We start from the raw sequence: 112181 nt of genomic DNA, 5'->3' as shown, positions 1-112181 counted from the left end.
CAGCCCAGCGTGGCGACTCACGGGGCGCGTCTGCGCAGATCGCCGCGGACGGGGGAGAGAGCCGGCGCCCGAGCAGCTGGGGAGGAGACCCGCCTGGTACACTGGAACGACACCTCGCTCGCGGGGTGAATACGCGTGCCCAGAGCGCGAACACGAACGCAGGTTCGTGGCAGCGCGGCATCCACTCCCACCGGTCTCATGGGGCGATTTCTCGAAAGCGACATCGCACCGGAGTGGGCGTGTGCCGGGCACCAGGCGCGCCGACCACTCGGTCCGGCGAAACACAACCGCAAACGGCGCATTCCTGCGTCGAGAACAGGAGAACGGCTATGGCCGTCGTCACCATTCGCCAGCTGCTCGACAGCGGCGTCCATTTCGGACACCAGACCCGCCGGTGGAACCCGAAAGTCAAGCGCTTCATTCTCACCGAGCGCAGCGGCATCCACATCATCGACCTGCAGCAGTCGCTGACGTACATCGACAAGGCGTACGAGTTCGTCAAGGAGACCGTCGCCCACGGCGGCACCGTCCTCTTCGTCGGAACCAAGAAGCAGGCGCAGGAGATCATCGCCGAGCAGGCGACCCGCGTCGGCCAGCCGTACGTGAACCAGCGCTGGCTGGGCGGCCTCCTCACCAACTTCCAGACGGTCTCCAAGCGTCTCGCGCGCATGAAGGAGCTCGAGGAGCTCGACTACGAGAACCCGGCTGACAGCGGCTTCACCAAGAAGGAGCTGCTGCTGAAGAAGCGCGAGCTCACCAAGCTGCACAAGTCGCTCGGCGGCATCCGGAACATGTCCAAGACGCCGTCTGCCATCTGGGTCGTCGACGCCAAGCGCGAGCACCTCGCGGTAAACGAGGCCACGAAGCTCGGCATCCCGATCATCGGCATCCTGGACACGAACGCCGACCCGGACGAGCTCCAGTACCCGATCCCCGGTAACGACGACGCGATCCGCTCGGTGGGCCTGCTCACCCGCATCATCGCCGACGCCGCCGCCGAGGGCCTCATCCAGCGCCACCAGCCCTCCGACGCTGCAGAGGCCGCAGAGCCCCTCACCGACTGGGAGCGCGAGCTGCTCGAGCAGAGCACGCCCGAGCAGTCCTCCGCCGAGACCGAGAAGGTCGCCGACGTCGCGCTGGCCGAAGCCGAGGCTTCCGAGCTGGTCGTCGACGAGCAGGCAGCCGAGGTCGAAGCGGCAACCGAGTCGGCCGATGACGTCGCCGGTGCCGAGGCTCACGACGAGGCCATCGCGGACGCCGCCGGCGAGCCCGTGGCCGACGTCGAAGCCGCAGAAGCCGAAGACGCCAAGTAGGCACTGAACCGCCAGCACTGCGCTGCAGGCCGGTGGTGAGCTCAGGCTCGCCCCGGTCTGCAACACTCTCGGTGGAAGCCGTTTCACACGGTCCGCCCTTGCACTCACACGAACTCATCACAATCAAGGAGCCACTACCGATGGCAAACTTCACGATCGCCGACATCAAGGCGCTGCGCGAGCAGCTCGGAACCGGCATGGTCGACACCAAGAAGGCGCTCGAAGAGGCCGACGGCGACGTCGAGAAGGCCGTCGAGATCCTGCGTCTGAAGGGCGCGAAGGGCAATGCCAAGCGCGCGGACCGCTCCACCAGCGAAGGCCTCGTGGTCGCCCGCGAGCAGGGTGGCAAGGTCACCCTGGTCGAACTCGCGTGCGAGACCGACTTCGTCGCCAAGAACGAGCGCTTCATCACGCTGGCGGACAAGGTGGCGGATGCCGCAGCCGCTGTCGGCGCCGATTCCGTCGAGGCTGCTCTCGCAGCCCCCGCCGGAAACCAGACCGTCGAGCAGCTCATCGCCGACGAGGCCGCGATCATCGGCGAGAAGGTCGAGCTTCGCCGCGTTCGCACCCTCTCGGGTGACAAGTTCGAGGTGTACCTGCACAAGACCAGCAAGGACCTGCCCCCGCAGGTCGGCGTCGTCCTGGCCTACTCGGGCGATGACGCTGAGACCGCTCGCAGCCTCGCGCAGCACATCTCGTTCGCGAACCCGTCCTACCTCTCGCGCGACGAGGTCCCCGCGGCCGACGTCGAGAAGGAGCGTGAGATCGTCACCGAGATCTCCCGCAACGAGGGCAAGCCCGAGGCCGCCCTTCCGAAGATCGTCGAAGGCCGCGTGAACGCGTTCTTCAAGCAGGTCTCGCTCCTGGACCAGGACTACGCCAAGGACAACAAGCAGTCCGTGGCGCAGGTGGCCAAGGACGCCGGTCTGACCCTGACGGGCTTCGCCCGCTTCAAGGTCGGCGCTTAGCACCGTGAAAAGGCCCGCATCACTTCGATGCGGGCCTTTTTCACGCCATCGACGGGCAATTCCCCGCGATGCCCTTTAGATGGTTTTCTGTACGCGACGAGAGGATGACACGTGATCGATGAAGCGACCGGAACCCGGCGCGTCCTGCTGAAGCTCTCCGGTGAGGCCTTCGGCGGCGGCCAGCTGGGTGTGAACCCCGATGTCGTCAGCCAGATGGCCCGCGAGATCGCCGCGGCGGTGGACCGGGTGGAGATCGCCGTCGTCGTGGGCGGCGGCAACTTCTTCCGCGGTGCCGAACTCAGCCAGCGCGGAATGGACCGGGGACGCGCCGACTACATGGGGATGCTCGGGACCGTGATGAACGCGCTCGCGCTGCAGGACTTCCTCGAGCAGGCCGGCGCGGCCACGCGAGTGCAGTCTGCGATATCGATGACGCAGGTCGCCGAGCCCTACATCCCCCGTCGGGCCGAGCGGCACATGGAGAAGGGCCGGGTCGTCATCTTCGGCGCCGGCGCGGGGCTTCCGTACTTCTCGACCGACACCGTCGCCGCGCAGCGCGCCCTCGAGATCGGGGCGTCCGAGGTCCTGGTCGCAAAGAACGGCGTGGACGGCGTCTACACGGCAGACCCGAACAAGGACCCGGACGCGACCCTGATCGACCGGATCACGTACCTCGATGCCCTGCAGCGCGGACTCAAGGTCGTCGACTCGACGGCCTTCAGCCTGTGCATGGACAACCGCATGGACATGCGCGTGTTCGGAATGGAGCCGGCGGGCAATGTCACCAGGGCGCTGTTGGGTGACCCTATCGGCACCCTCGTCACGGCGTGACCTAGCGCCCACGACTAGACTTAGCCCTCAGATCAACCGATAGGAGTCACTGTGATCGCCGACGTCTTGGCCGAGGCCGGCACGCGCATGGATCGCGCCGTAGAAGGTGCGAAGGACGACTTCGCGACGGTGCGCACCGGCCGTGCCAACCCGCAGCTGTTCCAAAAGATCCTCGTCGACTACTACGGAACTCCGACGCCGCTGGCGCAGCTCGCCTCGCTGAACAATCCCGAGGCACGCACCATCCTGGTCACGCCGTACGACAAGACGGCACTGAAGGCGATCGAACAGGCCATTCGGGAGATGCCGAACCTCGGCGCGAACCCGACCAATGACGGCACCATCGTCCGGGTCACCTTGCCCGAGCTGACCGAGGAGCGCCGCCGCGAATTCGTCAAGGTCGTGCGCGCGAAGGCCGAGGACGCCAAGGTGCACGTCCGCGGCATCCGGCGCAAGTCCAAGGACGACCTGGACGCCCTCAAGAGCGATATCGGTGAAGACGAGCTGGCCCGCGCTGAGAAAGAACTCGACGCGCTGACGCGCGCCCACGTCGACGCGATCGACGACGCGCTCAAGCGCAAAGAGACCGAGCTCCTCGAGATCTGAGTCCACGATGACCGACGCATCCCGCGAGCAGCCGGGCAACGAGCCGCCCACGGACGCGCCGCTGACGAGGCGGGATGCCGCTCGCCAGCACCGAAGATCCTCCGCCAACGCCGCCAATCCGGCGTTCCAGTCGCACGTCCGCGCGGCTCGCAACGAGTTCGAGAACCAAGTCGCTCAAGCCCGTGCGGAGTTCGAAGAAGCGAACGAGCGGATCAAACAGCGCACCGGTCGCGACCTGATCGTCGCGATCCTGATCGGTCTGGCGATCGGTGCCGTCCTGATCGCGTCGCTGATCTTCCTCAAGTGGGTCTTCGTGCTGTTCGCACTCGCGGCCGGCATGCTGGGCATGTTCGAGTTCGGGCGCGCCCTCATCGGCGCGGGGCGCCGGGTCGATCTGATCCCTCAGCTTCTCATCGGCGCCGTGCTCGTGCTGTCCGGCTACTTCGTGGATCTGTGGCTGCACTGGATCGCGGCCTTCGTCGCGGTGGCTCTCGTGATCGTCTGGCGGCTGCTGGCCCAGATGTTCGCCAGAGACGGACGGACGTACGGCGCCGTGCTCAGCGATGTCCTCATCGCTGGATTCCTGCAGCTGTACGTCGCGTTCCTGACCAGCCTGTGCCTGATCCTCCTCCGGCAGGAAGGCGGCGAGTGGTGGGTGCTGGCGTTCATCATCATCGCCGTCGCATCCGATACCGGCGCGTACGCTGCGGGCGTTGCGTTCGGCAAGCATCCGATGGCTCCGCGGATCAGTCCGAAGAAGACCTGGGAGGGTTTCGCCGGCGCAGCGCTGGCGGCACTGGTGGCAGGCGTCCTGCTCGCTCTGTTCATGCTCGGGCTGCCCTGGTGGACGGGTCTGGTGATCGGCGCGGTGATCCTGGGAACCGCTACGGCGGGCGACCTCGGCGAGTCGATGATCAAGCGCGACCTCGGCATCAAGGACATGAGTTCCTGGCTGCCCGGCCACGGGGGAGTCCTCGACCGGCTGGATTCGATCCTCCCGTCGGTGGTGGGGGCGCTCGCCCTCTTCTACCTGTTCTCTCCTTTGGCGGCATGATGACGACATCGGAAACTCCCACGATCACCTTCGCCGAGACCCACGGGTCGGTGAAGGGCTACGAAAAGCGCGCCGTGGACGCATTCCTCCTACGTGCTCGGCACGCATTCGAGGAGCTCGGCGCGGGGCCCGACGGGATGACCTCGGCCGACGTGCGCCAGGTCGCGTTCCCGATCGTGCGGCACGGCTACGTGATCTCAGCGGTCGACGCGGCGCTCGGCCGCATCGAGGATGCCTTTGCGGCCCGGGAGCGCGAGGCAGCGGTGGCTGACGGGGGCGTGCACGCCTGGGTGGGACTGACCCGGGAGACGGCGCAAGTGGTGCTGGATCGTCTGTCGCGCCCGAAAGGACGACGCTTCGACCGCGTCGGCGGACTTCGCTATGGATACCGCATCGACGAAGTGGATCTCGTCGCCGACAAGCTCGCCCGCTACCTCGAGACCGGCGAATCCCTGTCGGTCGAGCAGGTGCGTGGGGTCGCGTTCCGCATGCAGCGCGGGGGATACCGCGAAGTGCAGGTGGACGCCGTTCTGGATGCTGTGATCGAAGTCATCCTCGCCGTCGCGTGACCTCGCAAGAGCCCTCCGGATGACACGCTCAGGGTCTGCTGGGTAGACTCGGGACACTGTGACTTCCGGCAACGAGATGATTCCCGCGCGACGGATGCCCCGTCAGGACGTGGCGACCCTGGACACGGCAGCGGTGGCAGTTGCCTCGAACCGGCGCGGCGCGACCACTCCGCGCTGGTCCCGCCGACGCGGTGTCGCCGGCGTCTTCGCGGCGTTCGCCGTGATCGGGTTCGCCGCCGCGTACATCGGGCCCACGGGTGTCGCGCTCACGCAGGCGCGCGCCGAAGAGCGCGTGCCCGTCACGCTCTACTCGAGCACGCTCGATGACGCGCAGAGCCTTCTGCTCGCGCGGGAGGCAGGCGAACAGGCCGCCGCCGATCTCGACCGTGCGGGCTACTCGGTGTACGTCACACCCAAGCCCACCCCGACGCCAGAGCCGATCGTCGCCTCGAACGACGAAGATCGGGAGGAGTCCTCCTCGGGCTGGCGCCCTCCGTTCGTCACACCGGATCCGGGTACCGCTCAGGGCATCGCCTACGAGATGGTGCTGGCCCGCGGCTGGGGCGACGATCAGTTCGCGTGCCTCGTGGCGCTGTGGAACCGTGAGTCCGGCTGGCGCGTCAACGCCTACAACGCGGGCAGCGGCGCATATGGGATTCCGCAGGCTCTGCCGGGCAACAAGATGGCCAGCGCCGGCGCCGACTGGGAGACCAACCCCGCGACGCAGATCTCGTGGGGCCTGGGCTACATCGGCGGCCGCTACGGCACGCCCTGTGGTGCCTGGGACCACTCAGAGCGCGTCGGCTGGTACTGACGGCCATGCCGCGGTCGAATCGTCGACGCTCCGAGGAGAACGGCGACGAGGCCATGGAGCGATTGCTGACCGGCTGGAAGCGCACCGAGGTGCGCCGGGGCCTCGAATGGACCGTTCAGCCCGTCACGGCCGCGCAGGCGGGAAAGAGCTACGTGTGCCCCGGCTGCGGCCGCGGAGTCGCCACCGGGGTTGCACACCTGGTTGTGTGGCGCGCCGACGGCGTGCTCGGCGACCAGGCGGACCTCGCCGGGCGCAGACACTGGCACACGCATTGCTGGAGGATCGCCTGACATGGACATCCGCGGACCGATACTCCTGCCTTCCCGGCGGGAGGACATCTCCCTGAACACACTCGATGACCTCACCCTCGTCGGCGAACTCGCCCTCCCCGACGAACGGGACGCCGTGGCGACCCTCGTGACCCTGCATCCGCTGCCCACAGCCGGCGGGTTCATGGACTCGCACATCCTCCGCAAGGCGGCGGCGCGGCTTCCCGCTCTCGCGGACCTCGCGGTGCTGCGCTTCAATACGCGCGGCACCACGTCCCCGCGTGGCACCAGCGACGGCGCCTTCGACGGCGGGCGGGCGGAGGCGTTCGACCTGGCGGCCGCCATGGACTTCGTCCGCAGCCGCGGGCTGCCGCGCCCGTGGCTGGTCGGCTGGTCGTTCGGCACAGAAGTGGCACTGAAGTACGGGCTCGACCATGACGTCGAGGGGGTGATCCTGCTATCGCCGCCGCTGCACCGGACGACACCCGAAGAGGTCGCCGCCTGGGCGGGAGGCTCGCGCCGGGTCGTCGTCGTCGTCCCCGAGTTCGATGACTATCTGCGTCCCGACGCCGCGGCGGAGCGGTTCGCGTCCATTCCCGATGCCGTGCTGATCCCCGTCGAGGGCGGCAAGCACCTGTGGGTGGGGGAGAGTCAGACCCGACGCGTGCTCACTGAGATCGTGGCCGCCGTGAACCCGGATGCACTGCCCCTGGCCACCGAATGGGACGGCCCGCTCGGAGAGTGACCCCCGGCGGCGTCATCGTTCGTTCTGGCGCGGGATCACAACCTGGCGGTAGATGATCAGGATGCTTGCCGCGACCGGAATCGCGATCAGGGCGCCCAGCAGGCCGAGCAGCGATCCGCCCGCCAAAGCGGCGATCACCACGACCGCGCCGGGGACCGACACAGCGCGGTTCATGACCCGAGGAGAGATCACATAGGCCTCGATCTGCATGTAGATCAGGTAGTAGATCGCCGCGATCAGCGCCGTCGTGGGCGAACCGAGACCGAGGCAGGTCAGCACGATGATCGCCGAGCCGGTCAGCGTGCCCACGAGTGGGATCAGCGAGAAGAAGAACGCGACGACGGCGAGCACCGCCGGGAACGGGGCGCCGATGATCGACAGGAAGATCGCGCTGAGCACACCGTTGATGACACCCATCGTCACCTGGCCCATGACGAAGTAGCCGACGGACTTCGTGATCTGCTCGGCGATATCGATGAAGCGGGCGCGCTTGGATGCCGGGACCAGCTGGTAGACGGCGGCTTTGAGGTTCGGGGTCGATGCCGTGAAGTAAATGGTCAGGATCAGGACGATGAAGGCGCCCGCCAGCCCGGCGAGCACCGAGGCGCCGACAGCGAGGACACCCTCGCCGATCGACGCATAGTCGAGGTTCTCGATCCAGTCCTGGACGAAGGCGAACACCTCGTCGACGTTCAGGTTGGGGAAGACCCCGCCCAGCCACGCCTTCATGTCGTCGAGGGTCGTCCCGCGCTGCACGAGGCGCGTGATGGCGGCGATCAGCTGGCTCACCTGGCTCGAGATGATCGGAACGAGCATGAGCACAATGCCCGCGAAGGCCGCCAGGACCGCCACGATCGTGATCAACACGGCCGCCCAGCGCCGAAGCTTGCGCCGCTCGAGGAATGAGATCGCCGGCTCCAGACCGAGGCTCAGGAACAGCGCCGTGCCGACGTACAGAAGGATCGTCGACAACGTCTGGATGCTCCCGATCAGCACCAGCCCGAGTCCGACGCCGAGTGTCGCGACGAACGCGACGCGGAACGGGTTGTGCACCTTCATGTGGTGATCCAGCCTCTCTCGACGTGGCCGTCGACCCTGTCAGGTCAGGATAAGCACACGATGGCGTCGAGGCCGGGATTGGCGCCTCCCGGAGGACTTTCAGGTCGTTATCGCTAGTCTGGAATGTCGAGTAGGCGGCCCGCAGCACTCTCTTGTGGGCCCGGAGAGGTGTTCTGTGCGTTTCGTGTGGGCCGTAGCGGCGTTCGTTCTCGCCGCCGTGATGATCGGGGCAGGCATCGCCCAACGCACCGTCTTCCAAGGTCCGAAGACGGAAACGGCGGCGATCTCGGTCTCCGAAGAGGCGCCTTATCTCATGATCGACGGCGACGTGCTGAACATGGTTCCGGGTGCCCAGACACTGCGCGCGCAGGGCGACGGTGAGATCTTCGCAGCGTATGGCCGCAGCGCCGACATGAAGGCCTGGCTGGCTGATACGACGTACAACGAGGTGTCACTGAACAAGAGCGGCGCGATCGTCTCGACGACGATCGAGCCCGCGGTGGCAGAGGACGACGCGGCAGAGGCCGACGCGGTCGAAGGCGACGCTTCGGCATCCGAACCCGAGGCGAGCGCGGCCGCGCACAGTCCGGTGGGGTCGGACCTGTGGCTGGACGAGTTCCAGCAGGAGGACCTCCTGATCGCACCGCTTCAGCTTCCGGAAGACATGAGCGTGCTGGTGGCGTCGGACGGGATCGAGGCGGCGCCGTCGAAGGTCACCCTGTCGTGGCCGATCGCCAGCGCCACCCCCTTGGCCGGTCCGCTCATCGTCGCCGGCGGCATCCTGATGGCGATCGGTGTCTTCCTCTACATCCTCGGCATCCGTCACGCGCGCCGGTCGCGTGGCCCTCGCCGCAAGGGGCTGCCACTCGCGGTCACCGAGCCGATCGACCTGGCCGTGGAGGGCTCGAAGAAGGGCGTCATCAGCGCGACTCCCACCCGTCGTTCCGTGACGTCCGGGCGTCGCGCCTTCGCCGTCATCCCTGCCGTCGCGGTCTCGGCGCTGCTGTTCGCGGGATGCTCGGCCGATTCGTGGCCGCAGATGGCGGGGAGTGCGACGCCGACTCCGACGGCGACCGTGATCGTTCCGGAGGGCCAGCAGGCCCCGGCCGTCACCGAGGCCCAGGCGGAGCGGATCATCGCCCGAATCGCCTCGACGGCAGCCGACGCCGATGCGACTTTGGATCCTGCGCTGGCCGCAACCCGGCTGACGGGCGCGGTGCTCGCCGAGCGGACGACCAACTACACGCTGCGCGGCGCGATCGCCGACTACAAGGCACCGGCCGCGATCCCGATGAAGCCGCTCGAGATCGTCCTTCCGCAGGCGTATGACGACTGGCCGCGTTCGGTGATGGCCGTCGTGAACAACGAGGCGGACAAGACGGCGAGCATCATGCTGATGACCCAGGCGGATGCGTGGGAGCCGTACAAGCTCACCTACCTGTCCAGCCTCGAAGCGGCCACGCAGATGCCGGACCTCGCTCCCGCCTACGTGGGCGCGACCCAGGTCCCCCCGGACTCGTCGTTCCTGGTCATGCCGCCGGATCAGCTCGCCGCCGCGTATGCGGACATCATCAACAACGGTGAGGCCAGCAAGTTCTACGGCCAGTTCGAGGCCGAGGGCGACCAGTTCCGCGCGAGCGTCGCCGCTGACCGCGATCAGCGGCTCGCCGAGTTCAACACCACGGCCGCATCCACGGGAAGCCTCTCCTTCGAGTCCATGCCCGGCTCGCACCCGCCGCTCGCGTTGGCCACGCTGGAGAGCGGCGCTATCGTGGCGATCAACATGAACGAGGTCGATACCGTCCAGCCGACGAACGCCGACGCGGTCATCAAGCTGGACAGCAATCCGACGGTCAAGACGCTGGCCGGTGCGGAGCAGTCCGCGACCGGCTTCACGACGACGTTCAGCGACCAGCTGTTCTTCTACGTTCCCGGTCAGGGGTCTTCGGAGAAGATCCGCCTGCTCGGCTACGGCTCCGAAATCCTCGATGCAAAGGTGATCAGTTGACCGACGCGAACCCGGGTGCCGCGTTGCGCGGCGCCGTCGACCTTTCTGCACTCCGCAATCGGCCCGCACCCGTCGCGGCCGGAACGGAGGCCGCATCGCCGGTGTCCGGGTCGCTCGTGATGGACGTCACCGACGAGACGTTCCCGCAGGTGCTCGAGCTCTCGCGCACGGTTCCGGTGGTCATCGACCTCTGGGCCGAGTGGTGCGGACCCTGCAAGCAGCTGAGCCCCATCCTGGAGCGCGTCGTCACCGAACTGGGCGGCCGCCTCGTCCTGGCCAAAGTGGACGTGGATGCCAACCCGCAGCTCTCCCAGGCGTTCCGTGCCCAGTCGATCCCGCTCGTGGTCGCCCTGGTCGCCGGTCAGCCGGTCCCGCTGTTCACCGGTGCCGTACCGGAGGAGCAGGTTCGCGAGGTCTTCGCCCAGCTGCTGCAGCTGGCCGCCCAGAACGGCGTCACCGGAACGCTCGAGGTCGACGCGGCAGACGATGATGCCGAGGAGGACGCTGCGCCCGTCGAGCCTCCGCTGCCTCCGCTGCACGCCGAGGCATTCGACGCGATCGAGGCGGGCGACTACGCCCGTGCCATCGCCGCGTACGAGAAGGCTCTGGCCGAGAACCCCCGGGACGAGGACGCACGCGCGGGCCTCGGACAGGTGAAGCTTCTGAACCGGGTGCAGGGCGTGGACCCGAAAGAGGCGCGCGCCGCTGCGGCCGCGGCTCCGACCGACCTGAACGCGCAGTTCGCCGTCGCCGACCTCGATGTGACCGGCGGGCACGTGGAGGATGCGTTCGAGCGCCTGCTGGATCTGTTCGCCGCCCTGCCTTCGGACGAGCGCACGCCCGTGCGCGAGCGACTCCTCGAGCTGTTCGCCCTGACCGGCGACGCTGATCCGCGCGTGATTCGCGCGCGCAGTCGCCTTGCCTCCCTGCTGTTCTAGGGTTCAGCCCCGCGTCGGCGAGGGGATGTGCGCGTCCGGGTCGTGGCGCAGCCACAGCACGCCCAGAGGCGGCAGCACCATCGTCGCGCGACCGGATTCGTCCGCGCGCACCACGCCCATGTTGCCGACGCCGGAACCGCCGTACTCCTGTGCGTCCGTGTTGAGGATCTCGTGCCATACACCCGCCGCGGGCAGGTCGAGAGCGTAGGAGTACACCGGGACGCCGGAGAAGTTGCAGATGACGGCCACCGTGTTGCCGTGCCAGTCGCGACGAGTGAACGCGACGACGTTGGGGTTCCACGTCGGGCCGCCCAGCCTCGAGAAGGCGCTCCCGTCGTTGTCGCGCGCCCACAGTGCGGAGTTGTCGCGGTACACCCGGTTGAGCGTGGCGACGAAGCTCTGCAGGCCGGCGTGGGAAGGCTGATCGAGGATCCACCAGTCCAGGCCGCGCCCCTCGGCCCACTCGGAGAGCTGACCGAACTCCTGGCCCATGAACAGCAGCTGCTTGCCGGGGTGGCCCCACATGTACGCCAGGAACGCGCGCATGTTCGCGAGTTTCTGCCAGTGGTCGCCGGGCATCCGCGAGAACAGGCTGCCCTTGCCGTGCACCACCTCGTCATGGCTGACAGGCAGCACGAAGTTCTCGGTGAACGCGTAGACGAACGAGAACGAGAGCTCGCCCTCGTGGTGCGAGCGGTACATCGGATCGCGTGAGATGTACTGCAACGAGTCGTTCATCCAGCCCATGTTCCACTTGAAGCCGAAACCGAGGCCCGCCTGGTTGGTCGGCGCGGTGACACCGGGAAAACTGGTTGACTCCTCAGCGATCATGGCGATACCGGGATAGCGCTTGTACGAGGTGGCCGTCACCTCCTGCAGGAAGTGGATCGCCTCGAGGTTCTCGCGTCCGCCGTGCACGTTCGGTGCCCACTCGCCGGCCTCACGGGAGTAGTCCAGGTAGAGCATCGATGCGACCGCGTCCACCCGCAGCCCATCGACATGGAACTCCTCGTACCAGTACAGCGCATTCGCGACGAGGAAGTTGCGCACTTCGCTGCGGCCGTAGTCGAAGATGTACGTGCCCCACTCGCGGTGCTCTCCGCGGCGCGGATCAGAGTGCTCGTAGAGCGGCTCGCCGTCGAACCGGGCCAGGGCGAACGCGTCCTTGGGGAAGTGCCCGGGGACCCAGTCCATGATGACCCCGATACCGGCCTGGTGCAGACGGTCGATCAGATACCGCAGGTCGTCGGGCGTGCCGAAGCGGCTGGTCGGTGCGTAGTAGCCGGTGACCTGGTATCCCCAGGACCCGCCGAACGGGTGCTCGGCGAGCGGCAGGAACTCGATGTGGGTGAATCCCTGCGCGGTCACGTACTCGATGAGCTGATCGGCGCCGTCCCGGTATGACAGCCCAGGGCGCCACGAGCCGAAGTGAACCTCGTAGATCGACATCGGCTGCGACACGGGCTGCGTCTTGGCCCGCTGCGTCATCCATGCGGAATCCGACCAGGTGTAGGACGACTCGGTGACGACGGATGCTGTCGCCGGGGGTACCTCTGCGTATCGAGCCATCGGATCCGCCTTGAGAACCCAGTCGCCGTTTCGCGAGAGCAGCTGAAACTTGTACGTCGCGCCGACGCCGATGCCCGGGATGAACAGCTCCCAGACCCCGCTGCCGCCCATGGACCGCATGGCGTGAGAGGGACCGTCCCAGCCATTGAAATCGCCGACGACACGGACCGCTCGAGCGTTCGGGGCCCACACCGTGAAAGATGTGCCGAGCGAGCCGTCGAGCTCGCGCACATGGGCGCCGAGCACGCGCCAGAGCTGTTCATGCCGGCCTTCGCGGATCAGGTGCAGGTCGAGTTCGCCGATCGCGGGCGCGAAGCGATACGGGTCTTCGGCGGTGTGGTCGGGGCCCTCGTCATACGTGGCGAGCAGTGTGTAGCGCCCGGCTTCGCCGGCCCGCTGGCCCTCCCAGATCCCGGCGCGCACGTGTTCGAGGGGAACTCGCGTCCCGTCCGGAAAGACGGCGGTCACACTGCGGGCGAGTGGACGACGCGCACGAATCGTCCACTCCGCAGCACCTTCGGCGTCGGTGCCGCGGTGAATACCGAGAACGGAGTGCGGATCGTGATGCGAACCCTCGGCCACGGCATCCAGCAGGTCATCGGTGGTCTTCATCGCGACTCCTTCACGTGCAGAATGTGGACCGGTTCGTGGAAGGCGTCGAGCTTGACGAAGTTGTGGTCCGCCCATGTCCAGCGCTGGCCGGTCAGAAGCTCCTCGACCTCGAACGGTTCGCCGGGCGCGACACCCCACGCGCGGGTGTCCAGGTGCACCATCGTCTGGCGCACCGAGTGCGGGTCGACGTTGGCCACGACGATGATGGTGTCGGCGCGCCCCGTCGGGGACAGCTCGGCGCTGATGGTCTTGGAGTAGACCAGGATGGCGTCGTCGTCGCTCCAGTGCACCGTCAGGTTGCGCAGCTGCCCGAGTGCGGGATGATCGCGGCGGATCTCGTTCAGCCGCCTGAGGTAGGGGGCGAGCGAGTCGCCGCGTGCCTCGGCGGCGTCCCAGTCGCGGAACTTGTACTCGTACTTCTCGTTGTCGATGTTCTCTTCGGAACCGGGCCGCGCGACGTTCTCATACAGCTCGTAGCCCGCGTACACCCCGTACGTCGGCGCTCCCGTCGCCGCGATCGCCGCGCGGATCTTGTAGGCCGGCCGGCCGCCGTACTGGAGATACTCGGTGAGGATGTCGGGGGTGTTCACGAACAGGTTCGGGCGCAGGAAATCCGCCGTGTCGTGGGCGAGGCCGGCGAGGAATTCCTCCAACTCGATCTTCGTGTTGCGCCAGGTGAAGTACGTGTAGCTCTGCTGGAACCCGGCCAGGGCAAGGCCCTGCAGCGGAGCGGGCCGTGTGAACGCCTCGGCGAGGAACACCACGTCGGGGTCCTGCGCGGAGACCGTCGCGATCAGCCACTCCCAGAACTGCAGGGGTTTGGTGTGCGGGTTGTCGACCCGGAAGATCTTCACGCCCTGGGCGATCCAGTGCCGCACGATGCGCAGCGCCTCTGCGCGGATCCCCTCCGGGTCATTGTCGAAGTTGATCGGATAGATGTCCTGGTACTTCTTCGGAGGATTCTCGGCGTAGGCGATCGAGCCGTCCGGCAGGGTGGTGAACCATTCGGGATGAGCGGTGACCCAGGGATGGTCGGGGGCCGCCTGCAGGGCGAAGTCGAGGGCGACCTCCAGCCCCTCTGCCCGCGCCGCGCGGACGAACGCGCGGAAGTCCGCGAGTGTGCCCAGGTCGGGGTGAACCGCATCGTGACCGCCCTCGTCGGAGCCGATCGCCCACGGTGAACCCGGATCCCCCGGCCGCGTGTCGAGGCTGTTGTTCGGGCCCTTGCGGTTGAGACGGCCGATCGGGTGGATCGGCGGCAGATAGAGGACGTCGAAGCCCATCCCAGCGACGGCGGGGAGTCGGCGCGCCGCCGAGCGGAAGGTTCCGCTCTTGACCGTGCCGTCCTTCAGACGCCGAGCGCCTTCGGAGCGGGGGAAGAACTCGTACCAGGCGCCGACCCCTGCCCGCTCGCGCTCCACGAGCAGCTCATGAGAGGCCCCGAGCGTCATCAGCGAAGTGAGCGGGCGGGCCGCGAAGTAGGCTGCGATCGACGGGTCGCGGACCAGTTGCAGCGCCGCGGCGTCGGTCGTGGCGGGATCACGCAGGGTGTGGGCGGCGATCTCGAGGCGCCGCCGCTCGGCAATCGGCCGGCTCTTCTCGGCGACGGCCCGGTCGAACAGCAGAGCGCCGAGCTCGCGCATCACGGCCGGGTCGACGCCCGCTGCGATCTTCAGATCCGCCGCGTGCTCCCACGTGGCGAAGTCATCGGAGAACGCTTCGAACCGAAAGCTCCAGACGCCCTGTTCGAGGGGTGCGATCGTGGTCTCCCACCGGTCGAATCCGTCGTTCAACGGATGCAGACGGTGCAGCGACTCATCCCCGGAGGGGGAGTAGAGCCGAACGTGCACCCCGATGCGATCGTGGCCCTCGCGGAAGGCGGTCGTGCGGAAGGGGACCAGTTCGCCGGCGAATGCGCTGGGACGGAAATGCCCGCCCGGGACGGAGGGGGAGGGCAGGACGATCGGGATGCGCGGGGTCACCGTCATGCGTTCCGGCGGCGCATCGTCTGCCGCCCGGATGGGGATCGGAGAGGCGCTTCGCCAGGGGCGTGTGCGCACGGAGCGCGTCGTCGTGACCACGTCTCGAACCTACCGCGCACCCCGGCGGGAGGACAGGCTATGGCGCGCCGTATCGCCCTCGCCTACCCTGTGCGAAACAGCCGCATCGACGTTCCGGTCAGGGATACGACCTGGCCCGGGTGGTACTCGACGTGCGTGTCGCTGGGGGTCTCGTCCGCACTCGACCACAGCGAGAGGAACGTCGAGACGCCCTCGATCTCGGGCAGCGTGACATCGACGGGATGCTCGTTTCCGTGCACCATCAGCAGAATGCGGTTGAACGCCTCCTGCTCCGGGGTCGAGGCGGCGACGTACTGGAGCGTGCGGTTCGACGGATCGGTCCATTGATCGATGGCCATCGTCTTGCCGTTCTGGTCGTACCACTGCATGACCGAGGCCGAGGGGGTGTGCTCGTTGAGCTTCGCGAACCGGATCGGCCGGAGGGCGGGGTTCTGTCGGCGCAGCTCCAACAGTCGCCGCACGTGCGCGAACAGGTCGTCCTGCCAGGGCGCGTGCTCCCACGACATCCAGGTCAGCGGCGAGTCGTGGCAGTACGCGTTGTTGTTGCCGCGCTGCGTGCGCGCGAACTCGTCTCCGGCGGTGAGCATCGGCACCCCCGCCGACAGCAGCAGCGTTCCGAGCATGTTGCGCATCGCCTTGCGGCGGGTGGCGAGGATGCCCTCGTCCGAGGTGGGGCCTTCCGCGCCATGGTTGAAGGAGCGGTTGGTGTCGGCCCCGTCGCGGTTCTGCTCCCCGTTGCCGACGTTGTGCTTGACGTCGTAGGACACGAGGTCTCGGAGGGTGAAGCCGTCATGGGCGGTGACGAAGTTGACGCTCGCCAGCGGGCCGCGCTCCGCGCTGAACGTGTTGGAGGAGCCGGAGAGCCGCGTCGCGAATCCGCCGATGCCCACCGGGGCGGTCGACGCGCGCCGCGCGTAGTCGACGTCGCTGAGCCAGAAGTTGCGGACGCGGTCCCGGTACCGATCGTTCCACTCGTGCCACCCGTCCCCGAAGTTGCCGGTCTGCCAGCCGCCCATGCCGACATCCCACGGCTCGGCGATCTTCTTCACCCCGGCCAGGGCCGGGTCGTCGATGATCGCGCGCAGCAGCGGATGATCGGGAGTGAACGTGTGCGCGGCATCCCGTCCGAGGGTCACGGCCAGGTCGAATCGGAACCCGTCGACCTGCACCTCGTTGGCCCAGTAGCGCAGCGAATCCAGCACCAGGCGGGATGCGGCATCCGTCGCCGTGTCGAGCGAGTTGCCGCAGCCGGTCACGTCGATGTAGACGCCGTCCTCGTGCTGTCGGTAGAACGAGCGGTTGTCGATGCCGCGGAGACTGGTGCGCGGGCCGCCGATGCCCTCCTCGCAGGTGTGGTTGTAGACGACATCGAGGATGACCTCCAGGCCCGCCTCGTGAAGCAGCTTCACCATGCCCTTGAACTCGCGCAGGATCGCCTCGGGCCCCTCGCGGCGGTTCGCCTTGGTGGCGTACGCACCGTGCGGGGTGAAGAAGTTCAGGGAGTTGTAGCCCCAGTAGTTGGTCAACCCGTGCTGCAGCAGGCGCGGCTCGGTCGCGAACGCCTGGATCGGCAGCAGTTCGATGCTCGTGACGCCGAGGGTGAGGAAGTGATCGATCATGGCCGGGTGCGCCAAGCCCGCATAGGTCCCGTGCAGGGCCGGGGGAACCAGCGGATGCCGCTTCGACATGCCCTTGAGATGGCCCTCGTAGATCACGGTGCGGTCCATCGGGACCGCCGGTTTCGAGACGCCGCCCCAGTCGAAGCCGCCGTCGATGACCACGGATCGCCAGTCCTCGAACCCGCCGCTGACCAGCCCCTTGGAATACGGCTCGACCAGCAGGGTGCCCGGATTGAACATGTTGCCCGCCCCGGACGGACCGTCCACCCGGATGGCGTACCGACGCCCGGCGTGCAGATGTGCGGTCGTGATGCTCCAGACGCCGCCGTCGACGGCCGACAGCGGGATGGTGTCGGTGATCCAGTCCAGGTCGGTGTCGTCGAACAGGACGAGCTCCACCTCGGTCGCGTTCTCCGCCCACACGCGCAAGGTGCCGCCGTCAGGCCCGAGCGTGACGCCGAGGTCGTCGAGCTCGGATCGGAGCAGTCCCGACCGCGGGGCGAGCGCGGTGGGGGAATCGGGCGAAACCATGCGTTCTACAGTAGTAACGCACGCAGTCGCAGGTTACTTCGAGCGGGGGGTCCATGGTCGTCTACGTCGACCACGCTGCCACGACGCCGTTGCGCGCCGAAGCGCGCGACGCCTGGTTGGCGGCGACCGAGACGGTCGGGAACGCGTCCTCCATCCACACCGCCGGTCAGTCTGCGCGGCGGCTGCTGGAGGAATCGCGCGAGCGTCTGGCCGCGGCGCTGGACTGCGATCCCGTCGAGGTCGTGTTCACCTCCGGCGGGACGGAGTCGGTCAACCTCGGAATCACCGGCCTGTACCGGGCCCGCCGCGAGACCACGGGCCGCACGGCGATCGTCGCGCCGCTCGCGGAGCACCACGCCACGCTGGACACGCTCGGCTGGCTGGACGCGCACGAGGTGGCCGAGATCGAATGGGTTCCGGTCGATCGCGACGCGCGCGTGGATCTGGACGCGTGGCGCGGCGCGGTGGGCGGCGGCGATGCCGCGGTGGCGACGCTGCTGGCCGCCAACAACGAGATCGGCACGCTGCAGCCCCTGGTTCAGGCGGCCGCTGCCTCCGTCGAGGCGGATGTGCCGCTGCACGTGGACGCGGTCGGAGCCTTCGGCCATGTTCCGCTGTCGTTCCGCGGTCTGCGCGCCGCGTCCGGCTCACGCAGCGCCGGACTGGTGGCCATGAGCGTCGCCGCTCACAAACTCGGCGGCCCCGTCGGCGTGGGTGCGCTGGTCGTGGCGCGCGAGGCGCGCGTCGAGCCTCTTCTGCACGGGGGCGGCCAGCAGCGCGGGCTTCGCGCGGGAACCCAGGATGCCGCGGGCGCCGCCGCATTCACCGTCGCCGCCGAGCTCGCCGTCGGCGAGCTGGCGTCCGAATCGGTGCGGATCGGGTCGCTGCGAGACCGGCTCGAATCAGCGCTCCGCGGACGGATCCCCGAGCTGCGGGTCTCGGGGGCGGACGCCGAGCGGCTTCCGGGACATCTGCACCTGGTGTTCCCCGGCGCACAGGGCGACTCGCTGCTGCTGCTGCTGGATGCCGCCGGCATCGCCGTATCGACCGGTTCGGCGTGTCAGGCGGGCGTACCGGAGCCCTCGCACGTGGTGCGCGCGATGGGGCTCGGAGAGGGTGCGGCGCGCAGCGCGCTGCGGCTGACGCTGGGGCGCACCACGACCGATGCGGACGTCGACGCGGTGATCGGTGCGCTTCCCGCCGCGTTCGAGCGCGCGCGCGCCGCCGGGCTGTCCTCGCGTCGCGTGCCGGGCTCCGCTCCCAGCTTCGGCTGAGGCATCGGCTCGTAGACTCTTCTCATGCGTGTTCTGGCGGCGATGAGCGGTGGGGTGGATTCCGCCGTGGCTGCAGCGCGCGCCGTGGACGCCGGGCATGACGTGGTCGGGGTCCACCTCGCACTCTCCCGCGCGGGCGGCACGCTGCGGGCCGGGAGCCGAGGCTGCTGCACGATCGAGGACGCCATGGACGCCCGACGCGCGGCCGATCGTCTCGGCATCCCGTTCTACGTGTGGGACTTCTCGGAGCGGTTCCGCGATGACGTGATCGAAGACTTCGTCGCCGAGTACAGCGCGGGACGCACGCCGAATCCCTGCATGCGCTGCAACGAGCGGATCAAGTTCGCCGCCGTCCTCGAGAAGGCGCTCGACCTCGGCTTCGATGCCGTCTGCACGGGGCACTACGCGATCCTGCGGGAGACGGCATCCGGCGAACGCGAACTGCACCGGGCCAGCGACGCCGCCAAGGACCAGTCCTACGTCCTCGGCGTGCTCACCGCGGAGCAGCTCGCCCACACGCTCTTTCCGCTCGGTGAGACGCCGTCGAAGGCGCTGGTGCGCGCGGAGGCCGAGGCCCGCGGGCTGACCGTCGCGACCAAGCCGGACAGCCACGACATCTGCTTCATCCCGGACGGCGACACCCGCGGCTGGCTGGCCGAGCGGGTCGGCACGGCCACGGGGGAGATCCTCGACCAGAGCGGGGCCGTCGTCGGAGCCCACGAGGGCGCCCACGCCTTCACCGTCGGCCAGCGCCGCGGACTCTCGCTCGGGATTCCCGCCGCCGACGGCAAGCCCCGGTTCGTGCTCGAAGTGCGTCCGGTCTCGAACACCGTCGTGGTCGGCCCGAAGGAGGCCCTCGCGATCGCCGAGATCTCGGGATCCCGCGTCACGTGGGCCGGAGCGGTGCCCGAGGCATCCGCCTTCGCGTGCCATGTGCAGATCCGCGCGCACGCCGACCCGGTGCCCGCCTTCGCGCGGCGCGACGACAACGACGGATGCCTCGTGGTCACCCCCGACGAGCCGCTGCACGGTGTCGCCCCGGGGCAGACGGCCGTGCTCTATGACGGCACCCGCGTGCTCGGCCAGTTCACGATCGACCGCACAGTCTCGGCGGTCCCGGTCGGCGCCTGACCGCCGTGTCGCCCGTCACTTCTAGACTGACGGAGTGACAAACGGCGACCCGATCGACCTCACTCTCGAGCAGGCTCGCGACGAGGCCCAGGCTTTGACCGACCGCATTCTGGGAGCCCGCGACGCCTATTACGGCCGTGACGCGGAGCTGGTCGACGACGCCACCTACGACGGGTGGATGCATCGACTCGAGGCGATCGAACGGCTCTTCCCCGAGCTGCAAGGGCAGGATTCGCCGACCCTGACCGTCGGCGCCGCCGAGAACACGCAGTTCGCGCCCGTCGAGCACGCCGAGCGGATGCTGAGCCTCGACAACGTCTTCTCCGCCGACGAGCTGCGGGACTGGTGCGTCAAGGCCCAGGCGAGCGCCGGTCGCCCCGTGCGCTGGCTCACCGAGCTGAAGATCGACGGCCTGGCGATCAGCCTGCGCTACGAGGACGGCGTGCTGACCTCGGCCGCCACGCGCGGCGACGGGCGAGTGGGCGAAGACGTCACGGTCAACGCCGTACGCGTTCACGGCATCCCGCAGCGGCTCGCGGGCAGCGGGCACCCGCCCCTGGTCGAGGTGCGCGGCGAGGTCTTCATCCCGGTCGCACAGTTCGCAGAGCTGAACGCCCTGCAGGCGGCCATGCGCGACCGCGTCGTCGAGGAGATGCGAGCCAGGGCGCGCGGCACGTTCGATGAGGTCAAAGCGCGGCTCACCGCCGATCGCCGCTTCCCGTCCTTCGCGAATCCGCGCAACGCCGCCAGCGGGGGGCTGCGCCAGCAGATCGACAAGAAGGACGGCCTCGAGCTCGAGGCCGCGCTGGCCAGGGTCGCCTCGCTGCGCCTCTTCGTGCACGGCATCGGCGCCTGGCAGAACCCGCCGGTCTCGTCGCAGAGCGAGATCTACGGTCTTCTCGCGGAGTGGGGGCTGCCGGCCAGCCCGTACTTCGCGACGACCGCAGACATCGACGGCGTGCTCGACTTCGTCACGCACTACGGAGAGCACCGGCACGACGTCGAGCACGAGATCGACGGCGTCGTCGTCAAGGTCGACGAGCTCGCACTGCACGACGAGCTCGGCGCCACGAGCCGCGCACCGCGATGGGCGATCGCGTACAAGTACCCGCCTGAGCAGGTCAATACGAAGCTGCTCGACATCGTCGTCTCGGTCGGTCGCACCGGACGCGCCACCCCGTTCGCGGTGATGGAGCCCGCCCGCGTCGCCGGCAGCGTGGTGCGCCAGGCGACCCTGCACAACCAGGACGTCGTCAAGGCCAAGGGCGTGCTGATCGGCGACACGGTCGTGCTCCGCAAGGCGGGCGACGTCATCCCCGAGGTGCTCGGTCCCGTGGTCGAACTCCGCGACGGCACCGAGCGCGAGTTCGTGATGCCCGAGTTCTGCCCGGAGTGCGGCTTCCGCCTCGCCCCCTCCAAGGAGGGCGACATCGATCTGCGGTGCCCGAACTCCCGGTCGTGCCCGGCACAGGTGCGCGGCCGCGTCGAGCACATCGGCTCGCGCGGCGGCCTCGACATCGAGGCGCTCGGCGAGGTCACGGCCGCCGCGCTGACGCAGCCGTCGGTGCCGGCCACCCCACCGCTCGAGACCGAGGCCGGCCTGTTCGAGCTCACGCTCGACCAACTCGTGCCGATCGAAGTGGTCGTGCGCGACGCAGAGACGGGCCTGCCGAAGGAAGACGACGGGGTCGTCAAGACGCGCGCCCCGTTCCGACGCAACCCCACGGCCGCCGAGAAGAAGGCCGACCTCGAGGGGCCGCAGCCGTCCTCGCAGGCGCTGACCCTCCTCGACGAGCTCGAGAAGGCGAAGACGAAAGAGCTGTGGCGCTTCCTCGTCGCCCTCAACATCCGGCACGTCGGGCCGGTGGCCGCGCGTGCGCTGGCGCAGTGGTTCGGGTCGCTCGATGCGATCCGCGCGGCGTCCCGGGACGACCTGGCGGCGGTCGAAGGAGTGGGCGGGATCATCGCGGACTCCCTGATCGACTGGTTCGCGGTGGACTGGCACCGCGACATCGTCGCGCGCTGGAGCGCGGCCGGAGCGCAGCTGCGCACCCCCGGTCATCCCGGACCCGGTGCCGCCGCGGCGGCGGGCGGGGTTCTGGAGGGTGTCACCGTGGTCGCCACCGGCTCGCTGGAGGGATACAGCCGCGAAGGAGCGCAGGAGGCGATCCTGCACGCGGGCGGCAAGGCCGCCTCCAGCGTGTCGAAGAAGACCGACTTCGTGGCGGCCGGACCCGGCGCCGGCTCGAAACTGGCCAAGGCCGAGGAGCTCGGCCTGCGCATCATCGACGCCGCGCAGTTCCATGTCCTCGTCACGCAGGGGCCGTCCGCCCTGGGCGACGGTTCGAGCGCGGACGATGCGTCCACGACGGAGGAGTGAGCAGTCATGGCGCAATGGATCTACCGCATCGTCCCGGCCCGTCCGGCCCGGCCCGACGCCGCCGATGAGCAGGAGGAGGCCGTCGCCGACCACCTCGACTACGTGCAGGCCCTGAAACGCGCCGGCATCCTCATCCTCGCCGGCCGGATGCCGGAGGACCCCGCCACCCCGGCGATCACGATCATCGAAGCGCCGGACGAGGCGACCGCCCGCGCGGTCATGCAGACCGACCCGGCGGTGGCGGCCGGCGCGATGATCGCCACGCTGTACCCGTACGTGGTCGGTGCGGCGGCGGGGCGGTAGCCTGCCGGTCTTCGACCGTCTCGGCATCCGCGTCGCCGGGTGAGGCCCGCCCGGGTGCGGGACGGGGTCCGTGAGCACGGCAGCGGCCTCGCGAGCGGTCGCCCGTCGTGTCGCGTCTACGATCGCAGGGTGCAGGCAATCAGATACGACGCGTACCAAGCCACTCCCTACCTGGTCCAGGTCGACGATCCGGCCTGCCCCGACGACGGGGTCCTGATCGAGGTGCGCGCCACGGGCGTGTGCCGCTCGGACTGGCACGCCTGGCAGGGCCACGACCCCGTCACCCTGCCGCAGATCCCCGGCCACGAGTTCGCGGGCATCGTCGCCGCGGTCGGGCCGAACGTGACCGGCTGCGCCGTCGGAGACCGGGTGACCGCCCCGTTCGTGTGCGGCTGCGGACGGTGCGCGTGGTGCGTATCCGGCGACGCGCAGGTGTGCCCCGATCAGTCCCAGCCCGGTTTCACCATGCCCGGATCGTTCGCGGAACTGGTTGCCATCCCGGCCGCGGACTTCAACGTGGTGCACCTGCCCGATGGCCTCGACTTCGTAGCGGCCGCCGCGCTGGGGTGTCGCTTCGCCACCGCGTACCGTGCGGTCACCGTCCACGGCCGCGTGCAGCCCGGGGACTGGGTCGCTGTCCACGGATGCGGCGGCGTCGGGCTCTCCGCGGTGATGATCGCGTCCGCGCTCGGCGCCCGCGTCATCGCGGTGGACCGCTCGCCGGCGGCGCTGGACCGGGCGGCGGACCTCGGCGCCGAGATCACGCTGAACGCCGGCGCGGACACCGCCGACCGCATCCGGGAGATCACCGGCGAGGGCGTGCGCGTCTCCCTGGACGCAGTCGGCGCGGCGCAGACGGCGGTCGCCTCGATCGCGTCGCTGCGTCCTCGCGGACGCCACGTCCAGGTCGGGCTGCTGCTGGGGGCGGATGCCGCTCCGGCGCTGCCGATGGGCCAGGTGATTGCGAAGGAGCTGGAGATCTACGGCTCGCACGGCATGGCCGCGCGCGACTATCCCGGGATGCTGGAGATGGTCGCGTCCGGCATCCTCCGGCCGGACCGTCTGATCGGCGAGGTCATCGGGCTGGGAGGCGCCGCAGCGGCCCTGGTTGCCATGAGCGGGCCGGCATCCGGCCACGGGGTCAGCGTGATCGAGATGTCCGCCGTCCGCAGCACGGTGGGGTGAGCCCGCAGCGCGGGCGGCGGTGCGGCGCGCGAAAGGACCGCGAGATCCTGCGCGACCTATCTTCCCGCTGCGATTGCCGATAGCGTGAAGCGCCGATCCGCGGGCCGGCAGGATCGGGGACGGACATGCGCGCAGCGCAAGCACGGGGAGATCACGTCCGCCGCTCCGTGCGTGCAGGGGTGATCGGCCTGGTCGCCGCCCTCGCGTGCATCGGCCTGGCCGCATGCACGGCGGCGTCGAGGGGTGCGCCGTCGCCGGCGAGCCCGCCAGCCACCCCGGCGCTGGATCCGCAACTGGTGGCGGCTCTGGAGACGACGCTGGACGAATCGTTCGCCGCGACGCAGCTGCCCGGCATCATCGTCGGGCTCTGGATCCCCGGAGAGGGCGAGTGGGTGGCGGCGCGCGGGACGGCGAACCTCGAGACGGGTGAGCCGATGAAGCCGGGCAACCAGCAGAAGATCGGCAGCGTCACCAAGAGCATCGTCACCAGCGTCGCCCTGCAGATCATCGGCGAGGGGACGTCCGGCCTCACGCTGGAGGACACGATCGATCGCTGGTATCCGGACTTTCCCGAGGCATCGCGCATCACCGTGCGCATGCTGATGAACATGTCCAGCGGCATCGGTCCTCCCGGGATGGAGCAGATCGCGCGCATCTGCGCGGACACGCGCGCGGCGCCCGACCCCGAAGCAGTCATCGCCATCGGAGCGACGACCCCGCGGAGCAGCTTCGCGCCGGGCGACGGCTTCACGTACTCCGGCTTCAACACGTTCCTCCTCGGGCGCATCCTCGAGCAGACGACCGGCGCACAGCTCGCCGACCTGATCCAGGACAGGATCACCGAACCGTTCGGCATGAGCCGCAGCCGGTTCGCGCCGGACGGGCAGGTGGACGCACCCGCGACGCACGGGTACACGATGTTCTGCCCGGACATGCCGCAGCCCACCGACACCATCGACTGGTCCAACGCCGAGAGCTGGGCGGCAGGCGCCATGGTCTCCACGCTGGAGGACATGCGTGCGTGGGGTGTGGCCATCGGGGCGGGGGCCGGCCTCTCGCCCGAGATGCTCGTCGCCCGCAACAGTGACACCGCGCCGGATTCCGGTCCGGACGGGCTTGCCTACGGGCTCGGGGTTCAGGTGCACCGCGACCTTGCCACGGGGTGCATCCTCGACCTCGGCCACTCCGGGGCGGAGCCCGGGTACGGCACGAATGTCACCTACTTCGCGACGACCGATGCCGTGTTCGTCGCGTTCGCCAACGGCGACGGCGGCACCGGCGAGGAGATCTTCCAGGTGGTCCAGGCGCTGCACCCCGTCTTCGCAACGGCGGTCACGACGGCGCCCACCCAGCCGTGCAGCGAGTGACGATGGGCTCGCCGGACGTGCAGCATGCCGGCGACGAGCTGTACTTCCGGATGCTGCCGCCGGCGTGGCGCGAGGCGGCCGACGCAGCCGCGTGAGCTCGGCGCGCCGCCTCTGCGCCTCAGGCCCCCGCGGGGCGCTCGTCCGCTCGTCGCCCGCTGCGTGCGCAGTCGGCCGGGTTGCGCAGTCCTCTTGCGCGCCATCGCTGAAGAGGCGACACTCCAGACAACGACACCCCGAAGCGAATGGAGCCCTCAGCGTGCACATCGAGGACAACGGGCCGAATCCCCACGCGTTCGACATCGAGACCGCCACCCGCGAGAACGCGACGTATCGCACGGTCGCGTGGACCGGGAAGTACCTGCAGGTCACGCTGATGTCGATCGCACCCGGTGAGTCGATCGGGCTGGAAGTGCATCCGGAGACCGACCAGTTCCTCCGTCTGGACGCCGGCCGCGGCACCTGCGTGATGGGGCCCGAGAAGGACCGGCTCACCTTCGAGCAGGAGGTCTCCGACGGCTGGTCCATCCAGGTTCCGGCGAGCACCTGGCACGACGTGCGCAACACCGGGGACGAACCGCTGCGGCTGTACGCGATCTACGCCCCGGCGCACCACGCACCCGGACTGGTGCAGTACACGGCGCAGGAGGCCGAGCAGGACGAGGAGTCCGGCAGGGACGAGCCGCCGTCCTGGACCGTGCAACCCGACTCCCGCGCGGACGACGAGCACGCCTGACGCCCCCGCCCGCGCGACGTTCCCGAGGGCCAGGTCGCTCCTGAGGGCCGGTTCGGCTCAGGCTCTCCTCAGGACTGACCACGCCCTCACGAACGAACCGCCGCGATGCGCCCCGCCCGCGGTGCGGACCTCAGGTGCCGGTGGTCAGCTGGAGCAGTGCGTCGCGCACCTGACGACGCAGCACCTTTCCGATGAGCGACGTGGGCAGTTCGTCGACGACGAAGATCCGGCGCGGCACTTTGTACGCCGTCAGGATGCTGCGGACGAACTCTCGCACCGCCTCGACGTCGATGTCCTCGCCGGGGGCGACGACGATCGCGGCGACGACTTCTTCACCGGAGTGATCGCTGGGCAGCCCGACCACCGCAGCGTCGTCGACCTGCGGGTGCTGGCGCAGCGCGATCTCCACCTCGGTCGGGGCGACGTTGAATCCCCCTGTGATGATCAGCTCTTTGATGCGGTCCACGATGCGCACGAAGCCGGCATCGTCCACCGTGACGATGTCTCCGGTGCGGAACCAGCCGTCGACGAAGACCTTCTCGGTCTCCTCGCGCTTTCCGTAGTACTCGGCGAACACCTGCGGTCCGCGCACGATCAGTTCACGGGAGCCCCCGGGGCGACATCCCGGGTCGGCTCGTCCGGGTCCACCACCCGGATCTCCGTGCCGGGAAGCGGCAGTCCCACGGTGCCGGGGACGCGATTGTCCGCGACCGGGTTCGCCATGAGCACCGGCGAGGTCTCGCTGAGACCATAGCCCTCGACCAGATATCCACCGGATGCCGCTTCGAACGGCACCACGAGTTCGTGGGGCAGCGCCATGGCGCCCGAGATGGCGATCCTGGTTCCGGCGAGCGACACGCCCTTCGCACGCGCCGCGGCGAGCAGCCGATCGGCGATCGGCGGCACGAGTGGCAGGAACGTCGCCGGGTGTTTCTTGGTCACCTCGAGCACCATATCGGGGTCGAACCGCGGGAAGAGCACGAGCCGCGCGCCCATCGACATCGCGAAGGTGAGGCAGAGCGTCAGCCCGTACGCGTGGAACATGGGCAGGACCGCGTAGACGACGCAGCCGTCGCCGCGCACGATCGAGGGCACCCACGCGCGCGCCTGTGCCGCATTCGAAAGCAGATTCCGGTGGGTGAGGGCGGCGCCCTTCGGCGTGCCCGTCGTTCCACTCGTGTACTGGATGAGGGCGAGATCGGAGGTTTCCGGCTTCGGGTGCGACACGGGAAGCGGAGCGGTGGCGACGATGGACTCCCACGTCACCGTGCCGCTCACACGCGCATGAAGGGCCGAGCGCGCTTCTCGGGCTTTCGCGACAGGCAGCCTGAGCGCCAGGCGCGTACCGAGGGGCATCGCTTTGGTGACATCGACGGAGACGAGTGAGGTCACCGCGAGGTCGGCGGGAAACTCCTGGATCGTCGCGACGACCTTGCTCCACACGATCGCGTGCCTGGCTCCATGGTCCTCGAACTGCTTGCGCAGCTCGCGCGGCGTGTACAGCGGGTTGTGCTCGACCACGACCGCCCCGAGCCGGAGGATCGCGTAGAACGCGATGATGTGCTGCGGGCAGTTCGGCAGAACGATCGCGACGGGATCACCCGGTGCGACGCCCTGATCCCGCAGGCCGGCTGCGGCGCGGTCGATCGCGAAGTTGAGTTCGCGATACGAGGTCGTGCGGCCGAAGAACTGCAGCGCAGGGGCGTCCGGGTAGTCGCGCGCGGAGGCCTGGACGAGGTCGATCAGCGAGCCCGTGACGGGCTCGAGATCCTCGGGCACGCCCTCGGCATAGCTTGCGATCCAGGGGCGAGGAGGCTCGTACGTCGTCACCCGATCAGCCTAGTGACGGTCCCAAGGCCGAGGCGGGCGCTCGTAGGATGGGGGAGTGTCTGAAATCACCCCTGATCTCGTGCGCCATCTCGGTGTGCTCGCCCGGATCCAGCTGAGCGACGAGGAGGTCGAGCGCCTCACCGGCCAGCTCGACGTCATCGTCGACAACATCGCCAAGGTCTCCGAGGTCGCCACCCCCGATGTGCCGGCGACGAGCCACCCGATCCCGATGCAGAACGTCTTCCGTGCCGATGTCGCCGGCGAGATGCTCACCACCCAGCAGGTGCTGCAGAATGCTCCGGATGCCGCGGACGGGCGTTTCCGCGTGACGGCGATCCTGGGGGAGGAGCAGTGACCGATCTCACCCGCCTGTCCGCCGCGGATCTGGCCGGCAGGCTCGCCACGCGCGAGGTCTCGAGTGTCGAGGCCACGCAGGCGCACCTGGACAGGATCGCTGCCGTCGACGGCGACATCCACGCTTTCCTGCACGTGAGCGATCATGCGCTCGAGGTCGCGGCCGACATCGACCGTCGCCGCGCGGCGGGCGAACAGCTCGGCCCCGTCGCCGGTGTTCCCCTCGCGATCAAGGACGTGCTCGTCACGACGGACATGCCGTCCACGAGCGGATCGCGGATCCTCGAGGGCTTCATGTCGCCCTACGACGCGACCGTGGTCGCGCGCTCGCGCGCGGCGGGGCTCGTTCCCCTCGGCAAGACCAACATGGACGAGTTCGCCATGGGCTCCTCGACAGAGCATTCGGCCTACGGACCCACCCACAATCCGTGGGACCTCGACCGGATTCCCGGCGGTTCCGGCGGCGGCTCGGCCGCGGCGGTCGCGGCGTTCGAGGCCCCGCTCGCACTGGGGTCCGACACCGGCGGCTCGATCCGACAGCCCGCGCACGTGACCGGCACCGTCGGCATGAAGCCCACGTACGGGGGCGTCAGCCGTTACGGGGCGATCGCGCTCGCGTCGTCGCTGGACCAGGTCGGCCCGGTCACCCGCACGGTGCTGGATGCCGGGCTCCTGCACGATGTCATCGGCGGTCACGACCCGCACGACGCCACGTCTCTCTCGGACGTCTGGCCTTCGTTCGCCGATGCCGCCCGCGAAGGCGCATCCGGAGAGGTGCTCAAGGGTTTGAAGGTCGGTGTGATCGCCGAGCTTCCCGACTCCGGCTTCCAGGCCGGAGTGTCGGCGTCGTTCCGTGCTGCGCTGAGCGCGATGGAGGCGCACGGCGCCGAGATCGTCGAGATCAGCGCTCCGCACTTCGAATACGGCGTCGCCGCGTACTACCTGATCCTTCCTGCCGAGGCATCCAGCAACCTGGCCAAGTTCGATTCCGTGCGCTTCGGAATGCGTCTGGACGTACCGGGCGGCACGGTCGAGGACGTCATGGCGAAGACGCGCGACGCGGGATTCGGTGACGAGGTCAAGCGCCGTATCATCCTCGGCACCTATGCGCTCTCGGCCGGGTACTACGACGCGTACTACGGCTCGGCACAGAAGGTGCGCACACTCATCCAGCGCGACTTCGACGCAGCGTTCGCGCAGGTCGATGTCATCGCGACGCCGTCCGCGCCGACGACGGCCTTCAAGATCGGCGAGAAGATCGACGATCCGTTGCAGATGTACCTCAACGACGTCACGACGATCCCGGCGAACCTCGCCGGTGTTCCGGGCATCTCGATCCCCTCGGGTCTCGCCAGCGAAGACGGACTGCCCGTGGGCATCCAGTTCCTCGCGCCGGCCCGCGCGGACGCGCGCCTGTACCGAGTCGGAGCGGCCCTGGAGGCCGTCCTCGTGGACTCGTGGGGCGCGCCGCTGCTGGATCGCGCGCCCGTCCTTCGACAGGCTCAGGGACTGACCGGAGGGGCACGCTGATGGCCAAGGACAAGCTGATGGACTTCGACAAGGCCCTCGAGCTGTACGAGCCGGTGCTCGGCTTCGAGGTGCACGTCGAGCTCAACACCGAAAGCAAGATGTTCTCGTCCGCGGCCAACCCCGCGAACTCCGCCAACCATGAAGCCGGGCCCAATACTCTCGTGGCGCCCGTTGACATGGGGCTTCCGGGCTCGCTGCCGACGGTGAACGCCGAGGCGATCAGGTACTCGATCAGTCTCGGGCTCGCGCTCGGCTGCTCCATCGCCCCGACGAGCCGGTTCGCGAGGAAGAACTACTTCTACCCCGATCTCGGAAAGAACTACCAGATCAGTCAGTACGACGAGCCGATCGCGTTCGAGGGCTCGGTCGATGTCGAGTTGACCGACGGCACCATCGTCACGGTGCCCATCGAGCGGGCGCACATGGAAGAGGATGCCGGAAAGCTCACCCACATGGGCGGCGCGACGGGTCGTATCCAGGGTGCGGAGTACTCGCTCGTGGACTACAACCGTGCCGGCGTGCCGCTCGTGGAGATCGTGACCAAGCCGATCATCGGCGCGGAGCACCGCGCGCCCGAGATCGCGAAGGCGTACGTCCAGACGATCCGCGACATCGTCCTGTCGCTGGGCATCTCGGAGGCTCGTATGGAGCGCGGCAACCTGCGCTGCGATGCCAACGTGTCGCTGCGCCCGCGAGGCCAGGAGAAGCTCGGCACGCGCACCGAGACGAAGAACGTCAACTCGATGCGCTCCGTCGAGCGTGCTGTCCGATACGAGATCCAGCGCCAGGCCGCGATCCTCGCCGCCGGCGGCACGATCACGCAGGAGACGCGCCACTGGCACGAGGACACCGGTACGACATCACCGGGGCGTCCCAAGTCCGACGCCGACGACTACCGCTACTTCCCCGAGCCGGATCTGCTTCCGGTGGCGCCCTCCATCGAGCTCATCGAGGAGCTGCGCGCAGCGTTGCCCGAGCCCCCGGCAGAACGCCGTCGGCGACTCAAGTCCGAATGGCAGTTCAGCGACCTCGAGTTCCAGGATGTCGCGAACGGTGGCCTGCTCGCCGAGGTGGCTGCCACGATCGCGGCGGGCGCAACACCGGCGGCAGCCCGCAAGTGGTGGACGGGTGAGATCAGCCGCCTCGCGAACGCCCAGGGACGGGAGGCGGCCGACCTGGTCTCGCCGGCCGATGTGGCATCGCTGCAGGGTCTGATCGACGCCGGAACGCTCACCGACAAGCTCGCACGCCAAGTGCTCGAAGGTGTGATCGCCGGCGAGGGCACCCCGCAAGAGGTCATCGACGAGCGGGGTCTCGCCGTCGTCTCGGACGACGGTGCGCTGATCGCCGCGATCGATGAAGCGCTCGCTTCACAGCCGGACGTGATGCAGAAGATCCGCGAGGGCAAGGTGCAGGCGGCCGGCGCGGTCATCGGCGCGGTGATGAAGGCCATGCGCGGGCAAGCGGATGCCGCGCGCGTGCGTGAACTGATCCTGGAACGCGCCGCGCAGTAGTCGGCACCCGGCGCAGGTCGGCAGCGCGGGGGAGAATCGACACATGGGACGCGGGGACGGCACGGGGCGGATCGTCTCGGCGGAGGGCGCTGACGACAGCGGAACCGGCATTCTGCACGTGGACATGGACGCGTTTTATGCGTCGGTGGAGGTGCTGGATGATCCTTCGCTGCGGGGCAAGCCGATCATCATCGGCGCCCCGGACGGGCGTTCCGTGGTCTCGAGTGCGTCGTACGAAGCGCGCAGGTTCGGCGTGCGTTCGGCGATGCCGGTAGGACAGGCCCTTCGGCTGTGCCCCACCGCGATCGTCGTCCTGCCGCATTTCGACCGCTATCTCGCACTGTCGGCGCAGGTCATGCGGATCTTCTCCGACGTGACGCCGCTGGTCGAGCCGCTCTCGATAGACGAGGCGTTTCTCGACGTGCGCGGAGCTCGGCGTCTGTGGGGCAGGCCGGGCGAGATCGCACGTCTGCTGCGACAGCGAGTCGTCGAAGAGACCGGACTGACCTGCAGTGTGGGCGTGGCCGCGACCAAGCACGTCGCGAAGATGGCCTCGACGATCAGCAAACCGGACGGCCTGCTGATCGTCCCCGAAGCCGACACGGCCGCCTTCCTCGCCCCTCGCTCGGTGCGTGCGCTCTGGGGCGTCGGACCCAAGTCCGCCGAGGCGCTGGAGGGACGCGGCATCCACACGATCAGTGATGTGCTGGACACGCCGCGGACCGTGCTGGATCGTGCGCTCGGCCCGGCGATGGGCGATCGCATCTGGCAGCTCGCCCGCGGGTTGGACGCGCGCCCGGTGGACACCGAGCGCATCGAGAAGAGCATCGGTCACGAAGAGACCTTTGCCGAGGACATCGATGACCCGGGCGTGCTGCGCACCGAATTCCGTCGTCTCGCCGACCGCGTCGGCGCACGGATGCGCACACACGGTTGGGAGGCGCGAACGATCGCCATCAAGGTGAGGTTCGCGGACTTCACCACGATCACCCGGTCCCAGACGCTGCCGGAGCCGACGGCCGTCGGACAGCGGATCGGCGAGGCCGCACTGGAACTGTTCGGCGGAGTCGATCGCCGCATGCCGGTGCGGCTCGTGGGCGTCCGCGCCGAGAAGCTGCGTGCCTCGGGTGGGGCGGCGATGACGTTGTGGGACGACGACGCCGAGTGGCGCCGAGTCGAGGGCGCGCTCGACGATGCCACGGCGCGGTTCGGCCGCGGCGCCGTGACCCGCGCCACACTGCTGGGCGGACCGCGCGGCGGCGGAACCCTCCCGTCCCATCCGAAACCGCAGAGCATCGATTGACGGCGAACCCGGACCTGACTCTGGGCATGCCGCCCGGAGCCCGGTAGCGTGGACACATGCCCAACATCGCACTCGAGCTCGGCAAGCAGTCCGCGACCTTCGGCGTGAAGAGCGCCTACGGAGAGCAGGCGGACGTCGACGGCGTCCGCATCGTCCCGGTCGCCCTGGCCTGGTCTGGATTCGGCGGTGGCTCCGACGAGGCGGGCAACGGCGGCGGGGGAGGCGGCGGGTACGCCGTCCCGCTGGGCGCCTACATCCGCCGGGGCGACGATCTGCGGTTCGAGCCGAACATCGTCTCCTTCCTCGCGGTGGCGATCCCCTTCGTGTGGGTCGCCGGTCGCGCACTCAGCCGTGTCATCCGCGCTCTCAAGCGCTAGCGCCGATCCCGTTTCCGCCGCGCTCGATGTCGCGGCCGCGCAGGTCCGCAACGCCATCGTCGGCGTCGCGGCGGTCAATCCCGTCGTGCTCATCGACGGCAGGAGCGGTTCGGGCAAGACGACGCTCGCTCGTCGCCTGGTGGCGCGCTGGCCGTTGCGGGGGCGCGTTCAGCTGGTCGCCCTCGATTCGCTGTACCCGGGCTGGGACGGCCTCGCCGATGGCGTAGAGACCGCACGCGAGCTGATCCTGCGCCCGCACGCCCGTGGTGTGATGGGCGTCTGGGAACGGTGGGACTGGCAGACCTCCGAAACCGCGGAGGCGCACGCCGTGGACCCATCGCTTCCACTCATCGTCGAAGGTTCGGGGCTGCTCACGGCGGCGACGGCGAAACTCGGCGATGTGCGCGTGTGGCTGGAGTCCCCGGCCCCATCGCGCATGCGTCGCGCGCTGGAACGCGACGGCGACGCGTATCGTCCGCACTGGTCAGGGTGGGCCGAGCAGGAGGAGGCCCACCTGCTCAGAGACGCCCCCGCGAGCCGTGCGACTCACGTGTTCGCGATCCCGTGAGGTGTCCTCAGTCGTCCTCGGATGCCGCCTGCACAAGCCCATCGAGCCGGTAACCGAGCCAGTCGTAGATCCCGAATCGCGGGTCGTCCACGTCGTGATCGTCCTCGGTGCGGATGCCAAGTCGCGTCGCCAGGACCAGTCTGATCGCGGCCAGCGACCGCAGCCAGGAGCGCAGCTCCTCGGGATCGAGACGCAATTCGATGAGTTCCAGCGCGGCGTCGCCCGCGGGTTCGGGCGCATCCGGCAGCAGGGTGGCGTCGTGCAGCGAGGCCAGCACCCTCCCGGCGTCTTCGCGACGGCGTTCGAGGAGGTCCTGCTCGGTCACGTCGCGGAAATCCTGGGCCGCCGCGGCGTCATCGGCGTACGCATCCGGCACGAGACGAGCGATCGCGGGGTCACCGCTCGTGCTCCGGGCACCATCCAGCAGCTCGGCGAACTGCGACACGAGGCCGGCGAGATGCGCCGCTTCCATTCGGGTGAGTTCCAGAACGACAGTGCGAGGGCCGCTCATCGGGGGACCTGCCGCAGCGTGGCCCACAGGCCGTAGTCGTGCATCGCCTGGACGTGCAGTTCCATCTGCTCCCTGGCCCCTTCTGCCACCACGGCGTGTCCGTCGTGGTGAACAGCCAGCATGAGACGCTCCGCGTGCGGCAGATCGAACCCGAAATACTCTCGGAAGACATGCGTGACGTAGCTCATCAGATTCACCGGGTCGTTCCAGACGACCGTCTGCCAAGGCCGTGGGACCTGTTCCTCGACACGGACGTCGCGGTCCTCGAGGACGTCGGGCGCGGCGGGGATCGCCATCAGGCCCATCCCAGCTCGTGCAGGCGTTCGTCATCGATCCCGTAGAAGTGTGCGATCTCATGGACGAGCGTCGTGTGCACCTCGTCGCGGAGCGCACTGACGGAGTCGCAGACGGCGAGGTGCGGTTCCCGGTACACGACGATGCGATCGGGCAGTTCGCCGGCACCGTATCGGTCGCGTTCGGTGAGCGCCCAGCCGTCATAGAGGCCGAGCAGGTCCAGGCTCCCGTCTTCGGGTCGGTCCTGCACCACGAAGACCACGTTGTCGAGGCCGTCGACCATGTCGTCGGGGAGCTGATCGAGCTCGTCCACGACCAGGGCCTCGAACGACGCGGCATCCATGTCAAGCATTGGGGTGAGTAACGGGGCTCGAACCCGCGACATCGGCCACCACAAGGCCGCGCTCTACCAACTGAGCTATACCCACCATGTCTCCTGCGTGTGCAGGGAACCAGGAAATTCTCTCATACTCCGGGCGCGAAAGACGAAACGGCCGCGGCCGCCGCAGCGCGCGCCCCGTCGCTGGTCGGCCCAGGCTCGGGCACGAAGACAGCCGAGCGGTAGTACGCGAGCTCGAGGATGGACTCGCGGATATCAGCGAGAGCGCGATGCCCGCCGCCCTTCGCCGGAGCGTGGATGTATGCACGGGGGTACCAGCGCCGGCTGAGCTCTTTGACGCTGGACACATCCACGTTGCGGTAGTGCAGCCAGCGGTCCACACGAGGCATGTACTTGGCCAGGAACATCCGGTCGGTCCCGATGGTGTTGCCGGCGAGCGGCGCCTTGCCCTCGAGGGGGACGAATCGCTGGATGTACTCGAGCGCCTCGAACTCCGCCTCGGCGACACTGACGCCGTCGGGGATCTCGGTGAGCAGACCGGACTTCTCGTGCATCGCGGTGACGAAGTCGTTCATGTGCGCGAGCGCCGTGGCGTCGGGCTTGATCACGATCGAGAACCCCGGGTCGAGCGGACGCAGCTCGAAGTCCGTCACGACCACCGCGATCTCGACGAGTTCGTCGATCGCGAGATCCAGACCCGTCATCTCGCAGTCGATCCATACGAGTCTGTCGTTTTCCGAAGCCCCCACCATGCCGTCCATCCTAGTCAGGGGCTGGGGACACGCCTTGCGCGCGGGAGCGCACCGGATCGGCCGAGGGAGGCGCGATACGCTGGTTTCGCGCCTCCGTAGCTCAGTGGATAGAGCAGCGGCCTTCTAATCCGCCGGTCACAGGTTCGAGTCCTGTCGGGGGCACTCCTGGCCTCCTACGCCCGCTCGCGGCGCCGTCGCGGGTCCGGTCCACGCAGCACTGGCGACTCCCGCACACCGGACGTAGGGTCGGGGGAGGGACGGAAGGGGTTCGACGATGAGCACGACCGAAACGCATCATGGCCTGTGGGTGGCGTACGGCACCTCCGGTGTCGTCGGAAGTATCCGCAAGGACGAGAACGGCTACACCGTGACGATGGCGGGAGCGGACGCGTCGGCGGGCACGTATCCCTCGATGGAGATCGCCAAGAACGCACTCCACTCGCGGATGACGCCCGGCAGCGACTGGCCGCAGTTCCGCGAGCACTGACGGCGCGTCAGCTGCGCGGGCTCCGCGCCGGGGTGGCCGTGTCGGCAGCGGATGCCGACACGCGTCCGGTGTCCAAGAGCGGCAGCGCGGCATGCACCAGCGGTCCGATGAGAACCGCGAACAGCACGGTTCCGATTCCGACGGTTCCCCCGAGCGCCCAACCGGCGGCGAGGACCGTCAGTTCGACGACCGCGCGACATACCCAGATCGGCCAGCCCAGCCGGGCGTTCAGCCCCGTCATGAGGCCGTCGCGGGGTCCGGCCCCGAACCGCGCGCCGATGTAGAGCCCGGACGCCAGGGCAACGAGCAGGATGCCGCCCAGGAGGACGCCGAGTTGGGCGAGGAGTCCGGTGACGGGCGGCATGACCCAGAGGACGACCTGCATGCTCGTTCCGACGAGCAGGATGTTGGCGATCGTGCCGACTCGGGGCTTCTGGCGCAAGGGGATCCACAGCAGCAGCACCAGGAAGCCGAGGAGATTTGCGACCCAGCCGATGCCGATGCCGATGTGGATCGACAGGCCCTGAGCGAAGACGGTCCACGGATCGTTGCCGAGTCCGGCTTGGACGGTCAGCGCACACCCCGCTCCGTAAAGGAACAGGCCGAGGAAGAGCTGCACGACGCGACGAGGCATACTGCTATCCAATCGCAAAAGTGGATCGTGCAATGCAGGCCAATCTCGGTATGGTGGGCTGCATGGACTCTCGGATCTCCGCCCGCGCTCTGTCGGCAGCGCTCGGCGGGTGGCGCACCCGGGAACCTGCCTACGAGGCTCTGGCCGACGGCATCCGACTGCTGTGCTTGGACAATCGGCTGGCCCCGCGCACGGCTCTACCGGCCGAGCGTGAACTCTCCGCCGCGCTGAGCGTGAGCCGCAGCACGGTGGCGGCCGCATACCGCAGTCTGCGCGAGTCCGGACACATCGCCAGCACGCGCGGATCCGGGAGCGTCACACTGCCGCTGCGCCGCCGCGACCCAGGACGTGCACCGTTCGCCGATGGCGCCGTCGACCTTCAGCAGGCGAGTCCACCGGCCTGGCCAGGACTGGCCGGCGTGGTGACCGAGGTGGCCCAGTCCGCGACCTCGATCGTCTCCCGCGTCGGCTACGACGTGCTCGGTCGGATCGAACTGCGTGAGGCGATCGCAGCCCGATACCGTGACCGCGGCATCCCCACGTCGGCCGGTGAGGTCATCGTCACCACCGGAGCACAGAGCGCGCTCCACCTGCTCGCGACCGTCCTGCTGGGGCGGGGCGACCGCGTCCTGATCGAGACGCCGACGTACCCGCACGCCGCCGACGCGTTCCGACGTGCCGGCTCCCGACTGGTCGGAGTGCCGGTGACAACGGATGACGGCTGGGACCTGGACCGCGCAGAGCAGGCGTTCGCGCGCACGCTGCCGATCCTGGGCTACCTGATGCCCGACTTTCAGAATCCCACCGGTCGCTCCATGACCGACGTGGAGCGTGCCGCGTTCGCCCGCGCCGCGGAGCGCGCCGGAACCGTTCTCGTGCTCGACGAGACCACCGCCGATCTGGACATCGATCGCGGCGCGCTTTCGCCCGGATTCCTGGACGGGGATCCCGCGCTGGTGGTGCGAGTCGGGTCGCTCGGCAAGACGGTGTGGGGTGGGCTGCGGATCGGGTGGGTGCGCGCCGAGGCCGACCTCATCCGGAGGCTCGTAGCGGCGCGGCCCGCGCAGGACCTGGGGACGCCGGAGTTCGAGCAGGCGATCGCGGCGGCGGTGCTACCCGACTACGCGGCGGTCATCGCTCAGCGATCCCACGTCCTCCGGGCCGGGCGGGACGCTGTCCTGACCGCCTTGACGGAGGCTCTGCCGGAGTGGCGCGTCCCCCGAACGCACGGGGGCGTATCGCTCTGGATCGAACTGGACGCGCCGCTGAGCTCCGCCCTCGTGATGGACGTTCGTTCGCGAGGTCTTCTGCTCTCGGCAGGGCCGAGGTTCTCGGTCGAGGGTGGCCATGACCGGCACCTGCGGATTCCGTTCACCGGTTCGCCGGAAGAGCTCGTCCGGGCGGTCGCCATCCTCGCCGAGGCTTGGCCTCGCGTCCGCGGGGGCGCGCCCGTCTTTCTCGTCGAACAGCTCGATTCGGTGGTCTGAGCGACCCGCTGCCGCTCACCGGGTGAACGTCACGCATTCGACCGCGTCGTCGGCCGACCAGAATTCACCGAGTTCGCGGAACGCGCGCGTCGGTGCATGGAAGCGCCGAGCGCTGTATCGCAGCTCCGCGCCCTGGCCGATCGCCCGCAGGTGACCCAGTACCAGTCCGTGACGATCGACGATGCGCCAGAGCGCGGGGGCCGCTCGAACGAGGCGAACGCTGCGCACGCGTGAGAGCGCGGGCGCGTCGGATGTGGGTCGTTCCAGGATGAGATTCATATCGTGCTCCTCTCAGTAATCGAAGGTACGTTCCCCCTCCGACATGCCGTCCCCTCGACGCGGGATGCCCTGCCCACTCCTCCCCAGGGCGATATCTCAGCGCCTTCTGCGCAGAACGCCCGCCGTCATGCCCGGCGCGTTCGAGGTCGCCGCAGTCTGGGATCGCGCCGGTGCCCGACGGGCACTCGGGCATCGGCGCGACCCGGGGACCGTCCTCGGGAAGAGAGGATGCGACATGAGCGACACCATCACGATCGTCGGAATCATCGGGACCGATCCCGAGCGGAAGAGCCCCAACGGGCTGCCGATCACCACGTTTCGCGTGGCCAGCCCGCAGCGCCGTTTCGACCGCGCGACCGGAGCATGGACGGACAGCGGGACGAACTGGTACACGGTTTCGGCGTACCGCAGACTCGCCGAACATGCGTTCGCGTCGCTGCGGAAGAAGGACCGGGTGATCCTGACCGGCCGACTGCGGATCAGGTCGTGGGACACCGGAGAGAGCAAGGGCACAGCGATGGAGATCGACCTGGAGGCGATCGGACACGATCTGTTCTGGGGCACGTCGGTGTTCACGCGCGACGCGCCGGCGGCCGTCGCATCGCCGTCCGAGCCCGGAGCGGATGCATGGGCTCCGGCCGAGGCCGCCGATCCGGCATGGGGCAGTCCGGCTCAGCAGAGCACCGGAGCGGATGCGCTCACCTCGCCCGCGCCGGCTCCCACCGACGTGCCGCCCGCCCAGCTGGCGCTGGCAGGAGCCGAGGTGCCGTTCTGACGCGCACAGAGAGTGCTCGGGGTGGCGAGCCTAGACTCTGTCCGTGTCCCGCCACCCCGAGCGTCGTCGTGCGCGCCCCGCATCCTTGGCCCTCGTCGCCGCCGGACTCGGGGCGGTGCTGCTTCTGAGCGGATGCTCCGAACCGCAGACGGCCACCAGCCCGCAGCCGAGCGCCAGTACCACGGCGTCCACCCCACAGTCATCGCCGCCGGCGACGGTGCCGGCAGCGCCAGTGCTGGTTCCCGAAGGGAGCGCGGGGGACAACCTGCCGTTCTTCACCAGCGTGACGGCAGCCGTCTGGGCCGGTCCCGAGAACGTGTCGGGGCGCGCGTACGTCGATGCGCTCGTAGAAGCGGGGTTCGACAAGGCCACGATGCAGGTCACCCCCGACCAGACCACGATCGGCAACCCGGCCGAGAGCATCCAGTTCTCCGTCCGGTGGGGCCAGGAGTGCCTCATAGGACAGGTGGGGCCGTCGTCGGGGGCACCGGTCACCGTGGTGGCGCCCGGCCTGGGCGACGGCACATGTCTGGTCGGCGCCACGCGCGCGATCGACTGGTGAGCGCCACGCGCGAAGCCGTCCGGGCGGCTCGCGGGGGCCGGACCGCCACGTAGACTAGAGCGGATATGGCTGAATACATCTACTCGATGGTCCGTGCCCGCAAAGCTGTCGGCGACAAGGTGATCCTTGACGACGTCACGATGGCGTTCCTGCCCGGGGCGAAGATCGGCGTCGTCGGCCCCAACGGTGCCGGAAAGTCCACGATCCTCAAGATCATGGCGGGGATCGACACCCCGAGCAACGGCGAAGCGAAGCTCAGCCCCGGCTACAGCGTCGGCATCCTCATGCAGGAGCCGGAGCTCGACGAAGACAAGACCGTGCTGGAGAACGTGCAGCAGGGGGTCGGCCCGATCAAGGAGAAGCTCGACCGCTTCAACGAGATCTCGGCCCTGATGGCGGATCCGGATGCGGACTTCGACACACTCCTGGCCGAGATGGGCACCCTCCAGGAGGCGATCGACGCCGCCGACGCCTGGGATCTCGACTCGCAGCTGGAACAGGCGATGGATGCGTTGCGCACCCCGCCCTCCGAAGCGATCGTCAGCAACCTGTCCGGCGGTGAGAAGCGCCGCGTCGCGCTGTGCAAGCTGCTGCTGCAGAAGCCGGACCTGCTGCTGCTCGACGAGCCGACGAACCACCTCGACGCGGAGAGCGTCCAGTGGCTCGAGCAGCACCTGGCGAAATACCCCGGCGCCGTGCTCGCCGTGACACACGACCGGTACTTCCTCGATCACGTTGCGGAGTGGATCTGCGAGGTCGACCGCGGCCGGCTCTATCCCTACGAGGGCAACTACTCGACGTACCTCGAGAAGAAGCAGGAGCGACTGCAGGTCCAGGGCAAGAAGGATGCCAAGCTCGCCAAGCGTCTCGCCAGCGAGCTCGAGTGGGTCCGCAGCAACGCCAAGGGCCGCCAGACGAAATCCAAGTCCCGTCTGGGTCGCTACGAGGAGATGGCCGCAGAGGCGGACCGCACACGCAAGCTCGATTTCGACGAGATCGTCATCCCGCCTGGACCGCGCTTGGGCCAGCTCGTCCTCGAGGCGAAGAACCTGCAGAAGGGCTTCGACGGACGCAGCCTCATCGGCGGCCTGAGTTTCACGCTGCCGCGAAACGGCATCGTCGGAATCATCGGCCCCAACGGCGTGGGAAAGACGACGCTCTTCAAGACGATCGTCGGGCTCGAGCCGCTCGATGCCGGTCAGCTCAAGGTGGGCGAGACCGTCGAGATCTCGTACGTCGACCAGTCCCGCGGCGGCATCGACCCGAACAAGTCGCTGTGGGAGGTCGTCAGCGACGGACTGGATTGGATCCAGGTCGGAAAGGTCGAGATCCCCTCGCGTGCGTATGTCTCGCAGTTCGGGTTCAAGGGACCGGATCAGCAGAAGAAGGCCGGAGTCCTCTCCGGCGGTGAGCGAAACCGGCTCAACCTCGCACTCACGCTGAAGCAGGGCGGCAACCTGCTGCTGCTCGACGAGCCCACGAACGACCTGGACGTGGAGACTCTCGGCAGCCTCGAGAACGCCCTGCTCGAATTCCCCGGCTGCGCCGTCGTCATCACACACGACCGGTGGTTCCTCGACCGCATCGCGACGCACATCCTGGCGTACGAGGGCACCGAAGAGGCTCCCGACAACTGGTACTGGTTCGAGGGCAACTTCGAGGCGTACGAGCAGAACAAGATCGAGCGTCTCGGTCCGGACGCGGCGAAGCCGCATCGCTCCACGTATCGCAAACTCACCCGTGACTGATGAGCCGGCGGCGGTGCCGGCATCCGCCCGTCGCCTCCACATCCCGATCCACCTGCGGTGGGGCGACCTGGACGCGTTCAATCACGTGAACAACGCGTCGATGCTCAAGCTTCTCGAAGAGGTGCGCATCCGCGCGTTCTGGCGCCCCGGGGCCGACGAGGAGGCGCCGGCGACGGCCGTGCTGGACTCAGGAATCGACACCGGCACACTCACGCTCGTCGCCCGCCAGGAGATCGAGTACCTGCGACCGGTGCCGTATCAGCGCAATCCGCTCGACGTCCAGCTCTGGTTCGGCAAGCTGGGCGGCTCCAGCATCGAGGTCTGCTACGAGGTGTACAGCCCCGCGTCGTCGGCGAAGCAAGAGCTGTACGCGCGTGCATCGGCCGTCGTGGTGATGGTGGATGCCGGGACGGGAAGGCCCGTCCGACTGACCGACGAGCAGCGGGAGGCTTGGGCGCCGTACCTGGGCGAGCCCATCGTGTACGCGCACCGACGGTGAGGCTCAGCGCTCTTCCGACACTGCGGCCGGCACCCGCACCATGATCTCCTGCGCCACGCTCGCGATCAGCGTCCCGTCGCGCGCGTAGATGCGCCCGGTCGCCAGCCCTCGCCCGCCGCGTGCGCTGGGGGACTCCTGGACGTACAGCATCCAGTCATCGACCAGGCCGGGACGATGCCACCACATGGCGTGATCGAGGCTCGCGACCTTCAGCCCCGGCGTCGCCCAGGCGATGCCGTGGGCGCGCAGAATGGACTCCTGAATCGTCAGGTCGCTGAGATACGCCAGCACCGCCCGATGGATGTGCTGATCCGCGGGAATCGTCCGCCGCGTTCGCACCCAGACGGCCTGGTGCGCGGAGGGTTCGCCGTCCGCGGTGAGATAGATCGGCGACGGGACATGACGCAGATCGAGAGGACGATCCGCGAACAGCCGTCGCGACATCGGATGCACGCCCGCCAGATGGGCTTCGAGGTCAGGCAGGTCCTCCGCGGCGGGCAGCCCACTCGGCATCGGCTCCGCGTGCTCGATCCCCGGACCCTCGTCCTGGAACGACGCGATCATCGAGAAGATCGGTACGCCCTCCTGGTAGGCCTGCGTACGCCGAGTGGAGAAGGACCGCCCGTCGTGGATGCGATCCACGGCGAAGGTGATGCCTTTCGAGGCGTCACCGGGGCGGAGGAAGTACCCGTGCATGGAGTGCACCGCGCGTCCCTCGGGGGTGGTGCGCTCGGCGGCGACGATCGACTGAGCGAGCACCTGCCCACCGAAGACGCGACCGAACGGCATGGACTGCGAGACGCCGGTGAAGATGTCCTCCGTCGTCCGCGCACCCGAGTGAGACAGGTCGAGCACGGCGAGCATTGAGCCCACCGGATCAGGGTCGGGGGTGAAGTCGTCGGGACCGCGATCATCCGCGTCGGTCGCTGGCTTCTCTCGAGTCACAGGGTCTCTCGTCTCTCCGGCGGGGCGGCGATCCCTGCCATCGTTGGTAGTTTAGGTCGGATGTCGCAACGCCTGATCTTCACCGAAGCCGCCGCCGCAGCGGACGCGCTCACATTCGCCGGCCGCACGGCTCGCGTCGGCGACGGCGCGGTGCGGTTGCAGGCGGCCGGAGGCACGCTCGTGATGACGTCGGCTCCGTTCGCGCCGCGCGGGCTGCTCGACACGACGCCCACGGTGCTCGCGATGCGGACCGTGCCGGTCGATCCGGAGCTGGCCTGCGATGTGGTGATCGAAGCCTCCGAGCTGATCCCCGCGGATGATGATGCCACCCATCTGGTGCTTCCCGAGGTGGGTCTCTCGCCCGCGTGGACGGGCGTGACACCCCCGCGGGCGGGCTGGGTCCAGACGGCGACGATCGCGGCCTCCGTCCTCGCCGCCCGTGCGCAGTGGGGGATCGCCGCCGTCGCCGAGGCTCTCCCCGACGATCCCGGAGAGGATGCCGTCCGCTCTGTGCGCGCGTCCGTCTGGGGCGTGCCCGACGACACGCTGGAGGGTCTTCCGCTCGGCGTCGCCTTCGCCGCGTTCACGCTGGGTTTCATCGTCGACGACGAGGACGGGATCGTGCGCACCGGAGGCGCATGGACACGTCTCACTCTGCGCAGGGGTCACGTCCTGCTGCGTGGGCCGGCCCGCATCGGCATGACCGACGTGCGCGCGACGGGCGCAGCCGCCTAAACCCCGCCGGCCGCAGCTCGGCCCGCGATGCGCCCCGAGAAGAGGCATCCGCCGGCGAACGTCCCCTCGAGCGCGCGGTATCCGTGGACGCCGCCGCCGCCGAAGCCGCTGGCCTCGCCGGCGGCGTACAGACCGGGGACGGGCGCTCCGCCCGGTGCGAGGGCGCGGCTGTCCAGGTCTGTCTCGATGCCTCCCAACGACTTGCGCGTCAGGATGTGCAGCTTCACGGCGATGAGCGGACCTGCTTTCGGATCAAGTATCCGGTGAGGCTTCGCGGTGCGGACGAGGCGATCGCCACGATAGGCGCGCGCGGAGCGGAGCATCGCGATCTGCGCATCCTTGGTGAAGTCGTTCTCGATCTCGCGGTCGCGGGCTTCGAGTTCGGTGCGGACGCGCTCGGCGTCCAGGACCTCGCCTCCGGGCAGCGCCTGCATCCCCGCGATGAGGTCGTTCAGGCTGTCGCGGACCACGAAGTCGGCTCCGCCGTCCATGAACGCCTGGACAGGACTGGCGGCGCCCCTGCCGAGGCGGGACTTGAGCAGCAGCGGCACATCGCGGCCCGTCAGATCGGGGTTCTGCTCACTGCCCGAGAGCGTGAACTCCTTCTCGATGATCTCGCGTGACAGCACGAACCAGCTGTGGTCATGGCCGGTGGCGCGCAGATGCGCGAGCGTGCCGAGCGTGTCGAACCCGGGGAACAGCGGAACCGGCAGCCGTTGACCGGTGGCATCGAGCCAGAGGGATGACGGACCCGGCAGGATCCGGATGCCGTGATTCGGCCAGACCGGATCCCAGTTCTGAATGCCCTCCACGTAGTGCCACATCCGGTCGCCGTTGATGAGCCGTGCACCGGCCCGCTCCGAGACGGCGAGCATCGAACCGTCGACGTAGGCGGGGACACCCGAGAGCATGGCGGTGGGGGGCTCGCCGAGGCGCGCCGGCCATTGGGCGCGCACGAGATCGTGGTTCCCGCCGATGCCGCCGGACGAGACGATCGTCGCGCCCGCGGTGATCTCGAACGCGCCGACCACCTCGCGCGAGCTCGCCATGCCGCGGGCGGTGCCGGAGGGAGCGAGGATGTCGCCGGCAGCCCCGGTCACGACCCCGTCCGCGGTCACCAGTGTCCGCACGCGGTGGCGGGGCAGAATCGTCACTCGACCGCGGGCTTCGCCGTCCTCGACCGCGGCTTGGAACGGCGCGACGACGCCGGGGCCCGTGCCCCACGTGATGTGGAAGCGGGGAACCGAGTTGCCCGGTCCGGTTGCGGTGTAGCCGCCGCGCTCGGCCCAGCCGACCACGGGGAAGAACCCCATGCCCTTCTGCCGGAGCCAGGCGCGCTTCTCTTCGTGCGCGAACTGCAGATACGCCTCCGCCCAGCGCCGCGGCCACGCGTCGTCGTCACGGTCGAAGCCGGCGGTGCCGAACCAGTCCTGGTGCGCGAGCTCGAACGAGTCCTTGATGCCCATGCGGCGCTGCTCGGGCGAGTCGATGAAGAACAACCCGCCGAAGGACCACCAGGCCTGCCCGCCCAGGTTCGTGCGGGGCTCCTGGTCGACGATGACAACGCGCTTGCCCGCCGCGACAGCCTCCGCGGCGGCGACGAGGCCCGCCAGACCCCAGCCGATCACCAGGACGTCGGCGGTTTGGGAGGTGGGGGATGCGGGCATGGCGACTCCTTCGTCGGTGCGGTGCTCTTCGTCAGTGCGGCGGTGTCTGCGGCGACAGGGGAAGGGAGGTGCCGCTGCGACCGTCGGCGGAGGGCCCGATCCCGGCCGGCTCGAAGGTGTTGACCATCGCGAAGGCGGCCCGCTCCAGGTAGTCCCAGAGCGTCTCCTCGTGCAGCGGCGACAGACCGAGTTCGTCGACGGCCACGCGCATGTGCGCGAGCCAGCGGTCGCGCGCGTCCGGGTCGACGTGGAACGCCGCGTGCCGCATCCGCAGTCGGGGGTGGCCGCGCTGCTCGCTGTAGGTGCCCGGGCCGCCCCAGTACTGCTCGAGGAACATCGTCAGGCGCTCTTTGGCGGGGGCGAGGTCCTCCTCGTACATCGGGCGCATCACCGGGTCGTCGGCGACGCCGCGGTAGAAGGTGTCGACGAGTCGGACGAACGTCTCGTGCCCGCCGATCTCGTCATAGAAGCTGATGCTCATGCGGATCCCTCGGGGTTCTGGGGTGACTGCTTCGGCGTGCGCTTCGGACGCCAGATCGGCCGCTCCGGCGCCGACGGGGCGGTGGTGATGTTCGTGGGCCGCGTCTTCGGTGGGTTCGCGCCGCGTACCCGCTGCGCTCCGTCCAGGCCGGTCAGTGTGATCGAGTTGAGCTGGGGGAGCGACAGCCCCATGTCCTCGACTGCCTTCAGCACGCGCATGCGCAGTTCTCGCGCCACGTCATCCTTTGCATTGGCGCGGGTCTTCATCACGAGCCGGATGACCAGCGCGTCACCGGAGACGGACTCCAGACCCCAGACCTCGGGCTTGTCGATCACACGGGTGCGCCATTTCGGATCCTTCGCGAGGTCCTTCATGGTCTCCAGCATCGTCGCCTCCACCTCGGAGATGTCGGCGCCGACCGGCAGGGCCAGGTCCACGATCACCCGCGACCAGCCCATCGACATGTTGCCGATCCTCGTGATCTCGCCGTTGCGCACGTACCAGAGCGTGCCGTTGACGTCGCGGACGGTGGTGACACGGACGCTGACGTACTCGACGATCCCCGTGGCGAGCCCGAGGTCGACGACGTCGCCGATGCCGACCTGGTCTTCCGCGACGATGAAGATGCCGTTGAGCACGTCCTTGACGATGTTCTGGGCGCCGAATCCGAGCCCGGCGCCGATGGCGGCCGTGAGCAGGGTCAGCGAGGCCAGGGCGTTCGGAGCGAGCACGTTCACGATCAGCAGCAGCGTGACGATGACGATCGACACGTTCACGATGTTCTGCAGAATCGACCCGAGGGTACGGGTCCGCTGCACGAGGCGGATCGACGCGAGCGGTGAGCGATCCAGGGCCTGGGTGTCATCGACGTTCGCTTTGCTCTTGGCGCCGTTGACGATGCGTCCGACCACGCGCCGGATCACGAACCTCAGGATCCAGCCGATGATGACGGCGCCGAGCACGATGCCGAGCACACGGGCGACGTTCCATCCTGCGTCGCCGAAGAAGCGACCTACCTGGCCCCAGAACTCGGGGTCGGTGATCGGTGGGTCGACAGCAGTCCACATCATCGTCACGATCCTAGTTCGAGGCCCCTCGGCGGGACCTGTGCGCCGTGCGGCGGAGCGCACGATGCCCCGGCCGTCGTCGACGACCGGGGCACCGAATCGGGGCTACTCCGCGTCGCGATCCTGCACTGCCAGCGCGCGTTCCACCCCGGCGAGGTTCTCGTCCACCAGGCGGCGCAGCGCGGGCGCGGCGTCCTGGTTCGCCGCGAGCCACGCGCGGGTCGCATCGCGAAGCGCGAGGTTGGCCAGCGGCGCAGGATACAGCCCGACGATGATGTACTGCGCGATCTGGTACGAGCGCGAGTTCCAGATCGGCAGCAGCATGTCGAAGTACGGCTGGACGAACTCGCCCAACTGGCCGACGGTGGCCGGATGCTGGAATCCCAGGGCGGTCGAGCGCACGATCGTGTTCGGCTGGTCGTCGTTCTCGATGATCGAATTCCACGCGGCGCGTTTGGTCGCCGGCTGCGGAATCGACGCCTTCGCCTGAGCTGCGAACTCTCCGCCCTTGGCGGTGTTGTCAGCGGCGAGGGCCTCATCGATCGTCTTCTCGTGCGCGACTTCGCCCGCAGCGAGGGAGATGAGCAGCTGCCAGGACAGGTCCGTGTCGATCTCCAGCCCCTCCAGCGCCCGCTCGCCGTCGCGCAGCGCCGCCACGATCGCCCAGTGCTCGGGGGTCGACGCCGCAGTCGCGAATGCCGTCACGAACTGGAGCTGACTGTCACTGCCCGGCTCGGCCGCCTGCGCGAGGGCCCACAGTCCGTCCGCGACCTTTGCGCGCGTCGCCGAGCGCTTCTCGGGCGCCACGTAGGTGTTCGCCGCGAGCTGCAGCTGCGCGAGGGTCGTGCGAACCGTCGTGGATTCCGTCTCGCTGCCGATGTTGCGCAGTACGAGATCGATGTATGCGCTGGGGGAGGACTCGGCATCCCTCGTCTGATCCCACGCCGCTCCCCACACGAGCGAGCGCGCGAGGGGGTCGGCGATCCGGCCGAGGTGCTCGATCGCGGTTTCGAGGGAGCGCTCGTCGAGCCGGATCTTCGCGTACGCGAGATCTTCGTCGTTCAGGAGCACGAGGTCCGGGCGCCGCTGGCCCTTCAGCTCGGGCACCTCGGTGAGGTCGCCGTCGACATCCAGCTCGACGTGGTGCACCCGCTCGAGCGCACTGTCGGTGACGTTGTAGAAGCCGACCCCGAGGCGGTGCGGGCGGATCGTCGGGTAGTCCGCCGGCGCGGTCTGCGTGATGGCGAAGCGGGTGATGGTGCCCGCCGCGTCCTCGTGGATCACCGGGGAGAGCGTGTTCACCCCAGCGGTCTCGAGCCACTTCTTGGACCACGTCCCGAGCTCTCGGCCGCTGGTCGCCTCGAGCTCGGACAACAGGTCGGACAGCTCGGTGTTGCCCCACTCGTTCTTCCGGAAGTACTGCGCGACCCCGGCGAAGAACGCCTCGATGCCCACCCAGGCGGCCAGCTGCTTGAGCACCGAACCGCCCTTGGCGTAGGTGATGCCGTCGAAGTTGACCTGGACGTCTTCGAGATCGGTGATCTCTGCGACGACGGGATGCGTCGAGGGGAGCTGGTCCTGGCGGTAGGCCCAGGTCTTCTCCATCGCGTTGAACGTCGTCCATGCCTCGGTCCACTCGGTGGCCTCGGCGGTGGCGATCGTCGACGCCCACTCGGCGAAGGACTCGTTGAGCCAGAGGTCGTTCCACCACTTCATGGTGACGAGGTCGCCGAACCACATGTGGGCCAGTTCGTGCAGGATGGTCACCACGCGCCGCTCTTTGGTCGCGTCGGTGACCTTGCTGCGGAAGACGTAGGACTCGGTGAATGTCACCGCGCCGGCATTCTCCATCGCACCCGCGTTGAACTCCGGGACGAAGAGCTGGTCGTACTTGGCGAACGGGTACGGGTAGTCGAACTTCTCCTCGTAGTACGCGAAGCCCTGCCGGGTCTTCTCGAAGATGTAGTCGGCATCCAGGAACTGCCACAGGCTCCTGCGTGCGTACACGCCGAGCGGGATGACGCGGCCTGAAGCGCTCGTGAGCTCGGAGAAGACCTCCTCGTACGGGCCGGCGATGATCGCGGTGATGTAGGAGGAGATCGGCGGCGTCGGATCGAACGTCCACGTCGCCTGTCCATCGCCGTGCTTCTTCGGCTCGGGCGTCGGCGAGTTGGAGACGACCTTCCACTGCTCGGGGGCGGTGACGGTGAATTGGAACGCGGCCTTCAGATCGGGCTGCTCGAAGACGGCGAAGACGCGCCGGGAATCGGGGACCTCGAACTGCGAGTACAGGTAGACCTCGTCGTCGACGGGGTCGACGAACCGGTGCATTCCCTCGCCGGTGTTCGTGTACAGGCAGTCGGCGTCCACGATCAGCTGGTTCTCACGCTCGAGCCCGGTCAGGGCGATGCGCGAGTCGGCGAACGCCGCGAGGGGAACGTCGCGGCCGTTGAGCGTGATCGAGTGGACCTCGCGCGCGATCAGGTCGATGAAGGTGTCGGCGCCCTCCGTGGCGGAGAAGGTGACGACCGTGCGGGAGCCGAAGACTTCGGGGCCCTTCGTCAGGTCGAGTGCGACGTCGTACGAGTGGGTGTCGACGATCGCGCGGCGCTCCTGCGCCTCGATGCGGGTGAGGTTCTCTCCAGGCACGGCAGCTCCCGATGTGTAGGGGTCGGATGTCACGAGAGCGGCGGATGGCCGACGCTGGCAACCTCCCCAGCCTACGTCAGCGCGTGCTTCCGTGACCGGCCGCGTCGCGGGCGACATGGCTGCGTGCGTGCGCGACCGCGGGGGCGAGTTCGTCGAAGAGATGTTTGCTGTGTCGCAGCGAGCTGAGGACGCCCACGGTGGTGAACAGCTCCGCATGGCCCTCGCGGACGCCCTTGATCAGTACGGTCACGCCGCGGCGCTCGAGCTGCTTCACGATCTCCGTCAGCACGTGCGCGCCGGTCGCGTCGACCAGCTCCAGCTGGGACATCCGCAGGATCACGACGGCCACACCGTCCAGTGCGGTGACCTCGGCGAGCACCCGGTCCGCCGCCGCGAAGAACAGCGGGCCGTCCAGACGGATGACGGCGATGCGGTCGTCGCCCGCCTCGGGAGCCCCCTCGATCGGCTCGCGGTGGACGCCGGTTGCGCGTGAGAGGCCGCGGATCGCGAAGAAGCCCGCCACGACCATCCCGAGGATCACCGCGACGATGAGGTCGACAGAGACGGTGATGACCGCGGTCACCACGTACGCCAGCGCGTCTGCGCGGGTGGAGCGCAGGATCGATCGCGCCGTCGCCAGGTGCACCATTCGGATGGCGGTGACCATGAGCACTCCGGACAGCGCCGCCAGCGGAATCGATCCGACGGGTCCTGCGGCGACCATGACCACGAGGAGAAGCACCCCGGCGTGCGTGACGGCGGCCAGCCGCGACTTCGCTCCGGCACGCACGTTCACCGCGGTCCGCGCGATGGCTCCGGTCGCCGGCATCCCACCGAACAGGCCGGCACCGATCGAGGCCAGCCCCTGGCCGACCAGCTCGCGATCGGGGTCGTACGCGCCGGTGTCGGCAAGGGATGCGGCAACCCGCGCGGAAAGCAGCGATTCGATCGCGGCGAGCGCCGCCACCGCCACGGCGGGAAGCAGCAGCGCGCTCAGGGTGTCCGGTGACAAGGCCGGCAGCGCGGGCATCGGGAGGCTGTGCGGCAGGCCCCCGATCACGGCCAGAGGTGACGGGAGGAACAACACGGCGACGGTGACCAGCACGATGCCGACGAGGGAGCCGGGGATCGACGGATGCAGCAGAGGCAGCAGGAACATGCAGGCGGCGACGATGACGACGGCGCCCAGCGCCCAGGCGAGGTACACCGGCTCCGCCGCGGCGAGGGAGGAGACCGCCGCCAGGACGACGTTCGTGTGGGCGACGGCATCCGACGCGCCTCCGGCGAGCACGGGAACCTGCTGCAGAAAGATGATGACCGCGATGCCGAGCGTGAACCCCTCGATCACCGGCCAGGGGATGAACGAGACCGCGCGGCCGAGATGGATTGCGCCGGCGACAACGACGATGATGCCGGCCATCACGCTCACCAGGGCCACCGCCGCCATCCCGTGGGAGGCCACGATCGGAGCCAGGACCACCACCATCGCGCCCGTGGGGCCGGACACCTGCACGTGGGAGCCGCCGAACACCGCCGCGATCACGCCCGCCACGATGGCGGTGATGAGCCCGGCCTCGGCGCCGGCGCCCGACGCGACGCCGAAACCGAGGGCGAGGGGCAGCGCGACGATTCCGACGGTGACCCCGGCGATCAGATCGCCGCGCCATGTTCGTCCCACCCCGGCGTAGTCGCGGGCAGAGGGCAGCAGGGCGCGCACGTAGTTCGCGACGGCGCTCATGTCGCGGACCCCACTGGAGGCAGCGCGGCGGCGTCGGCTGCACGTGCGCCATCGGCGGACACGATACGCAGCAGCAGACCTCGCGCAGTCGTCAGCAGTTCGGAGACCTCCGCGTAGGCGAGTCGGTAATACACATGGCTGCCCCGGCGATCGGACACGACGAGGTGGTGATGGCGCAGCACGGTCAGGTGCTGGGAGAGGTGCGAGGCCTCGAGGTCGGTATCAGCCTGCAGCTGTGCGACGGACAGTTCCACCTCGTTCGAGAGCAGTTCGAGGATGCGGATGCGGATCGGATGCGAGAGGCCTTTGAACAGCCCCGCTTTGACCTCGTACAGAGGACGTTGCTGCGGATCGAATGACATGATGATTTCATCATATCGCGTTTCCACCTCCGGACCGCCCGCCCGCGCCTCGCCCGGCTCCCTAGACTGAGGCTCATGCGCATCCACATCGCGACCGACCATGCCGGCCTCGAGTTCTCCACCCAGTTGCAGCACCACCTGGCGGGTCAGGGTCACGACGTCGTGGACCACGGTCCTCTCGATTACGAACCCCTCGACGACTATCCGGCGTTCTGCGTCCGCGCCGCTCAGGGAGTCATCGCCGACCAGGAAGCCGGAATCGACGCACTCGGCGTCGTCTTCGGCGGCTCGGGGAACGGCGAGCAGATCTCCGCGAACAAGGTGCGCGGCATCCGGGCTGCACTGGTGTGGAGCATCGCGACGGCCGAGCTCGCGCGCGAGCACAACGACGCGAACGTCATCGCGATCGGGGCGCGTCAGCACACGTTCGAGGAGGCGGCATCGTTCATCGACCGCTTCGTCGCCACGCCCTTCTCGGGTGAGGAGCGCCACGCGCGCCGCATCGCCCAGATCGCCGCCTTCGAGCAGGACGGGTCGCTCGAGCCGGACCCGCGTGCAGCGGTGGGCCAGCCGGACGTGCTCGCCGCCGACGACAGCTCGTTCGACCCCGAAGCCGGCTGATGCCGGAGGGGCATTCCGTTCACCGGATCGCGCGACAGTTCGACCGGAACTTCGTCGGGCGCACAGTCACGGCATCCAGTCCTCAGGGGAGGTTCGCCGAGGGTGCGCACGTCCTGACCGGGCGCGCGGTCACGGCGGTCCGCGCCGTCGGCAAGCAGATGTTCCTCGAGTTCGACGACGATCTGTGGCTCCGCGTCCACCTCGGCATGTACGGCGCGTGGGATTTCGCCGGTGAGATCGTGGTGGACCCGACGATCGCATCGGCGAACGGCAGGATGGGCCAGACCAACCAGCGCGGCACGGCTCTGGATGTGCCCATTCTGGATGCCGCCGGCGAGAACTCGCTGACCTCGATCGGGGCACCGCGCCGAGCTCGCGTGCACGTGCGCATGTCCGAGCAGACGACCGGCCTGGCCGATGACGGCGACTCCTGGCCCCCGGCGGTGGTGGGTCAGGTCCGGCTGCGACTTCTCACCGACGTCACCTGCGCCGATCTGCGCGGGCCGACCGCCTGCGAGCTGCAGACGCCGGATGAGGTCGCCGCGACGATCGCGAAACTCGGCCCCGACCCGCTGGTGGACGATGTCTCGGAGGGCGAGGAGCTGTTCGTCGCGGTGGTGCGGCGCAAGCCGACCCCGGTGGGCCAGCTGCTGATGGATCAGACCGTGGTCAGCGGGATCGGCAACGTGTACCGCGCGGAACTGCTCTTCCGCGCCCGGCAGAACCCGCACACGCCGGGGCGGAACGTTCCTGACGAGGTGCTGCGGCACCTCTGGCGGGATTGGTTCTACCTCCTCGCGATCGGGGTGGAGACCGGCCAGATGATGACGATGGACGACTTGGATCCCGACGCATACCGCGCGGCGATGGCCAGTCGTGACGATCGCCACTGGGTCTATCACCGCGCCGGGCTGCCGTGCCGGGTGTGCGGCACCACGATCGTCGTGGAGGAGATGGCAGCCCGCAAGCTGTACTGGTGCCCCTACTGCCAGAGATGACGCGCGCCGACGGACCGTAGCATGGGCAGCATGCGTCAGAACCCGAGCTTCGCCATGACGGATGTCGCGGAGCTGCGTCGCCTCATCGACCAGAATCCATGGGCGACCCTCGTGAGTCACACACCCGAAGGTCTCGTGGCGTCGCACTACGCCGTGCTGCTGGATGAGGACCGAGACGACCTCACGATCGTCGGCCACGTCGGCAAGCCCGACGACATGATCCACGGACTGGGCGAGCGAGAGCTGCTGATCGTCGTGCAGGGTCCGCACGGCTACATCTCGCCCGGTTGGTACGGCGACGTGCAGAGCGTCCCGACCTGGAACTTCGTGTCCGCCCACCTGTCCGGCGTTCCCGAAGTGCTCACGCCCGAGGAGAACCTCGCCGTGCTCGACCGCCTGGTCGCGCGTTTCGAAGCGCGCATGCCGGAGCCTCGCATGATGTGGGAGCGCCCCAACGACCCCGCCTTCGTGCAGCGACTCGAGCGAGGCACCGTCGGATTCCGACTGACCCCCGCGAAGATCCTCGCCAAGCGCAAGCTCAGCCAGAACAAGGACACGGAGGTCGTCGAGACGGTGATCACGCACCTGCAGGCAGACGGACCCTACGCCAACCCCGCGTTGGCGGCCGAGATGCGCCGCGCCCACGACGCGATGGCGCGCGCGTGATCGGTGCGACGGTCGGCACGATCGCCGGAGTCCGGGTTTCGGGTGCGAGCCGTGCTCTACTTCCGACGGACGGTGCCGTCGATGTCTTCCTGAACGGCGGGATCATCTCCGACATCGCGCCGGCGGGCGTCATGCCCATGCGCGGCGAGGTACTCGACGCGGACGGCGGCTGGCTGATCCCCGGTCTGTGGGATCACCACGTGCATGTTCTGCAGTGGGCTCTCGTGGCCCAGCGTGTGCCCCTCGCGACCGCGCATTCCGCTGCGCACGCCGCGCGCATGATGGCAGAGGTGCCCGCTCTGGCAGACGGTCGCCGCGTCGGCACCGGCTTTCGCGACGCGCTCTGGCCCGACGTTCCGAGCCTGGACGTGCTCGACGCCGCCACCGGAGAGGTCCCGACCTACCTGATCAACGCCGACGTGCACAGCGTGTGGCTGAACACCGCCGCGCTGCGCCGTGAAGGGTACGAACCCGACGGCATCGGCATCCTGCGTGAAGGCCCGGCCTTCGAGATCTCGCGGCGCCTCAACGACGTGGACCCCGTCGCCGGGGACGCCTGGGTCGCGCAGACCGCTCGGGATGCGGCGGCGCGGGGAGTCGTGGGGATCGTCGACCTCGACATGGCGTGGAACGAGTCCGCGTGGGCTCGACGCCTGAGTGCCGGCTTCGACGCGCTGCGCGTGGAGTTCGGCATCTACCCGGAGTTCTTGGATCGCGCGATCGCCGAGGGGCTGCGCAGCGGCGATCCGGTCCGTGGTGCGGCGTCCGGCCTCGCCCGGGTCGGATCTCTCAAGGTGATCACCGATGGGTCGCTCGGCACTCGGACGGCGGCGTGCTCGCACGCCTACCCGGGCGATCCGCACAACCACGGGGTACTCGCCGTGGACCCGGCCGCCCTGCGCGAGCTGATGACCGCCGCAACCGGGGCAGGGCTCGCCTGTGCCATCCACGCCATCGGCGACACGGCGAACTCCCACGCGCTGGACGCCTTCGCGCTCACGGGCGCGGTCGGCACGATCGAGCACGCGCAGCTGGTCGCGCACGCCGACATCCCGCGCTTCGCGCGCCTCGGTGTCGGAGCCAGCGTGCAGCCCGAGCACGCGGTCGAGGACCGCGATCTCACCGACGCGATCTGGGCCGAGCAGACCGCACTGCCGTACCCGCTGCGCGCGCTGGCCGACTCCGGCGCGAATCTGCTGTTCGGCTCCGACGCGCCCGTCTCGCCGCTGGACCCGTGGGCTGCCATCGCTGCCGCGACCTTCCGCACGCGCGACGGCAGGCCCCCGTGGCATCCGGAGCAGGGCGTGGATGCCGCGACCGCGCTGGCCGCGTCCACCCACGGCGGCTCGACCTCGGCGGCCGTGATCGAACCGGGTGCCCGCGCCGACCTCGTCCTGGTGGAACGTGACCCACTCGCCGCATCCGAACCCGAGCTGCGCGCCATGGGGGTCGCCGCGACGCTTCTCGGAGGCCGCGTGACCCACCGCGTGTAATGAACGGGCCGCGTACGGACAGGCCGGCCGCGACCGCTCGCTCACCTTCGGGGGTCAGCACCCCTCGCGATCGGGGTGGCGCCGGGGTGCCCCACATCGCCTGCGACGGCAACGCTGGAGGCATGTCGATGACGGAGAGAGCGATGACCACGAGCAGCACCGAGCCGGCCGCAACGGGATGGGCGGCATACGCACAGGCCTGGAGGTACGTGCCGGGACGGGCGGTCTACCTCCTGGTCGTGTTCGTCCTGGCGATCACCGGACTGAGCGTGCTGGCCGCGTTGTTCTGGACCGGCGTCGGGCTGGCGCTGCTGATCGTCGGTCTGCCGATCATCGTCCTGTCCTTGTTCGTCGCGCGCGGCTTCGGCGCGGCCGATCGATACCTGCTCGGCATGACCGGACTGCCCGAGGTCGTGGAGCCGGAATGGAACCGCGATCGTGAGGACTCCGAAGGGTTCTGGTCGACGCTGACCCGACCGCTGCGCAACGGCCACTACTGGACCTCTCTCATCCACGGCATGATCGTCAGCCCGATCGTGAGCATCGTCACGTTCGCGTTGACGGTGGCGTGGCTCAGCATCAGCGTGGGTGGTCTCACGTACTGGTTCTGGGGGGCGTTCGTCCCGCGCGGAGACGGCGGCGCATGGGGGCAGTACGTCTCCGCCGCAGTGCCCTGGCTGTTCGGGGGCTGGTCGGGCTGGGCGGTCGAGGTTCTTCTGTACCTGGTGGCGGGCGCGCTGTTCGCCGTCACGCTGCCGTGGGTGATGAGCGGCCTCGCCCGGGTTCACCACGCCCTCGCTCGCGGGCTCCTGGGCCGCTGGCCCAGCGACGACATGGCCGCTGAGGCGCGCGCCGAGGCGCTCGCGCGCACCGCGGCCGTGCAGGCCGAGGGCGCCGGGCTGCGACGCCTGGAGCGCGACATCCACGACGGGCCCCAGCAGAGGCTCGTGCGGCTGCAGATGGACCTGGCGGCTCTGGAGCGGCGCGCGGCGGCGGGGGATTCGGATGCCGCGGCAGATCTCGCACGCGATGCTCGTGGGCACGCGAAGGCCGCGCTGGACGAGCTGCGTGCCCTCTCCAGCGGTGTCGCGCCTCCGCTCCTGCAGGATCGCGGCCTTTCCGCCGCATTGGCGGCTGTGGCCGGCAGCGCTGCCGTGCCGGTCACGGTGGACATCGATCCCGCGATCGATGCGGTCGTGCCGCAGGAGATCGCGCGAACGGTGTACTTCGTGGTCGCGGAGCTGCTCACCAACGCGGTGAAGCACGCCGACGCCTCGGCGGCGACGCTCAAGGTCGCGATCCGCGGCGACAGCACCCCGCCGATGCTGGACGTATGGCTGGTCGACAACGGCCGCGGGGGAGCGCATATGACTCCGGGCCATGGTCTCGAAGGACTCCGCGATCGCATCGCCGGCCTCCGCGGTGTTCTCATCGTGCAGAGTCCGCCCGGCGGCCCCACGTCGATCGGTGCCCACATCCCGATTCCCCACACGGTCGGTGGGACGCCGCGATGACCGACGCCTATCCTGAGGCCATGTCCGGGCAGCCCCTGCGCGTCGTCCTCGTCGAGGATTCCGTTCTGCTGCGCGAGGGTCTGGTACGACTGTTCGACGAGGCCGGGTACGTGACGGCCGGCGCGTTCGGAGACGCGGAGGACATCGTTCGGCGCGTGCGCGACGCGGCGGCGGATGTCGCGATCCTGGACGTGCGGCTGCCGCCCTCGTTCCGAGACGAGGGCATCAGGGCCGCGGTGCGACTGCGCGCCGAACTGCCTGATCTGGGCATCCTGGTCCTCAGCCAGTACGTCGAGGACGTGTACGCGCGAGAGCTGCTCTCAGCGGGAGAGGGCGGTGTCGGGTACCTGTTGAAGGACCGGGTCACCTCGCTCGAGGAGTTCACGGATGCCGTCCGCAGGGTGCACGCGCGCGGGACGGTGCTGGATCCGCTCGTCGTGCAGGGGCTGCTCGCGAACCGGTCCGATCCGCTCGCCGCCCTGACACCGCGCGAACGGGACGTGCTCGAACTGATGGCGGAGGGACGCAGCAATGCGAGCATCGCGGGCCGGCTGTTCATCGGCGTCGGGGCCGTCGAGAAGAACGTGAGCGGGATCTTCGCGAAGCTCGGATTGGAGGAATCGACGACCGAGCATCGTCGCGTCCTCGCGGTCATCGCGTACCTGCAACGGGTCTGAACACGACGAAGCCCCCGGACTCGAAAGATCCGGGGGCCTGGTCACGCAGAAGTCAGTGCTACTCAGCGAGATGTGCGAAGAGGAACCAGCGGTCCTTGTCCAGCGACTCGCGGATCGTGATCGCCACGTCCTGGCTGGCGAGGTCGACCTCATCGAGTCCATCGATGGCGGCCTTCACATCGATCAGCACCGCGTCCATGTCGGCGATCACTCCGCGGATCATGTCCTCCCACTGCGTGAAGCCGGCCGGCACCTGCGTGGCAGGAGCCTTGGCCGCCACCGTCGACAGGCGGGCGTCGATCGGCAGCCCGAGCGCGACGATCCGCTCGGCGGCGAGGTCGGCGCCGTCCTGCGCGTGAGCCACGATCGTGTCCAGAAGCTCGTGGATCGCGATGAAATTCGCGCCGCGCACGTTCCAGTGCGCCTGCTTGCCGTTCACGGCGAGCGCCTGCAGCCCGATGGCAACCGGGGTGAGGAACTGGGCCGCGCCGGCGGCGACCGTCGGATCGGCGGCTGTTGCGGGGGTTGTCTGCATCTTGGTCATCTGTACGCCTCCATCTGGGCATCGCATGCGCTTTCGGGCGCTATCTGCCTGCCTCGAGCAACGCTACTCAGCGCGGCACATTCCGCAAGCAAGCACAGGCTGGGCTAACACGCGCGAGCTCACCTCGACGGCGCTCGACGGGTCAGGCGTGGATGCCGGGACTCAGCGACTAACGTCGAGGGGTGCCCTCCGCCGACCATGACCTCGGACCGCAGCATCTGGCCGATCCTTCGCGCCCGGTTCGGCGCGAGCCGACCGATCGCTCGCCGGAGCACGCGGAGCCGTCGCGGTTCATCCCGCACGTTCAGGGTCTGCGGGCCATCGCCGTGCTGGCGGTCGTGCTCTACCACTTCTGGCCGGCGAGGTTCTCGGGCGGATACGTCGGCGTGGACGTCTTCTTCGTCATCTCCGGCTTTCTGATCACGGCTCACCTCATGCGGGAGCTGACCGCCACGGGTACCGTCCGGCTCGGGCAGTTCTGGGGGCGTCGAGCGCGGCGGCTGCTGCCGGCATCCCTTCTCGTCCTTCTCTTCTGCGCCCTCGTCGCGATGTCGCCGTACCTGACACCCACCTCCGCCCTGCCGAACGAGGTGCGCGAGATCCTCGCCTCGACCTTCTACGTCGAGAACTGGTACCTGGCACTGAACTCTGCCGACTACCTGAACCACGGCGGGGATCCGACGACGGTCCAGCACTACTGGTCGCTGTCGCTGGAAGAGCAGTTCTACGTGATGTGGCCGCTCATCATGCTGCTGGCCGCATGGGTCGCGGTGAAGTGGTTCCGGGGGTCGCGTCGCCGCGCGGTCATCATCGCCCTGGCCGCGGTGACCGCGATCTCGTTCGTCTTCTGCGTGGTCTTCACGATGACCGACCCGGCACCGGCGTACTTCGTGACATTCGGGCGCATGTGGCAGTTCGGGGTCGGTGCGATGGTCGCCCTCGTTCCGGCGCTGCGCATCCGCAACGCGGTGGGGAGCTTCCTGCTGGGCTGGGCGGGCATCGCCGTGCTGGTGTTCGTGATCTTCCGCTTCGACGGCCAGACGCCGTTCCCCGGCTACGCGGCAGCGCTGCCGACACTGGGCGCCGCCGCGGTGATCGCGGCATCCAACACCGAGCGGTGGTGGTACCCGACGCGGCTGCTCGCCCTGCGACCCGCGCAGTTCGTCGGTGACATCTCGTATTCGCTGTACCTGTGGCACTGGCCGCTGATCATCATCGCCCCGTCCGTGCCCTTCTGGGGGCTCACGATCTATCACCGTGTCGCGCTCCTGGGAATCTGCTTCATCCTGGCCTGGCTGACCAAGCGATTCGTCGAGGATCCCGCGCGCGGGTGGAAAGTGCTCACCTCGCGGCCCGCGCGGGTGACGCTGTGGGCGTCACTGGCCGCGATGCTCGCGGTCGCCGGAACGGCCGGCCTCGCGTGGGCCGTCAACGCTCCGGCATACACCGACGGGGTGCGCGCGATCCAGGAGCTGCGCGAGGATCCCCCCGAATGCTTCGGCGCGGCGGTCGTACTCGATACCGCCTGCGAGGGCACCGACTTCGGCGAGACGATCCTGCCGGCGCCCGGTTTCGCCGGCGTCGATCGTCCCACCGACGAGCAGTGCTTCGTGCAGCTGAACGACGCGCGGCCGGTCTCGTGCGAGTTCGGATCGGATGCTGCCGACGCCCCCCGCATCGCGCTCATCGGCGACAGCCACGCCTACCAGCTGCTCTCGACATTCCAGCGCATGGCCGACGAGAACGGCTGGCACCTGGTGACCTACTTCAAGGGCGCGTGCCCGTGGAACACCACCCCGCTCTCCACCCCCGGCGCGTTCGGCGCCGCCTGCACCGAATGGCGCGACGGCGTGCGCGCGCAGTTGGCCGAGCGCGACCTGGATGCCGTCTTCACCGCCGCGATCGCCACGACCCCCTATTCCTCCGCCGGGTACGACTCGGTGCAGGACGCGGCCGTCGCGGGCTATCGGGACGCCTGGGGCGAAGTGCTCGACCGCGGCATCCCGGTCGTGACCGTGGTGGACAACCCGGTCTGGGAGACCGACCCCAACAAGTGCCTGCGCACGCGCGGGATGGCGGAGTGCGACGGTCCTCGCTCAGAGCTGATGGTCGCCGACGATCCCTTACGGGACGCCGCGACCGGCGTGGCGGGCGTGACGCTTCTGGACTTCACGGACGTCTTCTGCGGTGACGAGACCTGCGCACCCGTCGTGGGCGGCGCGAACGTCTATCGCGACCAGGACCACCTCACCGTGACCTTCGCCGACACGCTTGCTCCGTGGTACGTGAAGGCGCTGCAGGACGCGCTCACGGCGGGGGTTGCCCGGGCGGGATGAGCGGCGCAGGCGCGCGGCGGGGTGCGGACACGGCGATATGGTCGAAGGCATGACCGTCTCCTCCCAGGCCTCCGTCCTTCCCCTCGACGGCGCCGTACCGGACCTTGCAGAGACCTCGTTCGTGGCGGCCGGCGCTCGCATCATCGGGGCGGTGACCCTCCGCGACGGCGCCAGTGTGTGGTACAACGCGGTCCTGCGGGCCGATGGTGACAGCATCACGATCGGCGCGGGCAGCAACATCCAGGACAACGTGTCGCTCCACGTCGACCGCGGCTCCCCGGTCGTCATCGGCGAGAACGTGTCGGTCGGCCACAACGCCGTCGTCCACGGCTGCACGATCGGCGACGGCTGCCTGATCGGGATGGGCAGCGTCATCCTCTCCGGCGCTGTCATCGGCGACGGGTGTCTGGTGGCCGGCGGCGCGGTCGTCCTCGAGGGAGCGGTCATCCCCGCCGGATCCCTGGTCGCGGGGGTGCCCGCGAAGGTGCGCCGGGAACTGACCGCGGGGGAGCGCGAGAGCATCCTGCGCAACGCCGACGGCTACCGCGCGCACAGCGTTCGCCACGCCGGGGCCGAGTCGAACGCATGAGTCGACCCGTCGCGCTGGTCACCGGCGTCGGCCGCCCTCAGGGCATCGGGGCGGGCATCGTGCGCGTACTGGCGCGCGAGGGCTGGGATCTGGTGCTGAGTCGATGGCAGCCTGCCGACGAGGCGGTGTTCGGTGCCGACGCCGCTGCCGGCCTCGAGTCCGTGATCGCCCAGGCGCGCGACGAGGGTGCGCGCGTCGTGGACGTGCCGGTCGACCTCGAGCGAGCGGATGCCGCGGCATCCCTTTTCGCCACCGCCCGCGCCGAACTCGGCGAGGTCGCAGCGCTCGTCCTGTCGCACGCGTGGGACATCGAATCCGGCATCCTGGACACGACCGTGGAGGAGTTCGACCGTCACTTCGCGATCAACGCGCGCGCCGGCTGGCTGCTGATCCGCGAGTTCGCGCGACAGGCGGATGCCGGCGGGGCGATCGTCGCGCTCACGAGCGATCACACGACGGGCAATCTGCCGTACGGTGCCAGCAAAGCCGCCCTGGATCGCATCGTCATCTCCGCCGCCCGGGAACTGGCGCCGCGGGGGATCTCGGCGAACGTGCTCAATCCCGGTCCGATCGACACGGGCTGGATGACGGACGAAGTGCGCGACGTGCTGACCGGCATGCAGCCCGGCGGGCGGCTGGGCGCGCCCGCGGAGGTCGCGGAGGTCGTCGCGTTCCTGGTCTCCGCGCGCGGCCGGTGGGTCACCGGCCAGCTCCTGAGCGCCGACGGCGGCTTCTCGATCTCGATCTGAGACGCTGCGCGCTCAGTCGTCGGTGGCCACCGGGTGGTAGGCACCGCGATGGATCTCGTAGACGCGCGCTGCGGACTGGCTCGGTACGTCCACGATCGGGCGATCGTCCATGAACAGGCGGATGATGTGCGCCAGCTCGGTGGGGTGACTGAAGTTGATGGCGTGGGCCGCACCCTCCAGCACCACGACCAGGACGTGGTTCTGATCCTGCGATGCGACTTCCTTGATGCGCGCCGGTCCGGGCAGCAGCGGATCGCGCGTTCCGAGCACGACCAGCGTCGGGACCCGCAGCTCGAGCAGGCGCTGCAGCGACGGGTAGCGGGTGAGGGCCCGGAACATCCTGAAGGTGCTGGGCACCCCGAAGCGGAGATAGTCCGGCGTCGCGACGGTGATCATCTTGCGCGGCTCGCGGCCGCCATCACGGGCGAGCTGACCCACCGCGCGACGGAGGGGCTGATTGTGGATGCCGCCCGCCGGCGAGACGAGCACCGCGCGTTCGAGCCGCTCAGGGTAGTGATGCGCGAATTCGACGATCACCGGGCAGCCCATCGAGTTGCCGACGAGGCTGGTCGTCGCGACTCCCCGTGCGTCGAGGAAGCGTGCCGCGGAGTGCGCGAGGTCGGGGATGTCCAGTCCGCTGCCCGCCTTCCCGCTGCGACCGAATCCGGGAAGGTCCGGGACGAGGGTGTGGAACTCGTCGGCCAGCAGCTCCGCGGTCGGCAGCAGGTAGCGTCCGGAGAGCCCGAAGCCGTGCAGGTGGGTCATGACACGCGCATCCGGCGGGTTCGCCGACTCCCGGTAGAACACGTCCACGCCGTCGACCATCGTCCAGCGTTCCGCCAGGCTCGACGCCGGACGACGAGGATGCATGCGCGCCCGATGACGGTAGGAGGCTTTCTCGGGGTTCTTGGCCATCGCGATGTCCTTCCCGCGTGACGAGGAAGATCCACCTGGAAGCTCCCAGACGGGCGGGGCGCTGTCAATGGTGGTCGCAACGGGCGGCCTTGGAGGGGCTGACGGGAATCGAACACTCCGCCACTCCACTCACCGGCTGCGCCGGCGTGTGGAGCCGCCGGCGGAGCGGGACCCCCGAAGCGGATCGCTTCCTACGGAATCCGCACGAATGCCCTCCCGCGCGACCTGAGTCGCACGTGAGGGCATTGGAGGGGCTGACGGGAATCGAACCCGCATCATTAGTTTGGAAGACTAAGGCTTTACCACTAAGCTACAGCCCCGCATCCGACGAGTTGCCGTCGGAGAGGAGTATTCAGTTGTCGGCCGAGAGTCGCACTCCGTATCGGCAAGTCACGGCATCGTCGATTCTATGACATGCCGAACCGATCTCTCTGACACGGGCCACGTGGGCATGCGCCTCGCGGAGTCAGGAGATTGAGCCAGATCAGGACGATTCTGGTGAGATTCTCCTGATCCCGCGATTTTTCCTGTTCTCGTGACGCCCCGCGTTCAGGTGACGCACCCGCGGTTCGGCTAGACTTCTGGGGGCCGATCAGCACGTGTTCGCTTGTGCACCCGCCCGGGGCGTAGCTCAGCTTGGTAGAGCGCCCGCTTTGGGAGCGGGAGGCCGCAGGTTCAAATCCTGTCGCCCCGACGTAACGGTCCCACATACCCAGACCTTCAGCTGCCGCGCTGGCACGCGGTCGATCACGAGGAGAACGAACAGGCATGGTCAATAGCACCGTCGAGAAGCTCACCCCGACCCGGGTGAAGCTGCACATCACGGTTTCGCCCGATGAGCTCAAGTCGAGCATCGCTCACGCATATGAGCACATCGCGCAGGACGTGCAGATCCCCGGTTTCCGCAAGGGCAAGGTTCCGGCCCCCATCATCGACCAGCGCGTCGGTCGTACCGCTGTGCTCGAGCACGCGGTCAGTGAAGGGCTGGACACCTTCTACCGCGAGGCGGTCGAGGCCAACGAGCTGCGCGTCCTCGGCCGTCCGAACGCCGACGTCGTGGTGTGGCCGAACGAGAAGGACTTCTCCGGCGACCTCGAGGTCGAGGTCGAAGTGGATGTCCGCCCCGACTTCGAGCTGCCCGCCTTCGAGGGAACCACGATCGAGGTCGACGCCATCGAGGTCGACGAGGCCGCGATCGACGAGGAGCTCGACCGCCTGCGCGCGCGCTTCGGAACGCTCGTGACCGTCGACCGTCCGGCAGCGACCGGCGACTTCGTCGAGCTGAATCTCGTCGCCACCATCGACGGCACCGAGATCGATCGCGCCGAGGGCATCTCGTACGAGGTCGGCTCCGGCGAGCTTCTCGAGGGCATCGATGAGGCGATCGACTCCCTCACCGCGGGTGAAGAGACGACGTTCCGCTCCACGCTCATCGGCGGCGACCACGCCGGCGAAGAGGCGGAGGTGGCCGTGGTGGTCACCGCCGTCAAGGAACGCGAGCTTCCCGAGGCCGACGATGACTTCGCGCAGATCGCCAGCGAGTTCGACACGCTCGCCGAGCTGCGCGACAGCCTGAAGGACCGCGTCGCGCAGCAGTCGACCTTCACCCAGGGATCCGCCGCCCGCGACAAGCTCGTCGAGCAGCTGCTCACGCAGGTCGAGATCCCGGTGCCCCCGAAGCTGATCGAGGACGAGGTGCACACTCACCTCGAAGGCGAGAACCGCCTCGAAGACGACACGCACCGCGCCGAGGTCACCGAGGCGAGCGAGAAGCAGTTCCGCACCCAGATGCTGCTGGACGCCATCGCCGAGAACCTCAACGTCTCGGTCTCGCAGGACGAGCTGACCCAGTACCTGGTGCAGTCCGCCGCTCAGTACGGCATGGCCCCGCAGGACTTCATCGAGGCACTGCAGAAGAACAACCAGCTGCCGTCGCTGGTCGGCGAGGTCGCGCGCAACAAGGCTCTCGCCGTCGCGCTCGGCAAGGTCAAGGTCGTCGACACCACCGGCGCGACTGTCGACCTGACCGGCTTCGTGTCGGTCGAGGACGAGGCCGCCGCTGAGGATCAGGTCGTCGAAGAGGCCGAGGAGATCGCGGATGCCGCTGCCGAGGCCGACGTCGTGATCGGAGCCGAAGAAGAGCCGAAGAAGGCCGCCAAGAAGGCCCCGGCCAAGGCCGCCGCCAAGAAGGCCCCGGCCAAGAAGAAGGCCGCAGAGAAGGAGTAGTCGCCGACACCGGCGATGATGGGGACGGATGCCGCGGCATCCGTCCCCTCTTTTCGTGGGCGGTATGGGAGCAGATGTGAGCGATTGGGAGGACCGCGTCGCCGCGGTCTGGGCGGATGATTCACTGCGCGACGAGCAGGTGATGGCGCGGATCGACGCCCTCGCGGCCGAACGCCCTCAAGGCGACGCGCGGGCCCTGTTCGAACGGGCCGGGTCGCGCGATGCAGCCGGGCACGAGGCCGAGGCGGAGCCCCTTTACCGCGCGGCTCTCGCCGCCGGCCTGGACGAGAAGCACCGCACGCAGGCGGTCATCCAGTTGGCCAGCACGATCCGCAACCTCGGTCGCATCGACGAGGCCGTTGGTCTGCTGCGCGCGGAGTATGAACGCGGTCCCGGCGCTCCGCTGCATGACGAGGTCGCCGCGTTCCTCGCGCTCGCCCTCGTCTCGTCCGGCAACGAGCGGGAGGCGGCATCCGTCGCGCTTCTCGCGCTCGCGCCGCACCTGCACATGTACACGCGGTCGGTGCTCGGGTACGCCGAGGATCTCGTCCGGGGCGGCGGATACTCTGCCCAGGGCGAACACGGCCGGGTCGGATGCGACGCGCCGGTAGATTCGTAGCCACGACCACCGAATCAGGAGTGAACATGGCCGAACCCCTTGTCGCTACCAGCGTCTTCGACAGGCTGCTGAAAGACCGCATCATCTGGCTGGGCTCGGAGGTGCGTGACGACAACGCGAACGAAATCTGCGCAAAGATCCTCCTCCTCGCCGCAGAGGACCCGGAGAAGGACATCTTCCTGTACGTGAACTCTCCCGGCGGCTCGATCACCGCCGGTATGGCGATCTACGACACCATGCAGTTCGTCCCGAACGACATCGTGACCGTAGGCATCGGCATGGCCGCGTCCATGGGCCAGCTGCTGCTGACCAGCGGAACGAAGGGCAAGCGATACATCACGCCCAACGCGCGAGTGCTTCTGCACCAGCCGCACGGCGGCTTCGGCGGCACCTCCAGCGACATCCAGACGCAGGCGCAGCTCATCGTCTCGATGAAGAACCGCCTCGCCGAGATCACCGCTGCACAGACCGGCAAGACCGTCGATCAGATCAACGAAGACGGTGACCGCGACCGCTGGTTCACCGCCCAGGAGGCGCTCGAGTACGGCTTCGTCGACCACATCCGCGCCCATCTCGGCGACGTCGTCGGCGGCGGCGGAACTGACCAGGAGTGAGCGAAGGCGAATGAGAAGGAACAACAGCGACATGAGCATCCCCACCTTCGGCGGCACCGCAGGCAACGGCCTCGCCCTGCCCTCGAGCCGGTACATCCTGCCCCAGTTCGAGGAGCGCACCGCCTACGGCTACAAGCGCCAGGACCCCTACAACAAGCTGTTCGAAGATCGCGTGATCTTCCTCGGCGTGCAGGTCGACGACGCGTCGGCCGATGACGTCATGGCGCAGCTCCTCGTCCTGGAGAGCCAGGACCCGGACCGCGACATCATCATGTACATCAACTCGCCCGGTGGCTCGTTCACCGCGATGACGGCGATCTACGACACGATGCAGTACATCTCGCCCCAGATCCAGACCGTGGTTCTCGGGCAGGCGGCTTCGGCTGCGGCCGTGCTGCTGGCCGCAGGCGCACCGGGCAAGCGCCTTGCGCTGCCCAACGCGCGCGTCCTGATCCACCAGCCGTCGATGGGCGAGGCCGGCCACGGCCAGGCGTCGGACATCGAGATCCAGGCGGCCGAGATCCTGCGCATGCGGACGTGGCTCGAAGACACGCTCTCCAAGCACACCAACCGTGCGGTCGAAGAGATCAACCGCGACATCGACCGCGACAAGATCCTCGACGGCAAGCAGGCGGTCGAGTACGGTCTGGTCGACCAGGTGCTCACCACGCGCAAGCGCATCCCCGCCGCGCTGACCAAGTAGCAGATGACCGGAACGCCCCGCCGCCTCTTCGCAGAGGCGGCGGGGCGTTCCGTGTCCGGGCGTTCCGCCGTGAGCAGAAACCCGGGCCACGGTTTCACAATGCGCGTCCCAATCCCTCCGCATGTCGACGCCAGCGGTTAGGCTCTGAGGACAGCCGGGGCAGGGATCCCGTCGCTATGGGGGCGACGCCCTCACCGCATGAAATGAGGAGAGCCTGATGGCGCGCATCGGTGAGAGTGCCGACCTTTTCAAGTGCTCCTTCTGCGGAAAGAGTCAGAAACAGGTCCAACAGCTGATCGCCGGGCCGGGTGTCTACATCTGCGACGAGTGCGTCGAGTTGTGCAACGAGATCATCGAAGAGCGCATGGCGGAATCCTCGACCGGCGTCGTCTCGGATTTCGACCTGCCCAAGCCGCGCGAGATCTTCGCCTTCCTCGAGGAGTACGTGGTCGGCCAGGTCGCTGCCAAGCGCGCGCTGTCGGTGGCCGTCTACAACCACTACAAGCGCATCCGCGCCCACGGCACCATCCAGAGCGCGGAGCAGCGCGCCGACGAGGTCGAGATCGCGAAGAGCAACATCCTCCTCATCGGACCGACGGGCTGCGGAAAGACCTACCTCGCCCAGACCCTCGCGAAGCGCCTGAACGTCCCGTTCGCCGTCGCGGACGCCACGGCGCTCACCGAAGCGGGATACGTCGGCGAGGACGTAGAGAACATCCTCCTCAAACTGATCCAGGCCGCGGACTTCGACACCAAGCGCGCAGAGACCGGCATCATCTACATCGATGAGGTCGACAAGATCGCGCGGAAGGCCGAGAACCCCTCGATCACCCGCGACGTCTCCGGCGAGGGCGTTCAGCAGGCGCTGCTGAAGATCCTCGAGGGCACGGTCGCATCGGTGCCGCCGCAGGGCGGGCGCAAGCACCCGCACCAGGAGTTCATCCAGATCGACACGACCAACGTGCTGTTCATCGTCGCCGGTGCGTTCGCCGGGCTGGAGGACATCATCTCCAGCCGCGTCGGCAAGCACGGCATCGGCTTCGGCGCTCCCTTGCACAACAAGGGCGACGATCTGAGCCTGTTCAGCGAAGTGCGACCCGAAGACCTGCACAAGTTCGGGCTCATCCCCGAGTTCATCGGACGACTTCCGGTCGTCGCATCGGTCACGCCGCTCGACCAGGTCGCTCTGATGGAGATTCTGACCGAGCCGAAGAACGCGCTCGTCAAGCAGTATCAGCGCATGTTCGAGATCGACGGCGTGGCGCTCGAATTCGAGACCGACGCGCTGGAGGCCATCGCCGATCTCGCCGTCGAGCGCAAGACCGGCGCCCGAGGACTGCGGGCGATTCTCGAAGACGTGCTCGGACCGATCATGTTCGACATCCCCTCGAACGACGACATCGAGAAGGTCGTGGTCACCCGTGAAGCGGTCCACACCGGCGCAGCACCGACCTTCGTCCGCCGACGGGCTCGCAAGAGCGCCTGAACCCCACTCGGCGGCAGCGAACCCGCCGTGGTGTCGGTGACAGCTCGTAGCGTTTCGCCATGACCTTCGTCAGGCCGTTCACGCTGTCCGTGCCGGATGCTGTCCTCGACGACCTGCGGGACCGGCTCGCGCGCAGTCGTCTGCTCGATGACTCGCCGCGCCGTCCACGCTCCGGGATGACCGCGGCCTACCATCGTCAGCTCGTGAAATCCTGGCGGGACTTCGACTGGCGCGCGCGGGAGCGATGGCTGGGACGGCATCCGCAATTCCTCGCCGACATCGAGGACACGACGATCCACTTCGCGCATCTCCGGGCATCCCGAGCCGATGCCCCGGCGCTGCTGGTCATGCACGGCTGGCCGCACACATTCGCGCTGCAACTGGATTTCGCCGATCTGCTGCCCGATTTCCACGTCGTCGTGGTCAGCCTTCCCGGCTTCGCCTTCTCCACGCCCTACGCCGAAGGCGCCGTCACGGAACGGCGCCTGGCGGTGACCCTGCACACGCTCATGACGGATGTTCTGGGCTATCGCCGCTACCTCACCTACGGGGAGGACGTGTCCGCCAACGTCAACGACCTGATCGCCGCGTCGCATCCGGACGCGGTCGCCGGGGTCCTCGTCACGCACGCGCACTTCCCGACCCCGGACGAGCGTCATCAGGTCACGTCGCTCGAAGAGCGCGCCTTCTTCGCACGGCTGGCCGCCTCGCATGAGAAGGACGGGGCATACGGTCACGTCCAGGCCACCCGCCCTGACACGCTGGCGGCGGCGCTGAATGATTCACCCGCCGGTCTGCTCGCGTGGCTGGCCGAGAAGCTCGTCGAGTGGAGCGACACGCCGCCGGGAGACCCCGCCGCAGTGGAAGCGCGTATCTCCCGGGAGCGGATACTGACCGAGGCGATGATCTACTGGGTGACGCAGAGCATCGGAAGCTCCTTTCGCCCGTACTACGAGGGCGCGGACACGCCGGGTCCGATTCCGCCGGTGCGAGTGCCGGCCGCGGTGTTCATCCAGCGGCACGAGTATGACTATCCCGAGTCGCTGGCGCGAGGTTTCTACCAGGATCTCCGCGTGTTCGAGCGCCTCGACGTGGGCGGTCATTTCGCTGTCGCCGAGGTCCCCGACGCGATGGCGGCGCGCACCCGCGCCTTCGCAGTCGCGCTCGGTCTGCTCTCCTGAGCGGCTCAGCCCGCGAGCCCGCGACGCTCCAGCAGCGGCTGGATCTCGGCATCCCGTCCGCGGAAGTCACGGTAGGCCTCCAGCGGATCCTTCGATCCACCGACGCCGAGCAGACGATCGCGGAACCGCTCGCCGTTGGCGCGCTGCAGCCCACCGTTATCGCGGAACCACTCCACCGTGTCGGCGTCCAGCACCTCGCTCCAGATGTACGAGTAGTAGCCCGCGCTGTAGCCGCCGGAGAAGACGTGGGCGAAGTACGTCGATGAATAGCGGGTGGGCACGACGGGGTTGTTCAGGCCGATGTCGGAGAGCGCGGCCGCTTCGAACGCTGCCACGTCCAGGTCGCCCGCCGCCGCCTCCGCATCCAACGAGTGCCACGCCTGATCGAGCCACGCGGCGGCAAGGTACTCACTCGTCGCGAATCCCTGGTTGAACGCCTCCGAAGCGCGCAGCTTCTCGACGACATCACGGGGGAGCGGCTCACCCGTCTCGACATGGCGAGCATAGGTGTCGAGGATCTCCGGCCAATAGATCCACATCTCGTTGACCTGGCTGGGAAACTCGACGAAATCGCGGAAGACGTTCGTACCCGCGAAGTGAGGGTACGTGACTGTCGCGAACAGGCCGTGCAGCGCGTGCCCGAACTCGTGGAACAGCGTGGTGACCTCATCCAGTGTGAGGAGCGTGGGGCGGCCGTCCGCCGGCTTGGGCACGTTCAGGTTGTTCACCACGATCGACTGTGTTCCGCGCAGACGCGACTGCAGCACGATCGAGTTCATCCAGGCGCCGCCGCGCTTGGTGTCGCGGGTATACAGGTCGAGAAGGAACAGCCCCAGAGTCGAGCCGTCGGCATCGCGCACCTCGAACACCCGCACATCCGGATGGTAGGCGGCCAGGTCGCCGCGCTCCTCGAACGTGATCCCGTAGAGCTCGGTCGCCGCGTGGAACACGCCGTCGCGCAGCACCCGCTCCGCCTCGAACCACGGACGCAGAGCCGAGCGATCCAGATCGTACTCGGCGGCGCGCACCCGCTCGGTGTAGAACGGCCAGTCGTGCGCCTCGAGGGGGAACGGCTCCGGCTCCGCGTCGATGATCGCCTGCAGCGCAGCCTGCTCGCGCGAAGCGTTCCGGGCCGCGGGCACCGCCAAGCGGCGCAGCAGGTCGTGGACCGCCTCGGGCGAGCCCGCCGTCTCGTCCGACGTGACGTAGGCCGCGTGCGAGTTGTATCCGAGCAGAGCCGCGCGCTCGGCGCGGAGCTTCACGATCTCGCGCAGCACAGGCCGATTGTCGTTCTGGCCGTCCCGGGATCCTCGCGCCCGGGAGGCATCGAGGATGCGCTTGCGGCTGGCGCGGTTCGTCATCGTCGACAGGTACGGATGCCCCGTGAACAGCGTCAGCGTCACCATCCATCTGCCCTCGAGCCCATGGTCGGCTGCCGCCTGGGCGGCAGCGGAGAGTTCGCCCTCGGCGAGGCCGTCGAGCTCTGCGACATCGTCGAAGATGACGGCAAGCTCGTTCGTGTCACGCAACAGGTTCTTCTCGAAGGTGTTCGTCAGGGTAGAGAGCCGCTGGTTCAGCGCGGTCAGTCGCTCCTTGGCCGCGTCGTCCAGCCCCGCGCCGGCGTGCGACATCTCACGGAAGTGGCGTTCCACCAGATAGCGCTGCTCGGCATCCAGACCGAGGTCCTCGCGCTGCTCATGAAGAGTCTTGATCCGCCGGTAGAGGTCCGCATCGAGCTGAATCGAGTCCTGGTGAGCGGACATCAACGGTGCGAGCGTCTCCTCGATCTGCTGGATCTCTGGAGTGGAGTCGGCCGAAGAGACGGTGTAGAAGGTGCGGGCGACCTCGCCCAGCAGCCGGCCGCTGGATTCGAGGGCGACCATCGTGTTCTCGAACGTCGGTCTCGCCCGCAGGCGGGTGATGGCGCTGATCTCGCCCCTTTGCGCGTCGAACGCCGCATGGAACGCCGGAAGGTAGTGCTGCGGGCGGATCGCTGCATAATCCGGCAGACCGTAGGGGAGTGGGCTCGCGGACAGCAGGGGGTTCTCGTTCGCCATGCGGCAAGCCTAGTCTCGCCTCCTGAGCCACCTCCGTTCGTTTGCAAACCATCAGTTGCAAAGAAACCCTTGCAAAGAGTGGTTTGCACCTCTATCGTGGAGCTCATGGAGAACACCACGGACACTCCGGATGCCGCGGCCCGCGTCGAGGAGCACCACTCGGGTGACCGCGTCCTGGACACGGGGGCGCTGCGTGCACTGGCGCACCCGTTGCGCGTCCGCATCTACGACATCCTCAGTCAGTACGGCCCGCAGACGGCGAGTTCGCTCGCTGAGAAGCTCGGCGAGTCCAGCGGCTCGACGAGCTATCACCTGCGGGCGCTTGCCAAGCAGGACCTCATCCAGGAGATCAGCGACCGGGGCACCGGCCGCGAACGCTGGTGGGAACGCCCCGCCGGCGGGGTCTCGTTCGCCAATCCCGACGCGATGAAGACGCCGGCGGGACGCGCGGCCACGCAGATCGTGATGAACGAGTTCTTCCAGAATCGTCACGACCAGCTCATGGCCTTCATTCACGGGGGACTCTCCGGCAGTGCAGAGCAGTGGCAGGACGGGAGCATGATCTCGACCGCCACCGCGCGACTCACACCGGAGCAGAGCAAGGAGCTCTCCGTGAAGATCATGGCGCTGATCGACGACGCCGTGGACAACTACCGCAATCAGACCGGCGAGGACGTCCGCCCCGTGACGATACGGGCCGACGTGTTCCCGCTTCCCGAACTGGGAGGTTGATCATGACCGCCATCTCCGCTCCGCGCACGCTCACCCGCGCGACGACCTTCGAGCGCGCTCTGCTGCGTGCGGCGTCCGCGCTCGACGGCTTCGTCGCGACTCGTCTCGAACGTCGGGGACGCGTGGCCTACAGGCGCGCCGCCGAAACTCAGGCGCGCGCTGCGCGTTTCCGCAGCAGCGCCCAGGCCTGTGGTGCGGTCGGGCTCCTTCCGCGATGACCGAGGCCGTCGACACGGACGCTGCGGATGACGCGGCCGGCGTGACGGGCCGCACGACTGGGACAACGGTCGCGGGGGCGGGCAAGGGGCCGCTCGGCCGCGACTTCGGAAAGCTCTGGACCGCTGCGGCCTTCAGCAATCTGGCCGACGGACTCGGGCGCACCGCTGTTCCGTTGATCGCCACGACGCTGACGCGCGATCCGCTCGCCATCGCGGTGATCGGCGCTGTGGCGTTCGTGCCCTGGCTGGTGTTCGGGCTGCCTGCGGGGATGATCGTCGACCGCTTCGACCGCCGCATCATCATGGCAGCGGCAAACGGCATCCGGGGGGTTGTCGCACTATGGCTGGCGATCCTCACCGCAACCGGGCAGATCAGCCTGTGGGCGCTCTTCCTCGGCACCCTGGTCTTCGGTCTCGGCGAGACGCTCTTCGACAACGCCACCAACGCCGTCATCCCCGGCGTGGTCCGGCGCGCGCATCTCGATCGGGCCAATGGTCGAATGCAGGCGGCCCAGGTCACGATCGACAGCTTCATCGCGACGCCCATCGCCGGCGTACTGTTCGCCGTCGCCCTCGCGCTGCCCCTCTGGGTCGGCACCGCGGGCTACGTCGTGCCGATCGCGCTGGCGCTCGTGCTGCCGCTGTCGGCGGCTCGTCCGCTTCGAGATCGCACGCTCGCGGATTCCGCGGCGGTGACCAATCCCGGCGCCCCGGACATCGATGTCGCCGGGCCGACCGCGGAGCCCATCGCCGCACCCCTCCCGCGGCCCACCGTGCCCGCACGGGAGGCGATCGCGTACCTCTGGGGCAACCACTATCTGCGTGCGATGGTCGTCTTCACCTCCCTCGTCGGCTGCGCATTCGCGTTCGCGCAGGCCGGGACGATCCTCTACTTCCTCGACGAGCAGGGCGTCGCACCCGCCGCCATCGGCTTCGTCACGGCCGGTATCGGCGTGGGCGCCCTGGTCGGCTCGCTCGCGGCACCGCACATCGTGGCGCGGCTCGGCCGTGGATGGGTCATGTTCGCGGCGAACTTCGTCGCGGCGCTGGCGATGCTGCTCACCGGCCTCGCGCCGGGCGTGGTCAGCGCGGTCCTCGCGTACGGATTGTTCGCCTTCGCCGTCTCCACATGGAACGTCCCGTGGGGAGCGCTGCGTCAGCAGATCGTTCCCGGGCACCTCTTCGGTCGTGTCCTGGGGATCATCAGAATGCTCACGTGGGGGCTCTTCCCCATCGCGACGCTTCTGGGCGGATGGGTTGCGCGCATCGACCTGCGACTGCCGTTCCTGCTCGCCTCGGGTGTCGTCGTGGTCGCGGCGCTCGTCGCCAGTCGACTTCTGGTCGTCGGGACGCGGCACGCCGGGGCCGAGGCGGAGGAGTGATCAGCGGTCAGGCGAAGTCGTCGTCCTCGTCGTGGCGGACGACGGCGTCGCCCTCCTCGTTCAGACTGACGATCACGCCGGTGTCCAACTCGGCGATCGGCTTGCCCTCGAGCCAGGTCAGCGTCCAGCGCGGTGCCGGCTGACCGAGCTGGTCGACCGGCATCGCGTTCTCCACGGCGTCGATCTGCGCGCGAAGCGACGCCGGAACCGACGCGGGCGGTTCGCTTCCCGCAGACCATCGTGTGCCCAGTTGCATGTCAGCCCTCCTGCTGCTCGAGTTCGATGCCGGACACGGCGATCGCCTCGGCATCCGTGTAAGTGATCTCCGCGATCCGTCCGACGGCCTTCAGGTCTCCCTCGGCCAGCCGGATCAGGGCGACGGACTCCGCGGGGGCGGCGATCGTCATGCGTGTCACTGCTGTCTTCTGTGAGGCCTTCGCTTCGGTCTTGGCCCGACGGATGCCGATCAGGGCGTCGCCGACCACCGTGAGCACGGCGGGGTCTCCGTCGATGCCGAGCGCCTCTGGCCACGGCGCGGTGTGCACCGAGCCGTCGTTGAACCACGACCACGCCTCTTCGGTGGCGAACGCCAGGACCGGCGCGAACAGCCGCAGCAGGGTCGACAGCGCGATCCGCAGCGCGAGCGCGGCCGAGGCCTGGCCGACGTCGGAACGGTCGTAGGCGCGCTCCTTGACGAGTTCGAGGTAGTCGTCGCAGAAGGTCCAGAAGAACGACTCGGTGATCTCGAGGGCGCGTGCGTGGTCGTAGGCGTCCAGAGCCTTCGTCGCGTCGCGGATCACACCGTCCAGCGTCGCGAGCATCGATGCGTCGAGCGCGTGCGTCACCTCAGCGCCCTCGGGCACCGGGAACGAGAGCACGAACTTCGCGGCGTTGAGGATCTTGATGGCCAGGCGACGCCCGATCTTGATCTGTGTCGGGTTCTGCGGATCGAAGGCGGCATCCGTGCCCAGGCGGCTCGACGCCGACCAGTAGCGGACGGCATCGGAGCCGTGCTGGTGCAGGATGTCGGCGGGCGTGACCACGTTGCCCTTGGACTTGGACATCTTCTTGCGGTCCGGGTCCACGATGAAGCCCGAGATCGCGGCATCCGTCCACGGAGCGCGGTCGTCCTCCAGCGCACTGCGCAGCATGGTGGAGAACAGCCAGGTACGGATGATGTCCTGCCCCTGCGGGCGCACATCGAACGGCGCGACGAGCGACCACAGCTCCTCATCGCGCTGCCATCCGCCGGCCAGCTGCGGGGTCAGCGACGACGTCGCCCAGGTGTCGAAGATGTCCCGTTCGCCGTCGAAGCCACCGGGCACCCCGCGCTGCGCTTCGGTGAAGCCGGCGGGCACATCGCTGGTCGGGTCGACCGGAAGCCGCTCGGCCGCCGGCGCCAGCACACGGCTGTAGTCCCGCTCGCCCTGCTCGTCCAGCGCGTACCAGACCGGAATCGGCACGCCGAAGAAGCGCTGTCGTGACACCAGCCAATCGCCGGTGAGTCCGTTCGTCCAGTTCTCGAAGCGCACGCGCATGAAGTCCGGGTGCCACGACATCTGCTGCCCGAGCTCGATGAGCTTGTCGCGCAGCACCTCGTCGCGGGCGCCGTTGCGCAGATACCACTGGCGGGTGGAGACGATCTCGAGGGGGCGGTCGCCCTTCTCGTAGAACTTGACGACGTGGGAGAACGGCTTGGGATCTCCGATGAGCTCCCCGGATTCGGACAGCAGCTCCGCCACCCGCTTCTTGGCGCTGAACACTGTCTTTCCGGCGAGCTCGGCGTACGCCGCCTTGCCCTTCTCGGTGACGATCACATCGGGCGCCTCAGCGAGTACCCGGCCGTCCTTGCCGAGGATGGTGCGGTTCGGGAGATCGAGTTCGCGCCACCACACGATGTCGGTCACATCGCCGAAGGTGCAGATCATCGCGATGCCCGACCCCTTGTCCTGCTGGGCAAGCGGGTGCGCGAGAACCGGCACCTCGACATCGAACAGGGGTGTGCGCACGGTGGAGCCGAACAGGGTCTGATAGCGCTCGTCGTCCGGGTGCGCCACCAGTGCCACGCAGGCCGGCAGCAGCTCAGGGCGAGTCGTCTCGATGAAGACGTCGCCGGAGCCGTCCGACTTGTGGAAGGCGAGTCGATGGTAGGCAGCGGGCTGCTCGCGGTCTTCGAGCTCGGCTTGTGCGATCGCGGAGCGGAAGTCGATGTCCCACAGGGTCGGGGCCATCGCCTGGAACGCTTCACCGCGCTCGAGGTTCCGCAGGAACGCCAGCTGCGAGACCCGGATCGTGTCGTCGCTGATCGTCCGGTAGGTCTGCGTCCAGTCGACGCTCAGCCCGAGCTGGCGGAAGAGCTCCTCGAAGGTGACCTCGTCCTGCGCGGTGAGGGTCTCGCACAGCTCGATGAAGTTGCGGCGGCTGATCGGCACCTGGTCCGCTGCGCGCGAGCTCTTGTTGTCACCGCCCTCGTACGGCGGAGTGAAGCCCGGGTCGTACGCGAGCGAAGGGTCGCAGCGCACTCCGTAGTAGTTCTGGACGCGCCGCTCGGTGGGCAGGCCGTTGTCGTCCCAGCCCATCGGGTAGAACACGGACTTGCCGCGCATGCGCTCGAAACGCACCTTGACGTCCGTGTGCGTGAACGAGAACACATGGCCGATGTGGAGACTGCCCGAGGCGGTCGGCGGGGGAGTGTCCACCGAGTACACGCCGGCGCGCCCACGTCGCACGGCTTCAGCCCGGTCGAACAGGTACGTGCCCTGGCCCTGCCATGCGGCATCCCATTTCGCTTCCAGACCTTCGAGGGCGGGCTTGTCCGGGATCTGCGCGTCGGCCATGAGGGTCTCCTTGGCGATATGTGCGGCACTGTGTGAGCGTGCCTGAGTGTGGGATGTCCGCCCATTCTAGCGTGGGCGTGCGCGTGCTCCCCGTGAGCGGAGCGTCACGGGCGTTCCCTGCCGAGGGGGTGGTGACTCGCGAGGGCGCCGAGGGCACTTTCGACCCTCAGCAGTGACCACACCCTCACGCCGCATCCGTTCCGCAGCGGCGGCCCGCCGTTGCTCCCCAACCGCGGGCACCGGTGACGAGTGCACGTGATCGAGACACGGTGCGTCCTCTACGCCGGAGCAGAACGATGCTGACGTTCATGGATGCTGTCGGATTCGTGCGCCGCCGCGGGAGACTGGCCCGATCGAGTGAGCTGCGCGACCAGGGAGCGACGAACAGGGAGCTGACGGATGCTGTCCGCACAGGTGCGCTGGTGCGCCCGAGACGCGGGTGGCTGGCACTTCCCGACGCGGATCCCGGCATGCTGGCGGCTGCGCGGGCGGGCGTCGTCCTGACCTGCGTCACGCAGGCCGCCAGGCTCGGGCTCTGGGTGCTCGCCGAGGACGGCGTGCACGTGGCCGCTCCGCCGCACTCGGGCGGCGTCCGGATCGCACGGCATGCGCGTTCGTCGAATGGCGACCCTCCCGCCACTGTTCACTGGACCGCACCGCTCGTGCCGCGGCATCCGGGCGCACTGGTCGACCCGATCGAGAACGTGCTGTACCTCGTGGCGATGTGTCAACCGTTCGAATCCGCCCTCGCGGTGTGGGAGTCGGCGATGCGCACGCAGCTCGTTTCGGCGCTCGGCCTTTCGCGGTTTGCCCTGCCCGAGCGTGCGCGGAGGGTGCTGGCCGCGGCCAACCCGTTCTCGGACTCAGGGCTCGAGTCCTTCGTCGTGCCCCGGCTGAGGTGGTTGCGGCTGCGGATCGTGCCGCAGACGTGGATCGCCGGTCACCGCGTCGATTTCCTCATCGGAGAGCGGCTCGTCCTGCAGATCGACGGTGGTCATCACGTCGGGCGGCAACGCGAAGAGGACATCGCTCACGATGCCCAGCTCATGCTCCTCGGGTATCACGTGATTCGCGTCGGCTACCGTCAGGTGGTCGATCGCTGGCACGAGGTGCAGGACGTGATCATGCGGGCGGTCGGGCAGGGACTGCATCTCGCCTCGTAGTCGCCGCGCGAAGGCGCTCTCCTGAGGGCCTGGGGTGACCACGACCTCAGGAACCGGCGGCGCAGCCCGCCGCGTGTCAGTCGAGGACCCGGATGCCGAGTGCCTCCGCGAGCGCGGGCGCGAGGTATGCGACCTGACGTGCGGAGAACGTGGCGCCGCGCAGCGAGGTGAGATCGAGGTAGGACACCGCGTCGAGTCCGCGCAGGTCGAGATCCCGCGCGCGCATCGCCCGCGTATCCACCTCGTCCGCGCGGGTGTCCGCGAAGGCTGCGCGCGAGACCTTGGCCTGCGGCATGTCCAGGGTGCCGAGCTCACAACCGGCGACCACCAGGTCGTGGACGCGAGCTCCGGCGAGCGACAGGTAGTCGATCCGCACATCGCGCAGCTCGAGTTCGTCGATCTCCGCGTCCGCCAGGTCGAGCGTCCCGATCCGGCCGGCGAGGATCCGAACCCGCCGCAATCGCGCTGACCGCGCAGAGAGCGCGGTGGCGCGGATGTTCCGGATCTCGACATCGATGAGCGTCGCGCCGGTCAGATCGAGACGATCGACGGATGCCGCGACCACCGCCGATTCCGCGATGTCGGTGTGCGCGGCATCCGTGATCGGCTCCAGCGCGGTCCACTGGACCTGCGACCACGAGCCACCGCGCACCGGACGACTGCCTTCCTCAAGGTGCGGAGGCAGATCGGGCGGCGACACGCGGGGAGGAGCGAGGACGGGCGGGCGGGGCATCACTCCACGCTACGCGGTGGCTGCGCACCACCCCGCGGAGCCCGGTGTGGCGACAGCGCCCGAGCCGGCGCGCGTACGCGCCTACACGAGCGCTGTCGCGGACTCCGGTTCGGTCGCAAGCTCGGGCTCCGGGCGACGGCGCGACGCGGCGATGGCGGCGACCAGCGTGATCACGGCCATGGGCGCCAGCACGACACCAGGGTGCCACCAGGCGAAGCCCGTCCCTTCGCCGATCGCAAGAGTCACCGCCGGTACGAAGCCACTGACCGTCGCCGCGATCGCGTACGAGATCGACAGCGCCGAGTACCGGAACCGATCGGGGAAGAGGTCGTTCATGAGGCCGCCGAGCGCGGCCCACGACATCGTCGGAAGGATTCCGCCCACGATCATCGTGGCCACGAGGATCGGGAACGTCGCGAACTGCAGCAGGAAGTACATCGGGAACGTGATCAGCAACGTGCCCAGCGCCCCCCACGCGACGACGCGGGCCGAACCGATCCGCGTCGCCCACGCACCGAACAGCGGGATGGTGATGAGCTGGAGCAGACCGCCGACCGTCGTCGCGACCAGCAGATCCTGGAAGCTGAATCCCAGCTCGGCGACGCCGTAGTTGATCGTGTAGGTGTTCATCAGCGAATACGAGCCGATGCCCAGCAGAGCGGCGCCGATCGCGATCGCCACCGCAGCGGGCTTCGCGGTGAACATCGTCACGAAGGGGACGCGCTCCCTGCGCTTCTCGGCGACGACCTCGCGGAAGACCGGCGTCTCGTCGATCGACCAGCGCAGATAGAGCGAGACCAGCAGCAGCGGGAAGGCGATCAGGAACGGGATGCGCCATCCCCACGCGGCCAGCTCCTCGGCGGGCAGCACGAGGGTCATCACGATGAACAGCGTGGCCGAGAGAATGGAACCGACCGGAGACCCGAGCTGCGGGATGGCGGCGTAGAACGCGCGCTTGAGCGGTCCGGAGTGTTCGGTGGCGAGCAGGATCGATCCACCCCACTCGCCGCCCAGCGAGAGTCCCTGTGCGATCCGGAGGATGACCAGCAGGATGGCGCCGAGCCATCCCGCCTGCGCGTACGTGGGCAACAGCCCGATGAGGCCGGTGGCGACGCCCATGATGCCGACGGTCCACAGCAACGTGGTGCGACGACCGAGCCGATCGCCCATATAGCCGAAGAGGACGGCGCCGATGGGGCGGACGATGAACGCCACGGCGACGGTCGAGAAGGCCAGCAGCTGTGCGCCGAACGGGCCGAGGGGCTCGAAGAACAGCGGGCCGATGAAGTACGCCGAGAAGTAGGCGAAGACGTAGAAGTCGAACGACTCGAGAGAGGTTCCGACCATGGATGCCCACGCGACGCGCCGCACAGGGGTGGCTGACGGGGACAGGGGCGAGGCGGTATGTGTGGTTGTCACAGCCAACCATCCTGCCACTGTTGAGCACTTACTGGATCGTGTACAGAAACATGCGTCAGACGTAGCGCCCTGCGGCTGCGATCGGGTGCGTAGAATCGGGGGACGAGCATCGATCCGGCATCACCGGGGAGCTTCCGGAAGAACCGGGCGTCAGCCCTCAGTAGAACCGGACGGGGCAGGCCCGTCACAGCCGCAGTGAGAGTGGCACGCCGACGGAGCGCACGTTCCTGAGGCCGTCGCAACGCGGGGTGGTACCGCGGTTCTCCCGAACAGGAGGATCGTCCTCGCAGGAAGCATCGCAACCTGCTGGAGTGACATGACCTACCCCAAGTCCGGACCCGACGTACCACCGAGCCCGCGGTTCCCTGCGATCGAGCGCGAGGTCATCGACTTCTGGAACGCCGACGACACGTTCCAGGCATCCATCCAGAACCGCGAGGGCGCACCGGAGTGGGTCTTCTACGACGGCCCTCCGTTCGCCAACGGGCTGCCACACTACGGCCACCTGCTCACCGGGTACGCGAAAGACCTCTTCCCGCGGTTCCAGACCATGCGCGGCAATCGCGTGGACCGCGTCTTCGGCTGGGACACGCATGGCCTGCCGGCCGAGCTGGAGGCGATGAAGCAGCTGGGCATCACCGAGAAGGAAGAGATCGAGCGCATGGGCGTCGCGACCTTCAACGCGAAGGCTCGCGAGTCGGTGCTCGCGTACACCCGTGAGTGGCAGGAGTACGTCACGCGTCAGGCGCGCTGGGTCGATTTCGACCGCGGCTACAAGACACTCGACACGGACTACATGGAGAGCGTGCTCTGGGCCTTCAAGACCCTCTACGACAAGGGGCTCGCCTACGAGGGTTACCGCGTGCTCCCGTACTGCTGGCGCGACCAGACGCCGCTGTCCAGCCACGAGCTGCGCATGGACGACGACGTCTACAAGATGCGCCAGGACCCGTCGGTGACGGTGACCTTCCCCCTCGTCGGTGTGAAGGCCGAGGCGCTCGGACTGACCGCCGTGCGCGCCCTCGCCTGGACCACCACACCGTGGACGCTCCCGACCAACCTCGCCCTCGCCGTCGGCCCCGGCATCCGATATGTCGTCGTCCCCGGGGGTCCGCTGGGTGCCGCGGACGTCCATCACGATCCCGCCGACAGTTCGGCGACCGGCGGCGCCGCCCACGACCCCGCAGAGGCGCAGTCGCACCGCTATCTGCTGGCCGAGGACCTGCTGCCGAATTACGCGAAGGACCTCGGGTACGAGAATTCCTCGGATGCCGTGGCGGCGGTCGAGGCGGTGCACCTCGGCTCCGATCTGGCGGACGTGCACTACGACCGCCTGTTCGACTACTACGCCGACGCCGAGGAGTACGGGACGCAGAACGCGTGGCGGATCCTCGTCGACGACTACGTGACGACCGGCGACGGGACGGGGATCGTCCATCAGGCTCCCGCGTACGGCGAGGACGACCAACGGGTCGCCGAAGCTGCCGGCATCCCGACGATCCTCAGCCTCGACGACGGCGGAAAGTTCCTGCCCGCGGTGACCGATGTCGCCGGTCAGCTGTGGATGGACGCGAACACCCCGCTCGTGCGCATCCTGCGACAGGGCGGTCGACTGCTGCGCCTGGCGAGCTACGAGCACTCGTACCCGCACTGCTGGCGGTGCCGCAACCCGCTCATCTACAAGGCCGTCTCAAGTTGGTTCGTCCGCGTGACCGACACCCGGGACCGCCTGGTCGAGCTCAACGAGCAGATCACCTGGGTTCCGGAGAACGTCAAACACGGGCAGTTCGGCAAGTGGCTCGAGGGCGCCCGCGACTGGTCGATCAGCCGGAACCGGTACTGGGGTTCGCCGATCCCGATCTGGAAGAGCGACAACCCCGACTTCCCGCGCGTCGACGTGTACGGCTCGCTGGCAGATCTCGAACGCGACTTCGGGCGGCTGCCGCGCGACCCTGCCGGCCAGGTCGACCTGCATCGTCCGTACATCGACGATCTGACCCGCCCGAATCCCGACGACCCGAGCGGCGCGAGCACGATGCGCCGCATCGAGGACGTGCTGGATGTGTGGTTCGACTCGGGCTCGATGCCGTTCGCGCAGGTGCACTACCCGTTCGAGAACCACGAATGGTTCGAGGAGCACTCGCCGGCCGATTTCATCGTGGAGTACATCGGCCAGACCCGCGGCTGGTTCTACGTCATGCACGTCCTGTCCGGCGCACTGTTCGACCGGCCGGCGTTCACCGGGGTGAGCTGCCACGGCATCGTGCTCGGCAGCGACGGCCAGAAGATGTCGAAGTCTCTGCACAACTACCCCGACGTGTCCGAGGTCTTCGACCGCGACGGCTCGGACGCGATGCGATGGTTCCTGATGGGGAGTTCGGTCCTGCGTGGCGGGAACCTCGTCGTCACCGAGGAGGGCATTCGGCAGGGCGTGCGGGAATTCCTCCTGCCGCTGTGGAACGCGTGGTACTTCTTCTCCACGTACGCGAATGCTGCCGGCGGCCCCGGCGGGGGCGGGTACGAGGCGACCTGGCGCACCGACTCCACGGACGTCCTGGACCGCTACATCCTGGCGCGCACCGGCGATCTGGTGCGCGAGGTGGCGGCCGATCTGGACGGTCTGGACTCCACGACTGCCGCGGCGAAGCTGCGTGACTTCGCCGAAGCCCTCACCAACTGGTACATCAGACGCTCGCGCGACCGGTTCTGGGTGGGCGTGAGCGGCGATCCGAAGAGCCGCGAGGCGTTCGACACCCTGTACACGGTCCTCGAGACGCTCACCCGGGTCGCGGCACCGCTGATCCCGCTGGTGTCCGAGCGGGTCTGGCAGGGGCTCACCGGCGGGCGCAGCGTCCATCTGGAGGATTGGCCGGATGCCGAGGCCTTCCCGGCTGCGGATGACATCCGTACGGCGATGGATGCCGTCCGCGAGGTCTCGTCGGTGGCCAACGCGCTGCGCAAACGTGAAGGACGGCGTGTGCGGCTGCCGCTGGCACGACTGACGGTCGTCGCGGCGCGTGCCGCCTCGCTCGGTCAGTTCGAGGACATCCTGCGTGAGGAGCTCAACGTCAAGTCGGTCGAGCTCGTGGATCTGCAGGGCGACACGGCGTCGCGGTACGGCATCTCCCACCGGCTCTCGGTCAATGCGCGCGCCGCGGGTCCTCGGCTCGGCAAGCGGGTGCAGCAGGCGATCCAAGCGGCCAAGGCCGGTGACTGGTCCGAGACGGACGGGGTGGTGACCGCGGGCGCGATCGCGCTGGAGCCGGGGGAGTACGACCTCGTGCTCGAGACGACGGGGCGCCCCGAGGGCGAGGCCCTCGCGGTTCTGCCGCGCGGCGGCTTCGTACTGCTCGATACGAACTCCACCCCTGAGCTGGAAGCAGAGGGCCTGGCGCGCGACGTCGTGCGTGCGGTGCAGGACACACGCAAGGCAGCCGGGTTCGACGTGAGCGACCGCATCCGTCTCGTGCTCACCTTCCGCTCCTCGACGGACGGCGAGGCGGTGGCATCCGCGTTCGACACCGCCGATGTCGCGGGCGAGACGCTCGCGCTCCAGTACGCGGTCACGGACGCCGAGGCGACCGTGCTGCTCGGGGACGCCACGCTGTCAACGGCAGGCGCAGACCACGCGACGGAGTTCGCGAAGGGCACCTTCGCCAACGCGGGAGACTTCACTGTTTCGGTGAGCAGGATACTGACGAAGGTCGAGGACGCCCGATGAGCGATCGCAATCGCGCGGACGCCGTGTACGACGCGCTCCTGCAGCGCCAGGGTGAGCGCTGGGTCCAGCCGCGTGTCGAGCGGACCCGGCGAGTGCTGGAGCTGCTGGACGATCCGCAGCGCACCTACCGGGTGGTCCACGTCACCGGCACCAACGGCAAGACATCCACCAGCCGCATCATCGAGAGCCTGGTGCGCGCGCACGGGCTGCGCACGGGTCTGTTCACAAGTCCCCATCTGGAACGCTTCACCGAGCGGATCATGATCGACGGCGAGCCGGTGTCGGACGCGGCCGTGGCCGACGCCTGGGACGAGATCCTTCCGTTCGTCGACTTCGTGGACGCCGAGCTGGCTGCGGCGGACGATGCGCCGCTGACGTTCTTCGAGCTGCTCACCGTCCTGGCGTTCGTGGTGTTCGCGGACGCCCCCATCGACGTCCTGGTGCTCGAGGTCGGCATGGGCGGGTCGTGGGACTCGACGAACACGGCCGACGGGGACGTTGCGGTGTTCACGCCGATCGACATCGACCACGCTGATCGGCTGGGCGCGACGATCCGCGAGATCGCCACGGTCAAGTCCGGGATCATCAAGGTCGGAGCCGCCGCCGTGTCGGCGCGACAGGATGCCGCAGCCGAGGCCGTCCTGCGCGCGGCGGCGGCCGAGAAGGACGCCACGATCGCGTTCGAGGGGGAGCAGTTCGCCCTCAGCGATGCCCGGCTGGCAGTCGGAGGTCAGCTGATCTCGGTGCGGGGTCTCGCCGGCCTCTACCAGGACGAGTACCTCCCACTGTTCGGGGGACACCAGGCCCAGAACGCCGCGCTCGCGATCGCGGCGGTCGAGTCGCTGATCGGAGGCGGAAGCCAGCCGATCACCGGCGACATCCTCGCGGAGGGTTTCGCGCAGGCGAGCTCACCCGGTCGGCTGCAGCTGGTCGGGGTGAGCCCGACCGTGATCGTCGACGCCGCGCACAACCCCCACGGCGCGCGTGCGCTGGTGGCTGCCCTCGGCGAGTCGTTCGACTTCGACGAGTGGGGTGTCGTGCTGGGGGTTCTCGCCGACAAGGATGCCGCGGGCATCGTCGCGGAGCTCACACCGATCGCCTCGCACGTCTTTGCCACCGCGCCCGACTCGGAACGCGCCGACGACGCGGACCTCATCGCGGATCTCGCCGAGGCCGCTGGACTGCCCGTGACCGTGCACGCGAACGTGGCCGATGCGGCAGAGGCCGCGCGCGCGTGGGCCGCGGCATCCGACCGCCGGGCCGTGGTGATCGCCGGTTCGGTCGTCCTGGCCGGCGAGGCGGTCGGCCTCGCGACGGAAGAGGACTGGAAGGCAGGGTGGGCAGAATGAGCGGACGCGAAGGCCGAGTTCCCAGACAGCGCCGTGCCCGCGGCGCCGCGGAGTCGCTCGGATCGATCGTGCTGGCGTTCGAGTCGATCGTCGTGTTCCTCGGCGGCCTCGCGATCTACGGGTTGGGGGCGCTGCCGCCGCAGATCCCCGGCTGGTGGGGGATCGTCGCCGGTGCCGTCCTGGCGATCGTGATGGTGCTGACGGGACGCGTACTGCGCCACCACTGGGGCATCGCCCTGGGCTGGGCCCTGCAACTCGTGGTGGCCCTCGGCGCCGTCCTGGTTCCCGCACTGGCCCTGGTCGCGCTCATTTTCGGCGCGATGTGGGGATATGCGACCATCAAGGGGGCTTCCCTGGACGCGCGGAACGCGCGACTCGCTTCCGAAGCCGACATTGTGAATGGAGACTGACCCATGGCCACCGAAGAGACTCTCGTCCTCGTCAAACCCGACGGCGTTGCCCGCGGGCTGACCGGCGCGATCCTTGCCCGTATCGAGGCGAAGGGATACTCGCTCGTCGATATCGGTCTGGTCGAACCCGATCGCGACACCCTCGAGCAGCACTACGCCGAGCACGAGGGCAAGCCGTTCTATGAGCCGCTGCTGGAGTTCATGATGTCAGGGCCGTCGGTGGCCATCCGCCTCGCCGGCAACCGCGTGATCGAGGGGTTCCGCTCGCTCGCGGGCACCACCGATCCCACCACCGCCGCGCCGGGCACGATCCGCGGCGATTACGGACGCGACTGGGGACTGAAGGTGCAGCAGAACCTCGTGCACGGCTCGGACAGCGCAGAATCCGCGGCCCGCGAGTTGGACATCTGGTTCCCCTAGTCAGAAGACGGCGCCGAGCACGTCCAGGCGGAACTGGGCGATCACGGCGATGATCGCGTAGCTGATCACGGCCAGCAGCGGCATCCACCCCATCAGCTTTGCGGCGCCGCTGCGGATCGATCGCGGGGCGGGGAGGATGCCGGTGCGCAGGACGTGCAGGATCACCGCGTAGAACGTCGGGATGGTCACCAGCCACGTCACCATGCACCACGGGCACAGCGTGCCCAGCACGAACAGGCTCTGAGCGATCAGCCAGATCACGAAGACGAAGGCGAAGGTCAGGCCGAGCGCGAACAGGAGCCAGAACCAGCGAGCGAACCGGGCTCCGGCCAGGATCGCCACGCCCACCACGATCGGCGCCACCCACCCGGTCAGGCCCAGAATCGGGTTCGGGAAACCGAACACGCTGCCCTGCCAGGACTCGAGGTTCTTGCCGCACTGGACGAGCGGACTGATGTCGCAGCCGAGAATCACATCCGGGTCCGCGAGAAGGTGCAGCCGCTCCATGGTGAGCGAGAACGCCGCCCACCAGCCGACGACGCCGGCGAGGACGAACCACACGGCCAAGGCGGTCGGTCGAGTGCGGGAACCGGGCTGGGTCATGCCTCGGATTATGGCATCGAGGTCTGTGCGGATGCCGCTCGAAGCCGCCGTGGAAAATCTCCTCTGGAGCGCGTCGGCACATTCGCCCCATGAAAGTGCGATAATGGTTGAGATGCGTCGCGGCCGCGCCGCCACACGCGTCACCAGAAGACTTCGGGCGATGAGCGCCCTTCGCAGCACGAGCCACGGGCCGGCTGCAGACCGATGAGTTAGCGGCACCGCAGGTGCGGCACCGCACGAGATTTCGCCGGACGACGCGCGGTGTCGTCCGCAGGGAGTACGCCAGTGATGGCCGATGAAACCGATGCACACCTCGAATCCACCGACGTCTCAGACACACCGGTAGCGCCCAGCGCCTCCGATGCTCCTGAGACGGCCGCGCCGGAGTCCGAGCTCGATGTGACCACGTCCGCCGAGGCGGCGAGTCCGACGTCCGCTGAGGCGGTGGACCCGCCACCCGCTCCGACGGCCACGTCCGAGTCCGACGACGCCGGCGACGCCGACGAACCCGTCGCACCGACCGAGCCGGAGCCTGCACCCGCAGACTCTGCGCAGGAGGCGCCGACCGCGGATTCCGGGCCGAAGTCCGCGGTCGATCTCGGGCTCCTTCCCGAGGTCTTCGTATCCGCCGTGTCCACGCAGCTCGTGTTTTACGCGCCCGAGCTGCCCGCGCTGCCACCGCTGCCCGAGGAGGAGCCTGCCGCCGAGCACGCCTCGTCGACCAGTGCGCGGCGCCGCAACCGACGCCGGACCGGCGAGGGCCGGGACGAGACGTCCGCGCCCGCAGAGCCGCAGCCGCCGCGCCAGCGCGCGGTCGAGCTCATCACCGAACCGCAGCGGATCAAGGGCTCAACCCGCCTCGAGGCGAAGAAGCAGCGCCGCCGCGACGGACGCGAGGCAGGTCGTCGGCGTCCTGTCGTGACCGAGGCAGAGTTCCTCGCGCGTCGCGAATCCGTCGACCGCGAGATGATCGTGCGCTCCAAGAACGGGCGCATCCAGATCGCCGTGCTCGAAGACAGCGTGCTCGTGGAGCACTACGTCGCGCGCAACCAGGACGCATCGCTGATCGGCAACGTCTACCTGGGTCGCGTCCAGAACGTGCTGCCCAGCATGGAGGCGGCGTTCGTCGACATCGGTCGGGGACGCAACGCGGTGCTGTACTCCGGCGAGGTCGATTGGGACGGCGTGGAGACGGGCAACCAGCCACGCCGCATCGAGCTTGCGCTCAAGAGCGGTGACCGCGTCCTGGTCCAGGTCACGAAGGACCCGATCGGCCACAAGGGAGCCCGGCTCACGAGCCAGATCTCCCTTCCGGGTCGCTACCTCGTCTACGTGCCCGGCGGCACGATGAACGGAATCTCGCGCAAGCTGCCCGACACCGAGCGCGCCCGCCTGAAGAAGATCCTCAAGGAGGTGCTGCCGGAATCCTCCGGCGTCATCGTCCGCACCGCGGCCGAGGGGGCCACGGAGGATCAGCTCACCCGCGACGTCCAACGCCTCACCACGCAGTGGGAGCACATCAGTCGCCAGGTCGAATCCATCCAAGCGCCCGCGCTGCTGCACTCCGAGCCCGACCTTCTCGTGAAGATCGTGCGGGACGTCTTCAATGAGGACTTCACCAAGATGCTCATCCAGGGTGAGGACGCGCATCAGACGATCACGGCGTATCTCGAGAGTGTCGCTCCCGACCTCCTCGATCGCGTCGAGGTCTACGCCAGCGACACCGATCCGTTCGACGAGTTCCGCGTGACGGAGCAGATCGAGAAGGCGCTGGACCGCAAGGTCTGGCTGCCCTCGGGCGGTTCCCTCGTGATCGACCGCACCGAGGCGATGACCGTGGTCGACGTCAACACCGGCAAGTTCGTCGGGACCGGCGGGAATCTCGAAGAGACCGTCACGAAGAACAACCTCGAGGCGGCGGAAGAGATCGTCCGCCAGCTGCGCCTGCGCGACATCGGCGGCATCATCGTCGTCGACTTCATCGACATGGTGCTCGAATCCAACCGCGACCTCGTGCTGCGACGTCTGGTCGAGTGCCTGAGCCGCGACCGCACGAAGCACCAGGTGGCCGAGGTGACCTCGCTCGGCCTCGTCCAGATGACACGCAAGAAGCTCGGCCTCGGTCTGCTCGAAACCTTCAGCGAGGCGTGCGAGGTCTGCGCCGGGCGTGGCGTCATCGTCCACCACGACCCCGTCGTGAAGCACCGCGCGCCGACCGGCAACGGATCCCCTCCCGGCCGTCGTCCGCGGGCTGCGGCGCCGAACGCGAACGGCAGCGCCGGTGGCACCCACGTCATCACCGAGGGCGTGAAATCCGCCCTGGCTCAGATCGCGGCATCCACGATCCACTCGCACCAGGACGAGGAGACCGTGCCGGTCGCCGCGCCTGTCTCGGAGGCGCCCGTGGAGCGGCCCAAGAAGCAGCGCAAGAAGCGGCCGGATGCCGCCTCGACCGCGCCGCGGACTGAGAAGGATCTGCTGCTGGACTCCGTGCTCAGCGCGCTTCCCGAGCCGAAGGCGCCCGGCCAGGGTCGCTCGCGGCGCCGCGTGACGACAGCTGCCCTCACCGGGACGCCCGTCTCGCACGCTCCGGCGGACGAATAGCCTCAGCGTTCGCGGCGTTCCCTCGCCGTGATACGAAGCCCCGATGCGATGAGCGCCTTCACCAGGACGCGCCCGTCGACGTGGCGCGCGCCCGCAGCGACCAGGCGGGCGTGCGCCTCGTCGGGCACGTCATAGTGGTCCCGATCGAAGCCGCGCCGGGGGATGCCATTGGCGGCGGCGAACTGATGCAGTTCCTCGAGGTTCGAATCGCTCACCAGGTGGGCCCACAATCGACCGTGCGCCGGCCAGCGCGCGTCGTCGATGAGGATCGCCACCATCCGATCCTACGCAGCCACCTGGCGATCCGGCGGGCGCCTTCGGAGGAGCGCTTTTGCTTGTGGCGGGCGCATCCGGTAAAGTATCCCCTTGGTGCGTTGACGACATTTCTGCTCCGCATCGAGTCTTTGCTCAGGCAATCCGGAGCCGCGCGCTCCCCGAAGAAACAGGTATGAAGTGGTCTACGCAGTTGTGCGCGCCGGTGGCCGGCAGGAGAAGGTCGAGGTCGGCACGATCGTCGTTCTCGATCGTCAGTCCGCGAAGGTCGGCGACGAGATCCAGTTGCCCGCCGTTCTGTTCGTCGACGGTGACACCGTCACGACCGACGCTGACAAGCTCGCGAAGGTGACCGTCACGGCCGAGGTCGTCGGCGAGGAGCGCGGCCCCAAGATCGTGATCCAGAAGTTCAAGAACAAGACCGGTTACAAGAAGCGCCAGGGGCACCGACAGGACCTCACGCGCGTCAAGGTCACTGGCATCAAGTAAGCACGGAAGAGACTGGGAACATGGCACACAAAAAGGGCGCAAGCTCCACCCGCAACGGTCGTGACTCCAACGCACAGCGCCTCGGCGTGAAGCGCTTCGGCGGCCAGAAGGTGCTCGCCGGCGAGATTATCGTCCGCCAGCGCGGCACGCACTTCCACCCCGGCGTCAACGTCGGACGCGGTGGAGACGACACGCTGTTCGCCCTCGAGGCCGGCGCGGTCGAGTTCGGCGCGAAGGGCGGCCGCAAGGTCGTCAACATCGTGGTTCCGGCGGCGTAATCCGCCGCACACGCAGTTTTCTGTGGAGGGGGCGGGCTTCGGCTCGCCCCCTCTGCGTTCATCAGTCAGCACTGTTCAGCAGGCACCACGAGCCCTAAGGGGGAGCGCATGGTCACATTCGTCGACCGAGTGACGCTGCACCTGTCCGCCGGCAAGGGCGGGAACGGGTGCGTGTCCGTGAAGCGCGAGAAGTTCAAGCCGATGGCCGGCCCGGACGGCGGGAACGGTGGCCACGGTGGTGACATCGTGCTGGTCGCGGACCCCCAGGTCACGACGCTGTTGTCGTATCACCACTCGCCGCACCGATCGGGTGGAAACGGCGGCTTCGGCATGGGCGATCACCGCTCCGGCGCGGCCGGCGAGGCCGTGGAGCTCGTGGTACCGGTCGGCACCGTCGTCAAGGATGTCTCGGGCGAGACGCTGGTGGACATGGTCGAGCCCGGTATGCGCTTCATCGTCGCGCCCGGCGGGATCGGCGGCCTCGGCAACGCTTCGCTGGCCAACCAAAAGCGCAAGGCCCCGGGGTTCGCCCTGCTCGGCACGCCCGGATGGGAAGGAGACGTCCTTCTCGAGCTGAAGACCGTCGCCGACGTCGCCCTGGTCGGCTACCCCTCCGCAGGCAAGTCGAGCCTCATCGCCGCCATCTCGGCCGCCCGGCCGAAGATCGCCGACTACCCGTTCACCACGCTGCACCCCAATCTCGGTGTCGTTCAGGCGGGCGACGTGCGCTACACCGTCGCCGATGTGCCCGGCCTCATCGAGGGTGCAAGTGAGGGGAAGGGCCTCGGGCTCGAGTTCCTCCGCCACGTCGAACGCTGCACCGCGCTCGTGCACGTCCTGGACTGCGCGACTCTGGAACCCGGGCGCGACCCGCTGAGCGACCTCGAGGTGATCCTCGCCGAACTCGCGGCCTACCCCGTCCCGGAAGGGCAGCTTCCCCTTCTCGACCGGCCGCAGATCGTCGCGTTGAACAAGGTCGACGTGCCCGAGGCGAGAGACCTGGCGGACCTGGTCCGTCCGGAGCTGGAGGCTCGCGGATATCGGGTCTTCGAGATCTCCACGGTCAGTCATGAGGGCCTCCGCCAGCTCACCTATGCCCTGGGCGACATCGTCGCCGCGCATCGGGTCGCAGAGGCGGCCAAGCCCGTCGTCGATCGCGTCGTCATCCGCCCCCACGGTTCCGAGCGCGAGTTCACGATCCGCGTCGAGGGTGGCACGTACGGGGACATCTACCGCGTCCTCGGCGCCAAGCCGCTTCGCTGGGTGCAGCAGACGGACTTCCAGAACGAAGAGGCTGTGGGCTACCTCGCCGATCGCCTCGACAAGCTCGGCGTGGAGGATCAGCTCTTCAAATCCGGCGCCCAGCCGGGATCGACGGTCGTCATCGGCGAAGGTGACGGCGTCATCTTCGACTGGCAGCCTTCGCTGGGATCCATCGCCGAGCTTGCCACCGCACCGCGCGGAACGGACCCCCGAGTCGATGTGAACCCGCGGCGCACGACATCCGAGCGCCGCGAACGGTACTACGAGCGCATGGATGCCAAATCCGAGGCGCGCGCAGAGCTGGAGACCGAGCGCATCGCCGCCAAGTCCAGGCAGAACGGGCAGGACGACGAGGAGCAGGTGTGACAGCCTCGACGCGCGCGGACATCCCCACGGCCCGCCGCATCGTCGTCAAGGTCGGGTCCTCCTCGATCAGCGGTGAGAACTCCGGCAAGATCCCGCCGATCGTCGACGCCCTGGCCGAAGCGCACGGCCGTGGCACGGAGGTCGTGCTCGTCTCCTCGGGCGCGATCGCGACCGGCATGCCGTACTTGCGTCTCGACGGGCGTCCGAGCGACCTCGCGACGCAGCAGGCCGCAGCCGCCGTCGGCCAGAACGTCCTGATCTACCGCTACCAGGAGTCGCTGCGGCCGTTCCGCATCGTCGCGGGTCAGGTGCTTCTGACCGCCGGTGACCTGGAGAACCCGACTCCGCGTTCGAACGCGCGCCGCGCCATGGAGCGCCTGCTGGGTCTGCGGATCATGCCGATCGTGAACGAGAACGACACCGTCGCCACCCACGAGATCCGCTTCGGCGACAATGACCGCCTTGCCGCCCTGGTCGCGCAGTTGATCGGCGCCGATGCCCTCGTGCTGCTCAGCGATATCGAATGCCTGTACACGCGGCCGCCGGACCAGCCTGGTGCGCTGCCGATCTCGCACGTCGCGTACGGTGACGATCTTCACGGATATGAGTTCGGATCCGTCGTCGTCAACAGTGTGGGCACCGGCGGAGCGGCCACGAAGGTCTCCGCGGCGAGGTTGGCCGCGGCATCCGGTGTGGGCGTGCTCGTCACGAGCGCCGACCTGGTGGGCTCGGCTCTGCAGGGCGATGAGATCGGCACCTGGTTCGCACCGCATCCCTCGCCTGCTGTCGTGTCGTTGACCGGGCCCATCCGCCGGCCCGTTCCGGCGGCCCACGCCGTCGATACACTGGGCGGATGACCACCACCGCGACAACCGCGCGCGAGCGGATGCTGCTCGCCAAGTCCGCGGCACGATCCATCGGCCTGCTCGGCGACGCCGACAAGCGCGACGCGCTGCTGGCGCTCGCCGATGCCATCGACTCCGCGACCGCGGAGGTCGTCGCCGCGAACCGGGAGGACCTGGAACGCGGCCGCGCGACGGGACTGTCGGGGTCGCTGCAGGACCGCCTGCGCCTGGACGAGCCGCGCGTCGCTGCTCTGGCCGAGGCGGTGCGGGACATCGCCGCCCTGCCGGATCCCGTCGGCAGGGTGCTGGAGGAACGGACGCTGCCCAACGGCGTGACGCTGACGAAGGTGAGCGTGCCGTTCGGTGTGGTCGGCTCGATCTACGAGGCGCGGCCCAACGTCACCGTCGACATCGCTGCTCTCGCGCTGCGATCCGGCAACGCGGTCGTGCTGCGCGGCGGTTCGGCCGCGGAGCAGACGAACGCCGCATTGGTGCGCGCGATGCGCGATGCCCTCGCCTCCCGCGGAGTCGATCCTGAGGCGATTCAGACCATCGACGAGTTCGGCCGCGAGGGCGCGCGGGAGCTGATGCAGGCACGCGGGGTCGTCGACGTCCTCGTTCCGCGTGGCAGCGCGCAGCTGATCGAGACCGTCGTCACGGAATCGACCGTGCCGGTCATCGAGACCGGGGCGGGCGTGGTCCACATCCTGCTCGACGAATCAGCGCCCCTCGATTGGGCGCGCGAGATCGTCGTGAACGCGAAGGTGCAGCGCCCCAGTGTCTGCAACTCCGTCGAGACCGTCCTCGTGCACCGCGACGCGGCCCGCCGCCTCGTTCCCGCCGTGGTCGCCGCGCTCAAGGAGCGCGGTGTCACTGTGCACGGCGACGCGGAGGTGGCCAGGCTCGCCGCCGACGTCGTTCCCGCCACCGAAGAGGACTGGTCCACCGAGTACCTCAGCCTGGATGTGTCCATGCGCGTCGTCGCCGACATCGATGAGGCGCTCGAGCACATCCGGTCCTACTCGACGCATCACACCGAGTCGATCATCACGCAGGATGCTGCGAACATCGAGCGCTTCCTCGCCGAGGTCGACTCGGCCGTCGTCATGGCCAACACATCCACTCGCTTCACCGACGGTGGCGAGTTCGGCTTCGGCGCGGAGGTGGGCATCTCGACGCAGAAGCTGCATGCACGCGGTCCGATGGGCCTCGCGGAGCTGACCAGTACGAAGTGGCTGGCGCGGGGCTCCGGCCAAGTCCGTCCCTGAACACATAAACTGATAGCTGCGTCGTCGCTACGACGCGAAACCCGAACGGAGCACGAATGACCATCGCCTCGCTTCTCGTCCTCGCCGCAGCAGAGGCCGAACACACCGGCAATGTGGCGCTCGAGACCGTGATCTTCGGCATCATCTCGATCGTCGCGTTCGGTACGCTCGCGATGGTCACCCTGTCGTACCGGAACGTCGCCAACCGGCATGCGCACAAGGCCGAGGCCTACGCCGCCGCTCACGCGAATGATGTGCAGCAGGCGGGGCACGGCCACTAGGCCGACTGCATGTCGGTGACGCGCGCCCCGAGAATCGGGGTCATGGGTGGGACGTTCGACCCCATCCACCACGGTCACCTCGTGGCGGCCAGCGAGGTCGCCCAGTCGTTCGACCTGGACGAAGTCGTCTTCGTTCCGACCGGACAGCCGTGGCAGAAGCACGACGTGTCGCCCAGCGAGCACCGGTATCTCATGACGGTCATCGCCACAGCATCCAACCCGCAGTTCACCGTCAGCCGCGTGGACATCGACCGAGCCGGCCCCACGTTCACGATCGACACTCTGCGCGATCTGAAGACGCAGCGGCCCGACGCGGACCTGTTCTTCATCACCGGCGCAGACGCCTTGGCGCAAATTCTCAGTTGGAGGGACCATGATGAGTTGTGGGAACTCGCCCACTTCGTCGCCGTCTCCCGACCCGGGCACGTCTTGAGCACTGCAGGCCTACCGACGGAAGACGTCAGCCAACTCGAGATCCCCGCCCTCGCCATCTCGTCGACGGACTGCCGCGAGCGCGTTGAGCACGGCAATCCCGTGTGGTACCTCGTTCCCGACGGGGTCGTCCAATACATTGCGAAGCATCACCTCTACCGGAGCAAGGAATGAGCACACCCGAGCAGCCGGCGACACCCGCCCTCACCCGCAAGCAGATGCGGGACCAGCGCAACACCGGCGCGACCCCCGTCGTCTCCGATGAATCCGCGCAGCCCGATTCGGCGACCACGCCCGACATCGCGGAGTCGTCCCCTCGGGCACCCGCCGCGCCCGTGCAGGCCCCGCTCCCGCGCGCGGCTGCACCCACATCCATTCACGACCTTCCCGCGGCCGACGCCAGCGTGGATCTCGGAGTCGCCCCCCTGACGCGGCGCCAGGCACGTCAGCAGGAGCGGATCCGCACCGCATCGGTACCGGTGATCACGCCGGAGGTCGCCGCCGCGCACGCTGCCTCGGTTGCCGCGGCTGCAGCCTCGCCCGTCGAGGCTCCCGAGTCTGCGGAAGCAACCGACGCTGAGGCTTCGTCCGATGAGGTCAGCGTTGCTGACATCTTCGGGATCGAAACGCCCGAAGTCGCCGACAGCCCCGCGGAGTCACCTGAGGCGCTGCTGGATGACGTGAAGACGCACGACGATGCCCGTGCGCCCGAAGAAGCGCACAGCGCGGACAAGGCTGTGGTCAGTCCTCAACTCGGAGCGGGGCTGTTGGCCGGTGCGGCCATACAGCCGGATCTGCCGCCCTCGTTCGACCAGCTGATATCGCGATCGGTCACCGGCTCCATCGGCACCGGCAATGCACTGATCCTCTCCCAAACCCCGTCGGCCCCCAACCTGGTCGCACCAGTGACCGCGACCGGCGAGGTGCTGATCACCGGCACCTTCAATCTGCCGGAGGGACTGGGCTCGACAGGCCACGCCGACGGGACAGCGGACGGCAAGGACGTCGACGCAGTTCTGATCGACGGTGAACTGCCTGCACACTCGTCGCCGACGCCCATCGCCGCCAGCGCGGCGATCAGCACCGTCAAGAACGACGGCGACATCATCAAGCCCCCGACGCCGGAGAAGGGCGGGCGCCTCATGCTGACGCTCGCCATCACGGCTGGCGTGCTCGCGCTCGCGCTGGTCGGTGTGCTCATTCTCGCGTTCGTGACTGGAGTTTTCTGATGACCGCCACCCCGCAAGCCCGCGACATGCTGCGCATCGCTGCGCGAGCCGCCGATGCCAAGGGCGGTGCAGACCTGGTTGCCCTGGATGTGTCAGGCCCGCTGCCGCTCGTGGACATCTTCCTGCTGGTCACGGGGCGCAACGAGCGCAACGTGGCAGCGATCGCGGATGAGATCGAGGACCAGCTGCTCGAGGCGGGACACAAGCGTCTCCGTCGTGAGGGCCGTCAGGAGTCACGGTGGGTTCTGCTGGACTTCGGCGATCTGGTCGTGCACGTCTTCCACGAGGAGGAGCGCATGTACTACGGGCTTGAACGCCTGTGGAAGGACTGCCCCGTCGTGCCTGTGGAACTGCCCGCGGCGTCGGCGGTCGAGTAGCCGCTCACTGCAGGCAGAATTCGTTCCCTTCGGGGTCCTGCAACTGGTAGTACAGCTCGGGCCACGCGCCCCAGGTCTGATCGACGAGCCGCAAGACAGCGGCGCCCAGTGCGATCAGACGATCCCTCTCGGCGTGTCCAACTGTTCTCGCGTGGGCCGTCCGTCGCTCACGGTCCGAACGTCGAGGTGGAGCCGGTTGCGTCCTGACTTCGGACCATCGGCATGGTGGAAGAACAGCCGTGGTCCGCGGCCGTCCGGGTCCTCTGCCAGAGCGCGATGGCTGAGATCCTCTTCCGTGAGACCGGCCGCGATCAGTTGCTCCTTCGTGGGCTCGTCCCAATCCAGCACCGGATAGCGGAAGACACCCGACCAGAAGTGCGCGAGAGCGCGCGGGTCGGCGGCGTAGAAGGTGATATTGCCGAGCGTGGCCATTTCGCCCCTTTCCTCGACTCGAGGGTAGGGGAGAGCGCCGACATGGAGCAGGTTCAGAGCACCCTCGTCAGTGTAGTAATCTTGGGGAGTTGCCTCCGCTCAGGAGGCGCGTTTGGGCCTGTGGCGCAGCTGGTAGCGCACCTGCATGGCATGCAGGGGGTCAGGGGTTCGAGTCCCCTCAGGTCCACCAAAACTCCCGGTAAAGCACCGAAACTTCACTCCCCGATCAGGGAGTTTGAGTGTTTGGTAGTCGTTTACTGGACACTTCGCCGAGTAACCGCAGCGCGCTCTCGAGCCTTCTAGAGCTATCTGTAAGGTACGCGGTGACGCCCACGCACCTTCGCTGTATGGACAGCGGTGGCACCTCAGAGTCGGGACTCGGCAACTACGTCTCGTTGGCTGAGCTTGCCGCCGAGTTGGAGGTTTCCGTTCAGACGATCTACGACCTCCGAAGCAAGGGGCGCGGGCCGCATGGATTCCGTGTCGGCACCCAGTTGCGGTTTCGCAAGACCGAGATCGATGCGTGGGTCGAGCGCATGGAACAGGCTGATGAGCAGCGCCACGCGGGCGGCGCAGCATGAACGGCGGACGGCCACGCACCCTGATCGGCTCCTATGGGGCAATCAGCGTTACCACGCGCGGCACCTCGTACGTGGCTCTCGCGCGCATCCGCGACGCCGACGGGCGCCTGCGCAGAGTCACCGGTGCTGCGCGCACCGAATCGGCGGCTCGAGCCCGTTTGAAGGAGCGTCTCCTCGACAGACCCGGGTTTGGAGCTGGCGGACTCCTCGACCTCAGTAGCTCCTTCCGAGACCTCGCAGACCTCTGGCTCGAGGATCTGGAGCTGCGCGAGTTGTCGGACGGGACGAAGAAGAACTATCGCGACGATCTCCGGCTCCGAGTAAGGCCACAGTTCGAGCACTTCTCCCTCGGGGAGATCACCACGGGCCGCGTGGAGTGGTTTCTCAGGTCAGAGAGCGCAGTGTCCTTCTCCCGCGCGCACCACTCGCGAACCGTGCTCAACCAGCTCTTCGCGTTTGCGCTCCGACACGATGCGATCCCGCGGAATCCCGTGCAGGGGACGAGCCCGCTGCGGCGTCCGAAGGGCGAGCGGCACGCGCTGAACATCGAGCAGATCAGCGCAATCCGCGACGATTGTGGCGGATGGTGATCGGGATCACCTGGCTGACGGTGCCTTCTGTGGGATTCTCAATGACTGACCTCAACGTCACCGAGTTGGGTATTCCTCAGTGGTGGCAGTTCATGTATCCCCTTCTGCAGGTCGCTGCGGACGGAAGGGAATGGGCCCGGCGCGACCTATACTCTGCTGCGCTTGATCGCGCGGGCGTACCCGAGGATCTGCGCCTGATTCAGTACGGCCCGTCGGGCAATTACGCGGCGGAGAACCGCGTGGGATGGGCAAAGTCGGCATTGACACGTGTGCGACTGCTCGAGTCGGTGCGTCGTGGAGTGTTCCGCATCACTAACGCCGGTCGCGCCTTCCTGGCGGATCACCCATACGAGTTCAAGCAATCGGAACTTTGAAGCGCTACCGGCGTGGGATGAATACGAGGTGAAACGTCGTGTTTCCACCCAGCACGAGTCCTTGCCCGAGATCGTCGACACTCCTTCCAGCGATCCCGACGATCTCCTCGATGCCGCCGAGGCCGCCACCGATCAGAGCGTCGCCGTGGATCTCCTTCAACGGCTACGCGACCGGGACTGGCGCTTCTTTGAGCGCACCGTTCGGTCGCTGCTCACGGCCATGGGGTACGGAACCGAGGGCACGAAGCTGCGCGCCACAACCTCCGGCGACGGCGGAATCGACGGCGTGATCAATCGCGACGCCCTCGGCCTCGATCGCATCTACATCCAGGCGAAGCGCTTTCGGGAAACCGCCGTAGACAGTGACACTGTCCGGACATTCCTGGGCTCGCTCGACACACAGAAGGCCGGCTCCGGAGTGTTCTTCACCACAAGTCGCTACACGAGAGATGCCGAAGTGGCCGCGGACCGCAGCAGCAAGAGCGTGGTTCTAATCGATGGCGAGCGGCTGGCTAGTCTGATGATCCGGTACCGGATTGGCACCCAAGTGCGTCGGACGGTCGAGATCGTCGAAGTCGACGAGGACTTCTTCGAGTAAGCGATCCCCTTTCGGGCGATGTACGAAGAGCGGTCGTATAGGTGCATCCGCGCATGCCCGCAGGCGCTGATCGAAGCGCCTCGCGCATTGGCTAGCCGACGCTGGCCAGGAAGGGTCCGATGCGCCGGAGGTTGGCCCCCTCCGGACGCGCCCCGAGCCTTGCAAGAGCGCACTTCTGCGATGCTCTTCGGCGACGGACCACGAGCGTGCTTAGGCGTGCTCGGCGAAGACCTCAGCCGCGATGCCGTATCCCTCGAACGCGCGCGCGACGCCGGCATAGGCGGCGATCTGGATGAAGACCTCGACGATCTCCTCCTTGGTGGCTCCGCTGTTGAGGGCGATGCGCAACTGGCCTCGGAGTGGTTCGAGCACGCCGAGGGACGCCGCGATGGTCACCGACACGAGCGCGCGGGTCCGCGTGTCAAGGTGGTCGGTGCGTGGCCACGCGTCTCCGAACGCCTGGATCGTGGCGATCCGCTTGAAGTCCTCGGCGTTCTCCGGCTCGGTCGTGGCGGTCCCGAGGTAACGCTCGAGTCGGAAGCCGAGCAGCTTCTCGGCTTCATCGAGCGCGGTCGCGTAGTCGCGGACGGTGGATTCGGACATTGCAGTCTCCTTGCGTTGGGGTGGTGAGATGCGGTGGGGCGACGTCGGGTGGCTCAGGGAGCCGGGGGCGGAAACTCCACCGGGAAGGGTTCGCCGATGTCGGCGGAGTGGCTGACGGGAGCCCACCGCAGGTCCGAGGCCAAGAGCTTCTGGTCTAGGGCGACGCTCATTTCGGTCGCGTTCACGCCGACGGGCAGGTTCTCCGGGATCTCAGACTGCTTGGCCAGTGCGACCAGAATCTCGGCCACACGCGCCGGGTCGCCCGGGGCCTCGCTGGCGAGCGCCCGCAGCACACCGCTCACCTGGCCGACCGTCGCGGCGTACTCCTCCGGCACATCCTGGACCTCCATGGACGACCCCGCCCAATCCGTCCGGAACCCGCTGGGCTCGACGACGAGGACCTTCGTGCCGAATGGTGCGATCTCGGCACGGAGCGAGCGGCTGAAGCCGTCGATCGCGAACTTCGCGGCCTGGTAGGAAGCGATGCCCGGGGAGCCGCCGACCCGCCCGCCGACGGAGGAGAACTGGACGATCAGGCCGCTCCCCTGTTCGCGCAGCAACGGGATCGCCGCCCGGGACACGTGGTAGACGCCCCAGAAGTTCGTCTCGAACTGGCGACGGAAATCCTCCTCCGATGCCGTCTCGATCGGGGCCACGTTGGCATAGCCGGCGTTGTTCACGACCACGTCAATGCGCCCGAAGCGCTGGTGCGCCTCGTGCAGGGCGTCGACAACACGGCTCGGATCGGTGACGTCGAGCGCCAGCGGGAGGATGCTGTCTCCGAACTCGGAGACCACCTCGTCGAGTTGCTCGGGCCTGCGTGCGGTGGCGACGACGCGATCGCCCGCACGCAGTGCCGCGAGAACGAGAGCGCGACCGAAGCCGCGCGAGGACCCTGTGATAAACCATGTCTGACTCATGGAGTTAATGAAACCCCATTGCGCTAAATAGTACAACCCCGTTGCGCTAAACTGGTGTCATGACTGACTCTGCACCGTTTCAGCGCGCGCGATCCGCGGAAGCGAAGGCCGTGCGCGAGCGGGCGATCTTGGACGCCGCCCGCACGCTCGCCGCCGAACGGAGCATCCGCGCGATCACCTTGACCGACATCGCTGAAGCCGTCGCAATGCACAAGTCGGCGATGCTCCGCTACTTCGAAACCCGGGAGGAGATCTTCTTGCGGCTCACGGCTGACGGGTGGGCGGAATGGACAGCCGTCCTCTGCGACCGCCTTGCCGACGCGTCCGGTCCCGCCGAGGTCGCCGACGCGTTCGCGACCACGTTGGCCGCACGCGGTCTTCTATGCGACCTCTTCGCGCAGACGCCGATGAACCTCGAGCGCAACGTCTCCGTGGAAGCCGTACGCGCCTACAAACTGGCCATCGGCGACCATCTGGACCGGATCGCCGCCGCCACCCGCGGCGCGGTGCCCGCTCTGAGCGACGAAGCCGCCCGCGACCTCGTGGCCGTCGCCACCTCGATTGCCGGAACCTTCTGGCAAATCTCGACACCACCCCCCGAGATCGCGGCGCTGTATCGCGCCGATCCCCGGCTCGGACACGCACTCGTCGACTTCGAGCCGCGGCTCAGCCGCATCCTCACCGCTTACCTGGCCGGCAGCCTCATCGCCGCGTGAGCGATGAACGGCGGATCCCTCGACGGGCGACAAGGAGTACGCAGCGGCGGCCCAGGCGACGATTCAGCAGTTCCCAGAGGTCATCGACTACTACATTCGCCAGCAGGAGGACCGTGGGGATCAGGCGGTCGGGCTAAGCGCGCGGCGTCGCGAGGAAACCTCCGTCCTGCTTGTTGACATGGTGCAGCAGGCAGTGGCTGCGATCACAGCCAACACAACGCTCTACTCCACCCCGCTGACGAGCTACGACGAAGCAATAGCTCGCGCGCGTGGATTCAAGCGTTACGTGGAGGACTCGGATGGCTACAAGCTCCTCAACAGCCAAGGCGTGAAGAAGCCCTTCTCCCGAGAGCAGGATGTCCAACTCTTCTTTGGCCTGATCTTCTTCGCCGACGAGTTTGACGTCAACAGGGAGGTCAACAACGGCCGCGGGGGCGTCGGCGGCGAACACGTGTCGCACCCGGCCGTGCTCGTCGACGACGGCGCAGAGGTCGTCGTGCACGGGCGGGCCGGGCCGGCGGGCCTTGCTCCGCTTGGGCTTGCCGAACGCGCTGAACCAGCCATTGCTCGACGCGATCCGCCACGCGGTCCGGTCCGACATCGCCTCACCGTTGTCGCGGGCCTCGTCAGCGAGCAGCCGATGCCCGAACTCGCGGTCGTCCTTGTGGGCGTCGAACAGCGCGTTCGCGCGATACGCCTCCACCACCTCGCCTGTGGCGCAGCTGGTAGCGCACCTGCATGGCATGCAGGGGTCGGGGCAGGCCCCTGAGTCTTGCAAGAGCGCACGTCCGCGATCCTCTTCGGCGACGGAGCACCAGCGTGCTCAGGCGTGCTCTGCGAAGACCTCAGCCGCGATGCCATATCCTTCGAACGCGCGCGCGACGCCGGCGTAGGCGGCGATCTGGATGAAGACCTCGATGATCTCCTCCTTGGTGGCTCCGCTGTTGAGCGCGATGCGCAACTGTCCTCGGAGTGGTTCCAGGACGCCGAGGGATGCCGCGATCGTCACGGAAACGAGCGCGCGGGTCCGCGTGTCAAGGTGGTCGGTGCGTGGCCACGCGTCTCCGAACGCCTGGATCGTGGCGATCCGTTTGAAGTCCTCGGCGTTGTCCGGCTCGGTCGTGGCGGTTCCGAGGAAGCGCTCGAGTCGGAAGCCGAGGAGCTTCTCGGCTTCATCGAGCGCCGTTGCGTAGTCGCGGTCGGTGGGCATTGCAGTCTCCTTACGATGGGGCGGTGAGAGCGGGTGGGTCACGAAGCCGCGGGGATTCCGTCGCCGGCGCCTCGGATGACTTCGGGCGCAGTCCTGCAGACGGCCGCAGTGCGATGGGCCTCGTGGAACTCGGTCGAGGCCGCCGGAGGTCAGGGTCGCGAGGAGGCGATGAGTCCTCGGATGTCGCGAGCGAAGCCGGCGACTGAGAATCCGTCCGGCAGCGAGTCGATGAAGACCAGGTCTGAGATCGTGTTCATGGTGCGCATCGGCAGAATCGCCTGGTATTCGGCCGACTCGTACCACGCTCGCGCGGCGGCGCGATCCGGGAACTCCATCAGCACGACCGATCCCGGCCATGCTCCCTCGACGGTGTCGGGATCCCCCTGCGCCAGCCATCGTCCGCCATGAGGAGCGACCGTGGCCTCGACGTTCTCGAGATAGCGCAGCGCCTCCTCGTTCGGCACACCGCCGGGAATTCGCAGATGATTGATCAGGTAAGTGGGCATGGCTCGGTCCTTTCAGGACAGTGCGTCGAAGGCCTCGCGGATGAGATCGGCGACAGCGGTCGGGGTGGAGACCATCACGGAATGGGAGGCACCGTCGACCTCGACGGTCTTGCGCGACCCGGCCCGTTCGGCCATGTACCGATGCGCCTCGACCGGAATGTTCTTGTCTGCGGACCCGAACACGAACCATGACGGCAGGGACTTCCAGGCGGCGACGTCGCCGGGCAGTCCCTCGTTGAGCGCGAAGTCGCGGATCGGTCGCTGCGTCGCACCCGCAATGCGGGCGTCAGTCAACGCAACATCCCCCGCGAACTGATCGGGGAAGAGCGCGCGGTCGACGAACAGGTCGTTGGTGCCGTCCCCCAAAGGGATCGGTCGCACAGTGTCACCCAGTGTGCTGCCGGGGAACAGGGCGGTGAGTCCGAGGGCGGTTTCGCCGGGCTCCGGAGCGAACGCGGCCACATAGACGAGACCTGCGACCTTCCTGCTGCCGGCGGCCGCAGCTGTGATGACCGGGCCACCGTACGAGTGGCCCACCAGCAGCACGTGGCCGTCGATCGCGTCGACGGCGGCGCGGACGTTCTGCGCGTCGGTGGTGACGCTGCGGAGCTGGTTGGGGGTGGCGATCGCGGTGATCTGCGTAGCGGCGAGATCGGCGATCACGCCGTTCCAGCTCGCAGACTCGGCGAACGCCCCGTGCACCAGCACGACGGTGAGGGTGTTCATGATTTCTCCTTCTTGTTGGCGCGCCTTGCGGCGTGGTGGGTGGAGGGAAGGTCACTCGAACTCGACGATCAGTTCGACTTCGATCGGTGAGTTCAGGGGGAGTACGGCGACGCCGACGGCACTGCGCGCGTGGACGCCCGCGTCACCGAAGACTTCGCCGAGCAGTTGGGAGGCGCCGTTGAGCACGGCCGGTTGCCCGAAGAACGCCGGGTCGGATGCCACGAATCCGACAACCTTGACGACCCGCGTCACCCGATCGAGCGAGCCGATGGCCTCTTCGACGGCGGCGAGGGCGTTGATCGCAGCGGTGCGTGCCAGCGTGTGCGCATCCTGCTCACCGACCTCGGCACCGACCTTCCCGGTCATCGGCAGAGTGCCGTTGACGAAGGGAAGCTGACCGGCCGTGTAGACGGCCCCGCGGCTGACCGCAGCCGGCACGTAGACGCCCGCCGGCTGAGCGGGCTGCTGAGGAACCACGATGCCCAGTGCCTCCAGACGATCACTGATGTGCGACATGAAGACTCTCCGTTCTCTGTTCGTGTGCGCCGGAGTGCTCAGCGAGCTCCCGGCGACTCCTCGGACGTCGTGAGGATCGCCGTCGCCGCTCCCCAGAGTGAGCCGATGTTGCGTCGTCCTGGCTGCCGTTCGAGCATCCGGTGGTAGAAATCGATGGCGTTCGACGCTTCACGTTCCACTTCGGCGACATCGCGCAGGTACTGGATAGTGGCGTCGATGTCGGACGCCGAATCGGGTCGAGTGGCATCCTTGTGGGCGCACACGACCCAGGTCGGATGCAGCGCCTTCACTCGCTCGAGAGCGGCGATCCATGAAAGCCGCGTCTGAGCGGTAGTGGTGGACAGGTACGGATAGGTGTTGTTGTAGACGACGTCGCCGGCGGCGAGGACGCCGGCGTGCGGCATCCAGAGCACCGTGGTGTCAGGACTGTCGGTCGTCCCGGTCTCGACGATGTGCGCCTGCTTCCTTCCGACGGGAAACGAGGTGCTTTCGACCGGGTCCGGAAGCACCGGCACGGGGATCTTCCCGGGGAACAGCCGCTCCCAGAAGCCGTCGCGCATCGCGGGTGCCGCTTGCTTCCGCAGATTGGCGATCGTTGCGGCCGTAGCCAGGAACCGGGCGTCGGGGAATGCCTCGCGCAACTGGCCGACCCCGAACGCATGATCGCCGTGGCCGTGCGTGATGTAGACGGCCGAGAGGTGCTTGTCCCGGTGACGGATCCACTCGATCAGCCTGTCGTTCTCATCGATGGTGAGCAGGGTGTCGACCAATACTGCCTCGTCGTCGGCCCAGATGAACGTGGAGGTGTTGGAGACTCCTCGCTGGTCCTCGTGGCCATCCGGAAGATCGCGGACGAGGCCGTCGCGGGCTGCCGTGTAGGTGGCGTAGTGCATGCGTGTTCCGTCCTGCTGTGTCGGAGATCGTGTTCCGACCGTAAGATTGCGACGCCCACAAGGCCTCAGACGAGCCGACTTAATTGCTCTGGATCACGACTGAGATTGGCCCGACGATGCCGCACGTCGATGACCCGCAGATGCCGCTCCTCGGCCGGGAGCACGCCCTCGGCGTGCTGCAGTCGGCCATGGATCGGCTGTTCGAAGCGGGATCCGTCATCCTCATTGAGGGCGACGCGGGCGTCGGCAAGACGGCCGTGCTCGACCACCTCGACGCCGACGCCCGCGCTCGCGGATTCAGCGTGCTGAGAGGAACCGGCGTCGAAGCGGAGGCGGATGTACCCGCGGCCGCATTGCACCAGATGCTCCACGGGTTCCCCGACAGCATCGCGGCACTGCCTGCGCCGCAGCGCGACGCCCTTCGCGTGGCGTTCGGGGAACTCGACGGGGCGCCGCCCACCGGGTTCCTCCTGGGCCTGGCGGCGCTGACTATCCTGTCGGAGCGTGCAGTCGGCGCCGGGCTGGTCGTCATCGTGGACGATCTGCACTGGGTGGACGCCGTCAGCGCGGGCGCCCTCGCGGTTGTCGCGAGGCGGATCGCCAACGAGCCCATCCTGCTCGTCGTGGCCGCGCGCAGCGGAACCACTCCGCGCGAGTGGAGCGAGTCCGTGGGCACGAGAGTCACCGTCGCCCCCCTCGATGCGGCGGATTCGACCAGGTTGGTCGAATCCGCCGCCCCGTCTCTCACGCCCGCCGAGCGCGACCTCGTGATGGCGTGGGCGCAGGGGAACCCGCTCGCGCTCATCGAACTGAGTGCGTCGCGGCACCTCCGCGACGGACGCGGTCCGGAGGTCATGACGCTGACATCGCGTCTGGAGCAGGCGTTCTCGCACAAGCTCGAGGCACTGGACGACGTCTCGAGGGCCGTGCTGCTCGTGGCGGCGGTGAGCCGTGACGATGATCAGCGTGCGATCCTTGACGCCGCGGGAGCCATGCTCGCCAGAAGCCTCGCGGTGCACGACCTCGCGCCGCTGGTCGAGCGGAAACTGATCTCATCATCCGGTGATCGGGTGGTCTTCACGCATCCGCTGATCCGTTCGGCCGCAGTCCACAGCGCCACCCCGAAGGAGCGGACTCACGCACATCGGGCCGTCGCCGCTCTGTTGCCTCGGGGCTCCGATCGTGCGTTGTGGCATCTGGCTGTCGTCGCCGACGAACCCGACGAAGACCTCGCCCGGGCGATCACCGCCGGAGCCGGGCGGCTTGCGGCGATGGGGGCGATGGATTCAGCCATCGTTGCCTACACCCGAGCCGCCGAGCTCACCGACGCCGCCGACGAACGCGCACGCCGGCTGCTGCTTGCCGCGGAAACCGCATGGAACGCCTTCCGCCTCGAGCGGGCGACGTCCTTGCTGTCCGAGATTGAAAGAGTCACGAGTGATCCGGTGCTGCTTGCCCGCGCCGCGTGGATCAGACAGCTTCTCCCTGGCGGCACGGTGACCGCGGGGGAGTGGGAATCGGCGCTCGCCTCGATCGAGGAGATGAGTCGGGCGGGCAGCGGCGATTCCGTGCTCACCGCTCTCTCGACGCTCGCGTTCAACGGAGTGACCTCCATTCCGGGGCCGGTGTGGCAGCGGATGATCCGGGCAGCTGATCAATCGGGTGCTCCGGCATCCGACCCGCGTCTCCTTCAGATTCGCGCCTTCGGCGCACCCCGCGACGCAGCGCATGTGGAGGCGCTGCTCGCCTCCGTGGCGATTTCGGACATCCGTGAGACAAGCGCACTATGGCTGCTGTCGCTCGCCGCGATGGCAACGGGATCCATCTCTCAGACGGCGCGATTCTGCACGCCCGCGATCGCACGGCTGAAGTCCGAGGGTCGACTCACCGGCCTCGGTCATCAGCTCGTGCTCGCATCAACGAACGAGCTTCACCGTGGTGAGTTCCGGGCAGCCCGTCGAGCGGCGCAGGAAGCGAGCGCGTACGGAACGGAGGCTCGTGATGCGCTCCTCACTCTGACGGCTCGACTCGTGGAGCTGCAGGTGGATGCGGTCAACGGCGCCCCCGTAAGCGAGGAGGTGCTCCGGGCGGAGCACCCGGAGGCGGCCGTCGGACTGTCGCGGGGCATCTACCGGATGAACTATCTCCTGGCGGTCGGCGTCTCCGAGGCATCGTGTGGCCGCTTCGCGTCGGCATTCGCGGCTCTTCGCGAGATCGTCGACGCGAATGGCGCATCACATCATTGGCAATGCGGCTCGTGGGGCCTCGCGGAGTTCGTCGATGCTGCCGCGAGGTGCGGCCAACTCACCGCAGCAGCGGCGACCGTCGCCTACTACCGTGGGCTCGGCTCGTACGCGGACTCCGAGCGCTTGGCGGGCCAGCTGCGGTTCGCGGAGGCGGTGCTCGCAAGCGTAGATCGGGAGGATGCGCTCCTGCGCGCCTGCGATCCCGGTGAGAACCCGCTCCCCTACACCCGCGCGCGCGCGTCCCTGTTCTACGGACAGTGGCTCCGTGGGCAGGGCCGTGTCACCGACGCGAGGCCGTGGCTGCGGCAGGCTCGGGATGCGCTTGACGGCTTCGGCGCCCACCGCTGGGCCGGCGTCGCGCGCGCGGAACTCGCTGCTGCGGGCGAGCGCAGTTCGCGACCGAAGCCGGACGTCGGTGTCTCGCTCACACCACAGGAGGAGCGCATCGTGCGACTTGCCGCAGACGGCCTCAGCAACCGCGAGATCGCCGAGGCGCTGTTCCTCTCCCCGCGAACCGTGGGTGCGCACCTCTACTCGGCGTACCCGAAGCTCGGAGTGTCGTCGAGAGGAGAACTCCGCTCGAAGCTCTGACGACCCTCAAGGATCGAGTCGCCGGGCGGCACGCCTGCCGCTTGAGCTGTAGTCACTTACTCGACAGTTCAAGTACCTCGAGAGTCATCGAAGGCGGTCCGGAAGCATCGAAGGTCTGTCGCCTATGCTGACTGTCACCACCACCGGAGTGACGCCGAAGGGCAGGATTCCGGGGGTTTTGAGCATCCGCGAGACCATCCGGGCCTGTGGCGCAGGTGGCGTCCCTCTGAGTGGTGGAGTTTCTCGACACCGTGCGAGTTCAGCTGTTGTGATTATGCCGCAGCGAGTTCTGGGATTGCGACCTCCTCTTCGGTGACGTCGAGGAGCTTCATGGAGTGCTCGCTGAAGTAGCGGCGGTCGGCGCCGTCCCATTCGTCGTGCTGTTCGATCAGGACGTGCCCTGCCAGGCGCAGCAGCGCGGCCGGGTTGGGGAACGTGCCGACGACGTCGGTGCGACGCTTGATCTCCTTGTTCACCCGCTCCAGCGGATTGGTGGACCAGATCTGCCGCCAGTGCGCGTAGGGGAACGCCGCGAACGCGAGGAGGTCGTCGCGGGCGTCTTCGAGCATCTCGGCGACCTTCGGGTGGGAGCGGCCGAGCATCCGCACGACTTCGTCGAACTGGGCGTGGACGTGCTTCTTGTCGGGTTGCGCGAAGATCGTGCGGATGATCGATGCGACCATCGGTCCGGCGGTCTTCTGCACGTTGGCGAGCACGTTGCGCATGAAGTGAACCCGGCATCGCTGCCAGCTGGAGCCTTGGAATACGGTCTCGATCGCGGCGATCAGGCCGGTGTGAGCATCGGAGATGACCAGCTTCACCCCGTCCAGCCCGCGCGCTTTCAACGAGCGCAGGAACGTGGTCCAGAACGGCTGCGACTCGGTGTCGCCGACCTCGAAACCGAGCACTTCCCGACGCCCGTCCGCGGCGACGCCGACCGCGACGACGACCGCTTGGGAGACGACCCGCCGGCCGACGCGGGCCTTGCAGTAGGTCGCGTCGAGGAACACGTACGGGTAGCCGGTGTCCGCGAGCGGCCGGTCCCGGAACGCGGCGACGTCCTCGTCGAGGTTCGCGCAGATCCGCGACACCTCCGACTTCGAGATCCCCGTGTCGGCGCCCAGCGCTTTGACCAGGTCGTCGACCTTGCGGGTGCTCACGCCGTGGACGTACGCCTCCATCACGACCGCGAACAAGGCTTGATCGACCCGTCGGCGGCGTTCCAGCAGTGACGGGAAGAAGGTCCCCGCCCGCAGCTTCGGGATCCGCAGATCGAGTTCACCGGCGGTGGTGAGCAACGGTCGGGGTCGGGTGCCGTTGCGTTGAGCGACCCGTGCGCCGGACCGCTCGTACGGGGCGGCGCCGATGAACGCGGCCGCTTCCGCGTCGATCAGCTCCTGGTAGAGCGTCTCGGTCGCTGTCCGGATCCGGTCGGTGACGTCGGTGAGTTTCAGTTCCCCGAGGAGCTCGAGGAGGGCAGACTGGTCTAGAGCCATCGTGCGTTGTGTCTTTCTGTGAGTGACTTTGATCGGTTCTCACTGACCATCGCACGATGGCTCACCAACGTCTACGACGTCGACACCACCGCCGAGAACTACACCACTCCAGGGGACGTCACCTGTGGCGCAGCTGGTAGCGCACCTGCATGGCATGCAGGGGGTCGGGAGTTCGAGTCTCCCCAGGTCCACCAAATTCCCTGGTAAAGCTACAAATGCATGCTCCCTTCATCGGAGCAGCGACGTCCGGAAGCAACTTCCTCGGGCAGCCCCGCATCCCCGGCCAACGGGCCGGGCAGACGCTGTCTGTCTGACTGACCGAGTTCACCGGTCCGCCGGCGGCGAGTCGGGGCGCAGGGGCAGCGGTGCGCGCAAGGCAGTATCCGCTTGCCCGCCCACCTGCGTGAGTCGAAGGGACGGCGCCCTGGCACAGTCCGCGGATCAGCGGATCTCGGGGACGACGACCTTGCCGATGACGTTTGTCGCGAGCTCAGTGAACCAGAGCACGCCCTCCGCGCCGGGACGGATGCGGTGCATGATCGTGCCGGTGCTCGGCACGTCGAACGCCGTCACGGCGTCTCCGGGCAGTGCGGCGGCGGAGGCGGCGGCCTTGCGCAGCGCATCCCCGCGCACGCGCAGCAGCTTGTCCGGACCGGCGGGCTCCGGGTGGCTCCCGTCGACGTATTGCTGCACCCACACGTCGCCGTTCTCGTCGAACGAGAGGGCGGCCAGCAGAAGGTTGTCCTGAGAGGCCGGCAGCTGCACCTCCACGATCGTGCCGTCCATACTCACGCGGCCCACTCGGTTCGTCGCCTCCTCGGTGAACCAGAGCGCGTCGCCGGCGGGATCCACGGCGAGCGCGATGGGCCGGGAGTTCGGCGTCGGGATGTCGTACTCGGCGAGGATGCCGTCGGCGTCGATACGGCCGATCCGGTTGCTGATCAGCTCCGTGAACCACATCGCCCCATCAGGTCCGGCGACGATGTAGATGGGCTTGCTGTCGGCATCCCGGAGCGGAAACGCCGTGACCGTGCCGTCCGGTTCTACCCGGCCGACGTTGCCTCCCTCCTTGCCGGTGAACCAGAGCGTCTCGCCGTCAGGTGCCACCGCGAGGCCATGCGGGCCCGGGTTCCCGACGACGCAGGTCGCGCAGCTGCCCACTAAGTCGAAGGTGCGCGCAATGGTGCCGTCCGCGCGGAGCTGGATGATGGTGCCGGCGAACTCCAGGCCGACGAACAGCCGGCCCTCGCGGTCGAACACGATGCCGTGCGGTCCGGTGCCGGCCGGCAGCTCGGTGAAGCTCATCGTGCCGTCGCCGCTGACGCGCGTGATCGTGCCCTCGTTCTGGCCGGTCACCAGGACGCCGCCGGTACGCGGATCGTAGGCGATCTCGTGAGTGGAGCCGTCGCCGCCGTGCTCATGGTCGGCCCCCGCGGTGGGTTTCGTCGACGGCGCCGAGTCGCGGTCCGGGTAGGCGATGTGAAACTCGGTGATCGTCGGGGCGGTGTCCGCGGTCGGAGACGAGCACGCCGAGCAGCAGAGAAGCAGGCTGAGTCCGAGTGCTGCGATTCGGGCTTTCATGGTCCTCCGTTGGGTGCGCACGCGCGCGGACGGGCGGCACGCTTCGACTCTGACGTCCGCGCGCCCGCGGGGCTGGCAAGGAGGGCGCTAGGCGGCCGATGATCGTCCGGGTGAGCGTGGTGGGCGGGTTCGTGCATCCCCATCGGAAGCCCGCCTGCAAAGAACGTACCGTTCAGGCACCCGCCTGCTCTTGCCGGATCGCCGGATGCCGCACACGTGGGCGCATCATCGCACCGGGCGGTCCTGCCTTCGCACGACGATCAACCATGACATGTAGTGCTCGAGGACCCGTCCGCCGAGGTCAGCCACCGAAGAGGCGGCGCGGTCCACCTCCTCGGGGGTCCAATCGCTGAACGTTGTGAAGAGGCGGTGTACCTGGTGTCGATCCAGCTCCACGCTAGCCCGGCTCCACGGCAGTCACACGTAATCCCGCCGCAAGGAGCGGGCCCGTCGCCTGACCGGTCCTCATCGCGTCGCGCGTGAGCAGCCCGGCCGCTGTGCCGGTGCGAGGGGGCTCTGGCTGTGGAACGGTGGTTCTTCGCGGGCGCCCGTGACTGTGAAGAGGGTCTGTGGGCTTGCACTGCCACGCCGGCTGCGGCGCCACTCAATGCGAAGCAGAGACCGGCGGCTTGCGCTTCACGACTCTCATCACCGCGAACAAGACCCCTGCGATGATCAGTCCGAAGACGAGGCCGAACAAGCCCGACAGTGCTGTGTCGACGACCCACACCGCGACCGGCCCGAAGCCCTCGATCCCGTGCGTCGCGGCGCTCAGGAGGTTGTACGGTCCCTCCCAGAAGGTCTCCGCCAGATTCGCAATCACCAGATGGCCGCCGACCCAGAGCATCGCCACCGTGCCGATGATGCTGATGACGCGGAACACCGTGGGCATGGACCGCACGATCCACTCGCCGGTGCTGCGCACCCGGCGTGCCGAGCTCAGCCCCATTCCCAGCCCGACGTCGTCGATCTTCACCAGAAGCGCGACGGCACCGTAGACGAGCACCGTCATGCCGAAAGCGATCACGGCCAGCGCGCCGGCGGTCATCCAAATACCGAAGTCGGCATCGAGACTGGCTAAGGAGATCAGGATGATCTCCGTGCTCAGAATGAGGTCCGTGCGGATCGCACCGAAAACGAGCTTGCGCTCGTCCCGCGGTTCATCCTGACCGGGGCCGTGGTGAGCGCCGAACCACTCCATGACCTTCTCAGCGCCTTCGAAGCAGAGGTACGAGCCGCCCAGAATGAGCAGCCACGGCAGGACCCACGGCGCGAAAGCCGTCAGCAGCAAAGCGATGGGGATGATGATGACGAACTTGTTGACAAGACTGCCGATCGCGATCTTCCCGACCATCGGCAGCTCGCGTGCGGGACTGATCCCCTGCACGTACTGGGGGGTGACGGCGGCGTCATCGATCACCACACCGGCGGTCTTCGCGCTCGCTTTGACGGCGGCGGTAAGGATGTCGTCCACA

The 112181-nt window shown here is 68.3% G+C and carries 107 protein-coding genes, 5 tRNA genes and 3 pseudogenes (1 of these 115 running past the window's edge); 73 read left to right on the top strand and 42 right to left on the bottom strand.

Features of this window, described 5'->3' with window-relative positions; genetic code table 11:
• Positions 1–329 precede the first annotated feature (329 nt).
• The 9 genes from rpsB (at position 330) to ABD655_RS10185 (ending at position 7169) form a co-directional block, all read left to right on the top strand.
• On the top strand, positions 330–1313 hold the full coding sequence (gene rpsB / locus ABD655_RS10225) for a 30S ribosomal protein S2 (RefSeq protein WP_344713705.1): 984 nt from the start codon (positions 330–332) through the stop codon (positions 1311–1313).
• A gap of 140 nt (positions 1314–1453) precedes the next feature.
• A complete protein-coding gene (tsf, locus tag ABD655_RS10220) occupies positions 1454–2281 on the top strand; it encodes a translation elongation factor Ts (protein ID WP_344713703.1) in 828 nt (275 codons plus the stop codon).
• A gap of 111 nt (positions 2282–2392) precedes the next feature.
• Entirely contained in the window at positions 2393–3112 is a 720-nt protein-coding gene (pyrH, locus tag ABD655_RS10215; RefSeq protein ID WP_344713702.1) for a UMP kinase, read from the top strand.
• Between the two features lie 51 nt (positions 3113–3163).
• The gene (gene frr, locus ABD655_RS10210; RefSeq protein ID WP_344713700.1) at positions 3164–3718 is read left to right on the top strand and encodes a ribosome recycling factor; all 555 of its coding nucleotides are present in this window, start codon (positions 3164–3166) and stop codon (positions 3716–3718) included.
• Positions 3719–3725: 7 nt separating this feature from the next.
• Complete coding sequence (locus ABD655_RS10205) at positions 3726–4772, top strand: phosphatidate cytidylyltransferase (protein WP_344713698.1); 1047 nt, start codon at positions 3726–3728, stop codon at positions 4770–4772.
• A complete protein-coding gene (locus ABD655_RS10200) occupies positions 4772–5341 on the top strand; it encodes a DivIVA domain-containing protein (RefSeq protein WP_344715799.1) in 570 nt (189 codons plus the stop codon). The genes ABD655_RS10205 and ABD655_RS10200 overlap by 1 nt, the downstream gene beginning before the upstream one ends.
• 58 nt (positions 5342–5399) lie before the next feature.
• Positions 5400–6155: an aggregation-promoting factor C-terminal-like domain-containing protein gene (locus ABD655_RS10195; RefSeq protein WP_344713696.1), complete on the top strand. Its 756-nt coding sequence runs from the start codon at positions 5400–5402 to the stop codon at positions 6153–6155.
• Between the two features lie 5 nt (positions 6156–6160).
• Positions 6161–6445: a hypothetical protein gene (locus ABD655_RS10190; RefSeq protein ID WP_344713695.1), complete on the top strand. Its 285-nt coding sequence runs from the start codon at positions 6161–6163 to the stop codon at positions 6443–6445.
• Between the two features lies 1 nt (position 6446).
• Positions 6447–7169, top strand: coding sequence for an alpha/beta hydrolase (locus ABD655_RS10185; protein WP_344713693.1), 723 nt, complete (start codon positions 6447–6449; stop codon positions 7167–7169).
• Between the two features lie 12 nt (positions 7170–7181).
• Here the strand turns inward: ABD655_RS10185 and ABD655_RS10180 are convergent, their stop codons facing one another.
• Positions 7182–8228, bottom strand: a complete 1047-nt coding sequence (locus ABD655_RS10180; RefSeq protein ID WP_344713691.1) for an AI-2E family transporter — start codon at positions 8226–8228, stop codon at positions 7182–7184.
• Positions 8229–8403: 175 nt separating this feature from the next.
• On the opposite strand from ABD655_RS10180, the gene ABD655_RS10175 reads away from it, so the two are divergent.
• Positions 8404–10236 (top strand): DUF8094 domain-containing protein, encoded by a 1833-nt coding sequence (locus ABD655_RS10175; protein ID WP_344713690.1) that lies wholly within the window; start codon positions 8404–8406, stop codon positions 10234–10236.
• The gene (locus ABD655_RS10170; RefSeq protein ID WP_344713689.1) at positions 10233–11174 is read left to right on the top strand and encodes a tetratricopeptide repeat protein; all 942 of its coding nucleotides are present in this window, start codon (positions 10233–10235) and stop codon (positions 11172–11174) included. Before ABD655_RS10175 ends, ABD655_RS10170 begins: the two co-directional genes overlap by 4 nt.
• Before the next feature lie 3 nt (positions 11175–11177).
• Here ABD655_RS10170 and glgB read toward each other — a convergent pair whose 3' ends face one another.
• From glgB to glgX, 3 genes are all read right to left on the bottom strand, one after another.
• On the bottom strand, positions 11178–13355 hold the full coding sequence (glgB, locus tag ABD655_RS10165) for a 1,4-alpha-glucan branching protein GlgB (RefSeq protein ID WP_344713688.1): 2178 nt from the start codon (positions 13353–13355) through the stop codon (positions 11178–11180).
• Positions 13352–15343 (bottom strand): alpha-1,4-glucan--maltose-1-phosphate maltosyltransferase, encoded by a 1992-nt coding sequence (locus ABD655_RS10160; RefSeq protein WP_344715795.1) that lies wholly within the window; start codon positions 15341–15343, stop codon positions 13352–13354. Before ABD655_RS10160 ends, glgB begins: the two co-directional genes overlap by 4 nt.
• A 155-nt stretch (positions 15344–15498) precedes the next feature.
• A complete protein-coding gene (gene glgX, locus ABD655_RS10155; RefSeq protein WP_344713686.1) occupies positions 15499–17586 on the bottom strand; it encodes a glycogen debranching protein GlgX in 2088 nt (695 codons plus the stop codon).
• A gap of 53 nt (positions 17587–17639) precedes the next feature.
• Here glgX and ABD655_RS10150 point away from each other — a divergent pair, with 53 nt between their 5' ends.
• The 7 genes from ABD655_RS10150 (at position 17640) to ABD655_RS10120 (ending at position 25959) form a co-directional block, all read left to right on the top strand.
• The gene (locus tag ABD655_RS10150; protein WP_344713684.1) at positions 17640–18860 is read left to right on the top strand and encodes a cysteine desulfurase family protein; all 1221 of its coding nucleotides are present in this window, start codon (positions 17640–17642) and stop codon (positions 18858–18860) included.
• A gap of 24 nt (positions 18861–18884) precedes the next feature.
• Positions 18885–19991 carry a tRNA 2-thiouridine(34) synthase MnmA gene (gene mnmA, locus ABD655_RS10145; protein WP_344713683.1) on the top strand — a complete coding sequence of 369 codons (1107 nt, stop codon included), beginning with the start codon at positions 18885–18887 and terminating at the stop codon, positions 19989–19991.
• A 34-nt stretch (positions 19992–20025) separates the two neighbouring features.
• Positions 20026–22371: an NAD-dependent DNA ligase LigA gene (gene ligA / locus ABD655_RS10140; RefSeq protein ID WP_344713682.1), complete on the top strand. Its 2346-nt coding sequence runs from the start codon at positions 20026–20028 to the stop codon at positions 22369–22371.
• 6 nt (positions 22372–22377) lie between these two features.
• Positions 22378–22674 carry a YciI family protein gene (locus tag ABD655_RS10135; RefSeq protein WP_344713681.1) on the top strand — a complete coding sequence of 99 codons (297 nt, stop codon included), beginning with the start codon at positions 22378–22380 and terminating at the stop codon, positions 22672–22674.
• 129 nt (positions 22675–22803) lie between these two features.
• The gene (locus ABD655_RS10130; protein ID WP_344713679.1) at positions 22804–23859 is read left to right on the top strand and encodes a zinc-dependent alcohol dehydrogenase family protein; all 1056 of its coding nucleotides are present in this window, start codon (positions 22804–22806) and stop codon (positions 23857–23859) included.
• A gap of 125 nt (positions 23860–23984) precedes the next feature.
• The gene (locus tag ABD655_RS10125) at positions 23985–25226 is read left to right on the top strand and encodes a serine hydrolase domain-containing protein (protein ID WP_344713678.1); all 1242 of its coding nucleotides are present in this window, start codon (positions 23985–23987) and stop codon (positions 25224–25226) included.
• Between the two features lie 256 nt (positions 25227–25482).
• The gene (locus ABD655_RS10120; protein WP_344713676.1) at positions 25483–25959 is read left to right on the top strand and encodes a cupin domain-containing protein; all 477 of its coding nucleotides are present in this window, start codon (positions 25483–25485) and stop codon (positions 25957–25959) included.
• A gap of 130 nt (positions 25960–26089) precedes the next feature.
• On the opposite strand, the pseudogene ABD655_RS10115 reads toward ABD655_RS10120, so the two are convergent.
• Positions 26090–27789: pseudogene (locus tag ABD655_RS10115) on the bottom strand (long-chain-fatty-acid--CoA ligase).
• A gap of 55 nt (positions 27790–27844) precedes the next feature.
• On the opposite strand from ABD655_RS10115, the gene gatC reads away from it, so the two are divergent.
• Genes gatC through ABD655_RS10085 form a run of 6 tightly spaced genes read left to right on the top strand, consistent with a single transcriptional unit; the run spans position 27845 to position 33435 of the window.
• Positions 27845–28144: an Asp-tRNA(Asn)/Glu-tRNA(Gln) amidotransferase subunit GatC gene (gene gatC / locus ABD655_RS10110; RefSeq protein WP_344713674.1), complete on the top strand. Its 300-nt coding sequence runs from the start codon at positions 27845–27847 to the stop codon at positions 28142–28144.
• Positions 28141–29673, top strand: coding sequence for an Asp-tRNA(Asn)/Glu-tRNA(Gln) amidotransferase subunit GatA (gene gatA, locus ABD655_RS10105; RefSeq protein WP_344713672.1), 1533 nt, complete (start codon positions 28141–28143; stop codon positions 29671–29673). Before gatC ends, gatA begins: the two co-directional genes overlap by 4 nt.
• Positions 29673–31187, top strand: a complete 1515-nt coding sequence (gatB, locus tag ABD655_RS10100) for an Asp-tRNA(Asn)/Glu-tRNA(Gln) amidotransferase subunit GatB (protein WP_344713670.1) — start codon at positions 29673–29675, stop codon at positions 31185–31187. Before gatA ends, gatB begins: the two co-directional genes overlap by 1 nt.
• Before the next feature lie 43 nt (positions 31188–31230).
• Positions 31231–32490 carry a DNA polymerase IV gene (gene dinB, locus ABD655_RS10095; protein ID WP_344713668.1) on the top strand — a complete coding sequence of 420 codons (1260 nt, stop codon included), beginning with the start codon at positions 31231–31233 and terminating at the stop codon, positions 32488–32490.
• Positions 32491–32546: 56 nt separating this feature from the next.
• On the top strand, positions 32547–32867 hold the full coding sequence (locus tag ABD655_RS10090; RefSeq protein ID WP_344713666.1) for a hypothetical protein: 321 nt from the start codon (positions 32547–32549) through the stop codon (positions 32865–32867).
• Positions 32842–33435: a nucleoside/nucleotide kinase family protein gene (locus tag ABD655_RS10085; protein ID WP_344713664.1), complete on the top strand. Its 594-nt coding sequence runs from the start codon at positions 32842–32844 to the stop codon at positions 33433–33435. The genes ABD655_RS10090 and ABD655_RS10085 overlap by 26 nt, the downstream gene beginning before the upstream one ends.
• 7 nt (positions 33436–33442) lie before the next feature.
• On the opposite strand, the gene ABD655_RS10080 is transcribed toward ABD655_RS10085, so the two are convergent.
• The 5 genes from ABD655_RS10080 to orn all read right to left on the bottom strand — a co-directional run bounded on the left by ABD655_RS10080 (position 33443) and on the right by orn (position 35332).
• Complete coding sequence (locus ABD655_RS10080) at positions 33443–33946, bottom strand: DUF2017 family protein (protein ID WP_344713662.1); 504 nt, start codon at positions 33944–33946, stop codon at positions 33443–33445.
• Positions 33943–34251 (bottom strand): ATP-dependent Clp protease adapter ClpS, encoded by a 309-nt coding sequence (clpS, locus tag ABD655_RS10075; RefSeq protein ID WP_344713660.1) that lies wholly within the window; start codon positions 34249–34251, stop codon positions 33943–33945. Before clpS ends, ABD655_RS10080 begins: the two co-directional genes overlap by 4 nt.
• A complete protein-coding gene (locus ABD655_RS10070) occupies positions 34242–34592 on the bottom strand; it encodes a metallopeptidase family protein (RefSeq protein WP_344713658.1) in 351 nt (116 codons plus the stop codon). Before ABD655_RS10070 ends, clpS begins: the two co-directional genes overlap by 10 nt.
• A tRNA-His gene (locus tag ABD655_RS10065) sits at positions 34593–34668 on the bottom strand.
• A 37-nt stretch (positions 34669–34705) separates the two neighbouring features.
• On the bottom strand, positions 34706–35332 hold the full coding sequence (gene orn / locus ABD655_RS10060) for an oligoribonuclease (RefSeq protein ID WP_344713656.1): 627 nt from the start codon (positions 35330–35332) through the stop codon (positions 34706–34708).
• 89 nt (positions 35333–35421) lie between these two features.
• Here orn and ABD655_RS10055 point away from each other — a divergent pair.
• Both ABD655_RS10055 and ABD655_RS10050 read left to right on the top strand, forming a co-directional pair.
• Positions 35422–35494: transfer RNA gene (locus ABD655_RS10055), tRNA-Arg, on the top strand.
• Between the two features lie 112 nt (positions 35495–35606).
• Complete coding sequence (locus ABD655_RS10050) at positions 35607–35819, top strand: methyltransferase (RefSeq protein WP_344713654.1); 213 nt, start codon at positions 35607–35609, stop codon at positions 35817–35819.
• 7 nt (positions 35820–35826) lie between these two features.
• Here ABD655_RS10050 and yczE read toward each other — a convergent pair whose 3' ends face one another.
• Complete coding sequence (gene yczE / locus ABD655_RS10045; RefSeq protein ID WP_344713653.1) at positions 35827–36453, bottom strand: membrane protein YczE; 627 nt, start codon at positions 36451–36453, stop codon at positions 35827–35829.
• 62 nt (positions 36454–36515) lie between these two features.
• On the opposite strand from yczE, the gene yczR reads away from it, so the two are divergent.
• A complete protein-coding gene (gene yczR, locus ABD655_RS10040) occupies positions 36516–37940 on the top strand; it encodes a MocR-like transcription factor YczR (protein ID WP_344713652.1) in 1425 nt (474 codons plus the stop codon).
• Positions 37941–37955: 15 nt separating this feature from the next.
• Here yczR and ABD655_RS10035 read toward each other — a convergent pair whose 3' ends face one another.
• The gene (locus ABD655_RS10035) at positions 37956–38219 is read right to left on the bottom strand and encodes a hypothetical protein (protein ID WP_344713651.1); all 264 of its coding nucleotides are present in this window, start codon (positions 38217–38219) and stop codon (positions 37956–37958) included.
• A 235-nt stretch (positions 38220–38454) separates the two neighbouring features.
• Here ABD655_RS10035 and ABD655_RS10030 point away from each other — a divergent pair, with 235 nt between their 5' ends.
• From ABD655_RS10030 to ABD655_RS10015, 4 genes are all read left to right on the top strand, one after another.
• Entirely contained in the window at positions 38455–38994 is a 540-nt protein-coding gene (locus ABD655_RS10030) for a single-stranded DNA-binding protein (protein ID WP_344713649.1), read from the top strand.
• 43 nt (positions 38995–39037) lie between these two features.
• Positions 39038–39556 (top strand): DUF6993 domain-containing protein, encoded by a 519-nt coding sequence (locus tag ABD655_RS10025; protein WP_344713647.1) that lies wholly within the window; start codon positions 39038–39040, stop codon positions 39554–39556.
• 65 nt (positions 39557–39621) lie between these two features.
• A complete protein-coding gene (gene ettA, locus ABD655_RS10020) occupies positions 39622–41304 on the top strand; it encodes an energy-dependent translational throttle protein EttA (protein WP_344713646.1) in 1683 nt (560 codons plus the stop codon).
• Positions 41297–41803, top strand: coding sequence for an acyl-CoA thioesterase (locus ABD655_RS10015; RefSeq protein ID WP_344713644.1), 507 nt, complete (start codon positions 41297–41299; stop codon positions 41801–41803). Before ettA ends, ABD655_RS10015 begins: the two co-directional genes overlap by 8 nt.
• Positions 41804–41806: 3 nt before the next feature.
• On the opposite strand, the gene ABD655_RS10010 is transcribed toward ABD655_RS10015, so the two are convergent.
• The gene (locus tag ABD655_RS10010; RefSeq protein WP_344715792.1) at positions 41807–42667 is read right to left on the bottom strand and encodes an acyl-CoA thioesterase; all 861 of its coding nucleotides are present in this window, start codon (positions 42665–42667) and stop codon (positions 41807–41809) included.
• Between the two features lie 141 nt (positions 42668–42808).
• On the opposite strand from ABD655_RS10010, the gene ABD655_RS10005 reads away from it, so the two are divergent.
• Positions 42809–43483, top strand: coding sequence for a DUF8185 domain-containing protein (locus ABD655_RS10005; RefSeq protein ID WP_344713642.1), 675 nt, complete (start codon positions 42809–42811; stop codon positions 43481–43483).
• Here the strand turns inward: ABD655_RS10005 and ABD655_RS10000 are convergent.
• The 6 genes and pseudogenes from ABD655_RS10000 to ABD655_RS09975 form a co-directional block, all read right to left on the bottom strand.
• Positions 43480–45189: pseudogene (locus ABD655_RS10000) on the bottom strand (FAD-binding dehydrogenase); the annotation flags it as partial. The gene ABD655_RS10005 and the pseudogene ABD655_RS10000 sit on opposite strands and share 4 nt — an antisense overlap.
• Positions 45182–45631, bottom strand: coding sequence for a globin (locus tag ABD655_RS09995; RefSeq protein WP_344713640.1), 450 nt, complete (start codon positions 45629–45631; stop codon positions 45182–45184). The gene ABD655_RS09995 and the pseudogene ABD655_RS10000, both read right to left, overlap by 8 nt.
• Positions 45628–46698 carry a mechanosensitive ion channel family protein gene (locus ABD655_RS09990; RefSeq protein WP_344715789.1) on the bottom strand — a complete coding sequence of 357 codons (1071 nt, stop codon included), beginning with the start codon at positions 46696–46698 and terminating at the stop codon, positions 45628–45630. The genes ABD655_RS09995 and ABD655_RS09990 overlap by 4 nt, the downstream gene beginning before the upstream one ends.
• A 105-nt stretch (positions 46699–46803) precedes the next feature.
• The gene (gene pepN, locus ABD655_RS09985) at positions 46804–49347 is read right to left on the bottom strand and encodes an aminopeptidase N (protein WP_344713638.1); all 2544 of its coding nucleotides are present in this window, start codon (positions 49345–49347) and stop codon (positions 46804–46806) included.
• A gap of 76 nt (positions 49348–49423) precedes the next feature.
• On the bottom strand, positions 49424–51085 hold the full coding sequence (locus tag ABD655_RS09980; RefSeq protein ID WP_344713636.1) for a SulP family inorganic anion transporter: 1662 nt from the start codon (positions 51083–51085) through the stop codon (positions 49424–49426).
• On the bottom strand, positions 51082–51447 hold the full coding sequence (locus ABD655_RS09975; protein ID WP_344713634.1) for an ArsR/SmtB family transcription factor: 366 nt from the start codon (positions 51445–51447) through the stop codon (positions 51082–51084). Before ABD655_RS09975 ends, ABD655_RS09980 begins: the two co-directional genes overlap by 4 nt.
• 75 nt (positions 51448–51522) lie before the next feature.
• On the opposite strand from ABD655_RS09975, the gene ABD655_RS09970 reads away from it, so the two are divergent.
• The 6 genes from ABD655_RS09970 (at position 51523) to ABD655_RS09945 (ending at position 57416) form a co-directional block, all read left to right on the top strand.
• On the top strand, positions 51523–52068 hold the full coding sequence (locus tag ABD655_RS09970) for a ribose-5-phosphate isomerase (RefSeq protein ID WP_344713632.1): 546 nt from the start codon (positions 51523–51525) through the stop codon (positions 52066–52068).
• Positions 52068–53066: an Fpg/Nei family DNA glycosylase gene (locus ABD655_RS09965; protein WP_344713630.1), complete on the top strand. Its 999-nt coding sequence runs from the start codon at positions 52068–52070 to the stop codon at positions 53064–53066. Before ABD655_RS09970 ends, ABD655_RS09965 begins: the two co-directional genes overlap by 1 nt.
• Before the next feature lie 30 nt (positions 53067–53096).
• On the top strand, positions 53097–53732 hold the full coding sequence (locus tag ABD655_RS09960) for an FMN-binding negative transcriptional regulator (RefSeq protein ID WP_344713628.1): 636 nt from the start codon (positions 53097–53099) through the stop codon (positions 53730–53732).
• Positions 53729–55225, top strand: coding sequence for an amidohydrolase (locus ABD655_RS09955; protein ID WP_344713626.1), 1497 nt, complete (start codon positions 53729–53731; stop codon positions 55223–55225). Before ABD655_RS09960 ends, ABD655_RS09955 begins: the two co-directional genes overlap by 4 nt.
• A 143-nt stretch (positions 55226–55368) precedes the next feature.
• Positions 55369–56739: a sensor histidine kinase gene (locus ABD655_RS09950; RefSeq protein ID WP_344713625.1), complete on the top strand. Its 1371-nt coding sequence runs from the start codon at positions 55369–55371 to the stop codon at positions 56737–56739.
• 20 nt (positions 56740–56759) lie between these two features.
• Positions 56760–57416 carry a response regulator gene (locus tag ABD655_RS09945; RefSeq protein WP_344713623.1) on the top strand — a complete coding sequence of 219 codons (657 nt, stop codon included), beginning with the start codon at positions 56760–56762 and terminating at the stop codon, positions 57414–57416.
• 58 nt (positions 57417–57474) lie between these two features.
• Here ABD655_RS09945 and ABD655_RS09940 read toward each other — a convergent pair whose 3' ends face one another.
• The gene (locus ABD655_RS09940; protein ID WP_344713621.1) at positions 57475–57960 is read right to left on the bottom strand and encodes a Dps family protein; all 486 of its coding nucleotides are present in this window, start codon (positions 57958–57960) and stop codon (positions 57475–57477) included.
• 182 nt (positions 57961–58142) lie between these two features.
• Here ABD655_RS09940 and ABD655_RS09935 point away from each other — a divergent pair, with 182 nt between their 5' ends.
• The 3 genes from ABD655_RS09935 to ABD655_RS09925 are packed head-to-tail and all read left to right on the top strand — an operon-like array spanning position 58143 to position 61634.
• On the top strand, positions 58143–60296 hold the full coding sequence (locus ABD655_RS09935; protein WP_344713619.1) for an acyltransferase family protein: 2154 nt from the start codon (positions 58143–58145) through the stop codon (positions 60294–60296).
• 49 nt (positions 60297–60345) lie between these two features.
• Entirely contained in the window at positions 60346–60885 is a 540-nt protein-coding gene (locus ABD655_RS09930) for a gamma carbonic anhydrase family protein (RefSeq protein WP_344713617.1), read from the top strand.
• Complete coding sequence (locus ABD655_RS09925) at positions 60882–61634, top strand: SDR family oxidoreductase (protein ID WP_344713615.1); 753 nt, start codon at positions 60882–60884, stop codon at positions 61632–61634. Before ABD655_RS09930 ends, ABD655_RS09925 begins: the two co-directional genes overlap by 4 nt.
• 12 nt (positions 61635–61646) lie before the next feature.
• Here the strand turns inward: ABD655_RS09925 and ABD655_RS09920 are convergent, their stop codons facing one another.
• Together ABD655_RS09920 and ABD655_RS09915 are read right to left on the bottom strand one after the other, a co-directional pair.
• Positions 61647–62549: an alpha/beta fold hydrolase gene (locus ABD655_RS09920; protein WP_344713614.1), complete on the bottom strand. Its 903-nt coding sequence runs from the start codon at positions 62547–62549 to the stop codon at positions 61647–61649.
• A gap of 246 nt (positions 62550–62795) precedes the next feature.
• Positions 62796–62869, bottom strand: a tRNA-Gly gene (locus ABD655_RS09915).
• 300 nt (positions 62870–63169) lie between these two features.
• On the opposite strand from ABD655_RS09915, the gene ABD655_RS09910 reads away from it, so the two are divergent.
• The 7 genes from ABD655_RS09910 (at position 63170) to ABD655_RS09880 (ending at position 69378) form a co-directional block, all read left to right on the top strand.
• Positions 63170–63243 (top strand) — tRNA-Pro (locus tag ABD655_RS09910).
• Between the two features lie 74 nt (positions 63244–63317).
• Positions 63318–64775: a trigger factor gene (gene tig, locus ABD655_RS09905; protein ID WP_344713612.1), complete on the top strand. Its 1458-nt coding sequence runs from the start codon at positions 63318–63320 to the stop codon at positions 64773–64775.
• Positions 64776–64851: 76 nt separating this feature from the next.
• Positions 64852–65394 (top strand): tetratricopeptide repeat protein, encoded by a 543-nt coding sequence (locus ABD655_RS09900; protein WP_344713610.1) that lies wholly within the window; start codon positions 64852–64854, stop codon positions 65392–65394.
• Positions 65395–65420: 26 nt separating this feature from the next.
• On the top strand, positions 65421–66008 hold the full coding sequence (locus ABD655_RS09895) for an ATP-dependent Clp protease proteolytic subunit (protein ID WP_344713608.1): 588 nt from the start codon (positions 65421–65423) through the stop codon (positions 66006–66008).
• Positions 66009–66039: 31 nt separating this feature from the next.
• Positions 66040–66711 (top strand): ATP-dependent Clp protease proteolytic subunit, encoded by a 672-nt coding sequence (locus tag ABD655_RS09890; RefSeq protein WP_344713607.1) that lies wholly within the window; start codon positions 66040–66042, stop codon positions 66709–66711.
• A 217-nt stretch (positions 66712–66928) separates the two neighbouring features.
• Positions 66929–68197, top strand: coding sequence for an ATP-dependent Clp protease ATP-binding subunit ClpX (gene clpX, locus ABD655_RS09885; protein ID WP_344713606.1), 1269 nt, complete (start codon positions 66929–66931; stop codon positions 68195–68197).
• A gap of 59 nt (positions 68198–68256) precedes the next feature.
• Entirely contained in the window at positions 68257–69378 is a 1122-nt protein-coding gene (locus tag ABD655_RS09880; RefSeq protein ID WP_344713605.1) for an epoxide hydrolase family protein, read from the top strand.
• A gap of 5 nt (positions 69379–69383) precedes the next feature.
• Here the strand turns inward: ABD655_RS09880 and ABD655_RS09875 are convergent, their stop codons facing one another.
• On the bottom strand, positions 69384–71435 hold the full coding sequence (locus ABD655_RS09875) for a M3 family metallopeptidase (RefSeq protein ID WP_344713604.1): 2052 nt from the start codon (positions 71433–71435) through the stop codon (positions 69384–69386).
• Positions 71436–71540: 105 nt separating this feature from the next.
• Here ABD655_RS09875 and ABD655_RS09870 point away from each other — a divergent pair, with 105 nt between their 5' ends.
• The 3 genes from ABD655_RS09870 to ABD655_RS09860 are packed head-to-tail and all read left to right on the top strand — an operon-like array spanning position 71541 to position 73767.
• Positions 71541–72167: an ArsR/SmtB family transcription factor gene (locus tag ABD655_RS09870; protein ID WP_344713603.1), complete on the top strand. Its 627-nt coding sequence runs from the start codon at positions 71541–71543 to the stop codon at positions 72165–72167.
• Between the two features lie 2 nt (positions 72168–72169).
• The gene (locus ABD655_RS09865; RefSeq protein ID WP_344713600.1) at positions 72170–72385 is read left to right on the top strand and encodes a hypothetical protein; all 216 of its coding nucleotides are present in this window, start codon (positions 72170–72172) and stop codon (positions 72383–72385) included.
• Entirely contained in the window at positions 72382–73767 is a 1386-nt protein-coding gene (locus ABD655_RS09860) for an MFS transporter (protein ID WP_344713598.1), read from the top strand. The genes ABD655_RS09865 and ABD655_RS09860 overlap by 4 nt, the downstream gene beginning before the upstream one ends.
• A gap of 7 nt (positions 73768–73774) precedes the next feature.
• Here the strand turns inward: ABD655_RS09860 and ABD655_RS09855 are convergent, their stop codons facing one another.
• Together ABD655_RS09855 and valS are read right to left on the bottom strand one after the other, a co-directional pair.
• Positions 73775–74023, bottom strand: coding sequence for a hypothetical protein (locus ABD655_RS09855; protein ID WP_344713596.1), 249 nt, complete (start codon positions 74021–74023; stop codon positions 73775–73777).
• Between the two features lies 1 nt (position 74024).
• Positions 74025–76604, bottom strand: a complete 2580-nt coding sequence (gene valS / locus ABD655_RS09850) for a valine--tRNA ligase (protein WP_344713594.1) — start codon at positions 76602–76604, stop codon at positions 74025–74027.
• Between the two features lie 296 nt (positions 76605–76900).
• Here valS and ABD655_RS09845 point away from each other — a divergent pair, with 296 nt between their 5' ends.
• The gene (locus ABD655_RS09845; RefSeq protein WP_344713592.1) at positions 76901–77767 is read left to right on the top strand and encodes an endonuclease domain-containing protein; all 867 of its coding nucleotides are present in this window, start codon (positions 76901–76903) and stop codon (positions 77765–77767) included.
• Between the two features lie 76 nt (positions 77768–77843).
• Here the strand turns inward: ABD655_RS09845 and ABD655_RS09840 are convergent, their stop codons facing one another.
• Positions 77844–78500, bottom strand: a complete 657-nt coding sequence (locus tag ABD655_RS09840; protein WP_344713590.1) for a pentapeptide repeat-containing protein — start codon at positions 78498–78500, stop codon at positions 77844–77846.
• Between the two features lie 81 nt (positions 78501–78581).
• Positions 78582–79919, bottom strand: a complete 1338-nt coding sequence (locus ABD655_RS09835; protein WP_344713588.1) for an MFS transporter — start codon at positions 79917–79919, stop codon at positions 78582–78584.
• A 316-nt stretch (positions 79920–80235) separates the two neighbouring features.
• Here ABD655_RS09835 and ileS point away from each other — a divergent pair, with 316 nt between their 5' ends.
• From ileS to ndk, 4 genes are read left to right on the top strand one after another with little or no spacing between them, the layout of a single operon-like run.
• Positions 80236–83640, top strand: coding sequence for an isoleucine--tRNA ligase (gene ileS / locus ABD655_RS09830; RefSeq protein ID WP_344713587.1), 3405 nt, complete (start codon positions 80236–80238; stop codon positions 83638–83640).
• Complete coding sequence (locus ABD655_RS09825; protein WP_344713586.1) at positions 83637–84989, top strand: bifunctional folylpolyglutamate synthase/dihydrofolate synthase; 1353 nt, start codon at positions 83637–83639, stop codon at positions 84987–84989. Before ileS ends, ABD655_RS09825 begins: the two co-directional genes overlap by 4 nt.
• Complete coding sequence (locus ABD655_RS09820) at positions 84986–85399, top strand: DUF4233 domain-containing protein (RefSeq protein WP_344713585.1); 414 nt, start codon at positions 84986–84988, stop codon at positions 85397–85399. The genes ABD655_RS09825 and ABD655_RS09820 overlap by 4 nt, the downstream gene beginning before the upstream one ends.
• A 3-nt stretch (positions 85400–85402) precedes the next feature.
• Positions 85403–85819 carry a nucleoside-diphosphate kinase gene (gene ndk, locus ABD655_RS09815; RefSeq protein ID WP_344713584.1) on the top strand — a complete coding sequence of 139 codons (417 nt, stop codon included), beginning with the start codon at positions 85403–85405 and terminating at the stop codon, positions 85817–85819.
• On the opposite strand, the gene ABD655_RS09810 is transcribed toward ndk, so the two are convergent.
• Positions 85820–86422, bottom strand: a complete 603-nt coding sequence (locus tag ABD655_RS09810) for a vitamin K epoxide reductase family protein (protein ID WP_344713583.1) — start codon at positions 86420–86422, stop codon at positions 85820–85822. It abuts the gene before it with no gap.
• A 288-nt stretch (positions 86423–86710) separates the two neighbouring features.
• Between ABD655_RS09810 and ABD655_RS09805 the strand changes: the two genes are divergently transcribed.
• A complete protein-coding gene (locus tag ABD655_RS09805; RefSeq protein ID WP_344713581.1) occupies positions 86711–89026 on the top strand; it encodes an Rne/Rng family ribonuclease in 2316 nt (771 codons plus the stop codon).
• Between the two features lie 2 nt (positions 89027–89028).
• Here the strand turns inward: ABD655_RS09805 and ABD655_RS09800 are convergent, their stop codons facing one another.
• Positions 89029–89301, bottom strand: a complete 273-nt coding sequence (locus ABD655_RS09800; protein WP_344713579.1) for a DUF4031 domain-containing protein — start codon at positions 89299–89301, stop codon at positions 89029–89031.
• A gap of 178 nt (positions 89302–89479) precedes the next feature.
• Here ABD655_RS09800 and rplU point away from each other — a divergent pair, with 178 nt between their 5' ends.
• The 9 genes from rplU to rsfS all read left to right on the top strand — a co-directional run bounded on the left by rplU (position 89480) and on the right by rsfS (position 96127).
• Positions 89480–89788: a 50S ribosomal protein L21 gene (gene rplU / locus ABD655_RS09795; protein WP_344713578.1), complete on the top strand. Its 309-nt coding sequence runs from the start codon at positions 89480–89482 to the stop codon at positions 89786–89788.
• 20 nt (positions 89789–89808) lie between these two features.
• Positions 89809–90066 carry a 50S ribosomal protein L27 gene (gene rpmA / locus ABD655_RS09790; protein WP_344713576.1) on the top strand — a complete coding sequence of 86 codons (258 nt, stop codon included), beginning with the start codon at positions 89809–89811 and terminating at the stop codon, positions 90064–90066.
• 108 nt (positions 90067–90174) lie between these two features.
• Complete coding sequence (gene obgE, locus ABD655_RS09785; RefSeq protein ID WP_344713575.1) at positions 90175–91695, top strand: GTPase ObgE; 1521 nt, start codon at positions 90175–90177, stop codon at positions 91693–91695.
• Positions 91692–92552 carry a glutamate 5-kinase gene (proB, locus tag ABD655_RS09780; protein ID WP_344713574.1) on the top strand — a complete coding sequence of 287 codons (861 nt, stop codon included), beginning with the start codon at positions 91692–91694 and terminating at the stop codon, positions 92550–92552. The genes obgE and proB overlap by 4 nt, the downstream gene beginning before the upstream one ends.
• Positions 92549–93808 carry a glutamate-5-semialdehyde dehydrogenase gene (locus ABD655_RS09775; protein WP_344713572.1) on the top strand — a complete coding sequence of 420 codons (1260 nt, stop codon included), beginning with the start codon at positions 92549–92551 and terminating at the stop codon, positions 93806–93808. Before proB ends, ABD655_RS09775 begins: the two co-directional genes overlap by 4 nt.
• Before the next feature lie 56 nt (positions 93809–93864).
• Complete coding sequence (locus ABD655_RS09770; protein WP_344713570.1) at positions 93865–94089, top strand: hypothetical protein; 225 nt, start codon at positions 93865–93867, stop codon at positions 94087–94089.
• 9 nt (positions 94090–94098) lie between these two features.
• A complete protein-coding gene (gene nadD, locus ABD655_RS09765) occupies positions 94099–94695 on the top strand; it encodes a nicotinate-nucleotide adenylyltransferase (protein ID WP_344713568.1) in 597 nt (198 codons plus the stop codon).
• Positions 94692–95750 (top strand): hypothetical protein, encoded by a 1059-nt coding sequence (locus ABD655_RS09760; protein WP_344713567.1) that lies wholly within the window; start codon positions 94692–94694, stop codon positions 95748–95750. Before nadD ends, ABD655_RS09760 begins: the two co-directional genes overlap by 4 nt.
• Positions 95750–96127, top strand: coding sequence for a ribosome silencing factor (gene rsfS / locus ABD655_RS09755; protein WP_344713565.1), 378 nt, complete (start codon positions 95750–95752; stop codon positions 96125–96127). Before ABD655_RS09760 ends, rsfS begins: the two co-directional genes overlap by 1 nt.
• 4 nt (positions 96128–96131) lie before the next feature.
• Here the strand turns inward: rsfS and ABD655_RS16975 are convergent, their stop codons facing one another.
• Positions 96132–96467: a VOC family protein gene (locus ABD655_RS16975; protein WP_425561669.1), complete on the bottom strand. Its 336-nt coding sequence runs from the start codon at positions 96465–96467 to the stop codon at positions 96132–96134.
• Positions 96434–96559: pseudogene (locus ABD655_RS16970) on the bottom strand (VOC family protein); the annotation flags it as partial. The pseudogene ABD655_RS16970 and the gene ABD655_RS16975, both read right to left, overlap by 34 nt.
• 114 nt (positions 96560–96673) lie before the next feature.
• On the opposite strand from ABD655_RS16970, the gene ABD655_RS09745 reads away from it, so the two are divergent.
• The 5 genes from ABD655_RS09745 (at position 96674) to ABD655_RS09725 (ending at position 98702) form a co-directional block, all read left to right on the top strand.
• A tRNA-Ala gene (locus ABD655_RS09745) sits at positions 96674–96749 on the top strand.
• A gap of 157 nt (positions 96750–96906) precedes the next feature.
• Positions 96907–97140, top strand: coding sequence for a helix-turn-helix transcriptional regulator (locus ABD655_RS09740; RefSeq protein WP_344713562.1), 234 nt, complete (start codon positions 96907–96909; stop codon positions 97138–97140).
• Positions 97137–97730 carry a phage integrase central domain-containing protein gene (locus tag ABD655_RS09735; protein ID WP_344713560.1) on the top strand — a complete coding sequence of 198 codons (594 nt, stop codon included), beginning with the start codon at positions 97137–97139 and terminating at the stop codon, positions 97728–97730. Before ABD655_RS09740 ends, ABD655_RS09735 begins: the two co-directional genes overlap by 4 nt.
• Positions 97724–98104 (top strand): winged helix-turn-helix domain-containing protein, encoded by a 381-nt coding sequence (locus tag ABD655_RS09730; RefSeq protein ID WP_344713558.1) that lies wholly within the window; start codon positions 97724–97726, stop codon positions 98102–98104. Before ABD655_RS09735 ends, ABD655_RS09730 begins: the two co-directional genes overlap by 7 nt.
• 61 nt (positions 98105–98165) lie before the next feature.
• A complete protein-coding gene (locus tag ABD655_RS09725) occupies positions 98166–98702 on the top strand; it encodes a restriction endonuclease (protein ID WP_344713557.1) in 537 nt (178 codons plus the stop codon).
• A 210-nt stretch (positions 98703–98912) separates the two neighbouring features.
• Here the strand turns inward: ABD655_RS09725 and ABD655_RS09720 are convergent, their stop codons facing one another.
• Both ABD655_RS09720 and ABD655_RS09715 read right to left on the bottom strand, forming a co-directional pair.
• Positions 98913–99305 carry a carboxymuconolactone decarboxylase family protein gene (locus ABD655_RS09720; RefSeq protein ID WP_344713555.1) on the bottom strand — a complete coding sequence of 131 codons (393 nt, stop codon included), beginning with the start codon at positions 99303–99305 and terminating at the stop codon, positions 98913–98915.
• 53 nt (positions 99306–99358) lie between these two features.
• Positions 99359–100225, bottom strand: a complete 867-nt coding sequence (locus ABD655_RS09715) for an SDR family NAD(P)-dependent oxidoreductase (protein WP_344713553.1) — start codon at positions 100223–100225, stop codon at positions 99359–99361.
• A gap of 59 nt (positions 100226–100284) precedes the next feature.
• On the opposite strand from ABD655_RS09715, the gene ABD655_RS09710 reads away from it, so the two are divergent.
• Complete coding sequence (locus ABD655_RS09710) at positions 100285–100941, top strand: TetR/AcrR family transcriptional regulator (protein ID WP_344713552.1); 657 nt, start codon at positions 100285–100287, stop codon at positions 100939–100941.
• Between the two features lie 133 nt (positions 100942–101074).
• Here the strand turns inward: ABD655_RS09710 and ABD655_RS09705 are convergent, their stop codons facing one another.
• The 6 genes from ABD655_RS09705 to ABD655_RS09680 all read right to left on the bottom strand — a co-directional run bounded on the left by ABD655_RS09705 (position 101075) and on the right by ABD655_RS09680 (position 104792).
• Entirely contained in the window at positions 101075–101644 is a 570-nt protein-coding gene (locus tag ABD655_RS09705) for a hypothetical protein (protein WP_344713550.1), read from the bottom strand.
• 120 nt (positions 101645–101764) lie between these two features.
• Positions 101765–102151, bottom strand: coding sequence for a carboxymuconolactone decarboxylase family protein (locus ABD655_RS09700; protein ID WP_344713548.1), 387 nt, complete (start codon positions 102149–102151; stop codon positions 101765–101767).
• Between the two features lie 149 nt (positions 102152–102300).
• Positions 102301–102657 (bottom strand): DUF1330 domain-containing protein, encoded by a 357-nt coding sequence (locus tag ABD655_RS09695; protein ID WP_344713547.1) that lies wholly within the window; start codon positions 102655–102657, stop codon positions 102301–102303.
• Positions 102658–102669: 12 nt separating this feature from the next.
• Positions 102670–103383 carry an alpha/beta fold hydrolase gene (locus ABD655_RS09690; RefSeq protein ID WP_344713546.1) on the bottom strand — a complete coding sequence of 238 codons (714 nt, stop codon included), beginning with the start codon at positions 103381–103383 and terminating at the stop codon, positions 102670–102672.
• A gap of 51 nt (positions 103384–103434) precedes the next feature.
• On the bottom strand, positions 103435–103899 hold the full coding sequence (locus ABD655_RS09685) for a RidA family protein (RefSeq protein WP_344713545.1): 465 nt from the start codon (positions 103897–103899) through the stop codon (positions 103435–103437).
• Positions 103900–103937: 38 nt separating this feature from the next.
• A complete protein-coding gene (locus ABD655_RS09680) occupies positions 103938–104792 on the bottom strand; it encodes an MBL fold metallo-hydrolase (protein ID WP_344713543.1) in 855 nt (284 codons plus the stop codon).
• 116 nt (positions 104793–104908) lie between these two features.
• On the opposite strand from ABD655_RS09680, the gene ABD655_RS09675 reads away from it, so the two are divergent.
• On the top strand, positions 104909–107629 hold the full coding sequence (locus ABD655_RS09675) for an ATP-binding protein (protein WP_344713542.1): 2721 nt from the start codon (positions 104909–104911) through the stop codon (positions 107627–107629).
• A 272-nt stretch (positions 107630–107901) separates the two neighbouring features.
• Here the strand turns inward: ABD655_RS09675 and ABD655_RS09670 are convergent, their stop codons facing one another.
• The 3 genes from ABD655_RS09670 to ABD655_RS09660 all read right to left on the bottom strand — a co-directional run.
• On the bottom strand, positions 107902–109125 hold the full coding sequence (locus ABD655_RS09670) for an IS256 family transposase (protein WP_344713540.1): 1224 nt from the start codon (positions 109123–109125) through the stop codon (positions 107902–107904).
• A 441-nt stretch (positions 109126–109566) separates the two neighbouring features.
• Complete coding sequence (locus tag ABD655_RS09665) at positions 109567–110706, bottom strand: Vgb family protein (RefSeq protein WP_344713538.1); 1140 nt, start codon at positions 110704–110706, stop codon at positions 109567–109569.
• Positions 110707–111310: 604 nt separating this feature from the next.
• Positions 111311–112181, bottom strand: partial view of a DUF808 domain-containing protein gene (locus ABD655_RS09660; RefSeq protein ID WP_344713536.1) — the 3' portion only. Its footprint extends 23 nt past the window's final position; only the last 871 of its 894 coding nucleotides appear in the window; its start codon lies beyond the right edge, outside the window; it ends in the stop codon at positions 111311–111313.

The organism is Microbacterium terregens (assembly GCF_039534975.1).
Classification (GTDB): domain Bacteria; phylum Actinomycetota; class Actinomycetes; order Actinomycetales; family Microbacteriaceae; genus Microbacterium; species Microbacterium terregens.
Note: the sequence above shows the minus strand (reverse complement) of the source record. Positions and strands in the feature narration are given on the sequence as shown.

Excerpts from the sequence above, each read along its gene's own strand:
- ABD655_RS09925 (WP_344713615.1), top strand. The coding sequence starts at position 60,882 with ATGAGTCGACCCGTCGCGCTGGTCACCGGCGTCGGCCGCCCTCAGGGC.
- dinB (WP_344713668.1), top strand. The coding sequence starts at position 31,231 with ATGGGACGCGGGGACGGCACGGGGCGGATCGTCTCGGCGGAGGGCGCT.
- yczE (WP_344713653.1), bottom strand. The coding sequence starts at position 36,453 with ATGCCTCGTCGCGTCGTGCAGCTCTTCCTCGGCCTGTTCCTTTACGGA.
- ABD655_RS09820 (WP_344713585.1), top strand. The coding sequence starts at position 84,986 with ATGAGCGGACGCGAAGGCCGAGTTCCCAGACAGCGCCGTGCCCGCGGC.
- clpS (WP_344713660.1), bottom strand. The coding sequence starts at position 34,251 with ATGGGCCTGATGGCGATCCCCGCCGCGCCCGACGTCCTCGAGGACCGC.
- ABD655_RS09670 (WP_344713540.1), bottom strand. The coding sequence starts at position 109,125 with ATGGCTCTAGACCAGTCTGCCCTCCTCGAGCTCCTCGGGGAACTGAAA.
- gatB (WP_344713670.1), top strand. The coding sequence starts at position 29,673 with ATGGCCAAGGACAAGCTGATGGACTTCGACAAGGCCCTCGAGCTGTAC.
- ABD655_RS09845 (WP_344713592.1), top strand. The coding sequence starts at position 76,901 with ATGCTGACGTTCATGGATGCTGTCGGATTCGTGCGCCGCCGCGGGAGA.
- tsf (WP_344713703.1), top strand. The coding sequence starts at position 1,454 with ATGGCAAACTTCACGATCGCCGACATCAAGGCGCTGCGCGAGCAGCTC.
- rpmA (WP_344713576.1), top strand. The coding sequence starts at position 89,809 with ATGGCACACAAAAAGGGCGCAAGCTCCACCCGCAACGGTCGTGACTCC.
- ABD655_RS09980 (WP_344713636.1), bottom strand. The coding sequence starts at position 51,085 with ATGAGCGCCGTCGCGAACTACGTGCGCGCCCTGCTGCCCTCTGCCCGC.
- ABD655_RS09880 (WP_344713605.1), top strand. The coding sequence starts at position 68,257 with ATGACCTTCGTCAGGCCGTTCACGCTGTCCGTGCCGGATGCTGTCCTC.
- clpX (WP_344713606.1), top strand. The coding sequence starts at position 66,929 with ATGGCGCGCATCGGTGAGAGTGCCGACCTTTTCAAGTGCTCCTTCTGC.
- ABD655_RS10200 (WP_344715799.1), top strand. The coding sequence starts at position 4,772 with ATGACGACATCGGAAACTCCCACGATCACCTTCGCCGAGACCCACGGG.
- ABD655_RS09930 (WP_344713617.1), top strand. The coding sequence starts at position 60,346 with ATGACCGTCTCCTCCCAGGCCTCCGTCCTTCCCCTCGACGGCGCCGTA.
- orn (WP_344713656.1), bottom strand. The coding sequence starts at position 35,332 with ATGGTGGGGGCTTCGGAAAACGACAGACTCGTATGGATCGACTGCGAG.
- ABD655_RS09710 (WP_344713552.1), top strand. The coding sequence starts at position 100,285 with ATGACTGACTCTGCACCGTTTCAGCGCGCGCGATCCGCGGAAGCGAAG.
- ABD655_RS09995 (WP_344713640.1), bottom strand. The coding sequence starts at position 45,631 with ATGAGCATCAGCTTCTATGACGAGATCGGCGGGCACGAGACGTTCGTC.
- ABD655_RS10010 (WP_344715792.1), bottom strand. The coding sequence starts at position 42,667 with ATGCTCGCCGTGCTCGACCTGTCTCACTCGGGTGCGCGGACGACGGAG.
- glgB (WP_344713688.1), bottom strand. The coding sequence starts at position 13,355 with ATGAAGACCACCGATGACCTGCTGGATGCCGTGGCCGAGGGTTCGCAT.
- ABD655_RS10150 (WP_344713684.1), top strand. The coding sequence starts at position 17,640 with ATGGTCGTCTACGTCGACCACGCTGCCACGACGCCGTTGCGCGCCGAA.
- ABD655_RS09975 (WP_344713634.1), bottom strand. The coding sequence starts at position 51,447 with ATGTCATTCGATCCGCAGCAACGTCCTCTGTACGAGGTCAAAGCGGGG.
- ABD655_RS10160 (WP_344715795.1), bottom strand. The coding sequence starts at position 15,343 with ATGACGGTGACCCCGCGCATCCCGATCGTCCTGCCCTCCCCCTCCGTC.
- ABD655_RS10205 (WP_344713698.1), top strand. The coding sequence starts at position 3,726 with ATGACCGACGCATCCCGCGAGCAGCCGGGCAACGAGCCGCCCACGGAC.
- ABD655_RS09875 (WP_344713604.1), bottom strand. The coding sequence starts at position 71,435 with ATGGCGAACGAGAACCCCCTGCTGTCCGCGAGCCCACTCCCCTACGGT.
- ABD655_RS09665 (WP_344713538.1), bottom strand. The coding sequence starts at position 110,706 with ATGAAAGCCCGAATCGCAGCACTCGGACTCAGCCTGCTTCTCTGCTGC.
- ABD655_RS09990 (WP_344715789.1), bottom strand. The coding sequence starts at position 46,698 with ATGTGGACTGCTGTCGACCCACCGATCACCGACCCCGAGTTCTGGGGC.
- rpsB (WP_344713705.1), top strand. The coding sequence starts at position 330 with ATGGCCGTCGTCACCATTCGCCAGCTGCTCGACAGCGGCGTCCATTTC.
- ABD655_RS09715 (WP_344713553.1), bottom strand. The coding sequence starts at position 100,225 with ATGAGTCAGACATGGTTTATCACAGGGTCCTCGCGCGGCTTCGGTCGC.
- ABD655_RS10135 (WP_344713681.1), top strand. The coding sequence starts at position 22,378 with ATGGCGCAATGGATCTACCGCATCGTCCCGGCCCGTCCGGCCCGGCCC.
- ABD655_RS09920 (WP_344713614.1), bottom strand. The coding sequence starts at position 62,549 with ATGGCCAAGAACCCCGAGAAAGCCTCCTACCGTCATCGGGCGCGCATG.
- ettA (WP_344713646.1), top strand. The coding sequence starts at position 39,622 with ATGGCTGAATACATCTACTCGATGGTCCGTGCCCGCAAAGCTGTCGGC.
- ABD655_RS10005 (WP_344713642.1), top strand. The coding sequence starts at position 42,809 with ATGTCGCAACGCCTGATCTTCACCGAAGCCGCCGCCGCAGCGGACGCG.
- ABD655_RS10080 (WP_344713662.1), bottom strand. The coding sequence starts at position 33,946 with ATGAGCGGCCCTCGCACTGTCGTTCTGGAACTCACCCGAATGGAAGCG.
- ABD655_RS09960 (WP_344713628.1), top strand. The coding sequence starts at position 53,097 with ATGCGTCAGAACCCGAGCTTCGCCATGACGGATGTCGCGGAGCTGCGT.
- ABD655_RS09895 (WP_344713608.1), top strand. The coding sequence starts at position 65,421 with ATGGCCGAACCCCTTGTCGCTACCAGCGTCTTCGACAGGCTGCTGAAA.
- ABD655_RS09735 (WP_344713560.1), top strand. The coding sequence starts at position 97,137 with ATGAACGGCGGACGGCCACGCACCCTGATCGGCTCCTATGGGGCAATC.
- ABD655_RS09890 (WP_344713607.1), top strand. The coding sequence starts at position 66,040 with ATGAGCATCCCCACCTTCGGCGGCACCGCAGGCAACGGCCTCGCCCTG.
- glgX (WP_344713686.1), bottom strand. The coding sequence starts at position 17,586 with ATGGTTTCGCCCGATTCCCCCACCGCGCTCGCCCCGCGGTCGGGACTG.
- ABD655_RS10180 (WP_344713691.1), bottom strand. The coding sequence starts at position 8,228 with ATGAAGGTGCACAACCCGTTCCGCGTCGCGTTCGTCGCGACACTCGGC.
- ABD655_RS09775 (WP_344713572.1), top strand. The coding sequence starts at position 92,549 with ATGACCACCACCGCGACAACCGCGCGCGAGCGGATGCTGCTCGCCAAG.
- ABD655_RS09945 (WP_344713623.1), top strand. The coding sequence starts at position 56,760 with ATGTCCGGGCAGCCCCTGCGCGTCGTCCTCGTCGAGGATTCCGTTCTG.
- ABD655_RS09965 (WP_344713630.1), top strand. The coding sequence starts at position 52,068 with ATGCCGGAGGGGCATTCCGTTCACCGGATCGCGCGACAGTTCGACCGG.
- ABD655_RS10070 (WP_344713658.1), bottom strand. The coding sequence starts at position 34,592 with ATGCTTGACATGGATGCCGCGTCGTTCGAGGCCCTGGTCGTGGACGAG.
- ABD655_RS09940 (WP_344713621.1), bottom strand. The coding sequence starts at position 57,960 with ATGACCAAGATGCAGACAACCCCCGCAACAGCCGCCGATCCGACGGTC.
- ABD655_RS09805 (WP_344713581.1), top strand. The coding sequence starts at position 86,711 with ATGGCCGATGAAACCGATGCACACCTCGAATCCACCGACGTCTCAGAC.
- ABD655_RS09865 (WP_344713600.1), top strand. The coding sequence starts at position 72,170 with ATGACCGCCATCTCCGCTCCGCGCACGCTCACCCGCGCGACGACCTTC.
- ABD655_RS10125 (WP_344713678.1), top strand. The coding sequence starts at position 23,985 with ATGCGCGCAGCGCAAGCACGGGGAGATCACGTCCGCCGCTCCGTGCGT.
- mnmA (WP_344713683.1), top strand. The coding sequence starts at position 18,885 with ATGCGTGTTCTGGCGGCGATGAGCGGTGGGGTGGATTCCGCCGTGGCT.
- ndk (WP_344713584.1), top strand. The coding sequence starts at position 85,403 with ATGGCCACCGAAGAGACTCTCGTCCTCGTCAAACCCGACGGCGTTGCC.
- ABD655_RS09840 (WP_344713590.1), bottom strand. The coding sequence starts at position 78,500 with ATGCCCCGCCCGCCCGTCCTCGCTCCTCCCCGCGTGTCGCCGCCCGAT.
- ABD655_RS09720 (WP_344713555.1), bottom strand. The coding sequence starts at position 99,305 with ATGTCCGAATCCACCGTCCGCGACTACGCGACCGCGCTCGATGAAGCC.
- yczR (WP_344713652.1), top strand. The coding sequence starts at position 36,516 with ATGGACTCTCGGATCTCCGCCCGCGCTCTGTCGGCAGCGCTCGGCGGG.
- nadD (WP_344713568.1), top strand. The coding sequence starts at position 94,099 with ATGTCGGTGACGCGCGCCCCGAGAATCGGGGTCATGGGTGGGACGTTC.
- ABD655_RS09730 (WP_344713558.1), top strand. The coding sequence starts at position 97,724 with ATGGTGATCGGGATCACCTGGCTGACGGTGCCTTCTGTGGGATTCTCA.
- ABD655_RS09760 (WP_344713567.1), top strand. The coding sequence starts at position 94,692 with ATGAGCACACCCGAGCAGCCGGCGACACCCGCCCTCACCCGCAAGCAG.
- ABD655_RS10190 (WP_344713695.1), top strand. The coding sequence starts at position 6,161 with ATGCCGCGGTCGAATCGTCGACGCTCCGAGGAGAACGGCGACGAGGCC.
- valS (WP_344713594.1), bottom strand. The coding sequence starts at position 76,604 with ATGGCCGACGCGCAGATCCCGGACAAGCCCGCCCTCGAAGGTCTGGAA.
- tig (WP_344713612.1), top strand. The coding sequence starts at position 63,318 with ATGGTCAATAGCACCGTCGAGAAGCTCACCCCGACCCGGGTGAAGCTG.
- ABD655_RS09675 (WP_344713542.1), top strand. The coding sequence starts at position 104,909 with ATGCCGCACGTCGATGACCCGCAGATGCCGCTCCTCGGCCGGGAGCAC.
- ABD655_RS09690 (WP_344713546.1), bottom strand. The coding sequence starts at position 103,383 with ATGAACACCCTCACCGTCGTGCTGGTGCACGGGGCGTTCGCCGAGTCT.
- ABD655_RS09970 (WP_344713632.1), top strand. The coding sequence starts at position 51,523 with ATGCGCATCCACATCGCGACCGACCATGCCGGCCTCGAGTTCTCCACC.
- ABD655_RS10035 (WP_344713651.1), bottom strand. The coding sequence starts at position 38,219 with ATGAATCTCATCCTGGAACGACCCACATCCGACGCGCCCGCGCTCTCA.
- obgE (WP_344713575.1), top strand. The coding sequence starts at position 90,175 with ATGGTCACATTCGTCGACCGAGTGACGCTGCACCTGTCCGCCGGCAAG.
- ABD655_RS10185 (WP_344713693.1), top strand. The coding sequence starts at position 6,447 with ATGGACATCCGCGGACCGATACTCCTGCCTTCCCGGCGGGAGGACATC.
- ABD655_RS10050 (WP_344713654.1), top strand. The coding sequence starts at position 35,607 with ATGAGCACGACCGAAACGCATCATGGCCTGTGGGTGGCGTACGGCACC.
- ABD655_RS09740 (WP_344713562.1), top strand. The coding sequence starts at position 96,907 with ATGGACAGCGGTGGCACCTCAGAGTCGGGACTCGGCAACTACGTCTCG.
- ABD655_RS09950 (WP_344713625.1), top strand. The coding sequence starts at position 55,369 with ATGACCACGAGCAGCACCGAGCCGGCCGCAACGGGATGGGCGGCATAC.
- ABD655_RS10030 (WP_344713649.1), top strand. The coding sequence starts at position 38,455 with ATGAGCGACACCATCACGATCGTCGGAATCATCGGGACCGATCCCGAG.
- ABD655_RS09810 (WP_344713583.1), bottom strand. The coding sequence starts at position 86,422 with ATGACCCAGCCCGGTTCCCGCACTCGACCGACCGCCTTGGCCGTGTGG.
- ileS (WP_344713587.1), top strand. The coding sequence starts at position 80,236 with ATGACCTACCCCAAGTCCGGACCCGACGTACCACCGAGCCCGCGGTTC.
- ABD655_RS09695 (WP_344713547.1), bottom strand. The coding sequence starts at position 102,657 with ATGCCCACTTACCTGATCAATCATCTGCGAATTCCCGGCGGTGTGCCG.
- rsfS (WP_344713565.1), top strand. The coding sequence starts at position 95,750 with ATGACCGCCACCCCGCAAGCCCGCGACATGCTGCGCATCGCTGCGCGA.
- ABD655_RS09855 (WP_344713596.1), bottom strand. The coding sequence starts at position 74,023 with ATGCAACTGGGCACACGATGGTCTGCGGGAAGCGAACCGCCCGCGTCG.
- ABD655_RS09860 (WP_344713598.1), top strand. The coding sequence starts at position 72,382 with ATGACCGAGGCCGTCGACACGGACGCTGCGGATGACGCGGCCGGCGTG.
- ABD655_RS09700 (WP_344713548.1), bottom strand. The coding sequence starts at position 102,151 with ATGCCCACCGACCGCGACTACGCAACGGCGCTCGATGAAGCCGAGAAG.
- ABD655_RS09870 (WP_344713603.1), top strand. The coding sequence starts at position 71,541 with ATGGAGAACACCACGGACACTCCGGATGCCGCGGCCCGCGTCGAGGAG.
- ABD655_RS10090 (WP_344713666.1), top strand. The coding sequence starts at position 32,547 with ATGCCCAACATCGCACTCGAGCTCGGCAAGCAGTCCGCGACCTTCGGC.
- ABD655_RS09770 (WP_344713570.1), top strand. The coding sequence starts at position 93,865 with ATGACCATCGCCTCGCTTCTCGTCCTCGCCGCAGCAGAGGCCGAACAC.
- ABD655_RS09685 (WP_344713545.1), bottom strand. The coding sequence starts at position 103,899 with ATGTCGCACATCAGTGATCGTCTGGAGGCACTGGGCATCGTGGTTCCT.
- ABD655_RS09825 (WP_344713586.1), top strand. The coding sequence starts at position 83,637 with ATGAGCGATCGCAATCGCGCGGACGCCGTGTACGACGCGCTCCTGCAG.
- ABD655_RS09680 (WP_344713543.1), bottom strand. The coding sequence starts at position 104,792 with ATGCACTACGCCACCTACACGGCAGCCCGCGACGGCCTCGTCCGCGAT.